Raw genomic sequence first — 115,343 nt, 5'->3', positions numbered from 1 at the left:
ACCCGTGGTGGAACGGGATAATTTTTATTGCTTAGTAAGACGATCCCAAGCTTTTGCGCGGGGATAAAGGCTACATAAGCGGCAAAACCACCAGTTGAGCCTGTTTTATTGGTCCACACATTTTGCTGCGGTTCAAGGGGTGGCACTATGGGGTTAACGGGCGTACTACCAAACACCACTTCCTGAGTGTGGCCCATAAGTAGCTTATCGAGCTCAATCGGATCGGAATAATGTTCCCAAATCATATCTTGGGTCATTACGCCCACATCAAAGTATCCCCTGTGAGTCTCATCGATTGCCGTTTGCAGAGGTTTGGCAAGTGGGTGCATTTGCATATTGGCTTCCACAAATTGCAGCAGATCTGTGGCTGTAGTTTTAACGCCATAGGCTTCATCGGCTAATACGCCGGGATTGACCCGAACCGGCATATCTTGCTTATTGTAGCCTTGGGCATAATCGGCCATTTTGTCGCTGGGAACCTTGACATAGCTGCTGGTCATACCTAATTGCGGAAAGATTGTTTGTTCAAGTGCTTGCTGAAATGTTTGATTCAAACTCTGCGCGGCAATCATCCCGAGCAGGCCAATGCTTGGATTGGCGTAATTTCTGTGGGTCCCTGGGGCAAATGACGGTTGCCACTGTTTAAGATAAGCCATTAATTCTGCGTTGTTAGTGACTTTATCGGGTACTTGCATTGGCAGATCTCCCGCGGTGTGAGTCGCTAAGTTAATGAGACTAATCCCATCAAAATGACTGCCTTTTAATGCTGGTACATTGTCACTGGCCATATCCGTGAGAGTTAATTTGCCTTTAAGCTGTGCGTAGTTTGCCAGTGTCGCGGTAAAGGTTTTACTGATAGAGCCAATCTCGAACAGGGTATGTTCAGTCACACTTTGCCCTGAGGTTTTAGAACTGACGCCATATCGATAAAAATACTTTTTACCATCAATAGTTAAGCCTATTACGGCACCGGGGATATGGTACTCAGTCATCAAAGGTTTAACCGCAGAATCTACCAGCGATTGCATTTCCTTAGCATTTAAAGCTTGGGCTGCACTCACATTAGAAAATAGCGTTACACTGAGCAGTACGCTGCTTAATAATGGCATTGAAGCGAGTAGGGTATGTTGTTGCATAATTTACCTGTAATCAAAAATTGGATGTGCTTTTTATGGCGATAATGTATGGGGTGGATTGCGCCATTGATGGTCAAGGGATAAACTGCGTCGCCGCAATAGGGAAGATTAAAAGCCCTCTATTGCAGCTTATCATAAGTTTGAAAGAGAATTGGTTTTTATGGCTCTAGCCCCCCATGCCGTCCACCGTTTATATGAGTACCGTAAGTCTATTTCGACTAAGCCTTTTGGTGCCCGTGGCAAAAAATTGATCCGCTGCCCATTATGCCTTTTAGGTGAGCAGTTTTGTACCTGTGCGCTGCGCCGTCAGTTACAGACTCAAGCCAGTTTTTTGCTGATCATGTATAACGATGAAGTGTTAAAACCGACGAATAGTGGCCGACTCATTGCGGATCTTATTCCTGATACTCATGCCTATATTTGGTCACGTACAGAACCTGAAGCTGAGTTGCTTGGCTTGCTTGAGTCGCCGCAATATCAACCTTATTTAGTGTTTCCAGCCCAATATGCAGAGCAAGGGCAGATTGTACTAAATCAAGTACCTATGTCGACATTAGCTGAAGGTAAACGGCCGCTGCTGATCATGCTTGATGGCAGTTGGCGTGAAGCGATAAAAATGTTCCGTAAGAGTCCTTATTTGCACTCGTTGCCCTTATTATCATTCGATCCCGATACGCTTGCGACATATGCGCTACGAAAGGGGAGTCACGACTTTCAACTGGGTACCGCTGAGGTCGCTTCTTTAGCGTTAGCCGCGATAGGTGAGGAGGCAAATAGCAAAGCCCTTAGCACTTGGTTTGATTTGTTTGTTGAATCATCATTACTTGGTCGTAATCGGCGTTGTAGAGAAGATCTTTTACCCATTTCATCCTTTACAGATGCTGTTGAAGCGGCTTATGAAAAGGCAAATGCCATTTTGCCCAGTGTTTAATTTATTTCAGTGGAAGAAAGAAACTTCACAAATAAAACTCCCCTAACAAGTAGGGGAGTTTTGCTTTAATTGCGTTTATTTTTAACTGCTATGGTTAAACCCCAACTTGTTTACCATCTTGCTTACGGATAAGCACTGTTGCAGAACGAGGGCGAAGAGTGGTTCCCGCTGGAGTTTGCTCAGCAGCATTGGCAGAGTAGGGCCAATTACCCGGATGTTGGATATTAATAAACATTGACGTGTAATCAGGGCTAACTGCAAATCCTGTCACTTCGCAATCATTAGGGCCAACAAAGAAGCGTTTTAATTCCATTTGGTTATTTGCTGTGACTGTCAGTTGTTTGTCTTGGCTATCAACCAAGGTAGAAGGCACAATTGCTAACATCTGATCGTTAGTTTCTTCCGCGACTTCCTTAGCACCGTTGTCGGTCTGCACCCACAGAATACCCCGTTGGTCAAAAGCTAAACCATCGGGACTCGCAAATTGATTCAAATCCGTTAAACCTGATAAGTTTGTCTCGGTATTACCATCACTTGGTGAACCAAATACAAAAATATCCCATGTGAACTCAGTGACTTTATCACCTTCGTCCCAACGAATAATATGACCAAAGTTATTTTTAAGTCTTGGGTTTGCAGGATGTGCTTCGGTTCTTTTCGAGTTGTTGGTCAAGGTTAAATAGACTGAACCTGTAAAGGGATCAACAGCACACCATTCAGGACGATCCATCGGTGTTGCGCCAACAAGATCGGCGGCTCCTGCAGTATTGAGAATGATATCAGCCAAGCTGGCGAAAGTATCACCGAGTGTTTTACCGTCTGAGGTTTGGCTATCTAAGGTTAACGGTAACCAAACACCACCGCCATTTTCGTTGAATTTAGCAACATATAAAGTCCCTTCATCCATGTACTTATTGCCCGTTTGTATACGATTGCTACTATTGGCATCTTTTGCATCCCAAGCAGCCGCTGAAACAAATTTATAGAGGTATTCAAAACGAGCATCATGACCCGAATAAAACACCACAGGTTTACCTTCAGTTAATTTTCCAAAAGTACAACCTTCATGGCGAAAACGTCCTAATGCGGTACGTTTTACTGCGCGTGATGCAGGATTGAACGGATCTATTTCTACAATATAACCATGACCGTTTGCTTCGTTGCGGTAATCATCTTGAGCATTTGCACCCTTGGGAGTGATATCAAAACGTGCAAATTCATCGAGGCGTTCTTCATCATGGCCAGCAAGATGGTCCCAACCATAACGTGTACTGGTTTTGCTGATACCAATGCGGCTTTGATCGGGTTTCAAAGTACCGCGGTTTGCAAAATACTCAGGCCAGTTTTCTTCACAAGTGAGATAAGTTCCCCATGGAGTATAACCATTGCCGCAGTTATTTAAGGTACCGCGGGCTTGACTGCCATCGGGTGAATAACGAGTTTCGAGCAGAGAGGTATAAGCCAGAGGGCCTGCCATATCCATTACTGTTGCGCCCGTGAAACGACGATTATGGCTGTCATTTAGAACGACTTCCCACTGATTATTAACCAGTTTGATCCGCACGACAGTGACACCATGGGCATTAATTTCTTTGCGAATTTCATCGACAATGGTGCGTAAACCTGTGGTGGCATCTACGGTCGGTCCGGCTGGGTGCAATGCATCTTCATCAATATATTCATGGTTTATACAGAGTAAGCCATCATTACCGGCATCATTTAATGGGAAAAAATGCATACCATCGTGATGCATCCCAACTGAATTGGCTTGATCGTCTGCAGTGTTACTGCCATCACTTTTCCATGGTGCGGCTTTTGAATTTAACGGTGTTCCCCAAGGAGCGAGTACCTGTGCGGTATAACCTTCCGGTATCACAACGGCATCCAGTCGAGCACCTGCCACAGATGTAAAGTTTAATTTGGCGCTGCTTTTTGTGGGGGGTAATGTGGGAACTGGATCAACTGGCGTCGGTGCTGGTGAGCTATCCGAACCACAACCTGTTAGTCCTATTCCTGCAAAAGCGGTCATGGCACCAAGGCCCAATCCGCTTTTGACAAAATTTCGGCGAGATAAATGCTTATCCAACACTTGGTTAAACGGCTCATTATTACTTTTATTATAAAGTGTAGGATCAAAGGTGGCCTTGCTCATATTTCACTCCAATATGTGATATGAATTAAATTTCGAGGCCCAGCCTAATGACTCTATGTGACAATAAAGTTGAATTTAGATGACAAAAATACTGCAATATCCTGAAATATTTTTATATTCACGGTCGAGTAAGTCATAAATCACGCTAAAATCAATTGATACAAAGCACGTGACATATACATACACTCACGTAAAATCAGTCATTCTGATATGTATCGTATGAGTTTCGTTGTAATCATTTTAGGGATATAAAAATGGCTGAGGACAGAAAAATTGCCGTGTTGTGCCGTATCGAGCCAGGTTGTCTTGGTCCTGATGGAAAAGATCATATTGAAGCTTTCTGTGCTTTAGCACAAAAGGCGATGCAACATTTTGATGTGGATGTTGGAACTTGGTTACTTACACCAAGGTACGATAAAACACTCGATGAAATGCAATATAGTGTGGCAAATAAACTGCTTTCACGGACACAGGCGAGTAAATACTTTCATCTGATTGGGCGTGATATTGAGGTTTTTGAAGAACGGTTTGAAAATAAATTAGCGTCACTGATTAATCTTTATCTAGCGCGAAAGTGATAACGTATTGATGTAATAAATTTTTATCGCTGTCTAAAAAGATTCCCATAACTTATGTAGCCTACCTAGCTTGCTACGCTAAACACGAAATGAACTAAGTCGATTCAGTCGGATCTCCTTATCGCAGTAATTAACCCCATAAAGTCGGACAAAATTTGTTAAACTGTACATCGGTTTCGCATTTCAGCTTGTTCACCCCTAAGGTTAGGCAATGTTTCACTCAACCCCAGAAAAGCCTCTTGCAGATAAGGCTGACAGTTATAGCACTTTATTGCAGCAACAATTTGGTTTTTCAGCCTTTAGGAATGGTCAATACCAAACGATTTCGCAGCTATTAGCAGGACAATCTAGCCTCGCCATTTTTCCGACTGGATCAGGTAAGTCCTTGTGTTATCAATTTACTGCCTTACAGTTGCCCCACTTGACCTTAGTGGTATCCCCCTTGCTAGCATTAATGAAGGATCAACTTGAGTTTTTGCAAGCCAAGGGAATTGCAGCGGCAAGCATAGACTCAACTCTCAATGCTGAGCAGACTAAGCAAGTTATGATGGACGCGCGGTCGGGCAAGCTAAAGATTTTGATGGTATCGGTTGAGCGTTTTAAAAATGAACGCTTTAGGCAGTTTATCCAGTCGGTTGCCATTTCAATGCTGGTTATTGATGAGGCGCATTGTATTTCAGAATGGGGACATAATTTCCGACCGGATTACTTAAAGTTACCCGATTATCGACGGGAGCTTGGGATCCCACTAGTGCTACTTTTAACGGCAACCGCAACCCGTAAGGTGAAGTTGGATATGGCGGCGCGGTTTGATATCGCTCCTAAACACATAGTTCAAACAGGATTCTATCGCCCCAATTTAGATTTATGTGTTATCCCTGTATTAAGCCAAGAAAAAAATGCATTACTGTATAGGCAAGTCCGCCAATATGCAGGAGCGGGTATTGTCTATGTCACTCTTCAACATACGGCAGAACAAGTTGCGGATTTGCTCACACAAGAAGGGATCCTTGCTCGTGCTTATCATGCAGGCTTTGACGATGTAAAACGCCAGCAAGTTCAACATGATTTTATGCAGGATAAAGTGCAAGTGGTGGTCGCGACGATTGCTTTTGGTATGGGGATAGATAAAAGCAATATTCGTTTTGTTATCCATTATGACTTACCTAAATCCATTGAGAATTACAGTCAAGAAATTGGGCGAGCGGGTCGAGACGGTCAACACTCGCACTGCGTGACCTTGGCTAATCTTGATGGAATGAATACAGTCGAAAATTTTGTTTATGGTGACACGCCAGAACGAAGCGGTATTGAGCTCATTATTGAAAATATCAAGCAAGAACAACATCAAGGACGTTGGGAACATCAGTTAAATACGTTATCTAGCATCAGTAATATCCGTCAGTTACCATTAAAAACACTGTTAGTTCAGTTAGAAATACAAGGCGTAATTAAACCGCTTTATGCTTACTATGCTGATGTAACCTATCGCTTCATCAAAGATAAATCAGAAATTTTAAGTGCATTTAATCCAGAGCGGCAGGCATTCTTATCGCAAATTTTTACTCACACACACATGAAGCGGGTTTGGGGTGTTTTAGATGTTGATGCACTTTACAGTGCAACGGAAGCTGAACGCAGTAAAGTATTAACAGCACTGGAATATCTGGCAGATAAACAATGGATTGAACTAGAAACTAAAAAAATTACCGATGTTTATCAAGTGAATAATACAATATTGGCTCAGATCTCCCTTGTAGACAATCTTCACCAATACTTTGTGGAAAAAGAACATAAAGAAATTTTACGTATTGGACAATTAGTGCGTTTTTTCGAATTAGATACGTGTCTGAGCTACAATTTATCTCGTTACTTTGATGACCAAAACACACCACAATATTGCGGCCATTGCAGTGTTTGCCGCGGAAATGTGGCTAAGTTAACGTATTCTGCAGATCCTGTTTGGCCTGATGAGTCACAAATCCGTGCCGATTTATTCGAACTACAAACCCACGTAAAAATGAAAGGTATACTTTCGTTGTCACTCGATACTCAATGCCGATTTCTAGCTGGCATGATGGTTCCTCTTTTTAGTCGACTACAGATCCGTAAACTCAAGGGATTTGGTCGTTGTGAAAAATTAAGATATGCAGAAATAAAACAGAAAGTTACGTCACTACTGGCGGGCTAGATGATAAAAGGATCGAACATGAATAAGGCTGTTAAAAAGATGCTCGCCAACCATGAGAGATTAATTCATTCAGGCGAAGTGACTGTGTTATCCCATACTCAAAGAGAAAAGGGCGAATGGGTGCAACATACAGTGATGCTCGAAAACTGTGATGTGCCATTTAAATTTCGTCGTGTAAAAAAATACAAAAATTTACAAGGGCAAAAAGTGAGTGTTGTCTATTATCCTGAAACCGAAATGGTGGCAGGTTTTGAAATCGAGATTATGCAAGTAGTTAGAATTAAAAGATTTTAGTAATGCCCATCGGATCTTGACTCTATCATGTCAGTCCAGATCCGAAGGGCATTTGCTTCAAACAGGATATTCAGAATATTTTATTTAGCATACTGAAAGGCAGAATCTACTTTCCACGTTCTAAAACGTAATTCAGTGCCTTCTGGTAGGTAAAATATTTTAGGTAAACGGCTATCGTAACGCATTGTTAACTCACCAGGAATGCGTACAAAAGCTTCTTTTTTAGCAAGTTCAAAGCAAGCCATCATGGTGCTTGGACCTTCTGAGACCTCATCCACTTGATAATAGTTGTAACCCCATCCCTGTACTGAATGTTCTTTCAGCTCGCCGTTTAAACTGTGTTTGTTACAGTCGATGAGTTGAGTCTGGCCTATTTGGACTTCAAGCATATAGTCTTCTTCATTCTCTAACTTAGGTAGTGTAAGAATATGTTGCACCATGCCTACATTAGGTACAGGGAACATTTTAGTGGCTTCTTGCTGCGTGTAATTTTTTGATGTGAAACTCATCACGCTGATCATAGGTGCATTTAATCCTGTTTGATTGGGTGGACTCACCGCAGCAGCGTTAAAAGATAACAATGCAAAAGTAAGAGGTACCATCACAGCATTAAGTAGATGAGTCAATTTCATTGTGTTCTCCCTAATGGTTCAAATAAGTCGTCGTATAAACAAAAAGTTCCGCTCTTTGTCGAGCTTCTGCCCCTACAAACGAAACAGAATTTAAAAAGGGTTAAAAGTATTGGAAAATTTCACCCAATGAATTTGTTGTACCTATTCAAGTTTAATTCATCTTCGACCGAGATGTGTACCCTAAGTGATATTGATGTAAGTGGTTTAAAAAATGAAGATACCGATATGGTACTGAATGACCACTTAAGAAGTTTTAAAAGGCTCTTTTTGAAAATGCAGTGCTATAGGATTTTTTTATTATCAACCAGATCATAGATGATGCAAAGCTAAGGAATATAAATATAGAAAAGGTAATAGAGCAGGGGCAATTGGATAAGATTGTTGAAGCATATGAATTTAAAGTGAGAATTGGTACACCCGAGTGGACTCGAACCACCGACCCCTACCATGTCAAGGTAGTGCTCTAACCAACTGAGCTACGGGTGCACTGTTTACTTTTTAATAAGAAGAAGTCACTTTTTATACTCTGTGAAAAGAGTGGTACACCCGAGTGGACTCGAACCACCGACCCCTACCATGTCAAGGTAGTGCTCTAACCAACTGAGCTACGGGTGCATTGTCTATTTTTTGGTAGTCTTAACCACCAATTTTCATCGCTTGTTCTCAAATGAGTAAGTAGTGATACTTTTATCAAACTGAGCTACAAGCCGTTTTAACAGCTATTGCGCTTTGGAGCGAGCGCTATATTAGGGTGATAGCGAAAGGCTGGCAAGCAAAAAAAACAATTTTATCGTCAAATGGTGAATTGCTGTGCAACTTGTCCAGAGTTTCAACATTGATATGCATAACCTTCTTATTGCGAGTGGTCTTGTTCCAATCGTTTCCATCAAAATCAAAACGATAAAAAATGGCGAGCCAAGAGGCTCGCCATTTTTATCGTTAATATCATAACTACGATTGCCGCTCATACTTCTTGCAATCTAAGTGAGCATTAATGGTGTGCGCTATCACCTTCAATAAGGCTTAAATGTACTCCATGCTTTTGGATATAGCGTAAGCGTATAAAAAACAGCAGCGCTGCCGAGGTCAGTCCTGCGATAAGTCCAGTCCAAAATCCGTGGGCGCCCATAGCTGGCACAATATAATCCGTATAAGCCAAGGTATAGCCTAGTGTCATGCCAATCCCCCAGTAGGAGAAGAGCGTGATATAAAAAGCACTACGAGTATCTTTATAGCCCCGTAGGGCGCCCGCCGCAACAACTTGGACTGAATCCGATAATTGATATAACGCGGCCATCAACATCAAACTACCAGCTAACACAACGACATCTGGGTCATTGTTATAGAGTTCAGCAATCTGGAATCTAAATAGTACCGTTAACACCGCAGTGGAAAGAGCGAGAGACAGCGCTAGCCATAACCCCACTTTGGCCACAACGGCAGAAATATCGCTACGATCTCGGCCTAAGTAATAACCAATTCTGATCGAAACTGCGATACCAATAGATAAAGGCAGCATAAAAACAATTGCGGAGAAGTTGAGGGCAATTTGGTGACTAGCTACAACAGTGGCACCTAAAGGCGCCAGAAGCAATGCAATGATTGCAAATAAACTCACTTCAAAAAACAGCGCCATAGCTATTGGCATGCCGAGCTTCGTCATTTTTTTCATCGTTTTAAACTCTGGTCGATGAAATTTACTGAAAGGAGCAAGTGCGGCAAATTTGCGGTGAAATTGCATATAAATAGTCATTGCAATCAGCATTGCCCAAAAAACCAAGGCCGTTGCAACCCCGCAACCCGCACCGCCCATTGCAGGAACGCCAAAGTGACCATAAATAAAAATGTAATTGGCAGGGATATTGACGGCTAATCCGACAAACCCAATAACCATTGTCGGTAAAGTGTATGAGATCCCTTCGCTACAGCCTCTTAATACTTGATATAACACAAATGCCGGTGCACCCCATAAAATACCGTCGATATAACCTATGGTTAAGCGGTACAATTCAGGTTCTAAGTCCATATGGCCAAGTACAAAAGGTGCCGATGCGAGGAAAATCATCACCCCAATGCCGCCAATGATGGCAAGATAGGCCCCTTGAAAGGCTAAAGGTTGAATCGCTTTTTGATTATTTGCACCATTAAAATGGGCAAATAAGGGGGTAAAAGCCATCAGTAAACCTTGAACAAATAAAATAGCGGGCAGCCAAAGGCTGGTTCCTACGGCCACAGCCGCCATATCAACGGCACTGACTCGTCCCGCCATAACAGTATCGATAAATCCCATCATTGTCTGGGTGACTTGGGCGATGAACACTGGCAGTGCAAGTTGGATTAAGCGTTTGGCTTGGAAGCCTGAATGTTTCATAAAATACAGCCTTTAACGAATAAGCGAGTAATAAATGTTTACAGGTATAGTTCAAGCCACCTGCGAGGTGGTTGCAATACATAAGAAAGATGGCCTAAATACCCTTGAGGTAGCGTTTAAACCTGATTTGCATGAGGGACTTGCGATTGGTGCAAGTGTGGCAAATAACGGGGTATGTCTTACAGTGACTCAGGTGGTTGATGATAGGGTATTTTTCGACGTAGTGGAAGAGACATTACGACTGACGAATCTCGCTAATTTGTCTGTAGGTCAATACGTTAATGTTGAACGCTCGTTAACTTTTGGTAGTGAAATTGGAGGGCATATTCTTTCTGGCCATATCCATACAAAGGCTAAAGTTACCAATATTAGCCACACAGAACAGCATTACGATTTGACATTGAGTATTGAACCTAAATGGATGGACTATATATTTTATAAAGGATTTGTAGGTGTAAATGGTTGCAGCCTAACGGTGGGTGAGGTGACAGAGACAAGTTTTATGCTGCACTTGATTCCAGAAACACTCAAGCTCACCAATTTAGGTCAGTGTAAAGTAGGTGATGAATTGAATATTGAAATCGACAGTCAAACGCAAGTCATCGTCGACACTGTCGAGCGTGTACTGGCCAAACGCTTGAGCGAGTATTCATTAAATAATTAATAAATTTGCTCATCATCTGAGTTTACGTATAACTCAATCGTGCGCCGCAACTCATCTATATGTAAGCGTAAATGGATTGGATTACAGCAAATTCGACAATCATCGTAATAATCTTGATCACCACTGCTGGCATCGATACTGATATGTTGATGATGCCCGCAGTGTGGACAGGCGATAACCTTCTTCATGATCCTCATATTGTTACTCCTTCTTTCAAGTGGGATGAAAGAATATCCCCCATACGATACATGGCTGTTCCCATAGGGCTTACTAAGTATAGCTGCAATTGTGGTGAACCAAGTGAACGGATGAATTGCTCATACGGATCAAACATGACTCTTTTACCGTAATTAGCCCCTCAATTTCATCACTAGCAAGTTGCCAACACACTGCAAAATCATGAATTTGCCTTTATTGCGCAATGCCACGCAATTTAGCCAATTTACTTGCACCCCTTGACGCCAATCCCGTAGAATAAACGCCCTGCTACGCAAGGCGGCTAAGACTCCTGTACTGTCTTAACCTAGCGAGCATTTCTCTTACATTAACTAAAACCAAGTGGCCCTACGTGTGGGTCACCACTGGAAAGGACATTTCATGCCTGTAATTACACTTCCCGATGGTAGCAAACGCGAGTTTGCTCATGCTGTATCGACTCTCGATGTCGCCGCCGATATCGGCCCTGGTCTTGCTAAAGCTTGTATCGCTGGCCGCGTTAATGGCGAATTAAAAGATGCTTGCGATCTCATTGAAACCGATGCTGAGCTATCAATCATTACCGCCAAAGACGAAGAAGGTGTTGAAATTCTTCGCCATTCTTGCGCGCATTTATTAGGTCACGCGATTAAGCAAATGTGGCCAGAAACCAAGATGGCGATTGGTCCTGTTATCGATAATGGCTTTTATTATGATATCGACCTTGAGCACAAGCTGACTCAAGATGACATCGAAGCCTTAGAAAAGCGCATGCTTCAACTGGCAAAAACCAACTATGACGTTGTAAAACGTGTCGTTAGCTGGCAAGAAGCCCGTGATACATTCGCGGCGCGCGGTGAAGAGTATAAGATTGCCATTCTGGATGAAAATATCAGCAAAGACGCGACACCTGCGCTATATCATCACGAAGAATACACAGACATGTGTCGTGGACCGCACGTACCTAACATGCGTTTCTGCCAACATTTCAAATTAATGAGCATTGCCGGCGCTTATTGGCGTGGCAACTCAGAAAATAAGATGTTGCAACGTATCTATGGTACCGCATGGGCCGACAAAAAAGCCCTGAGTACACACTTAACCCGTCTTGAAGAAGCGGCTAAGCGTGACCACCGTAAAATCGGTAAGCAGCTCGACTTGTATCATATGCAAGAAGAAGCGCCTGGTATGGTGTTTTGGCATAACGACGGTTGGAGCATCTTCCTCGAATTAGAAAGATTCATTCGCCGTAAGCTAAACCAATACACTTACCAAGAGGTGAAAGGCCCATTAATGATGGACCGCGTGTTGTGGGAGCGTTCTGGTCACTGGGATAAATACTCAGAAGCCATGTTCACGACCAGCAGTGAAAACCGCGAATATGCTATCAAGCCAATGAACTGCCCAGGCCACGTGCAGATCTTCAACCAAGGCTTGAAATCTTACCGTGACTTGCCACTGCGTATGGCGGAATTTGGTTGCTGCCACCGTAATGAACCTTCAGGCTCATTGCATGGATTAATGCGTGTACGTGGTTTTACCCAAGATGATGCCCATATTTTCTGTACTGATGATCAAGTTCAAGAAGAAGTGAGTGCCTGTATCCAAATGGTATACGACACATATTCTACTTTCGGTTTTGAAAACATCGTCGTAAAACTGTCGACGCGCCCAGAAAAACGTATCGGTGACGATGCCATGTGGGACAGAGCAGAAGAAGCATTAAAACAGGCTTTACGTGCAAACAACATTGAGTTCACCCTTTTACCAGGTGAAGGTGCGTTCTACGGCCCCAAAATCGAATTTACTTTACACGATTGTTTGGACCGTGCATGGCAATGTGGTACTGTGCAGCTCGATTATGCTTTACCAAACCGTCTTGGTGCAACTTATGTTGCCGAAGATAACAGCCGTCAGACCCCTGTCATGATCCATCGTGCTATTTTAGGCTCTTTGGAACGATTCTTGGGTATTTTGATAGAAGAATATGCAGGACGTTTCCCAACGTGGTTGGCCCCTATGCAAGTTGTTGTGATGAATATCACCGACAAACAGGCTGATTATGTTCAAGAAATCGTCAAATTCTTCAAAGAACAAGGTATTCGAGCGTCTTTTGACTTGAGGAATGAGAAAATAGGCTTTAAAATACGCGAGCACACCTTAAGGCGTGTCCCTTATTTGTTGGTCGTTGGCGATCAAGAAATGGAAAATAAGGAAGTAGCGGTGCGTACCCGTGATGGTATCGATTTAGGTAAGATGCGACTTGAAGATTTCGCCACTAAAATCCATCAACAGATTTCGCTCCGTAGTCTCAAATTGTTGGAGGAATAGGTCATAAAGATCAAAAAAACAGCAGGGCGTCAGCCGGCCCCTAATAGAATCAATGAAGAAATCACAGGCGTACCTGAAGTACGTTTAACAGGCATTGATGGTGAAGCTATTGGTGTGGTAAGCATCAGAGATGCTCAGAATTTGGCAGATGAAGCAGGTGTAGACCTAGTAGAAATCAGCCCAAATGCTGAACCTCCAGTATGTCGCATTATGGACTACGGTAAGTTCCTATTTGATAAAGCGAAAGCGCAAAAGGAACAAAAGAAGAAGCAAAAGCAGGTTCAGGTTAAGGAAATTAAATTCCGTCCTGGAACTGACGAAAACGACTATCAGGTAAAACTACGCAACCTGATACGTTTTCTGGAAGACGGGGACAAAGCGAAGATTACGCTGCGTTTCCGAGGTCGCGAAATGGCCCACCAAAACCTAGGTATGGATCTTCTGAACCGTATCAAGGCTGATTTGGACGAGTATGCGGTTGTTGAATCTTTCCCTAAAATGGAAGGTCGACAAGCAATTATGGTGCTAGCGCCTAAAAAGAAATAAGTAGGGCAACCCTAAAGTAGCAAAGGTCTATGGCCTTTGCTCGCCTTGCTTTTTATATAACATCCCAATGCGGAGTTTTAGTAATGCCTAAAATGAAAACCGACAGAGGTGTAGCGAAACGTTTTAAGAAAACCGCCAATGGTTTCAAGCGTAAGCAAGCACATTTACGTCACATTTTGACCAAGAAAAGTACTAAACGTAAGCGCCACTTACGTGCTAAATGTTTAGTATCAAAAGCTGACGTTCCAGCAATCGCGCGTCAATTACCTTACGCTTAATTTAGGAGATTAGAAAATGCCAAGAGTTAAGCGTGGTGTAACCGCTCGTGCTCGTCACAAGAAAGTTTTAAAACTAGCTAAAGGTTATTATGGCGCTCGTAGCCGTACTTACCGTGTTGCTGTACAAGCAGTCACTAAAGCTGGCCAATATGCTTACCGTGACCGTCGTCAGAAAAAACGTCAATTCCGTCAACTGTGGATTGCACGTATTAATGCTGCGGCTCGTCAAAATGGTCTGTCTTACAGCCGTTTCATCAACGGTCTGAAAAAGGCGTCTATCGAAATCGATCGTAAGATTTTGGCTGACATCGCTGTATTCGATAAAGTTGTATTTGCAACGTTAGTCGAAAAAGCAAAAGAAGCATTAAACTAAGAAATTAGTTTGTTGCTGTAGAGAAGGGACCATTTGGTCCCTTTTTTTGTGCGCTATTTTTGATTACCGAATAATGTTATTTACCTAAGCACTCATAACTGATTCGTTATTGAGAATAGTGAAGCAAAGGCTCTGAGCGCGTGAATCCTATTGATTTACTTTGCCCGTAAAAAGTTTGTGATCAGTTAACAATGTTGGGCCCAAAAAATAGCAGGCTAAGCCTGCTATCTGTTCAAAAAGTGGGTCGTTTTATTTTTTAGCGTCTAAATAACGCTCGGCATCGAGTGCTGCCATACAACCAGTGCCTGCAGAAGTAATAGCTTGGCGATAATGTTGGTCCATCACGTCGCCGCAAGCAAAGACACCTTCAATACTGGTTTGGGTCGCATTACCTTGAAGACCACTTTGTACTTTTAAGTAGCCATGGTTCATCTCTAATTGGCCTTCGAAGATACTGGTGTTGGGGCTGTGGCCAATCGCGACAAATACGCCAGCAACGGCTAAGTCAGTAATAGAGTCATCTTTAGTGCTCTTCATCTTAAGGCCGGTAACGCCCATGGCATCACCAACCACTTCATCCATAGTTTGATTTAAGTGGAGGATAATATTGCCGTTGGCGACTTTATCCATCAGACGGTCAATCAGAATTTTTTCTGAGCGGAAAGTGTGACGACGATGAATAAGATGCACTTCAGCCGCTATGTTGCTTAAATACAAGGCTTCTTCAACAGCAGTGTTACCACCACCAATCACAGCAACTTTTTGATTACGATAGAAAAAACCATCACAGGTCGCACAGGCTGATACGCCGCGGCCCTTGAATGCTTCTTCCGACTCAAGCCCTAAGTAACGGGCAGAAGCGCCTGTTGCAATGATCAACGCATCACAACTGTACTCGCCGTTGTCGCCTTTCAAACGGAAAGGGCGCTCGGTAAGGGTCACTTCGTTGATATGATCGAATAAGATTTCAGTATCGAACTTTTCAGCATGCTTCTGCATACGTTCCATCAAGGCTGGACCGGTTAAGTCATCTGCATCCCCCGGCCAATTTTCAACTTCAGTCGTCGTGGTTAGTTGGCCACCTTGCTGCATACCTGTGATCATCACGGGTTTTAAATTAGCACGCGCAGCATAAACGGCTGCGGTATATCCTGCTGGGCCTGAACCCAAAATCAATAAGTTACAATGTCTGATCTGGCTCATTATTATCTCCGTGCCTTTAGCAAATTAGGGCGATTGTAGGGAATTTACCTGTAGGGGTAAAGCGCAGTTTGGCGATTATTTTAGATTATACTCATCGATTAATGATGACGTGTTGAGCATGTGGATTTACGCTGTCAACTTTTTAGGATTTATTTAGTTTGCTATTTTGTCATCATAATAAAAAAACGGCCTCAAAATGTTGAGGCCGGTAGAACATTTGTTACATCAAGATAAGAGGTTATCAGAAAACAAATTAGGCAAATAAGGTTGTTGGCGCAGTGTATTCAAGGTTAAGTGCATGGGCAACTTCTTTACAGACGACTTTACCATGCATGACGTTCAGGCCGTTGAGCAGGTGTTTATCCTGTAACAATGCTTCTTTATAACCTAAATTCGCTAACTTAAGAATGTACGGTAGCGTTGCATTGTTCAGTGCGAAAGTGGAAGTACGAGCAACGGCACCTGGCATGTTCGCTACACAATAATGTACAACATCATCAACAATATAAGTTGGATCTTGATGCGTGGTTGCGTGTGACGTTTCAACACAACCGCCTTGATCGATTGCCACATCAACGATAGCGCTGCCCGGTTTCATGCGGGAAATCATGCTACGAGTCACCAATTTAGGGGCTGCAGCCCCCGGGATCAGCACGCCACCAATCACAAGATCAGCCTCAATAACATGACGTTCAATAGCATCAGCGGTGGAGTAAATCGCTTTTACAGCAGAACCAAATTGTACATTTAAACGGCGAAGTGCTTCAATGCTGCGATCAAGTACAACAACATCAGCACCCATTCCAACTGCCATTTGAGCGGCGTTAGTACCGACCATTCCGCCGCCAATAATGACGACTTTGGCGGGCTCAACACCAGGTACGCCGCCGAGTAACATACCTCTACCACCAGAAGATTTTTCTAATGCCATCGCACCAGCTTGGATCGACATACGACCCGCGACTTCTGACATAGGGGCTAGCAAGGGAAGGCCGCCACGATCGTCGGTCACCGTTTCGTAAGCGATACATACGGCACCACTTTTAATTAAATCTTCCGTTTGGGGTAAGTCAGGCGCTAAATGTAGATAAGTGAATAAGATTTGATCGTGACGCAACATTGCGCGTTCAACAGCTTGAGGCTCTTTTACCTTTACAATCATCTCTGCTTTAGCATAAACGTCTGATGCGGTCGCTAAAATTGTGGCGCCAGCATCAACATAATCCTGATTTGAAAAACCTATTCCCGTGCCGGCATTTGTTTCAACAAATACTTCGTGGCCTTTTATGGTTAATTCACGAACACTTGAAGGGACCATGCCGACACGATACTCGTGGTTTTTAATTTCCTTTGGAACACCAATAATCATCTTTGAGCCTCAATTGCCTGAAAACCCACTTTTAATGGGCATAATTGTTATTTTATCGTGACCTGAACGTGATTAATTCAGGGATATCTAGTATAGTAACGGCGATGCAGTTTATGCTGCTGAACTTTGGACATACGTAGAATAAAATGTTGTTTTAGTGATAAAGCAAGGTTAAATAAATGGCATATAATAAAAAGAGTCCTGTAAAAGACTTGGATCGCATCGATCGCAACATTCTGAATGAATTACAGATTGATGGCCGCATTTCAAATGTGGAGCTATCAAAAAGAGTAGGGCTAAGTCCTACTCCATGTTTAGAAAGAGTGAAACGACTCGAAAAGCAGGGATATATCAACGGTTATACTGCGCTGGTTAATCCTCATTTCCTGGGTGCATCCCTACTGGTATTCGTGGAAATCACATTAAGCCGTGATACTCCCGAAGTGTTTGATAAGTTTAATCGTGCAGTGCAACTACTCGATGATATTCAAGAATGTCATTTAGTTTCTGGCGATTTTGATTACTTATTAAAAACGCGAGTTTCTGATATGTCGGCATACCGCCGTCTACTTGGGGAAACATTGCTCAAATTACCTTCTGTTTCTGATACTCGCACTTATGTTGTAATGGAAGAAGTTAAACACACCAGTCGCGTAGCAATAAATCATCTACTCTCAGATATCTAAATTACCCTGATTGTTTGGTTTTACCATAAGGGGCCAAGGCCCCTTATTTATTAATCTGTGTACCGTTTTTACCTTATCGTTAACCTTGCACAGCCCTTAAGCTTAGCAGTTTAGGGGCTTATTTTTGTGTCAGTTTTGTATAAATCACATTCGGGAAGTCGTTGTGTCATAAACGATTGTTGCCCAAAAAACACCCATTGCGCAATGTTAGGTTAATTTTTACTAATTATGCCCACATCTTAGGAGAAAATCCGGCTAATATGCTCCACATTTAGTAGGATTCTGGTATCGTTAGCTCACCTGTTTTCACTTTTTATGGATTATGTCGTTTGTCTCAAGGAAATAGTGTACGCACGCTCACTGGGCTGCAACGTCTGCTAGAAGGCGGACTCATCATTTGTTGTGTTCTTGCCACTTATATTTTACTTGCCTTAACCAGCTTTAGTCCGTCCGATCCTGGTTGGAGTCAATCGCATTTTCAAGGCGATATAAAAAACTGGACTGGTGCAGTGGGAGCGTGGATAGCCGATATTCTATTGTACTTTTTCGGGGTAACGGCTTATATCATGCCGATCATCGTGGCCTCTACCGGATGGCTACTTTTTAAGCGCGCCCATGATTTACTTGAAATCGATTACTTTTCGGTTGCACTACGGATTATTGGTTTTTTATTGCTTATTCTGGGTGTCTCGGCCTTAGCGAGCATGAATGCCAATAATATCTATGAGTTTTCTGCAGGGGGCGTTGCGGGTGATGTGATAGGGCAAGCGATGTTGCCGTATTTCAATAAGCTTGGTACTACATTGTTATTACTCTGTTTTTTAGGGTCTGGCTTCACATTGTTGACGGGAATAAGTTGGCTGACGGTGGTAGAAAAGGTCGGTTTTGCTTCCATTTGGATCTATAAAAGACTTAAAAGTTTACCTCAAGTTTTTAAGCGAGAAGATGAAACTGAAGATACTCGTGGCTTTATGTCTGTCGTGGATAAATTTAAGCAACGTCGTGACTCCCAACATGTACTTGAACAACCTCGTATGCGGGAACCTGCGATGGCGATAGCTGCAGCTAACCATGATGACACTATCATGGATGAAGTCCCGAGCAAAAAAGCTAAGTTGTCCTCACTTGCAAAAATTCTGAGTTTAAATGGAGCTAGAAATAAATCTAATCAAAGAGTTGAACCCCAAATAGATCATCAGGCGATTGCTGAACATGGTCATTTTGAGACTCCGCCTTGGGTAGCGAAGCAAAATACAGTACATGATGAGGTTGCTGATCTTGATACTCATGTATTTGATATTGATGAACATGAACCCATATTCAGTCATGACGCGTTGACTGATGATGCTGAGGATGAGGAGTTAGGCTTTAGTGATGATGATGTGATTGATTTTGATACTAAAGTGTCAACAGGTGCTGTGAATCAAGCGCAGCGTAAGCTGCAAGATCAAAAAGCTAAAATTGTCGATGGTATTGTGGTTTTGCCAGGACAAGAAAACAAACCCGCACCGAAAAAACCGATGGACCCTTTGCCCAGCATCAGCTTATTGGATATACCCGATCGTAAGAAGAATCCAATAAGTCCTGAAGAACTTGACCAAGTTGCCCGTTTGGTTGAAGTTAAATTAGCAGATTTCAATATTATTGCTAATGTCGTTGGGGTTTATCCTGGTCCTGTTATCACCCGTTTTGAATTAGAACTGGCTCCAGGTGTTAAAGCATCAAAGATATCTAATCTATCTAAGGATTTAGCGCGCTCTTTATTGGCTGAAAGTGTGCGAGTTGTTGAAGTTATTCCGGGCAAGGCTTATGTCGGACTCGAATTACCCAATAAATTCCGCGAAACCGTGTTTATGCGCGATGTGCTAGATTGTGCCGCCTTTACTGAGAGTAAATCCAACTTAACTATGGTATTAGGCCAAGATATTGCCGGTGATCCAGTTGTTGTTGATCTTGGTAAAATGCCACATTTATTAGTAGCCGGTACGACGGGCTCTGGTAAGTCAGTGGGCGTAAACGTGATGATCACCAGTTTACTGTACAAGTCAGGCCCTGAAGATGTGCGCTTTATTATGATAGATCCCAAAATGTTGGAGCTTTCTGTCTATGAAGGTATTCCGCATTTATTGTGTGAAGTCGTCACCGATATGAAAGAAGCCGCAAATGCACTACGTTGGTGTGTGGGCGAGATGGAGCGCCGCTACAAACTGATGTCAATGATGGGCGTACGTAATATCAAAGGATATAACGCTAAGATTGCTGAAGCAAAAGCGAACGGTGAAGTGATTTTAGATCCAATGTGGAAGTCGTCGGACAGCATGGAACCCGAAGCGCCCGCGTTAGATAAGTTGCCTTCGATTGTCGTCGTGGTCGACGAATTTGCTGACATGATGATGATTGTCGGTAAAAAAGTAGAAGAATTGATAGCTCGTATCGCTCAAAAAGCGCGTGCTGCCGGGATCCATTTAATCCTTGCAACTCAAAGACCGTCGGTGGATGTGATCACCGGTTTAATTAAAGCCAACATCCCTACACGTATGGCGTTCCAAGTCTCATCGCGGATCGATTCGCGCACGATTTTGGACCAACAGGGCGCAGAAACCTTGCTAGGTATGGGGGATATGCTGTTTTTGCCACCAGGAACTGCAGTACCCAATCGGGTCCATGGCGCCTTTATTGACGATCATGAAGTTCACCGTGTAGTGGCTGATTGGTGTGCCCGCGGTAAACCACAGTATATTGATGAAATTCTCAACGGTGTCAGTGATGGTGAGCAGGTATTGCTGCCAGGAGAAACCGCGGAGTCTGATGAGGAGTATGATCCGCTTTATGATGAAGCCGTCGCTTTTGTGACTGAAACTCGTCGGGGATCCATTTCCAGCGTGCAACGTAAGTTTAAGATTGGTTATAACCGCGCCGCACGTATTATTGAACAGATGGAAATGCAAGGAATAGTATCGGCGCAGGGGCATAATGGTAACCGCGAAGTGCTGGCGCCTCCGCCCCCAAAACATTACTAATTGTGGGCTCAATGCCGACGATTAGGCCAGATGAAAGTCTGGCCATGTTAACGACTTTTAAGCAGTAAGGATTAAGATGAAAAACCTTTTATGCGCAGTGATGTTAACGTCACCTTTATTATATAGCACTGCTGTTTTTGCTGATGATGCGCAGCAACTTAGGAACACACTGGTTAACACGGCCTCACTCAAGGCGGATTTTAAGCAAACCGTGACCGATGTGAACAAAAAAGTGATCCAAACTGGCTCTGGTATCTTAGCTCTAGCACATCCAAACCAATTTTATTGGCACTTAACCTCACCCGATGAATCACAAATCGTCGCTGATGGAAAAGATTTGTGGATTTACAATCCTTTTGCCGAGGAAGTGGTGATTATGGATTTTGCAGAGGCAATCAATGCCTCACCTATTGCATTATTAGTTCACCGAGATGACACCACTTGGTCACAATATTCGGTGACCAAAAAGCAAGATTGTTATGACATTCGACCTAAAGCTATTGATTCGGGCATTGTGACTGTGAGTGTGTGTTTTAAAAATTCACAACTGACTAAGTTCAATGTACTTGATGACAAAGGAAATATCAGCCAGTTTGATTTAAGCAATCAAAAAGTCATCACAACTGAAGACAAGGCGTTGTTTAAGTTTGTTTTACCTGAGAATGTCGATATCGATGATCAGCGTCTTAAAACGCTTAACTAGGTCAGAGTGTGAGTAGTCTATCATTTAATTTTGCCCCTGATTTTCGACCTCTCGCCGCTCGCATGCGGCCAAGGTCAATAGCCGAATATATTGGTCAAGCTCATTTGTTAGGTGAAGGTCAACCCCTGCGTAAAGCATTGGAAGCCGGGCGTGCTCATTCCATGATGTTGTGGGGGCCACCAGGGACAGGCAAAACAACGCTCGCTGAATTAATTGCCCAGTATTCTAATGCACATGTTGAGCGTATTTCAGCGGTCACCTCTGGCGTAAAAGAGATTCGGGCGGCCATTGAACAGGCAAAAGCTATCGCGGAATCCCGTGGACAACGTACCTTATTGTTTGTCGATGAAGTCCATCGCTTTAATAAAAGTCAGCAGGATGCTTTTTTGCCCTTTATTGAAGATGGCACAGTGATTTTTATCGGCGCCACTACCGAAAATCCCTCGTTTGAAATCAACAATGCCTTACTCTCGCGGGCGAGAGTTTATCTTATCAAGCGCTTAAGTAATGATGAGATAGCGCATATCGTGAACCAAGCCTTGGCCGATACTGAGCGTGGCCTTGGTCTGCGGCAACTCGAAATGCCTGAGAGTGTGCTCATCAAACTTGCTCAACTTTGTGATGGTGATGCGCGTAAGGCGCTCAACTTACTTGAGTTAATGAGTGATATGGTAAGTGATAACGACACTTTTACCCTTGAAATGCTCGTGCAAGTGGCGGGACACCAAGTTGCCGGATTCGATAAAAATGGCGATCAATTTTACGATTTGATTTCTGCGGTACATAAATCCATTCGTGGCTCTGCACCCGATGCGGCACTTTACTGGTATTGCAGGATTTTAGAAGGTGGTGGCGATCCACTCTATGTTGCAAGGCGACTACTTGCGATTGCTTCTGAAGATGTGGGCAATGCCGATCCTGCTGCAATGACAATTGCGCTCAATGCTTGGGATTGTTTCCATCGCGTTGGACCTGCAGAAGGTGAGAGGGCGATTGCACAGGCCATAGTGTATCTGGCGAGCGCTCCTAAAAGTAATGCTGTATATACTGCATTTAAAGCGGCTAGGGCACTGGCTCGTGAAACTGGTCAAGAGAGTGTTCCACACCATTTACGTAATGCACCAACACAGTTAATGAAAGAAATAGGTATGGGGGAAGGGTACCGATATGCTCACGATGAACCCAATGCCTATGCCAGTGGTGAAAATTATTTCCCTGAGTCCCTAAAAACGGCCCAGTTTTACTTTCCCACTGAGCGTGGATTTGAAAAGCGGATTAAGGATAAATTGATACAATTAACCCAATTAGACCAAGTCAGTGAGAACAAACGTTATGACTAACGTATTATTAGTTGCATTAGGTGGTTCAATTGGGGCGGTTTTTCGTTATCTTATTTCAATATTCATGATCCAAGTATTTGGCAGCAGTTTTCCTTTTGGTACACTGGTGGTCAATGTTATTGGTTCATTTTTTATGGGCGTGATATACGCTCTGGGGCAAATGAGTCATATCAGCCCAGAACTGAAAGCGCTGATAGGTGTTGGCCTATTAGGCGCGTTAACAACGTTTTCGACTTTCTCTAATGAGACCTTATTGCTGTTGCAAGAAGGAGATTGGCTGAAGGCGATTTTGAATGTGGTGTTGAACCTAAGTTTATGTTTATTTATGGTTTATTTAGGTCAGCAACTGGTTTTTTCACGCATTTAACTATTAAGAATATATCACATGTTAGATCCTAAATTTTTACGCAACGAATTAGCTGTTACCGCGGAGCGATTGGCCACTCGAGGCTTTATTTTAGATGTCGCTCATCTTACTCAATTAGAAGAAAAACGTAAGTCGCTGCAAGTGGCTACCGAAGAATTGCAAGCGGCGCGTAATGCCATCTCTAAATCTATCGGACAAGCCAAAGCCCGCGGTGAAGATGTTGACGCGATCATGGCACAAGTGGGGGATTTAGGCTCTCAACTCGATGCAAAAAAATTAGAACTGGCAGCTGTATTGGAAGAAGTGAATGCGATTGCGATGTCCATGCCTAACCTGCCAGATGAATCTGCGCCAATTGGTGCCGATGAAACACAGAATGTCGAAGTACGCCGTTGGGGCACACCACGTAGTTTTGATTTCCCGATCAAAGATCATATTGACTTGGGCGAAGGCTTAAACGGTTTAGATTTTAAAAGCGCGGTTAAGATCACCGGCTCTCGTTTTATCGTAATGAAAGGTCAAATCGCCCGATTAAATCGCGCCTTAGGTCAGTTTATGTTGGATCTGCATACGACTGAGCACGGTTATACCGAAGCCTATGTGCCATTGCTGGTTAATGAAGCGAGTTTACTTGGCACAGGCCAATTGCCGAAGTTTGGTGAAGACTTATTCCATACCAAACCCGCCACCGAAGAAGGTCAAGGGTTAAGTTTGATCCCTACAGCAGAAGTGCCACTCACTAACTTAGTGCGTGACAGTATAGTCGATGAAGACGAGTTACCGATTAAGCTAACAGCACATACCGCATGTTTCCGAAGCGAAGCAGGATCATACGGCAAAGATACCCGTGGTCTTATTCGTCAGCATCAATTCGATAAAGTTGAACTCGTTCAATTAGTCAAACCAGAAGACTCAATGGCTGCACTTGAAACGCTGACAAATCATGCCGAAACTGTACTGCAACGCTTAGGACTACCATATCGTACAGTTGTGTTATGTACGGGTGATATGGGTTTTGGCTCAAGCAAGACTTATGACATCGAAGTCTGGTTACCAGGACAAAATACCTACCGTGAAATTTCTTCTTGCTCAAACATGAAGGATTTCCAAGCCCGCCGTATGCAAGCGCGTTACCGTGTTAAAGCGGATAATAAACCCGCTTTGTTACACACATTAAATGGCTCTGGTTTGGCTGTTGGCCGTACCTTAGTGGCGATATTAGAAAACTATCAGAATGCTGATGGCAGTGTGACTATACCAGAAGCATTGCGTTCTTATATGGGTGGATTAACTCAAATCGGTTAAGGTATTCGCGCGACGCTATGGATAAAAGTCAACGTTATCTTCGTTGGCTTTCCTATACAGCAATTATCGCTGTATTTTGTGCAGTGATGCTGGCAACTGTAGGTAAGGCCATCTGGGTTGTGTTAGAAAACGTCAAATAACCCTATCAATTTTTTTCAGGTAAAAAAGGCATGTTTCCAAGGGAACATGCCTTTTTGTTTCATTTGTGCGCTCTAGTCTCAGATGCCCAATATTAGATACATTTTGCCGGTTTGGGCAACCCTGCGATCTTAGTTGCTTGCTTGGCTGGTCCTATTGGAAACAGGGTATACAAATACTTTGAATTACCTTTATCTGGCCCCAGAGCTTGGCCTATGGCTTTGACTAACACTCGAATGGCTGGGCTCGTTTTATATTCTATATAAAAATCTCGAACGAAGTGAATGACCTCCCAGTGTGCTGGCGTCAGTTCAATTTGCTCTTCCTCAGCGAGCAACAAAGCCAGTTCCGGTTGCCAATCGTTGAGATCTTTTAAATAACCCTGATGGTCACGGATGATTTCTGTGCCATTAAATTGCAATGGATTTACCACGTTATCACCTTGTCATGGAGTAATGATTGAGCCACAAACTCATTGTAATCGATAAGCATCACGTTCTTTAAACGTTCGGATAGGCCGCGTGCGACAACATCGTCTTTTAAGACCATCAACTTGAAGGGCGATAATGCCATAGCCCATTGTCGTAATAGCAAAGCATTCACGCCATCACTCGACAGTAAGATAGCATCTTCTTTGCAGGCATAACGTAGGCAAAGTTTAAGTGCATTATCTTGGTTAGGAGATGTTTGAATATGATGTAAAATCATTAGAATACTAAGACCTCATCTACCGATTTTAAGTGATTCGAAATGGCTTCATCGTTGACCACTGTGACCGGGATCGACAGTAATCCATGACTTAAGCCGTAATCGGCTAAGGATTGCTTACACACAAAAACCGATTCAATATCGTAGAGCGGCAATGCCTTAAAGGTCGAAATATAATCTTTACCACCAATGAGCTCTGGTTGCATTTCTTTTAACAGATGCAATACGCCCTCATCGACAAAAACTAAGCTGACATCTTGTTCAAAACTGGCACTGAGCAGCGCAAGATCTAATCCTTCGCGGCCTTTAACGGTTCCCAAAGGGGCACTTCGGAACAGGATACACAATTTTTTCATAACATTTCCGAAGATTAAAAGCGAATCAAGCGATCGGCAGACTCAATACCTGTTATGAGTTCACCTAAACCGCCCATGATAAAGGATTTATTGCTATTCCAGTGGGTTAGTCCATTTTCACTGGCATCTTGTTCACTCACAATACCGCGACGAAGTGCGGCGGAGACACAATTAACTAAAGGTAACTGATGTTGTGCCGCCAAGTCTTGCCAATGCGTTACAACATTATATTCATCAGAGGCGGGTAAACTAAGATCGGTTGCGTTATAAACTCCGTCTTGATAAAAAAATACACATAACACTTGATGGCCGCTAAGTAATGCAGCTTGAGTAAAGCGTAGGGCATTTACACTTGCCGATGTGCCATAGGCCGGCCCGTTCACTTGGATAATAAATTTGCTCATCAATAATAAAAATGGCCCTTAAAGTAGGGCCATTCTAACGTAAGTTAATCCAAAAGGGGATCAGTCATCGTTGCCGATGCCCATCAGGTGCAAAATAGCAATAAATAGGTTTAAAAAATCTAAGTATAAGGAGATAGTTGCACGAATATAATTGGTTTCACCACCATTAACGATACGGCTAGTATCAAACAGGATAAACCCCGTCATTAACAGCGCAAGCCCTGCGTTAATGGCCATAAAGGCGACACTGTTGCCCACAAAAATATTAATTACCGCAGCAGCAATGACAACAATCAAACCTGCAAACAGAAAACCTCGTAAAAATGAAAAATCTTTCTTAGTGGTTAACGCATAAGCTGATAAGGCAACAAAAATGACTGAGGTTAAACCTAGTGCTTGCATGATCAGCTGTGGACCACTTGCCATACCTGCATAGTGATTTAGCATATAGCCCAGTGATGCACCTTCCATACCTGTAAAAGCAAAAATCCAGAAAATACCCGCAGCAGATTCAGCTTTACGTAATGTCACAAACAGTAGCACTAGACCACCAATTGACAAGCCAATTGACATTAATGGACTGATATTGAGCATCATTGCCAACCCTGCACATAGTGCAGAAAAAGCGAGCGTCATCGATAACAGCATATAAGTGTTTTTAAGAAGTTTGTTCACTTCCAATGTTGACGTACTCGTCGAGTACAGTGTTTCTTGAGTCATATTCTTCTCCGTTGACACATTGCTAAGCTGATCATTTTGATTTTTGACGGAAGGTTTAGTTCCCGTAATACACCTACACTGATGTGGAGCCGATTTAATGATACCTTACTTAGGGTATAGGTAAAAGTACACAGTTCGACACAACAAGTTGTTAATATTGATTTTATTAAAAATAACAGCAGACCATGAGTATGGTTAATTTAGACACATATATTAGGCTAACCACTCTCGATGAAGTTTGTCTGTATCACCTAAATAATCAAGTACCCAACTGAGGGCTGGTGACATTTTATCGGCATTCCATGCAAGACAACAGGGACTAGTCAGTTTGGGATTTTCTAACTGTTTCTCGACTAAGGCTCCCGCTTTAATAAACACACTTGCTAAATGCACTGGCATATAACCTACGCCTAAACCTTCACGGAAACAATTGATTGCTCTAATCCAATCAGGCACAACAAGCCTGCGCTGATTATCAAGGAGCCAAGTCATGCGTTTTGGAATTTCCCGTGAAGTATCTTCTAGACAAATCGAAGGGAAAGGGCGTAGCTCATCGTCACTTAATGGCCGATCGATATTGGCGAGAGGATGATTCTTGCTAACTAAAAAGGCCCATTTAATATCCCCCATATCTTTATACTGATAAACGCCACCAACAGGAATTGCGGTTGTCGCACCAATAGCAATATCACTGCGGCCTGTGGCGAGCGCTTCCCAAACACCGTTGAAGACCTCAATACGAATAATCAATTCAATATCATGGAAGTGTCGATAAAAGTCAGCAATTAATACGCTGATCCTGTCGGCGCGGACGATATTATCAAGGGCTATGGACAAAGTAGGTTGCCAACCGTTCGCGACGCGTTGAGTGCCACGTTTCATCTCATCCATCTGTGTGAGCAAAGCTCTGGCCTGCTTAACAAAATGTTCACCAGCAAGGGTTAAGGTCACGCTGCGATGATGGCGCTCAAAAAGAATGACGCCAAGTTCTTCTTCTATTTGCTTGACCGCATAGCTCACGGCAGAGGGCACTTTATGTAGCCGATTCGCCGCCGCGGTGAAACTACCTACACGAGCCACAATATCAATGAGTTCTAGCGCTTGTTCTGAGAGCATACCTGATGTCCATTCTGATGAAAATAATTGATAGCACAAGTCAAAAATAAACGTTTCCAATAGATTTAACAAGTCATTAGACTGCACACTTTAGTCAATCCGACCCGATTATTTTATGAAAACGTCTAGTAACACCTTTGTAAACATAAAGTTCTTTATGTTTTTATTCTATTTGGCCATGTTGAGCATGCTCGGTTTTATTGCCACTGACATGTACTTGCCTGCTTTCAAAGCAATTGAAGGCTCATTGGGCGGCACACTATCGCAGGTGGCAATGTCGTTAACCTGTTTCCTAGCAGGTCTAGCACTGGGTCAACTGCTTTACGGGCCCTTAGTCAATAAAATTGGCAAGCGTTGGGCACTGATCTTTGGCCTTGTTTTATTTGCCATTGCTAGCGTGTTTATTGCCAACAGTGATTCTATCCTAATGCTCAATATCGCGCGCTTCTTCCAAGCCATTGGTGCCTGTAGTGCAGGGGTTATATGGCAAGCCATTGTCGTTGAACAATATGATGCCGATAAAGCCCAAGGTATTTTTAGTAACATTATGCCACTGGTTGCATTATCGCCTGCATTAGCACCGATCCTTGGCGCTTATATTCTGAACGAATTAGGCTGGCGTGCAATCTTTATCTCCTTGTGTGTTATCGCTTTTATGCTTGTGTTAATGACTTTGTACTTTGTACCTAGCAACAAGCATCAGCATAAACATAGTGAGCATGCCGCTGTATCTTATGGGCAAATTTTGAAAAATACCCGCTATTTAGGCAACGTAGTGATCTTCGGCGCTTGTTCTGGTGCTTTCTTTGCCTATTTAACTGTGTGGCCGATTGTGATGGAAATGCATGGTTATCAAGCGACTGAAATAGGACTAAGCTTCATTCCACAAACTATCATGTTTATTTTCGGTGGTTATGCAAGTAAGTTACTGATAAAACGTATTGGCGCAACTCAAACACTGAACATTCTATTATCGATTTTTGCGGTCTGTGTTATTTCCATTATCATGTTTACGCTGATTTATCCCGCAGGCTCCATTTTCCCACTGCTGATTTCTTTCTCTATTTTAGCGGCAGCTAATGGTGCAATTTACCCAATAGTCGTTAATAGTGCGCTACAGCAGTTTAGTCAAAATGCAGCTAAGGCCGCAGGATTACAGAATTTCTTACAGATCAGTATTGCCTTTGGTGCATCAAGCTTAGTCGCTATGTGGGCAAGCCTTGGTGAAGTAGCAATTGGTTGGGGGATCCTATGTTGCGCCATCTTAGTTGTAGTCGGCTATATACTTAAGAGTCAGAAAGAGTGGGGCGATGTTGTTAAACATTTTACTAAGCCAGATCCTGCTCGTGTAGGTATTATGTCTGATGTGAAGCAAAATCCAGCGGATTGAGTGGAATAACAACAATTGGCACATAATTAAGAGTTAGCGCTTTACAGCTAATAGACTTACTTATATTATGCGCGTCGTTCGGAGGGGTGGCAGAGTGGTTTAATGCACCGGTCTTGAAAACCGGCGTGGGTTTATAGCCCACCCAGGGTTCAAATCCCTGCTCCTCCGCCATATTTAGTCAAAAGGCCGCTAAGCAATTAGCGGCCTTTTGCATTTCTAGTGCTTATTTCTTAGTTATTGATTTGAAGTGCAGGCATAAGAAGATCCAAAGCAGGCTTTGTTTCAGTTACTTTCAGAGAATTTAAGTGCCCAGCTTATTGCACATCAAAATGCGCTTTATGGTTCACTTGCTGCATATGATGCCAGTCAATTGCACTTGGTGAAGGAAACTGCCTGATGCAAATAATTTCTTATGATGGATGATGGTGGTACCAGCATCGTCGACCGCAACGACAAGCCAGAACTACAGTGCAACAACTGTAATAAAGCATTTTGGTATGATGAGTTTCCATCTATTTTTATCCTGTGCCCACATTGCCAAGGCGAACTGCGACGAGTTACAGCAGAAGAACCTTTTAGACATCGCTAAGGCATGGCGGGGAATGCCGACGAGCGAAGGCTGAGCGCAGGAGAAATGACGCGCCAATGCCGATAAGTGACGTTATCGGCATCCCAAGCCTTCTTACACAAAACTGCGCACAATGTATATTAACTAGTCTGACAGGTGCATAGGAACGGCTACACAAGGCTTTCCTATGTCGATGTTGTACTCCTTCAAGAAAATCCGTTTATGGCGGTAGAATGTCTCTCTAGGCAGCAAGTAATCCGTTCTGATACCTAATCTCCACGTGATGTAAGTGGAGCGTAGGCTAGAGCGCAAACGCACGATAAATAGCTGCTCTTTGGGGGTAATAATGATGTCCGAGTCATACATGGTATTCATTCACCTAAAATGGTGCCTCAATTTCCCCACATAGTAACCGAATTGGGATTATTAAGGGACGTGTCCCTTAATGCTAAGCGCCTTTGATAGGGGCGTTTTTTGCCCCGAGCTTTCTCCCTGCCAAGCCGCTTTTAACGTCCTTTTAACAGTGGACTCTACTCTCATTTTGACAGTCTCGCGAAGCGTTCGGGTTCAGTGACACCCGAACTTTACCGTGATAACCCACGGTAAAGTGCTGTCCATGCTTACGGGTCTGGGGAGGAAGGGGGAGCAGGCGAAGCGCCCCCCGACCGACAGGGTTTTAGGTTTGGGTTCCTGTTACACCCAAACTAACTCCGGACATCCGGATTCATGCCCAAGACTTTCATTGCATGCTTCTTAACTTTTTCCATCGCTTCAACACTGCCATAAGGCTCGTGACCATGTTCCTCAATAAGCTGCAAGCTCATTTTGGCGTGGAATTTTTCGTTTTCTGTTTTATTATGTTCGTACTCCATTTCAAGGAGTTCGTAGGGATAACTTGAAACTCGTGCAAGCATATCAATGAAACCTTCCGTATCATTAATATACTCATGCATTCCAATGAGTAACTCTGTCTGTGGTACTTCATTCATCAAAATACCGACCCTCCGAACAAACTCCAGAGGATCCATTTTTAAATGCTTAATTTCTCCGCTACAGATATCTTTCTCTGCAATCTTCAAAATCTTACTCAGTTGAGTCACTTGACTAGCTTTAGGTTCCGTTAAATCCCTTTCCCATTTGCTTACGGTTTGTACAGTTAATCCTAGCTGTTCAGCAATATCTTCTTGCTTGATATTGAGGGCTATTCGCCTGTCTTTTAGTACGCTACCAATACTCATGTTTAAGTTTTCCATATCGACACCTACTTTAATATTAGTTTACACCCACTTTTGTTTGGCCTATTATTATGTAATATATTTATACCTGTTCACATAAACTAATATTTAAGTGAAACATCTTGACAGGGTTTTTAGAGATTGTTTTTCATCGACCGTTTGTTCATGCAACAAGATCATCCAGAGGGCAATTTGCCGCTGGTCGGTCGGCATGTCATTGAACGGCTCGAACTCGATACGGGTGAGCATTTGCCGCCATCGGTTAACCAAAAAATCCTTGAAGGGTCATACAGCACCAAATTAACCATTCGTTGTGATGGGCAGCGGGTGAGGGTGGAAGGCAATCCTTCTCGCTGGCAGCGTATGGATAACCTCTTTGGCCTGCAGACGCTTGATGAATGCGTGGCGATCTTTAACCACGTCTTAGCGCAATATGATTTACCACCGTTCACCAAAAATACCCAAATCTCATACCGCCAAACGCCAGACGGCAAAACCACTCAACTTGTTGGTAATGGCGCTGAAATTACCGCTATCGACTGGACAGTTAACCATCAAGTAGGCAAGGGCAAGGAGGCCTCATTTATCCGTGGTATGTCATCGATGCAAATCGGTAGAGGCCGTAAACCCAAGCTCTATCCTGACGGCCACACGTGCAACTGGGGCGAGGGTTCTACTTGGGTAATGACCAAGCTCTACAACAAAGCCGTGGAGTTACAGCGGCATCTAAACAAAGAACTCCGTAAAAAAGCCGGTGTTCCCATCGATAGACTTAACTACTTAGAAAACTTAATTAAATACTGTGAAAACACAGGTGTTGTACGCGAAGAACATAGCTTAAGACAGGCCTTACTAAAGCGTCATACGCTGCAGTTTTATGGCCGAGTAACTGAACAAGACTTTTATCCGCACCTAAATGACATAGAGAACGCCATGCAAACTATCCAGATATCACACGATGAACACCAAACCATAGCTGACCAGTTAATGTATTTAGGCGTAGTGAAAAGCCGTCAAGCAGCTAATGCAACGCAATGTTATGCCTTGATGTGGCAGCATGGCGCAGACTTACGAAAGTCCCTTAAATCTACTCAATTTTACGAACACAAAGCCCGTCTAAAAGCTATTGGCATCGATATCGGCCAGCAGTTCGATGTAAGCCGCATGTGCCCAACACTTAAGCGTTCAGAAGTCATTGAAGTTAAACCGCTAATCGTCCCGCACTGGTATCAGTTGCCCATCGTTGCACAATCCAATGTTTTACCATTTAAAGCCTACGCATAGGAGCTATAGTCATGTTAAAAATCGAAGTATTTCAGGAAGATGTCACCGTAACGGCCCGAAACATGCCACCAAAAGACGGAAAGCCTGGGCGAACCATTTACGAGCAAAGAGCTTACGCATATTTAGGCGGGAAATTTCCTGTCCAAATGAAATTGCAAGTTGAAGATCCCACCAAGACATATCCAGCGGGTGAATATCAAATCGATAGTTCTAGTTTTGTCGTAAACAACTTTGGTGGCCTTGAACTAAAACGCTTTGGCTTAACAATCACGCCAATAACACCATCAATATCATCAACACCAAGAATGATGGCCAATCCAAACAATAAGGATGCATGAGCATGGACGAATCACTAATCAATAGCGCCATCCAGCTACGTAACGACATACAGGCTATTAACGAGTTTTTACTGAAAGGCCTAGCGCCTGAAGATGCTCAACTGCAATTAGTCGCCAAATCTTGCGTGTTACTGGGCGAACTGGACGACACGCTAGAACAACTTAAGGACACTGTATCATGCAAATAATCCCATACGATGGTGGCTACAGCATGGTTGAACGCAACGATAAGCCCGAGCTACAGTGCAACAACTGTAATAAGCCTTGGTGGTACGATGATTTTGACTCGATATTTATCCAGTGCCCACATTGCCAAGGCGAACTGCGACGAGTCACAGCAGAAGAACCTTTTAGACATCGCTAAGGCATGGCGTGGAATGCCGACGAGCGAAGGCTGAGCGCAGGAGAAATGACGCGCCAATGCCGATAAGTGACGTTATCGGCATCCCAAGCCTTCTTACACAAAACTGCGCACAATGTATATTATGTTAAATTGATAAATGATAGTATTATTACCTATCAACGCATTGGCATTGTTATGAAAGAAATTACCAAGCTAAGTTACATTGACCTACTACCATCAAAGATGATTTATGACTAAAGCAATGTAGTCAAATGTTTACCACTATAAAATATCTCCCGATTTAGTGCTAATCCGAAGCCCTATTTGGGAGCAATCTTGATTTGCACATTGATTGCAAAAAATCCTCTTCTTACAACAGATAAGGCAAAGTTGCCATACTTTCTGCTTGGATTGAGAATCTAGGCATGAGAAGTCAGCCGCACACAAGTATCCATCATGGATTAACTGAGCGAGTTTTCTTTCCGTAATTGATAAGTTTATGCGTTCAGTCATTGTTCTTGTCCATTCAGTAATTTGCTTATTTATAATAATACCAAATGATAATTATTATCAACAAATGAGCTGTGCTTATTTAATTCACTTTATTCATTATTTTTATCTCGTCTTTAAAGGTATCTACTACACTCTTACTGTGCGCAATATTTTTATATGGTAGAGGTGTTGGATGCTTATTGATATTGCAAAGAAAAATCCTCTTTTTTCGGGTAAAAAATCGGCAGACATCACAGACTGTGGTCCTCCTTGGAAGGTGCTTGTCGTTGATGATGAACCTGATGTTCATACTGTAACTAAACTTGCGCTATCTCGTTTTAGACTAGATGGCCGTGCACTCTCTTTTATCAATGCCTACAGCGGAGAGCAAGCGAAGGCATTACTCAGGCAAGAACAAGATATTGCAATAGCTTTTATTGATGTTGTCATGGAAAGTGATCATGCGGGATTAGAACTAATCAGATGGATCCGTGAGGAATTGCATAATAAGACAATTCGCTTAATCTTACGAACTGGGCAACCTGGACAAGCTCCAGAAGAAGATGTGATAGTCAATTATGATATCAATGATTATAAAGCAAAATCTGAGTTGGACTCCCGTAAGTTGATGACCAGTGTCTACTCTGCCCTGCGTTCTTATCGCGATATTATGGAAATTGAACAAGCAAGACGCGCTCAATTAAGTCATCGTATGGGATTAGAGCGTGTACTTGAAGCGACTGCAGGGTTATTTGAGTTAAGAACATTGCATAAGTTTGCTGATGGCCTGTTGACTCAAGTCGCTACACTCCTCAACTTAGATAATGAAACACTCCTACTAAGTTGTAATGCTATGGATGCAATTAGTGGTCATGTGGATTGTGCTGGCATTGAAATTCTGGCGGGAACAGGACAGTTTGCGAATAGTTCGGCTAAAACGATACTGCCAGAGCGTATAGATAAACTCCTACGTAGTGCTTTAGCACAGAAGCGTTGTCTGTATGAAGATAACTATTTTGTGGGTTATTTCCCAACCAAAAGTGGTCTTATTAATCTCTTATATATGGATGGTATTAATAAGATTGATGATCTTGATAAGAAGCTGATTGATATTTTTGCTATTAATGTCGGGATCGCATTTGAAAACTTGCTACTTAATCAGGAGGTAGAAGATACTCAATCGGAGCTGATCCTCCGTTTAGGGGATGTAGTAGAAAGTCGTTCTAAAGAAGCGGCAAATCATGTTAAACGTATGGCTGAATATTGTGCACAACTGGCTTTGCTGGCGGGATTAAATGAATACGATGCAGATCTACTACGTAGAGCATCACCTATGCACGATATTGGTAAAATCGCGATTCCTGATGCTGTGTTACTTAAACCTGGTAAGTTAAATGATGATGAATGGCAAATCATGCGTCAGCACCCTAATATTGGTCATCAAATTTTAGCCAACTCTGAGCGCCCTATTCTTAAGGCTGCTTCCATTATTGCACTTCAACACCATGAAAAATATGATGGTTCAGGCTATCGATCTAACCTAAAGCAAGATGAGATCCATATTTTTGCGCGTATCGTCGCTATTGCTGATGTGTTTGATGCGCTCTCCCATACACGTTGTTATAAATCTGCATGGCCATTAGAAGATGTATTAACTGAAATGCAAAAAGGTGCAGGTAAACATTTTGACCCCAATTTACTCGAGCTTTTTATCCAGAATATTGAGGTGTTTGTTCAAGTGAAAGAAAACTGGAAAGATCTCTAAATGCAGAGATCATCCTTTTTATGGTCACTTAGTTAATATCGCTATCTGCAAGAAAATCAAAGATCGCCGTTTGCGGTTTTCCGTTGACAGTGAAATTAACAAAACCACGCCAGACCATATACCCACTACTGCAAGAACCATAAACCATTTGGCCTATATAGTTCATTTCATCAACTTGGCGCACATTGACCGGAATAATCCCCATAAACATATCTCTCCCTTCTAAGCGAATGTGTACATCACTTATAGGAGCCGAAGATAATATATTTAATGTTAAAGGTTTTTCACTCGGGGCATGACTTGGGTTGATAGTGAAACTCAGTTTAATCCCTGCAATGGTTTTTACACATTCACCTTGAGAAAAAACACATAATGATGGATCGGAGTTTTCCTTATCTCTGATGTGCTCGACCTTTTCTTTACAAGCAGTGAGATTAAGCAAGAATACCATGGTTAAAAATACGAGGAATTGCCGCATAAGCACAAAAATTAACCTTATTATGCAATGTGTTAACATTCTATAGCGTAGGTTGATCTAGATCAACTTTCGACAGCCCTTCTTTGGTATCTTTTTTGACATTGCTCAAGTATCATTGCGAAACCTTGTATTTGAGCACAAATATGAAGGATAACGCATTGACATAACTTGATTACCCTAATAGGGAAGCAATGTTGTGTCATTTTATAACAGGTAAAGCTTGTCTTTACTAAAAGTAAAAGTAATAAGCAGTGGAAGCATTATGATGAACCATTCCCAGCCAACAGGCGCTGATTACAATTACACCATTGTTCGCCAATTTGCCTTAACCACGGTTTTGTGGGGTATTGTTGGTATGACAGTCGGTGTATTAATTGCGGCCCAGTTAATCTGGCCTCAGCTGAACTTTGACACACCTTGGTTAACGTACAGTCGCTTGCGACCATTACATACCAATGCGGTGATCTTCGCGTTCGGTACATCAGCCCTCTTTGCAACATCCTATTATGTCGTACAACGCACCTGTCAAACCCGACTATTTGCACCTAAATTAGCTGCATTTACGTTTTGGGGATGGCAAGCCATCATTCTGTCAGCAGCTATCTCTTTACCTATGGGCTTTACCCAAGGCAAAGAATATGCTGAATTGGAATGGCCAATTGATATCGCTATCACTATTGTATGGGTTTCCTATGCCATAGTGTTTTTTGGCACTATCGTCAAACGTACTACCTCGCATATCTATGTTGCGAACTGGTTCTTTGGCGCCTTTATCATTACCGTCGCGGTGCTCCATATTGTTAACTCTATGGCAGTACCAGTGAGTCTATTCAAGTCATATTCCATGTATAGCGGTGCTGTCGACGCTATGGTGCAATGGTGGTATGGTCATAATGCTGTAGGCTTCTTACTGACGGCTGGTTTTTTAGGAATGATGTACTATTTCGTCCCTAAGCAAGCAGGTCGTCCGGTATATTCCTATCGTCTGTCGATTGTGCACTTCTGGGCACTGATCGCACTGTACATTTGGGCGGGTCCTCACCATTTACATTACACAGCATTACCTGATTGGACTCAGTCTTTGGGTATGGTGATGTCGCTGATCCTATTTGCTCCCTCTTGGGGCGGTATGATCAACGGTATTATGACCCTATCAGGTGCTTGGCATAAGCTGCGTACCGACCCAATATTGCGTTTCCTCGTTGTTTCTCTGTCTTTCTATGGTATGTCTACCTTTGAAGGACCGATGATGGCGATTAAAACCGTTAACGCCTTATCTCACTATACTGACTGGACAGTAGGACACGTTCACTCCGGCGCGCTAGGCTGGGTTGCAATGGTCTCTATTGGTTCGTTATATCATTTGGTTCCTGTGTTATTTGGCCATGGCCGTATGTACAGTACCAAACTGATTAATGTCCATTTCTGGTTAGCAACCATTGGTACAGTGCTTTACATTGTGTCTATGTGGATTTCTGGTGTGATGCAAGGTCTGATGTGGCGTGCAGTAAACGCTGATGGAACATTGACTTATAGCTTTGTTGAAAGTCTTGAAGCTTCATATCCTTTCTACTTCGTACGTTTCATCGGTGGATGTTTCTTCCTAACCGGTATGCTTATCATGGCATATAACGTTGTTCGTACTGTGAAAGCCTCAAAAGATTCATTGCCAGCACTGGCTGAACCAACGGCGGCTTAAGGAGCAAACTCGATGAAATTTAATCATGAGATAGTTGAAAAAAACATCGGTTTGTTAGCGATCTTTACCGTTATCGCTATCAGTTTCGGTAGCCTTGTCGAAATCACTCCGCTGATTTTCCAAAAGGATACGACTGAACCTGTTGAAGGCTTAAAACCCTACACTGCCCTGCAAATTGAAGGCCGTGACATTTATGTTCGTGAAGGTTGTTACAACTGTCACAGCCAAATGATCCGTCCTTTACGTGCAGAGACTGAGCGTTATGGTCACTACTCTGTTGCTGGTGAGTCAGTATGGGATCATCCCTTCCAATGGGGTTCTAAGAGAACAGGTCCTGATCTTGCTCGTGTCGGTGGGCGTTATAGTGATAAATGGCATGAAGTTCACTTAATCGATCCACGCGCTGTCGTTCCTCAATCGAATATGCCTGCCTTTCCTTGGTTAGCCGAAAATAAGTTAGACGGCAAACTGACAGGCGATAAGATGACTATTCTGCGTAACATGCATAAAGGCGGTTACAAGGGTAATGATCTTTATACCGATGAAGAAATTGCAGGCGCACAAAAGGCTGTAGAAGGTAAGACAGAAATGGAAGCCTTGATCGCATATCTTCAGTCTTTGGGTCACGCACTCAAATAAGGAGGCAAAATATGGATTACGGCACATTGCAAGGCATTTTAACGATCATTGTGATGCTGACCTTCGTCGGTATATTTGCTTGGGCATATAGCTCGCGTCGTCAAAAATCCTTTGATGAAGCAGCTAACCTTGTGTTTTCTGACGAAGAAATAAACAAGGAATCGAAGGACTCAGGAGAGCATAAGTGATGAGTAGCTTCTGGAGTATTTGGATTACCGTACTCTCGTTAGTGGTGATCGCAGGTTGTTTTATTTTACTTAAAGTGTGTTCTAAGAACACCACTGACGTAAAAGAAGGCGAATCTATGGGTCATAGCTTCGACGGTATTGAAGAGATGAACAATCCACTACCAAAATGGTGGAGTTACATGTTCTATATCACGATTGTCTTTGGTTTAATTTACCTTGCCTTATATCCTGGTTTAGGTAATTACCAAGGCCTCTTAGGTTGGAGCAGTGCAAACCAAAGTATTGGTACTGATAAAGGTATAAAAGCCGACTCAGCCGCAGCGGTGGAACTCGCGAACAAAGAAGGCCGTTGGGTACAGTACGATCAAGAAGTAAAGCAAGCGGATGATAAATATGGTCCTATTTTTGCTGCTTATTTGGCAACACCACTAGAAGAACTAGTTAAAAACCAAGAAGCATTAAAAGTGGGCGGCCGTTTGTTTTTACAAAACTGTGCACAATGCCATGGTAGTGATGCGCGTGGTAGCAAAGGTTTCCCTAACCTTACTGATGGCGATTGGTTGTACGGTGGTGATTTAGCGACAATCAAAACCACTATTATGAGTGGCCGTCATGGCATGATGCCGCCAAAAGGTGGTTTGCCAATCGAGGATAGTGAAATTGCAGGCTTAGCAGAATACGTTGTTAAACTGTCTGGCCGCGAGCACGATGCGACACTGGCTGCTCAAGGGCAAGGTTCATTCATGAAAGGTTGCTTTGCCTGTCATGGAATGGACGCAAAAGGCAATAAATTCATGGGCGCCCCCGATTTAACCGACGATATTTGGTTATATGGTGGTAGCCGCGGCGTGATTGAAGAAAGTATCAAACATGGTCGTTCAGGCGTTATGCCTGCGTGGAAAGATGTTCTCGGTGAAGAAAAAGTTCATGTGATCACTGCTTATGTTTATAGCTTATCAAACAAGTAATTAGATATAAGTAATACTAAGGCCTCGAGAGTATCGAGGCCTTTTTTTTAAAGTGCTAAACCTGCCTTTTAACGGTAAAATGGCACAAATTTTCAAATGGGTATTAATATGACTGAACAACAAGCTTGGTATAAACAATTCTGGCCTTGGTTTTTAATTATTCTTCCTTTATGCGCAGTCGTTGCAAGTTTTACCACGCTAAAAATTGCCCTTTCCAACTCAGATTCACTTGTCGCTGAAGATTATTATAAAGATGGTAAAGCCATTAACATGGATTTGAGTAAAGTGAAATACGCCAAACAAATAGGCATGAACTTTTCACTTGAACAAGCTAATAATGAGATTTTGTTGACACAACAAGGTGGCCCATCTTACCAAGCAGCCTTGAAAGTCGAGTTTTATCATCCAACTATTGCCGAAAGAGACATAAAACTGACCGCAACGGCCGATGCCAGTAATGTGTATCGCATTACTATCCCCACCACATTAACCGGCCCTTGGGAAGTGCGTCTCGAGGGCTACGATGGCAAATGGCGAATTCACCAACGTGTTGAATTAAAAGATAGTATCCAGTTGTGGTTGAATTAGTTGTAGTTGAATAAGAATTGTTATGACACATCCAAGTTGTTTCCATTGTAATGAGCCCGTACTCACGGGCCACCAGTTTATTACCCGTATAAATGATCGCGATGAGCTAATGTGCTGTCCCGGTTGTCAAGCGGTGTCACAGGCGATTGTTGATGCAGGATTGCTCAGTTATTACAAGTTTCGAACTGAACCTGGAAATAAGCAAACAGCCCTTGTTCCTGATGCATTAAACCAATTTAGTGCTTACGATTTACCTGAAGTACAGCAAGATTTTGTGCATTCTGAAGATAATATTGAATCAGTATCGCTGTCAATTGATGGTATTACCTGTGCGGCTTGTGCCTGGTTAATAGAACACAAAGTCAAACAACTGTCTGGTATAACACAAGTACTTGTCAATTCGACAACTCAAAGAGCCATGATCAGTTGGGATAAACATAAAATAAAACTCAGCGATATCCTTGCCCAAATTAGTCGCATTGGCTATCAAGCAGCTCCTTATCAAGTTGATGAACAAGAACGCAGCAGCCAACAAAATAGCCGTAAATTTTTACTGCGCTTAGGGTTAGCCGGTTTTGCTACAATGCAAGTCATGATGTTTGCTCTTGCATTGTATACGGGCTATTTCACTGACTTAGATGTGCAATATCGCGATTATTTCCGCTGGGTTAGTATGATTTTTGCGACCCCAGTTGTGCTCTATTCTGCTCAACCTTTTTATTTTAGCGCCATTCGTACCCTACTTAGTGGCAAGCTCAATATGGATGTATCTGTCTCCATCGCCATTGGTGGTGCCTATACTGCAAGCTGTTTTGCCACAGTGAATGGCACCGGCGAAGTGTATTTTGAATCCGTATCTATGTTTACCTTCTTCTTATTGTTGGGGCGTTATTTTGAGCAGAAAGCTAGACAAAAGGCTTCAGTTAGTTCCAGTAACTTACACAAACTAGTCCCACTGACAGCACATCTTGTTACAGAGCAAGGCCAAGAAGAAATCCCCGCCAAAAAGTTACGCCTCAATGATGTGATCCTTGTGAAACCGGGGGAAATGGTCGCTGCTGATGGTGTGGTGGTTGGCGGCCACACGAGTATCAATGAGGCCATGCTTACTGGTGAGCAAATGCCAATTGAAAAAAATATTGATAATAAAGTCTATGCGGGAACGATTAATATCGACCAACCCATCACAGTGAAGGTGTCTGCACTTGGACAAGATCAATTGGTTGCTGAGATTATTCGCCTACAAGAGCTTGCTTCTAATACTAAGCCGGCGGTTGCATTACTTGCTGATAAGTTATCACGTTACTTTTCAGGCACCATTCTTTCTATCGCCACTATTACCTACTTAGTGTGGCATCAGATCTCCCCTGATGATGCCTTTTGGGTCACGCTGTCTGTGCTCGTTGCGACTTGTCCGTGCGCTTTGGCCCTGGCAACCCCGACAGCAGTTACCTGTGCTACCGCTATTTTTACCCGTCTTGGGATCATTACCCGCAAAGCCGGAGTATTCGAAAAACTCCCACTGATTAAGCATGTTGTTTTCGATAAAACAGGCACCCTCACCTGTGGCACGTTATCTATTGGTCAAGTTGAATGTCTTGCAGATAGTGATAGGAACCGCGTTCTTGCTATCGCCGCAGCATTAGAAGCCGGCTCTCGTCACCCAATTGCTGCCGCGTTTGCCGTATTTGCTGAGCCTACTCTCACAGCAGAACAAGTACACCATACTGTGGGGTTTGGTATACAAGGTTCGATTGATGGTATTGAGTATCGTATTGGCAACGCATTGTTTACCGATGCTCATATCAGCAGCACTAACCCGATACAACAAATTTGGTTAGCGCGATTGAACGATGGAAAATATAACTTAATTGCCAGTTTTGAAATTAAAGACAATATCCGCGTTGACAGTAAAACAACGGTTGAACAGTTAAAGAGACAGGGTTGCAGTGTTAGCATTGCCAGTGGTGATCATTCTGGTCACGTATATCAACTGGCAAAAGAGTTAGGGATTGAAGACGTTCATAGTGGTTTAACACCAGCAGATAAGCTTGCTTTAGTAACTGAACTCCAAAAAACCTCAACAGTTGCCATGTTTGGGGATGGCATTAACGATGCTCCAGTACTTGCTGGTGCTGATCTATCTGTTGCTATGGGCAGTGGGAGTGCGATTGCTAAAAACAGTGCAGATTTGATCCTACTTGGGGATCACCTTTCTCGCTTCACCCAAGCTGTCGCGGTCGCCAAACTGACCACGCAAATCATTAAACAAAATCTCGCTTGGGCTTTAGGATATAACGCACTTATTTTACCGTTAGCTGTTACAGGCCATGTGGCACCTTATATTGCCGCAATAGGCATGTCAGCAAGTTCTTTAATTGTTGTTGGTAATAGTTTGAGATTATTACGCGTAAAAGTGTGATCATCATAGACAGTTTAATCGGAATAGTAAGAGGTCATTATGGAAATTATTTATGTGCTTATCCCCATTGCCATGATCTTTGTCGCCATCGCTGTAATGGTCTTTTTTTGGGCGGTTAAATCTGAGCAATTTGACGATCTTGACCGTCAAAGTGTTTCTATACTGTTTGATGAAAATACTGACAAACCAAATAATACAGAAACGGCAGTTACTCAATCATCGGCAGAACTTGATGATATCGCAGCACTGCAAGCAATCAAAAAACAACAAAAAGGCATGCCTTTGTGATCGAGTACAATGTCACCGGTGCCTTTCTGGTTGGATTAATGGGCGCAGCACATTGCTTTGGTATGTGTGGTGGTCTTGTGGGGGCTTTCTCAGCCCAAATCCCCCATCCAAAGACGGGGAATTTACTGACGCATCAACTCAAGTATTTACTAAGTTACAATGTAGGTCGTATTTTGAGTTATACCTTAGCAGGTTGCTTGGTTGGTGCATCGTCGGCAGGTCTTGGTTATTTATTCGAACTCGATACTTATCTCATTGTTTTGCGGGTCATTGCAGGACTAATGATGATAGCAACAGGGTTGTATATCGCTAAAATTTGGGTCGGAATAGTGCAAATTGAGCGTGTCGGGCAATGGTTGTGGCAGTATCTAAAACCCATAGCTCAGCGCCTTGTCCCCATCAAAAATCCGAGCCAAGCGATAATGGCAGGATTTATTTGGGGCTGGCTCCCCTGCGGTCTTGTCTATAGCACTTTAACGTGGTCGGTTGCTTCAGGCTCTGCAAGTCAAGGTGCCTTAATCATGTTAGCCTTTGGCTTAGGCACCTTACCTTCATTGTTAAGTGCTGGTGTGGCTGCTAAACACCTTGCTGTTTGGGTACAAAAGAAAACGGTTAGACTATTGAGTGGTTTACTATTAGTTGCCTTTGGTGGCCAAACTTTATATATCGCACTGTCGCAGCTAAACTAGCCCAAGTGAGTGAATTGGTTTAACATGGCTTCAGTGGATAAACTTGAGAACCGACATGACAATAGAACAAAATAAAAATCGTCGTCCTGCAGCCAGCGGGTGCGCAATCCATTGTCACGATTGCAGTATGGGAACCCTTTGTATTCCTTTTACCCTCAACGCAGATGAGCTTGATCAACTTGATGATATTATTGAGCGTAAAAAACCCATTCAAAAAGGCGAGCAAATATTTAAGTCGGGAGATCCGTTAAAATCTCTCTTTGCCATTCGCTCCGGTACTATTAAGAGTTATACCATTACCGAACAAGGGGATGAGCAAATCACAGGCTTTCACTTAGCTGGTGATGTGATTGGTTTTGACGGTATTCACGCCCAACTGCACCAAAGTTTTGCACAAGCACTTGAGACATCTATGGTTTGTGAAATCCCATTTAATATTCTTGATGAGCTTTCAGGTACTATGCCTAAGTTGCGTCAACAAATTATGCGTCTAATGAGTAATGAGATCATGAGCGATCAAGAAATGATCCTCCTACTCAGCAAAAAGAATGCCGAAGAACGCCTTGCCGCTTTTATCAGTAATTTAGCCAATCGCTTTGGTAATCGTGGCTTTTCACCGAAAGAATTCCGTCTCACTATGACACGAGGTGATATTGGTAACTATCTTGGTTTAACCGTCGAAACGATTAGCCGTTTATTAGGCCGTTTTCAAAAATCAGGATTAATTGAAGTGAAAGGAAAGTACATCACTATTGTTGATCATCAAGAACTTAACCTACTCGCCGGGAATTCCCGAATTGCAAGATAAGTAAATTGCTCGTTGCAGATTAAGTGAAAGAGAAAATGATCATTTATAGTGATGTCAATAAAGTAGGATATTGGATGCTTAGACGCTGTTTTTTAAATGAGTTTTGATCTAGAACAATACAGCTAACTGCCAAAGGCTCATGATGAATCTGAGCCTATGACTAAAGGAACATGTTATGAAGGATTATCAAAAAATACTGGTTGTAGTAGACCCTACTACCGAAAATCAAGTTGCACTCGCCCGTGCGGTAACCTTGGCCAGTAAAAGTAACGCCCATGTGACTGTGTTTCTCTCTATTTTTGATTTCTCCTATGAAATGACATCGATTTTATCGAGCCAAGAACGTGAAGCTATGCGTCAAGGCGTTATCGATCAACGCTTGGCTTGGATTCAAGATCTGCTTGCCGCATACAGTCATTTACAGCTCAGTATTGATACCCAAGTAATCTGGCACAATCGTCCTTTTGAAAGCATTATTAACCACGCCATCGCTGGCCACTATGATTTGATTGTTAAGGGCACTCATGCCCATGACAAACTCAAAGCGGTCATTTTTACACCAACTGATTGGCATTTAATGCGTAAAGCACCTGTTCCAGTGCTCATGGTTAAAGAACGTGACTGGCCTGCTGCAGGCAAAATTCTGTGTGCCGTCAATGTGGCTACCGAAGATACCGATCATCAAATGCTCAATGGTAAAATTATTGAACATGCAAAAGATCTTGCGCTTAAGTTTGCCGCTGAGGTGCATTTAGTTAATGGCTACCCTGGCACACCCGTTAATTTAGCCATTGAATTACCAGACTTTGATGCACAGACCTATAACAATACTATCCGTATCCAACATGAAGATCGTGTTAGTTATCTCGCGAATGCCTATGGTATCGATAGCAATCACTGTCATGTGAAAGAGGGGTTACCTGAAGATGTTATACCTGATCTTGCTGCTCAGTTAGATGCTGAATTAGTCATCCTAGGAACCGTAGGGCGAACAGGATTTTCAGCCGCACTCATTGGTAATACGGCTGAGCATGTTATCGATAGCATCAATTGCGACTTACTGGCTATCAAACCCGATGGTTATAAATCCCCCTTAGAAGAAACCTAAACTACACGGCTCTTTACCCCGCATGAGATAGCTGGAATAATACGCGCCCTGAAACTCAGTTACTGGGCGCTTTTTTATGTTGGAAGCTATGTCTGAAGAATTATCGAAAAAACACACCACCCGTCTTAATAAATTACAAAAGCGTTTGCGTCGTGAGGTGGGGAGTGCCATCGCAGATTACAATATGATTGAGGATGGCGACCGTGTTATGTGTTGCTTAAGTGGTGGCAAAGACAGTTATGCTATGCTCGATATTCTAATGAATTTACAGCAACGCGCGCCTATTCAATTTGAAATTATTGCCGTCAATTTAGATCAAAAGCAGCCAGGCTTCCCAGAGGATATTCTTCCCGCTTATCTCGATAAACTCAAGGTGCCTTATCATATCCTCGAAAAAGACACATATTCTATCGTGAAGGATAAGATCCCTGAGGGCAAAACAACATGTTCACTGTGCTCTCGTCTTCGCCGTGGTACGCTGTATGGCTTTGCACAACGTATTGGTGCAACTAAAATTGCTCTTGGTCACCATAGAGATGACATCATTGAAACCCTGTTTCTAAATATGTTTTTTGGCGGGAAAATGAAAGCAATGCCCCCTAAATTACTTTCTGATGATGGCGCCAACATTGTGATACGGCCCCTAGCCTATTGTCGTGAGAAAGATTTAGAGGAATATGCACAGCTTAAACAGTTTCCAATCATCCCTTGTAATCTCTGTGGTTCACAGGAAAATTTAAAACGTGCCGCGGTTAAAGATATGCTTAATCAATGGGATCGACAATATCCTGGCCGTATTGAAACCATTTTTACTGCCATGCAGAACACGGCTCCATCACAGGGTGTCGATCGTGAACAGTTTGATTTTATTTCTTTAAAGCGCGATCCCAATGTACCAATGACTGGTGACGTTGCCGAGGCTGATTTACCCGCCTTCGATTTTCTAGATATTGCTAACAGCGGTCATATCGATTTAGATGCTGCGCAGCGTATCGATGTTGTCAGCTTTTATGAAGCTTAAACAATATCCACTAAAGCAAACCATGCTTTAAGCTAAAAAGCCCACATAATGTGGGCTTTTTGGTCATAATTTTAGGTGAAATAATGTTATTTTACCCAAGGACTGACAACATTTGGCGGCTGACTAAATTTTAACATACTGAGATTTTCTAGCTCGGATGTTGTTAATTTAAAATTCCCTTTTATCGTTTGTTCTCTGCCATCAAGTACGGCATAAATGTCTTGTTCTGGTATAAATTCAAAATTCAACCCGGCTATTGGAGCCTTAAAATAACGCATAGGAAAGCCTTGCATTGTTCCAAGTAGACGGTCCATTTCAGTGGTAATTTGTTGTAAACGTGCTTTATCGTATTCAGCTAAGGCCTGTTTTGCCCTAACCTGCATTGTAATACCACACTCTTTAGCAGCACCTTCAAAGACTAAGTTAACCAAAGCGCGTTGATCTTTTAAATCATCATCTAAAGGAATAAATAAGCGCTGTTGTTTGGTATAAGTTAATGGCGTTGAGTTTTTTTCACTGGAAATTGTACCACTCTGAATGACACAATTTTGTTGTATAGGCACACTAAATGCTATTTCAACCAATTGAAAATTACCTTTAGCGACTTGTTTTAACCTATCATAAAAGCCTTTATATTCAAGAGATATTGTCTCTGCATTTACTGCACCAACCAAAAAGTATAACCCAATAAATAAGTATTTCTTAAGCATCAGCATTTACCAAATATTTTTCATTATGACGTAACATATCGAGTAATTCATCGATATAAGCTTCTTGTCTTTCAGAATAATTCACTAACCCATAGATGAGTTGATTGGCTGTTGGTTCTACTTCTTGTGAACGTAAATCAGCGCGGATTGAACGAAATAAAGCATAAGCAGGGTTTGAATTTAAATTACGCATATAAGATGACACTGAGGCATCAACGGATGAAAATACTTTTACCTCATGCATTTTTCCTGAGCCACGTGATGAAGGAACTATGCCGCAGCCTGTTGAAAAGCACCATTCCCCAAAAAAGTTAAATCCTTCGCGTGCAAAACGTGAACTCCCCCATCCTGATTCATTTGCAGCTTGAATAAGTACCATCGACTCAGGAACAATATCTACTCGTTTTAGCAAACTATTCAAAGATTTAATATCGATATTACGTGCTGCATATTGGTACTTATCACACAGCATATTTAATTGTGTTAACTGTGACGATGAAAGAGTACCGCCATTCTCCAGCTCAGTCAGTGCATCACTAATTAAATCACGTTCCTCTTCAATGATGGCATTTTGCTGTTGAATAATCGGGCGTAAAAAGTCAAAAAAAGCTTTCTTTTTTTCCGTTATATCATTTATTCCCGAAAAGTCAGGGATTTGAGTGACAGGAGTAACAGCGCGTTCCAATTGACTGGTAATGGACTCTGGCTGACTCACCTCAGGAATGAGCAAAACCCTTAACGAAAAAATCGCTAATATCACTATGGCTAACGCCAATGTAAATGAACCAACTCTACCTGTTTTCAATAAGTCACCTTAGGAATAGCTACCTGTAATGGTAAAATAAACGCCAGATTATATGTCATATATTGAATTAAATGAAATTTGTACTGTTAACCTCTTTTTTTAACACGACCAAAAATATTGATAGCTAATGTATAACCCATTGAGTATTTTTGTATTGAAACTAATTTTTAGTGCATGCTTTTGACTGAGCTTTTATACTAAGGTTCCCCATTGGGCTCAAGTTGTGACTTGAGTAATAACATACCTCCAACCTTAGCATTGACCATCTATGGCATGGAAATAACCCAGTGACAAAGCAGGATTTTTTAGGGTATTCAGGAAGGAACAACCCATATGCAATATCAAATGTTAAATCAATTTAATCATGTCGTTGCCATAGGTGGAGGCCATGGTTTAGGAAGAGTGCTCTCTTCGCTTGATTTTCTAGGTAAACGCCTTACGGGAATTGTGGCCACCACTGATAATGGAGGATCAACAGGTCGCCTTAGAGCACAACAAAATTGCATTGCATGGGGTGATCTTCGCAACTGCCTTTCTCACCTAGCTAACCGCCCTTCCATTGGCTCTGAACTATTTGAATATCGCTTTCAAGGTGAAACTGAACTGAGTGGCCATAATTTAGGCAACCTTATTTTGCTAGCACTCGATCAGCTTTGTGTTCGACCGCTTGAAGCCGTTAATCTTATTCGTAGCTTATTGAATATTGAAACTCAACTTATCCCTATGTCAGAGCAGCCGACTCATTTAGTCGCAATCCAAGCCTGTGGGAGTAAGGTTTTTGGTGAAACGAATGTAGATAGTATGGCGGATGTACCTATCGCATTGTGTCTTGAACCACAGGTAGATGCGACTTTTGAAGCCTGTCAGGCCGTACTTAATGCGGATTTAATTATCATAGGACCAGGTAGCTTTTTAACCAGTATCATGCCACCGCTACTGTTACCACGTTTCGCTAAAAGTTTAGCCGCAACTAAAGCACAGATAATCTTTATCGATAATTTGTATCCAGAGTTATCTCCTGCGGGTCAATTTAGCCTAGAACAGCGGATCTCTTGGTGCCACCAGGTTATTGGTCGTCCTGTTATAAGCCAAGTGCTACGCCATGGTGATCAAATTCGCTTAGGTTCATTTATTAATGACTTCCCTTTAAAGAATCATCATAACCCCAATCTGCACGATCACGCAGGTCTTCGGGAAGCATTAAGTGCATTGCTACGTCTAAAATTGGATCTGACAATGCATCCTCTCGCCTCTTAACCCATACTAATGAAGAAGGACAGCATTTGCTGTCCTTCTACTATTACTATGTGCTGTCTTGCCGCTTAAATCACTTGAGCGATAGCTTTACAAATCACTGGCATATTTGTTTTCGTCATTCCAGCAACACTGATGCGTCCTGAGCCAACAATATAGACACCAAACTCATCTTTGAGGCGTGCAACTTGTGCTTTATTTAAACCTGAAAAACTAAACATACCACTTTGTCGAGAAATAAAACTAAAGTCTTGCGTCACACCTTCGGCCTTTAAACTATCAACAAACAGCGTGCGCATTTTCGCAATACGTTCACGCATTTCAGTGACTTCTTGTACCCACTGCGCTTTTAAGGATGCATCGCCTAAAATCGTGCTTACAATTAAGGCTCCATGTGCAGGAGGGTTAGAGTAATTTGCACGGATAGTACGTTTCACTTGGCTGAAAGCACGTTCAGCCGCATCTGCATTTTCGGCAACCACTGTTACAGCGCCAATACGTTCATTGTACAAACCAAAGTTTTTAGAAAAGGAATTAGCAATAAGCAGTTCAGGTACCTTAGATGCCACTAAACGTAAACCTGCCGCATCTTCTTCTATCCCGACTCCAAAACCTTGATAGGCAAAATCGAACAAGGGAACCAGTTTCTTATCTGCACATAATTGTGCAACTAAGTTCCACTGAGCCAAGGTTAAATCAATCCCCGTCGGATTATGGCAGCAACCATGTAGTAGAATAATATCGCCTGCATTTGCAGCCGAGATATCTGTCATCATGGCATCGAAATCAATATCGTGAGCATTTGCGTTGTAGTAACCGTATTCTCTAACGGTCAAACCCGCCGTTTCGAAAATGTTTTGATGATTAGCCCAAGTAGGATTACTGACCCACACGGTACGAGAGGGTGTATTACGCAATAAGAACTCAGCGGCAATACGCAATGCACCAGTACCTCCAGGGGCCTGTGCGGTAACGGCGCGGCCAGAAGCAACTAGCTCACTCGATTCTCCAAACAATAATTCTTGTACAACGCGGTTATAGGCAATAACGCCTTCAATACCTAAATAGTTTTTTGTCTTTTCTTGCTCAAGAAGCAATGCCTCGGCCTTTTTAACAGACGCTAATACGGGGGTCTGTCCTGCTTCATCTTTATAAATGCCCACCCCAAGGTTCACTTTATCTTGGCGAGGATCTGCCTTAAAGGTATCTGTTAAACCAAGAATTGGATCTGCAGGAGCGAGTACTACTTGAGAGAAAATCATGACTATTGTCCTAAATGTTCGCGTGTAGGGAAATTTGGGCTTATTTATACCACTGTCTTAAGGAGGGTAATAGCACCTTAGATAGCATCTTTGAGAAATTGTTGTACTCGATAGTGATTAATGAAAAAAAGTACGATTGGATTCACCATTTCTAATCACTACTGATAAATGACGCTGAAAATCAACTTTATCACGGTTAGCGCACACGACTTATGTGCAGAATCTTTCTGTAATCAAATCTATGCTACAGCCACCATTTACAGTGGCTGTAGCGACAAGATTAGAGATCTTGAACTTTGAACTCGGCAATCGATTCGCCACGAAATTGTTTTTTCAATTCCGCTTTAGACAATTCGTTAATTTTGCCATTGGCTGAGATTGTAAAATGTTCTGTCTGATCAAGCTTACGAGCTTGATAAAGCATGACCACTTGCAATGTTGATTCACGTTGTGCTTCACTCAATACAGTGCCATCCTCCCACTTGCCTAACTCTGCTGCGCTACGCAATCTTTCATAGACTTCGAGGGGCATTTGGTCAATCACTTGATTTATGTCAGTCATACACTTTTCCGTTTATGTAACACAATTCTTATTCGAGTCACGAGGTAACCTACAAAACCGAATACAAAACAGATACCGGCGATATTTGCACGCATCCCTTCGGCAGGCTCACCTCCCCAAAACCAGATCACAACGCCAGCAATAAACAGTGTCATCGCAATAAAACTCTGGTTCATTAAACTGCTGGATTTTTGAATATGGCTAATCCTCGATAAGGACTCATTGTCTCCATTCGTTTTTGCCTGACAATGTGGACAAGCACTCGATTTACTGGACATACGCTTACGACATACAGGACATTCAATTAATGCCATATCCGCCTCATTTATCTCAATTTATCCACAACAGCCAGCATGGCGATTAACGAGGCTTCACCCAGATAAATGCTACGCTCTGGCGACCAGCCAACAAAAGGATCGGGTAAGTTATTATTGTCTTTAAATGGCATTTCAAGTGTATTGGATAAACATTCAAAGGTTTGTGCTACCCAATTTGATGCCACGGTTAAGTTAGCCTGACCCGGTTCGTCTTTAGCATAACCAAATTGAGTTTGAAAATCAGCACTGGCTAAAGTTAATGCTTGACTAAAATCGGCCTGTAACTGTGCCAATCTGTCGCTATATGTCGGTACGCCTTCACAGCCAGCAAGAAATACATAGGGTAAACCTTCATCACCATGCACATCGTAAAATAAATCGACGCCAATTTGTTTCATCTTATTTACAACATGATAAACCTCAGGACTCTTTTCTAAACTTGGGCTTTGCCACTCGCGATTAAGATTAACACCTACCGCATTGGTACGAAGATGCCCTCTAACACTACCATCGGGATTCATATTGGGCACAATGTAAAAGTTTGCTTTATCAAGTAGAGATTTTGCTGTTGGGCAGTCATTATCAAGTAAACGGTTAATTAAGCCTTCAACTAGCCATTCAGCCATAGTTTCGCCAGGATGCTGCCTGGCTGTAATCCAAATATTACGCTTGGAAGGATGATCATTACCCACTTTCACAAGCGTGATATCTCGACCATCTAAGGTTAAGCCTAAATGCTCTAAATTAACATCAGGATGCAATTGAGCACTGCTGAGCAAGTCTAAGTGGCGTTCGTAACTGTAAGGTGCAAAATAGGCTAGTTGGATTGCATCACAATCTAACTCAAGTTGAATAGTTAATGTGCCATCTTGATATTGTGTCGGCACACGAAACCAGTGCTGGCGATCATAACTGGCAACAGCTTGATAATTCTCCCAGCCTTTTGGATAAGAAGCGGTACCTGCATTAATGATATTTAACGTGTATTGATGGCCAACGCTACCTTCAAATCGAAAATTAAACCATTGATAAAACTCGCCACCGGCATCGGGGCGGATCGCAAGTTGAATATCATCTTTATTATCAAGATTGACTACTTGGATATTTCCACCATCAAAATTGGCACTGATCCGCATAATGATTCCTACTCGTTTATTCATGTGAGGGCTATTGATGACACATGCTACACCCATAATTTATGCCCGATAGAATAAACCAAAACCGCGTGAGGTGAAAATGAAAGCCAGTATTTTCAGCTAATGTGAAATCAGTCGGCTTTTTATTAACCGATGACAGCGAGCAGTCAATCCCGCCTTGTGTCGGACAAAAGCCTAAACCGTAAAACTGTAACCTTGCCCACGCACGGTATTAATCAAATTACGCGGTAAACTGGTTTTCGCGAGTTTACGTCTTGTATTACTGATATGCATATCCAAGTTACGATCAAAGCGTCCAAGATCTTTTTGTAAAACTGAACGTTGAAGCTCCTGTTTCGTAATCACCTGCCCCTTGCGGTCGAATAAATACTTAAAGAGTCGAAACTCAGTTTGGGTAAGATCGACCCCGCGATTACCAATTGTAATGCGATAGCTAGTTTCATCAAAATTAACCGATTTAACTTGGGAGTGTTCGGTTTTATGCTGCATGATCCGATGTGAATGTAGGCGGCGCTCCAGTGCACCCAGTCTAACGATCAACTCCTTAATACTAAATGGTTTACTTAAAAAATCATCAGCCCCCAACTCATAACCCATAATGCGATCATCTTCGCTATCTCGGGCTGAAAGCATCATAACAGGCGTTGAACACTCACGGGCTTTTAATACCTCAAATCCATTCATCTGTGGCATCACTAAATCAAGCATGATCACGTCTGCAAAACCAGCACGAATACGATTTAGCCCGTCTAAACCATTAGTAGCACACTCCACTTCATGCCCATGAGCAATAAGGGCATCAGCTAACCAAGTTCTGAACAAGGGATCATCATCGACCAAAAGTATTTTACTCATCCTTAATATCCAAACGAGAATCGATATCATTTATATTACCATAGCTATACAGGTGTCTCTAGTCCTAAAACACACGTAAAGAGAAGTTACAGTTAAAATGTGATCCGAGTAATGATGTCAAGTTCGATAACAAATACTTCGTTCCCTTTCGGCAATAAAAAAGCGCCCTAAGGCGCTTTTAAAAATTAAAGGTTTAAATTTAGAACTTAACTGTTACACCACCATAAATGGTTCGACCGATAGTATCGTAAACTTCTGGAACTGTACCACCATCGCTACCGTTTGAGACACGTGATGGTTTTTCGTCAGTAAAGTTTTTAACGCCTAAACTAACGGTTGTCATATCATTAATATGATATGTACCTGAGATGTTATGGTATAGAATTGAGTCAACATCATAGCCTTTTGCTAAATCAGTCATCTCACCAATATAACGGTTGAAGTACATAACACTCCAGTCATCTTGACCTGCTGAAAGACTAAAGTTATTACGTACTTTAGCGTAAGCGCCAAAATTACCATCGATAGTATCAGTATAATCTTTATTATCTTGCTCGAAATTCAACAAATATGTCGTGTCGTTGTTGACTTTCCAGTCTAAACCCAAGGCTTCAAAGTTATAAGCTAAGTTAAAATCGATACCGCTAGTATCTTGATAACCTACGTTAGTCAATGCATTGGTTAGATTACGCAAGTCACCCTGAGGGGTAATATTAAAAGTTTCACATGCGGACATTATGCCATTTTTACAATCATCTAAACCAGCCTGAGTATCTAAACGGGCGATTGCATTATCGACTTTGAAGCGCCAATAATCTAATGTCACAGACATACCTTCGATATAGCTTGGTGAATATACTAGACCAGCGGTGTAAGACTCAGACTCTTCTGGTTTTAAATCTGGATCAGAAGTACGATTCACCAGTATTTGCCCTGGTTGCTCATCATCAGATAACCAAGGATTGGTGAGATAATCAAACGATCCTGAGTTACCACCATATAATTCAGCAACACTTGGTGCGCGGAAACCTGTCGCTGCCACAGTACGAACCATCAGGTCATCGGTAGCTGTATAAGTTAAACCAATTTTCCAAGTGGTTGCTTTACCGAAAGTCGAGTAATCATCTAAACGCAGTGCAAATTCACCCGTTAATTTTTCGGTAAATGGTACACTGACTTCTTGGAAAACAGAGACAACGTTATAGTTACCATCTGTTGGGTCTTGCTGTGCAGCAGTACTTTCACCAGCAATTACAATTGGGTCCGGATTATAGAAACCACTTTCACGGCGATATTCAGCACCAATAGCAAAGCCAACAGCACCTGCTTTTAGATCAAATAACTCACCATTTAATCCCGCTGACAATGTTTGCTGTTCATTACCGCCATTTGCAGCTTCAGTATAACCAACACTATCTTTCATCGCTTGTGTAAGTGGTGCACCACTTAACCAAGCACTAGAGTTAGCATAAATAGCATTAGTCATATCATTAGCATTGATAGAATTCTCTACTGCGGTTTCTGCTTTATTTTTACCAAAGGTATAAGTGACATCCCAATTCATACCTGTATGAACATCTAAAGTACCCGCTAACCCACCAGACAAGCGCCAAGTATCTGTGTCCTGAGTATAAATACGAGGACCAACGTCATTCATACGTCTAGCATAGAAAACTTGCCCAAACTCATCAGGCTTAATCCCTGCAGCAGTCATCTTACTATCAATAGTAAGACATTTTGCAGGGTCTACACCAGGTTGACCACAGACATCAAGATATAGCTGTGCAGGTTGAGCGGCCATTTGCTGATGAGAACGGCGGTTTGTATAGATTGCATCAGCAGTTAATACCACATCATTACCCAACTCTTGGGTCATATTTGCAAATAAGCTGCGACGTTCACTTGGAGTTTGATAATAACTATCTTGTGTGAAGTCATAGGTCTCAGTTTGAGCAACCCAATCACCATTAGCGTCTTGAACCATGCCATCTAATGAACCAGTTGGTATGATTCCACTCGCACCAGGTTTAGTCCAATCTCGATCAGATTGAATTACACCTCGACGTTCAGAATACGCTGCACCAAAGGTATAATTACCACCATCGGTATTAAAACCGTATAGCGCACTGACATCACCATTTTCACCATCACCTTTGTCAGTGCCGCTACCATTAAAATCTAATTGGAAGCCTTCAAAGTCTTTTTTGGTGATAATGTTCACTACACCCGCAATCGCATCTGAACCGTAAACTGCTGAAGCACCATCTTTCAGAATTTCAACGCGGGCAATCATAGCCACAGGAATCGAGTTCAAATCTACTGCACTATCGGCACCAGAACCTGAGTTCACCATACGGCGGCCATTTAATAGTACTAATGTACGTTGTGATCCCATACCGCGTAAATCAACCTGCGCAACACCATCAGCACCATTATTTGTACTTGACCCTACAGCAGCACCTGCCATAGAGGTTTGAACTTGTAGCATTTGGTCTACAGAGGTAAAACCTTCCGCTTTAATCGCTGCAGCATCAATTACGGTCACAGGAGAAGCTGTTTCCATATCTTGACGTTGAATACGTGAACCTGTTACTTCAATACGCTCTACTTTCGCCGTTTCTTCAGCCGCGAATGAGTTTGACGCAACAAATGTACCCGCAGAGATGGAAGTAACGATTGCGACATTAATAGCCGACGCGACTTTGGTTCTTTTGATCATGTTTGAATGCTCCCTAGATCTTACTATTATTTTTATGCTTACAGCTTGTACAACTATTGCTGTACTACTGTTGCGCTTGATACTGATGATTCACTTTACTTCAGTCAATGCGCAAAAATTTAACTAAAAAAATATTATTGTTTTTATAAATAATCTTATTTGTTGCATTATTGTTTCTTTAAAATTATAAATTCATGTTTTCCAATTAAAAAAGTTTTTTACGCCAGTTAAATAGTAATAATTAGCAACAAACCCTGTTAATAAAATAACATTTAACATACAATGTAATTATCAATTTATGCGATATAGATCACACAATTCACTTGAGAACAGATGAAAAACACAACACTGTATATCGATTAATTATCGTCTATTTGTGCATAACTAAAATTTATAAACATAGGAAAGCAAGACAATACAAAGCAAAGACTCTATATAGAGGAGATACATAATGAATAAAATGTAATTTTTATGCACAAGATTTTCACTGCGAACAAATAATTAACAAAGATGCATCAATTTGATTGGCATAAGTGATTTAATCAAATATGGTGTTCTAGAATAGTGCTAACGATTTAATTCTCTTGTGTGTTTTGGCATGAATTCGAATTGGAGCCCACTACCCATTTTTGCTTATTATTTTATATAGACATGTAAAATACTGTTTTTAGGTTCTGATATTGATACAGATGTAAATATTTGTGGAGTGCCATTAAACTATATGATGTCTTGGGTTGAAATAATGGCGTAAAGCTAAAAACAAGCTGATTTTAATACTCGGATATAATGATGTTTCGAGATGGGATGTTGTTCGCTTTGACAAACTCTAAATGGCGAAACATGGAATGAAGTGTAATATGAAGCGCTTCTATACAAAATTGATATGACGAAAGGCGACCAGCGGTCGCCATTTAAGGGTCATTACTCAGGTTTGATCAACTGAAAATGCTGATACGCACGTGCCGTAGCAATGCGTCCTCTGGGAGTTCTTTGGATAAACCCTTGTTGGATCAAAAAAGGCTCTAGCACATCTTCGATAGTTTCGCGTTCTTCACCTATTGCAGCGGCTAAGTTATCTAAGCCAACAGGCCCCCCCATAAACTTATCGATAATGGCTAACATCAACTTTCGATCCATATAGTCGAACCCTTCATTATCGACATCGAGTAGATCCAGCGCATGATCGGCAACAAATTGAGTGATCGCACCATCATGTTTAACCTCGGCATAGTCGCGCACACGGCGAAGTAAGCGATTAGCTATCCTTGGTGTACCACGAGAACGTCGTGCAATCTCAAACGCACCTTCTGTATCAATCTCTAATCCCATCACTTGTGCAGAGCGCGTTACAATCGTGCTTAAATCTTTAATGTTATAAAATTCAAGTCGAAGTGGAATACCAAAGCGAGCACGCAAAGGAGATGTTAATGCCCCTGCTCGAGTGGTTGCACCTACTAAAGTAAATGGCGGTAAATCAAGCTTGATGGAACGCGCTGCAGGCCCCTCACCTATCATGATGTCGAGTTGATAATCTTCCATTGCTGGATACAATATCTCTTCCACTACTGGGCTTAAACGATGAATTTCATCGATAAATAGCACATCACCGGATTCTAAATTCGTGAGTAATGCGGCCAAATCCCCTGCTTTTTCAAGCACAGGACCTGAGGTGGATTTGATATTAACGCCCATTTCATTCGCAACAATCATCGCTAATGTCGTTTTACCTAGCCCTGGAGGACCATAAATCAACATATGATCTAAGGCTTCATTACGATTTTTGGCTGCTTGAATAAAAACCTTAAGCTGAGCGCGAGTGTCATCTTGCCCTGTATATTCATCAAGTAATTTAGGCCGCATTGCCCTATCCACAACATCATCTTGTACTTGAAGTTGCGGCTGGATGAGTCTATCTGCTTCAATCATTATGGTTCCCTTAATCAGAGCATCGACTTAAGTGCAGCTTTAATCAAGGTTTCTGAATCCATGCCCTCTTTGTAAGCAGCAGAAACCGATTTACTCGCTTGTGGTGGTTTGTAACCCAAAGAGATCAAAGCAGAAATGGCATCCTCCTCGGCACTATTCACCGTAGGCGTGGGTGAATAACTGGATTGCAGCACGAACTCACGCTCTGAGCCTGCAGATGCTTCCATCAAGCTCTTGAGCTTATCGCGCATTTCGACAAGTAAACGCTCGGCGGTTTTCTTACCCACTCCCGGTAACTTCACTAAAGTGACGATATCATCGCGCTCAACACAACCAACAAACTCCGATGCCGTCATGCCAGAAAGAATGGTTAAGGCGAGTTTTGGACCAACACCATTGGTCTTGATCAGTAAGCGGAACAATGCCCGCTCCTGCTTAGTGATAAAACCATAAAGGAGTTGAGCATCTTCACGCACAACAAAATGGGTATACACCACAGTCTCGTGATCGATCTCTGGCAGCTCATAAAAGCTGGTAAGTGGCATCTGTAATTCATAACCGACACCATTAACATCCATCAGTATTTCGGGAGCTTGTTTTTCAACCAGCACACCACGTAAACGACCTATCATCTGTACCGTCCGTATGTTCTTGCCGTTGCTCGGCCACTCAATGCAATTAAACTTTGGCGAGTGTGATAATGACACACAGCAACGCCGAGAGCATCTGCTGCATCCGCTTGAGGTGCGGCAGGTAATTTCAGCAGTTGCTGGATCATATGCTGTATTTGTTCCTTTTTAGCTCGCCCTGTACCGACTACCGCACTTTTTATTTGTGTTGCACTGTACTCGGCTACAGGTAAATTTGCCACCGTCGCCGCAACAATGGCCGCCCCTCGTGCTTGCCCAAGTTTTAGGGCTGAGTCAGCATTCTTGGCCATAAATACGCGTTCGATTGCAAATTCATCTGGTTGATACTGCCGAATAATCTCAGTGATCCCATCAAATATTTGTTTAAGTCTGCCAGAAAGCTCTTCAGATGAAGTGCGAATACAACCACTGCCGAGATAAATCTGATGTCGTCCCTGACATTGGATCACGCCGTAGCCTGTGATCCGAGAACCTGGGTCAACACCTAAAATAATTGCCATTAAATACCTTATATGGGATCTACATTTGCGTCCCTGTTCCTACGTTAGCGTTTGCGATCTGAAATTGGCATCAATTGACGCCCCAATTCAGCTCACAGTCAATCTAGCCTAGGCTTGCCATCACATCATCGGAGATTTCCGCATTATGATACACCTCTTGCACATCATCATGATCTTCAAGGGTGTCGATAAGGCGCATAAATTTTTCAGCGGTTTCTAGATTAAGCTCTGCTTTCGTCGAGGCTATCATAGCGATTTCGGCATTATCCGCCACAAAATGGGCTTTATCGAGCAGCTCTTTCACCGTATAGAAATCAACGGGATCGGTAAACACATCCACCGCGCCATCATCATAGCTGATAATGTCTTCCGCGCCCGCTTCAAGCGCCGCTTCCATCAATGCATCTTCATCGGTTCCCGGAGCATAGGATAACACGCCACGCTTAGTGAATAGATAAGAAACCGAACCATCCGTGCCTAAGTTACCACCCGATTTACTAAACGCATTACGTACACCACTCACAGTACGATTACGATTGTCCGTCATGGTTTCAACCATCACAGCGGTGCCGCCTGGGCCATAACCTTCATAGAGAATGGTTTCGAGTTGCTGGCCTTCTAATTCACCGGCGCCGCGTTTAATCGCACGCTCAACCGTGTCTCGGGTCATATTGCCACCGAGGGCTTTATCGATGGCGATTCGTAAGCGTGGATTAGAATCGGGATCTGAACCGCCTTCACGGGCAGCTACGGTTAATTCGCGAATAAATTTAGTAAAGAGTTTACCGCGTTTAGCATCTTGCGCTGCTTTACGGTGCTTAATGTTGGCCCATTTACTGTGACCTGCCATGGGAAGTCTCCTCTTGTGATACCTAAGTAATCTCAAGATGCTGCATTCATCATTTAAGGTTACTTGGTATATATTGTTGCACAGCTTACCAATCATCTAAGGTGTTATGGGGCTGAAAAAGCTAAGGATGAACTTATTGATAAGCAATAAAATGATATACCACTAAAAATAGACCGAGGCTAATGCCTCGGTGTTTGATACAACGCATAAAATGACCACAGAAAGTCGTTTTACAAAAATTAGCCTTCTGTTTTAACAGCTTTCTCAACAACGGCAATGCCAAGTTCAGCTAACTGCTGCGGATTGGCAAAACCTGGTGCGTTAGTCAGCGGACAAGCGGCAGTGGTGGTTTTCGGGAACGCCATTACATCACGGATTGAGCTTGCGCCCGTCATCAGCATAATGATGCGGTCTAAACCAAATGCTAAACCCGCATGTGGCGGTGTGCCATAACGCAGCGCTTCTAACAGGAAGCCGAACTTCTCTTTAGCTTCATCGTCGGTAATACCCAGAATACGGAATACCGCAGACTGCATTTCTTGGTTGTGAATACGCACTGAACCACCGCCTAATTCGCAGCCGTTCAATACCATATCATAGGCATCGGAAACGCGATTAGCTGGATTGGCTTCAAGTTCTGCCGCCGTTACGCCGCGCGGGGCGGTGAACGGATGGTGAACTGCATGGAAGTTGCCGTTGATTTTCTCAAACATCGGGAAGTCAACCACCCACAGTGGACGCCATTCACCTTGCAATAAGCTGAAATCTTCACCGGCTTTAAGACGCAGTGCACCCATAGATTCGGCAACCACAGTCGCCTGATCTGCACCAAATAAGATAATGTCGCCAGTTTGCGCGCCTGTGCGGCTAATGATTTCATTCACTATGCTTTCGTTTAAGAACTTAAGCACGGGTGATTGAATGCCCTCTAAGCCAAGGCTTAGGTCATTAATCTTCATCCACGCTAAGCCTTTAGCACCATAGATGCCAACAAACTTAGTATAATCATCGATTTGCTTACGAGACAGTGCAGCGCCGCCTGGAATACGCAGTGCAGCAACACGGCCTTCTTCATCGTTGGCAGGGGCTGAGAATACCGCAAATTCCACTTCTTTAAGTAAATCTGCAATGTCCACCAGCTCTAATGGATTACGTAAATCTGGCTTATCTGAACCGAAACGACGCATGGCTTCGTTATAGGTCATTCGCGGGAATTCGCCGAGATCGACATTGAGCATTTCAAGGAACAGGCCGCGCATCATTTCTTCGGTCTTCGCCATCACTTGCTCGGACGTCATAAATGAGGTTTCGATATCGATTTGGGTGAATTCTGGTTGACGGTCAGCACGTAAATCTTCATCACGGAAGCATTTTACGATTTGATAGTAACGGTCAAAACCTGACATCATCAGCAGCTGTTTAAACAGCTGTGGTGATTGTGGCAGCGCGAAGAATTGGCCTTTATAAGTACGGCTCGGCACTAAATAATCGCGGGCACCTTCTGGCGTAGCCTTGGTTAGGATCGGGGTTTCTATATCTAAAAAACCGTTTGAGTCGAGGAAACGACGCACTGCACTGGTGACCTTAGCGCGGAACATTAAACGCTGCGCCATCTCTGGGCGACGTAAATCTAAGTAACGATACTTAAGACGTTGCTCTTCGCTGTTGTTCTGATAGTTATCTAGGCTCAGTGGCAACGGATCGGCAGCGTTGATAATCGTCAATGCTTTACCTAAGACTTCAATTTCTCCCGTCTTCATTTGACCATTAACTTGGCTATCTGGACGAGCGCGAACCACACCTTTTACCTGAACACAGAACTCGGCACGCAGTGTGCTGGCCACAGCAAACACCTCAGGCAAGTCTGGATCATAAACCACTTGGACGAGACCTTCTCTGTCTCTTAAATCTAAAAAGACAACGCCACCCAAATCACGGCTACGATTAACCCAACCTACCAAGGTAACTTCTTGTCCAACGTGAGACTTATTGACGTCTCCACAATAATGACTGCGCATCTAACTCTATCCTTTATCCGGAAACCGGTGCTTTGGAAATAATCAAAACGAGATAAAAGCGGCATTATAGTCAAATAATACCGATTACCAAAGTACTTCACTCTTAGGCGGTGAAGTATCAAACAGTTTTACGCCCTTGACTAGAGGTGAACACATTATCTGTGTATAAGCGTTCAAAAAAGCGTCAAGAAATACGGTAGCAACGTCCCCCACTACTTTTGGCTTGGTACATTAGCTGATCAGCCTTTTTCAACAACCCAATAGCAGTATCACCATCTCGGGGATAAAGTACGACACCAATACTGACAGCAACCCTCACCGTTTGCCCTTCTATGAGCAAAGGCGAGGAAAGAGACTGCAGGATATTATCAGCAACTTGGGTCGCGGCATCGAGATCTTGTACACGATTTAGTAGGATCACAAACTCATCGCCGCCAAATCGTGCCACGGTATCAGAGTTTCGCACTGAACTAAGTAAAATTTGTGCTACCTGTGTCAGTATTGAATCTCCTATTGGGTGACCATGCTGATCATTAATTTGCTTAAACTCATCCAAGTCAATAAATAACAGAGCAAAGTAGGCTTGATCTCGTTGATGTGATAATAGCGCTTGAGCTAAGCGGTCATCTAACAACGCGCGATTAGGTAATTGGGTTAATACATCATGGTTTGCAACATGTTGTAACCGTTTCTCCGCTGAAATTCGCCGTGTTATCTCAAGGTTTAAACGTCTATTGACCGCCAACACCGCTATCATAACAATAGATAATATTACGGCACTGAACAGTAAGTAGCGGATCCATTGAAGATAATGGCTGTTATCCGTTGAAACCGTAAATGAGACCCAGTGGGAATATATCTGTTGTTGACGTTGATTATCGATGATAGCTAACGCTTTATTAATCAGTGGCACTAAGGGTTCAAATTCCGGATTGACCCCAATATGACTATGTTGATCGGCCAAATCACTTAATAGCGACATTTTGAGAGTGGGAAACTCCCCACCTTTAAGCTCAGAGGCCAGTGTGACCACTTTGTCAATAAACACCTCCGCATGACCATTTGCCACTGCACTCACCCCTGCTTTAGTGTCCGTCACTAGCACCAATTTAAGTGATGGCTGTAATGCCATTAATTGCGCTACCAAATGATAGCCTTCAACCACAGCGACTCTTTGCCCTGCTAACTGAGCGATGTTAAACACAGAAACCTGCTCGAGTTGTGAGACTAACCCCCAAGGTGATGGCCAATATGGGTCGCTAAACAGTAATCGTTGTTGCCGCTCAGCCGTTTTAGCTACACTGCCTGCAAGAGCAATATCGCCTTTTTGCAACGCTTGAATTAACGCATGCCAGTCATCAAAAGCAATGGGAGTCAGCTTAAGGTGTAATTCTTCTTTTAACAGCCGCGCAATATCACTATTAATACCCGAAAACTCCCCTTGTTCATCCGTAAACTCCATGGGTGGCCAATGTTTAAGATAACCCATACGCACTTCAGCCAAACTTTCAAGATAGGTTTGCTCTATAGCCGTTAAATTAATACGGTTACGCTCCGTTTGATTGAAGATATGATCCTGAGGGTTGAGCATCCATTTATGCTCAATATCTGCAAATTCCTTGGGAGTTATACTGTTAAAACCATTTTCAATTCGTTGCGTAAGTCCAGGATCATCACTGCGAGTAAGCACATAGATATTGGTCGAAAACGCTAAGTCGGGATATTGATGGAAGTCAGACCAGCCTTTATTAAGCAGTAGGTAATGAGATGTCCAAGCCCCTGCTGCAACAAAGCCAACAATTTCACCAGTTCTGGCGGCTGTCACCATTGCATCCATACTGTCATAATAGCGTAAAGACACATCAGGCAAAGCCTGCCTAAGTGAGACCAAATAAGGTGCTGTCGGTACAACACCGATCCGTTTGCCCTTTAATTGGGATACATCATTTAATTGTTGCTGATAAATAAACAGTCGACTCTTTACTGTATAGAGAGGCCAGGCTCGGGTAAGTCCAGTTTTTAAGTCATCACTCTCTGGATAACCAATATGTGCATCCGCTAGACCACGACGTACATCATCAACACTGGCATTCATGTCACCGGTGATAAAATCAATATCAATCCCCGTTTTTTCGGACCACAATTTCCACATATCTACATACAAACCATGGGGTAAGCCATCAACACCGAGATCAACAAAGGGTTCAACACCCTGTTGCATAGCAATAATCAACCCAGATTTTTGCCTATGGATCCCCAACCAACGCCGTTCAGTCTGCTGGATAAACTGAGGATCTAGACCCATAAAACCGCGATTAATCTTATCGACTAATGCTTGGTTACCTTTAACTGTCGCGGGGACAAACTGGACACTTTTAATTTTTATGCGAGCTGTATTAGGAAAATTAGCCGAAATATCTTGGGATGATGCAGGATCTTTCAAGTAACCTTCTAATCCAGCGAATACCACTATTTCTGAAGAAGCCACGCCTGCAAGCAGTTTTTCACGACTCTCATAACGCTTTAAAACTAATTTAGACTCCATTCGTTGTAACTGCGCTTCATGATATGAGCCTGCTACAACACCGATTTGATAGGGAATCAATTCCTTGATTGATTTTTTACTACGTAATGATTTGTGTAAATAAAGATAAGCATCAACATCAGCAATCGGAGTCGCAAAATCAAATAGTTGCTCTCTTTCTGGTGTTATTCCCATACCAAGATGAGCGTGCGCTTTACCTTTTTGTAATTGAGTGAGAGATTCATTCCAGTGGCGTGCGACAAACACCACTTCTGTATGGGTTTGCTTAGCCCATTCTTTCCAAAGATCAACCAGTAATCCTGTCGGTTCTCCTTCGCTATCCACATATTGATAGGGAAAACTGTCTTCACCCATAACGATGATTAATGGCTCATTAGGCAATGGACTCGCCTGCCCTGTAATGCTCAAAAAATAGCTGCACAAGATCACAATTAAGTAGACCACAAACTTCAAGTTGAGCCCTTAGTACTGGATGTACATGTAATGATTTTGTTATTTATGCCATATTAGACAAAAATTTATCGCAAATTACTAGCCTAAGACTTGCTGCAAATCAATCTGATTCGTTAAAATACTGGGTTGAATTTCCGAGATAATTCCAGATGAACACTTCTCAAGATACTATCTACGCTCAACCAAATGAGCACATTAGCGATTTCCAGTTTGATAACCGTGTAGCAGGCGTTTTCAGTGACATGATCCGCCGCTCTGTACCTGGATATACGCAAATTATCAATACCATAGGCGATTTTGCGGATCGTTTCGTCATGCCAAATACTCAAATTTACGATTTGGGTTGCTCACTCGGTGCCGCGACCTTAAGTATTCGTCGCCAAATCCAAGGTCGCCAATGTCGCATTATTGCTGTCGATAACAGTGAATCTATGGTCGCACGCTGCCAAGAGAACCTGAATGCCTATGTCAGCAATACGGATGTCGATCTGGTTTGCGGTGATATTCGCGATATCGATATTCAAAATGCATCATTGGTGGTACTCAACTTTACATTGCAGTTTTTACCGCCAGAAGACAGAGAAACCCTGATAGCGAAGATTTATCAAGGCCTGAATCCCGGCGGGATGTTAGTGCTCTCGGAAAAAATTCGCTTCGATGATGCCCCGATCCAAACACTATTGGAAGAGCAACATTTGGACTTCAAACGTGCCAATGGTTACAGCGAACTTGAGATCAGCCAAAAACGCAGTGCGCTGGAAAATGTCATGAAGCCAGACACCTTAACCACGCATCAACAACGACTCACCCGCCAAGGCTTTAGTCACTTTAGTCTGTGGTTCCAATGTTTTAACTTTGCTTCTATGGTGGCCATCAAGTGATCAGCTTTAGCTCATTTTATCAACAAATTGCCGATTCCAATCTACAACACTGGCTCGAGACTCTGCCGAGTATTTTAGGTAAGTGGCAACGGGAGCATAAACACGGTAATTTGCCCAAGTGGGAAAAGGTGCTCAACAAGTTACACTATCCTACACCAGACCAATTAGATTTTGTCGATAGCGTCACCGTCGGCAGCGGCGAGCAACTCAGTCCTGGCGAGAAAGAGAAGCTAGAGAATCTACTGCGCCTGTTTATGCCATGGCGCAAAGGGCCCTTCCACATTCACGGCATTCATATCGATACCGAATGGCGCAGCGATTGGAAATGGGATCGCGTTAAGCAGCATATTTCCCCATTGAAAAACCGTACAGTGCTCGATGTAGGCTGTGGCAGTGGTTACCATATGTGGCGCATGTTGGGCGCAGGGGCTAAACGCGTAGTGGGCATCGACCCTTCGGCGTTGTTTTTATGTCAGTTTGAAGCGGTAAAACGTTTAGCGGGCGCCCATCATCCTGTGCACCTTTTGCCACTGGGTATTGAAGAATTACCACCGCTGGATGCATTCGACACGGTTTTCTCTATGGGCGTCTTGTATCACAGACGTTCGCCTATCGATCATTTACTGCAATTGCGTGATCAGTTACGTACTGGCGGTGAACTCGTGCTAGAAACCTTGGTGATAGATGGCGACGAAAACGCCGTACTCGTGCCTCAAGATAGATATGGCAAGATGAATAATGTATGGTTTATTCCGTCAGTTGCCGCGCTCATGCTCTGGTTAAAGAAATGTGATTTCACTGATATCCGTTGTGTCGATACCGATGTCACAGCCCTTGCAGAGCAACGACGTACAGACTGGATGCCCAATGAGTCACTGCTTGAATATCTTGATCCCACTGATATCACTAAAACAATTGAGGGTTATCCAGCGCCTAAGCGAGCGACGATTATTGCAATAAAAAACCAGCCTAACCAAGAAACAGTTAATGGGTAAACTCACTTTACTGACACTTGGATTATTGTTTAGCGGATTCATTTATGCCGCGCCAAGCCCTGTGCCATTGCTTGTTGAGCAGTGTCTACGCTTACCTAGAATTGATTTAGCAGATGCTTATGCAGAAGAGCAACTTCCTTTATCTATTGCAAAGCAGGCATTGATCTTAGAGCAGCAAACCATTGGGCTTAATAATATCAATGATAGAGTGAATTATTACCGCGGGTTTACGCTCTCCGCTGACGAGCGTTCTGGGTTATTACAATGCCAATTACGCCTTGCCGACACCTTGTCGGAACTCGTCAATCAAACTGAATTTCATCAGCTAACCCACGCTTTATCACAAGGTGATCGGGAGCAGATGCTGTTAAGCGGTAAGTTGCAATCACTGATAGACTCTCAGTTATCAATAACCGAAAAAGCAACACTACATACGGCTCAAGCGACGATAAGCCAAGGGTTAGCGAGTCAACAATTTAGTCTCGATATCCATGATAAAAAGTGCCAACTGATTACTGAAGATCAAACAGACGCGATCCTTGCATCACATGGGGAAGAGGTTGCAGATACGCAACTGCGTCATTTTTCAGGTACGGTTGCCCACTATTTACTCAAACAACCACATCCTCAATGCCGCGCGCAAGTCTGGCAAGCTTATCAAGCTCGTGCACGTCAGCGCAATCGCGATGCATTAAACCAGATTTTAGCACTTCGTCAACAAACCGCTTGGGCCGTAGGCTTTGCCGATCACGCCAGTTTCAGCCTCAGTACACAACTCTTATCATCACCTGAGCTTGTTAAGGCATTTCTCGATACTCAAACGCACTCAGTAGAGATAGCCCCTTGGGATCTTGGGCAAATATTGCCTCAAAAGGCATTTGCACAAGCGCCGCAATTACTAACGGCACACATATTGGCTCAAAGTTTTGCTTATCTACAGCAATGGGGGCTCCATTTTGAGCCTATTGAAACGATAAACATCCAAGAATCTTCACACCCAATATTTAGGGTTTACCACCAGCGCAGATTATTAGGTGAACTCTATATTTCCTATGATGTTGCACGCCAGCGTCATCAGCAGCAAACGCTACGTCAAGGTGTTATCGGGCAGCAATTTGGTCAACAAGCCTTAGATCTCAAACCTCAACTCAGTACGCACAAAGATGTTGAACAATTTACCCACGCTTTGGCCCAAGCGGTAACATCGCTAGCAAAAGGTAGCCACTTTTACCTCAATAATACGCAAGATTCAATTCAGGAGAGCCATCATATTGGCAGTTTATGGTTAGCTGAAATACTTCAAAACGAACTGTTTCCACACTATGAACAAACCTATTTAAATGAACGCGAAATTCTTGTAAAAGCTTACACAAAGCAGCTCAAGGTATTTCGAGCTAAAGTAGCCCTGAACGTTTATCAAGCTCAATCTCAGCAAAGCTATGGGGATCTCGCCACCGAGTTTACATACAGTTTTGGACAAGAGTGGTCACAAGTGGATGACTATCCATATAGTTTCAATGCAATTGCCAATGAAGGGCCGCTTTACTATCAATCCCTTTGGCAAGAAGCGCTAGCAAAGCTCATCTATCAAATAACAGCCAATCGATCCGATAAACTCAGTTTATTTAATCTTCTCGTTGTAAACGAAGATTCACTTAGCTTAAGCGAACAATTAAGCGCATTTATCGAGGGGCCTACCGATCCAACGAGTCTTATTCAATATATTGCGAATATGTCGCGGTAAGCACATCCATTAGCGCAATAGTCTTTCATTTAATACCGTAATTTAATTGAAAAATAGATAAGAAGTCGACATTATAAGCTAAATCTATCGCTTTTTTGGGACTATTATGACTCGAGCTAAATCCACTCTGGAACAATGGCGTATTTTACAAGCAGTTGTCGATTTTGGAGGCTATGCCCAAGCGGCAGAAAAACTCAATAAGAGTCAATCATCTCTCAACCATGCGGTTGCCAAATTACAACACCAGCTAGGTATCGAACTACTCGAAGTCAAAGGCCGTAAAGCCTATCTCACCCCGCAGGGCGAAGTGCTACTGCGCCGCTCACGGCATGTCACCCAAGCCGTTAATGAATTGGAACAACTTGCCAGCAATCTAGAGCAAGGCTGGGAACCCACACTCACCATTGCCCGTGAAATCATTTATCCAATGGAAAGTTTAGTGTCAGCTCTCAATGCTTTTTTACCCCATAGCCGCGGCACCCGCATTATTATGCTGGATTCGGTAATTACAGGCACCCAAGAACTTATCGCGCAAAATAAAGTTGATATTGCCATCTGTGCGGGTATTGCACCTAAGGGATATTTAGCGGAGCCTCTATGTGAAGAGGAATTGTATCTGGTATGCCACCCAACACATCCTCTAGCGGACTTAGGGATTATTGAAGACGATAAACTACTAGCGCAATATTTACAGCTAGTGATTAAAGATACTGGCGTACAGTCAAATGTTGATATTGGTTGGTTAAAAGCAGAACAACGCTGGACGGTTTCTAATTTCCACGAAGCTAAAGTGATTTTAAATCGTGGTATTGGTTTTTGCTGGATCCCATCGTTTTTAGTACAGGAGGAATTATCATCGGGTAATTTAGTCCGTTTACATCTCGAAGGTAGTCAAAAACGTCGAATAATGTTGAGTCTGGTGATCCCAAACCGAGATAACCAAGGCCCGGCTTCTAAATTGCTCGCTTCGTTCATTTTACGACATCATGGGATCGCAATACCAAATACAGGTCATTAAAAAACTGAATATGCACATTTACTTTAGTTGATTTCAAAAGGTGTTAGAGGCTTGAAACTGGCTGATTCAATTGTGCAACCGCAGCGTAATAACGGGTTGCCATAGTTTCGTTCTTTAAATTTGATGAGTCAAAACGGTTTATTACCGCAGAATTCGGCTTCATATTTCCCATATCTAGCTTGTCAGAGTTTATTGCTAATGTTGCTGTGGGTGGTTCAATAGGCTGGGTTATGTCATCTTTTATCTCTGATTGAGTTTGCTCATTTACAGAGGCAACAGTGGTAGATGAGACTTGTGCCTGAATATTATCCTTTGCTTCAATGCCTTGCTTTATTCTATCGATAAGCTCAGATACGGGTGTTATGCCGCTATCTTGTGGTTGAACAATATTGCCTGCAGCATCAACCTCCCCTGTAACGGTAAAAGTATGCGGCTTAAGCGGCGGTAAATTCTCAACCTGCGCATCGGCTTCGATCAAGGTTTGAGTCGTTTCTAAATCGATGATTTGTTTCTGACGTTCCTCTGCAAGTAATGCTTTCGCTTCATTCATCTTTTTTAATGCTTCAGCCGCAACGCGAATATCTGCACTCGATGGATCAACTGGAGCCATTGCTGCAGCATATACTTGCTTCATTTTGTTGATTGTTGCTAGCGGATCACCTGCCACAATAGAAACATCGATCTGCACTTCTCCATCAGTGGCATAACGTTGTCCATCAACTCCTTTTTCATATTTAAAATTTGGCGTTTGGGCATATTGTCCACCAACGGTTGCATGAGCATGTTCATGGGCTTTAACTTCCGCATCTCGGGCTTTAAGCTCTGCAACTTGAACACGTTGCTGCTCAGCAATCTTCTCTTGAACCTTTTGAGCTTGTGTTTGTTCATCCAATTGTTTTGAAGCTTCTGCTTCTGCTTGTTCTGTTTGTTCCTTACCAGCATCATTCGTAAAAATTGCAGCTAGAGCTTGCTGCTTACTCTCCTCAGTTTTGTCATCCTCCTCATTATCACCTGATTTAAAAGGGGCTGCTTTGCCAAACATCTCAATAAACCGCTCCTCAGGACTTTTTTGTGGAGGAACATTCTTTGCCTGATTATCAGTTTGCTCAGTCTGAGGATAAGAAATAGAGTTATCAGTACCATCTGTAATAACGGTATTCCTTGTATTCGCTGAAGGAATCACCTGCTTATTTGCATATTCAGGAACATTGGCATTGGGTATTTCAGGAGTCAATGACACGTCTTTTATCCCTGAATGGACCTGTGAGCCCTGTATTTGAGCAACAGGAGAATAATCTCCAGTCATTAGCTCTGGTGCTAAAGCAGAGATGTGTCTCCCATCTGGAACAAAAAGTGTTAACGCTGGGGTTAATAAAGCCGTGGTACTGGATTGTCCGTTTGATGTCGCCAAGGGTGAAAAATCGTTGGGTGCAACTGTGGCTATTTGCCCTTCTCTCACCCCCCGTATTGAGCGTGGGCCCGTCAATAGGCTAAAACTGGCGGGCTCCGCATGTAAGACTGCAACATTCTGAGAAGAAACAATATGATCAGTATTTAACGTCTGATTTACGGTGACGGAAATGTCACTGGATGAGGTAGAAACGTGCTTACTTAATAGTGGATTTGCTTTCGTTATAGTAACAGCAGCGCCACCATGCGCTAGCGCATTAGAAAGTGATGGTTCAAATACCCCACTCGCTTCTATTTTTGGAGAGTTCAGCTTAACAGGCTGACTACTTTTTCCATTCGTTTCTTGATAAGTACGGCTCTGTCCAAACGACTTATCATGTTCCAAAACAGAAGTGGGTGACGCTCCAACCTTGGGTGACTGCGCCACGGCAGACATAGTGTTTACACCTTAATATTAATGATGGTTCCTATTGTCTCTGAATCAGTTTCTATCACTTCAGTAGCGGCCTCCGCTTGCCTTACAGATTGATTAGCAGAGAGTAAGGCCGAGGTTTTATCGGTTTGTGCAACGTCTTTAGTCGATTCCGAAGGCGCTGCACTTTGAGCTGGTGTCGATTTAGCCACATCAATTGTAGCTTGAGTTAACCCAGATTGCGCACTTTGCAAACCTTGTACACCAGATGAATAGGCAGATTGTATTTGCATAACGGTAATCCCGCTGTGGTAATAACTAGAACAATTATTGACCAACAGTTTGCTAAAGTACAGCCTTTATCAACCTTAGCGCCATTTATTTCCCGCAAAAACTAGCTGTTTATCCATGCAGATTCCCAATCCTTGAATATTGGATTAAAACCCTGCCGTTGCATCTGTTCGATGACTTGCTCGACGCTGCGATCATCGCTTATCTCAAATTGATCGAGTTGACTGTCGGGTGCTTGATAGCCGCCCGGTTGTGTCGAGCTGCCCGCACTGATTTGAGTAATTCCAAGTGGCAAAAGATTATCCCTCAGCTCAGGGCTTTCCCTTGTCGACATACTGATATCAAGCTGATGATTAAAAAGTCTAAATGCACAAATCATTTGTACTAAACCTAAATCCGATAGAATAACTTTTGGAGTGATCCCGCCAGTACAAGGCCTTAACCTTGGCAGCGAAATACTAAAGCGAGTGCGCCAATAGCGACGCTCTAAATAGTCAATATGATATCCCATCATTAACGCATCTAAACGCCAATCATCCAGCCCCAGTAATACCCCAAGACCAATTTTATCAACGCCCGCCGCCGCAACTCTGTCCGGTGTTGCTAAGCGATAGGCAAAATCCATTTTTTTACCTCGGGAATGGTGACGAGCATAAGTCTCGGGCTGATAGGTCTCCTGATAAATCATCACAGCATCTAAACCTAGCGCGACTAACTGGCGATAATGGTCCTCACTCATGGGTTGGACCTCCATCGCCACATGGCTAAATTGCTGCTTTACCAATGGTAAAATTTGCTTGAAGTAATCGATACCAACCTTAGTTTCATGCTCACCTGACACCAGTAAAACAGAATCAAAACCTCTGCCTTTGATAATGGCTATTTCAGCCATCAACTCCTGTTTATTCAAGGTTTTGCGTTTAAGTTTGTTACTCATGCTAAAACCACAGTAATCACACTCATTAGCGCACAGATTCGAGACGTATAGCGGTAAATACATGCCCAGATTCGCGCCAAATCGCTGCCGCGTAAGCGCCGCAGAGTGCTGTGCCATGGTTTCAATATAAGGTTCAGCCGCAGGTGATAACAAGGCCAGTAAGCTGCATAAATCCCCTGCTGGATTCACTAACGCCCGCTCGACATCTTGGGCTGTGCAAGAATACAAATCGAGTAACAGTTTATCCCGTGGGATGTTGGCAAATTCCGCTACAAAACTCATTGATTTAAAAATCCCGTCAGAGGACTGGTCTGTACCGCGCCCGTTTGTACTCGGCCAAGCCCAGCTTCAAAGGCTCGCCGACCGCATTGCACCGCCTCCTTAAAGCACTCGGCCATCACTATCGGCGACGCGCTGCTGGCGATGGCGGTGTTGACGAGCACCGCATCGGCGCCCAGCTCCATTGCCCGCGCAGCCTGTGAAGGCGCGCCAATACCGGCATCGATCACCACTGGCACCCGCGACTGCTCTATGATGATTTTTAAAAAGCTTTCAGTGACTAAACCCTGATTACTGCCAATCGGACTCGCCAGTGGCATAACCGCAGCGCAGCCCACCTCTTCCAAACGACGGCACAGCACAGGATCGGCATGCACATAGGGCATCACGATAAAACCTTTATCACAGAGAATCTTGGCCGCTGCTAAGGTTTCAATTGCATCGGGCATCAGGTACTTAGGGTCTGGATGGATTTCGAGCTTAATCCAATGAGTTCCCAGCATTTCACGGGCAAGCTCAGCCGCAAACACCGCTTCCTTGGCGTTTCTCGCCCCAGAAGTATTAGGCAATAGCTGTACACCCGCTTGACGTAACGGCGTGAGTAAATCATCAAGCCCCATTTTAAAATCAATTCTTTTCATCGCAACTGTCACTAACTGCGATTTTGAAGCCCTTATTGCCTCAAGCATCACTTGGCTATTGCTAAATTTTCCCGTTCCGGTAAATAACCGTGATTCAAATTCCACATCGGCAATCTTTAACATATTAGCCTCCCGCCACTGCTGAAAAAAGTTCTAATTTATCTTCATTTTGGCAGAGAATAGATTGCCAGCGATTGCGCGGAACGACCTCAGCATTCAACACGATAGCAACTGAATCGAGCGCAATATTTTGTGCGAGGATCACAGCCTCTAGTGACGTCGGTTCAGATAACAACTGCGGGATATTGTTTATGTGAATTAAAATCATATCAAACCTCAAGACTATCTTTATTTGATGATAGATAAGCCCCTTTGGGACCACACACATCACAATGGGGATCCCGCGTTAATACAGCCGCTGTCCATGAAAGTGATTTAGCGTCAAAGCGCCAAAAACGCCCCAACAAGGCATTTTTCGGTTCATCGCAACCGCTGTCCACACTCAGCAAGAGTTGCATCGTCACCAAGGATTGCATTGACGCCATCACACCCACGCTGGGGCCGAGTACACCTTGGGCACTGCAGTTCTGCGACACTCTTGTCTGTGCGGGGAAAATACAGTGATAGCAGCCGCCAGAAGGGAGCTGCATTTGATCGACCGCGAACAATTGACCGCTAAATGCTGCAATTGACGCACTGACTAAAGGCAAAGCAGCTTCGATACAGCAGCGATTAATGGATTGGCGAGTCGCAAAGTCATCTGTGCAGTCAAGCACTAGCACTCTTTTCCCCTGTTGTTTTGCCAGTAAAACCTCAGCGAAGTGATGAGCTGATGTCTCAGCACTAAATGCAGTTTCATGGGCAGTAACAGTGCAATGCGGCGCTAAGCCTTTGAGCTTTTGCTTGGCAACTCGCGCCTTATTGAGTCCAATATCGGTATCGTTGAATAACAATTGTCTTGGTAGATTCGATACTTCAACCTTATCCATATCGATTAACGTCAAGTTGCCAATACCAGCGCAAGCCAGATATTGCGCCGCCAATTGCCCTAAGCCGCCAAGACCGATAATCGCGACACAGGCATCGGCCAGTTGCAATTGCCCTGCCTCCCCCACTTCTGGCAATAAGACTTGCCGAGAATAACGGATGAAATCGGCATCGCAGAGTGTATGAGCGCTTTGTGTACCGTCGCAAAGAACCACTGGGTGAGAAAGCGATTTGTTTTTACTCATATTTTGCATCCAACTTATGCTTTACATCAAACTCATGCTTTACATCAAACTCATGCTTTACATCAAACTCATGCTTTGCAGCCAGTTCTTCAGACAAGCTGCATTGCTCCCAAGCTTGGCTCAGCTGTGCAAACGCTGCGACTGGATCCTGAGCCTCGGTTATTGCGCGCACCACAGCAATATTGCCCACCCCCGTGGCTTTCACCTTTGCCAGATTATCTAAATCGATGCCGCCAATGGCGACCAAGGGATAATGGTCTTGGAGTAACGCCACATAGTGTTTAAGTTTTGCGAGCCCTTGGGGCGCCGAAGGCATTTGCTTCGTCGTGGTTGGGAATATATGCCCAAGCGCTATGTAGGATGGCGAGTATTGATGCGCCAGTAGCAACTCAAAATAACTGTGGCTGGATATACCTAATGCGAGCCCTGCCGACTGAATGGCCGCTAAGTCGGTAACGGCGAGATCTTCTTGGCCTAAATGTACCCCAAAGGCATGGTATTTTATCGCTAACTGCCAGTGATCATTGATAAAAAGCTGAGCATTAAAATGCTTACCTAAGGCAATGGCCGTTTGAATTTGTGCTTCTAATTCAGAGCCAACCAACTCAGACTTACCTGACTTAGATTTGCCAAGCGCAGACTTGCCTAAATCAGATTCGGCTGGCGCTGCACTAGATAACTCGCTGATGTCGGTTTTTATCCGTAACTGCAGGGTTTTAACACCCGCAGCTAACAAACTCTCCAGCATGGTTAAGTCACTCACCACGGGATAAACACCAAGATCGGCATCGAGAATTTTAAAACCGTGGGATGAGATGCATTGAGCTGGCGTCGAGGCTATTCTTACTACCTGAGCGGTTGCCTGATCTGTTGCAGATAAAACCGTCTCAACTAAATCATTAACAATATCAATGTGTTGATTGAGTTTATGACTAATAAAATTGCCATCACACAGCCTTATCTTGGCATAGCGGGACAAGTCATTGGGCCACCCCGTACGGGCCAACGGCCCTGGACCTTGCCCTAAGCCAATCGCCGCGCTTAAGCCTTGACTCACGTAGGCTTTGGCAACCACCACCGCATCTTGCAATACAAAACCTTGCGCTAACACGGCGGCAATAGCCGATGACAAAGTGCAGCCGCTACCATGGTTATGACGGGTATTAACCCGCTGGCTTGCTAACCAGAAGCACCCATTTTGATGTAGCTCAGAGCTCGCGCGTACTTGATGGCAAACCAGATAATCCTCGGCAAGCCCATGATCCCAGCCGTTGCTATCGAGAGTGCTAACATGAACGTTAGCCTGAGTTTGAGCATGAGTGTTATCGTGAGTTTTAGCATGAGTATCATCAAGAATATCAGTGCAACCAAAGCTCACATCGCCTCCTTTAGCGAGCACACTGCAATCTAAACTCTGGGATAAAGCCTGTGCTGCAGCAGCGAATTGTGCTTTCGTTGAAACATCACTGTGAGTTAACCGCCCAAGTTCAAGCACATTGGGCGTGATAAGTTCGATTAAGCCTTTGAAAGGATTAAAATCTAAGGCTGATTTGGCCGTACTTTTTATATCCTGACAGTTATCTACTGCTAATGCATCGCCACAACTGGCGACCATCACAGGATCGACAATCACAGGCACAGATGGATAGTGGATTTTAAAACTCGCGATCCAATCTGCCAATAATGCGACTTGAGATTGATCAGCCAGTAAGCCGATTTTGATTGCTTTGGGTGGCAAGTCTGACAGTAAAGTGGTCAACTGAGCCATTAACATCGCAGCTGACACGGGCTCGACTAAAGTGACCGCCACTGAGCTTTGCGCCGTCACTGTGGTGATCACGCTGCAACCATGACAACCCAAATCTTGAATCGTGGCCAAGTCCGCCTGAATACCGGCACCGCCGCCGCTGTCTGAACCGGCTATGGTCCAAACAATCGCGGGGCGAGCGGTACTCATGGGCAATTTCCCCCCATGAATACCCTGCATAATTAGGCTTCCTCAGCTTCGGCGACGAGCTTGTCTTTAACGTGATAAATCTCGGCGCCCGAAGCGGCAAATTGTGCCGATTTTAGTGCCATGGCCGCTTCCAACTCCTGCGGCGTCTTGATAGTGACTTGCATGGCTTGGGCAGCCGCTTCAACTTGCTCTGCCTTCGTTTGTGCCGCCTCTAAACCTGCGGCATAGGCGCGCACATCTTGGGTGATTTTCATCGAACAAAATTTAGGGCCGCACATAGAACAAAAATGCGCGACTTTGGCCGATTCCTGTGGTAAGGACTCATCGTGGTAAGCCCGAGCGGTGTCAGGATCGAGCCCTAGGTTATATTGATCTTCCCAGCGGAATTCGAACCGCGCCTTTGCCAGCGCATTATCACGAATTTGCGCACTCGGATGACCTTTGGCCACATCGGCGGCATGGGCGGCAATCTTGTAAGCAATCAAACCTTGCTTAACATCTTGTTTATTCGGTAATCCTAAGTGTTCTTTTGGTGTTACATAACACAACATGGCGCAGCCGTACCAAGCGATCATGGCCGCGCCTATGCCGGAGGTGAAATGATCATACCCAGGTGCGATATCGGTGATTTGCGGGCCAAGGGTGTAAAACGGCGCTTCGCCGCAGTGAGCTAACTGCTTGTCCATGTTCTCTTTAATGAGCTGCATCGGGATATGTCCCGGCCCTTCGATAATGGTTTGTACGTCGTATTCCCAGGCGATTTTGACTAGTTCCCCTAAGGTTTCAAGCTCTGCAAACTGGGCTGCATCATTAGCGTCGGCAATCGATCCGGGACGCATACCATCACCTAAAGACAGGGATACATCGTAAGCGACGCAAAGCTCACAGATCTCACGAAAATGGCTATAGAGGAAATTTTCTTTGTGGTGACTCAGGCACCATTTGGCCATAATCGAACCGCCGCGGGAGACAATCCCAGTGACACGTTTAGCCGTCATCGGCACGTAACGAAGCAGTACACCAGCATGAATAGTAAAGTAATCAACACCTTGCTCCGCTTGTTCAATCAAGGTATCGCGAAACACTTCCCAGGTTAAATCCTCTGCTACGCCGTTCACTTTCTCCAGCGCTTGATAAATCGGCACTGTGCCGATGGGCACTGGCGAGTTGCGGATGATCCACTCGCGGGTTTCGTGGATATAACGACCCGTGGATAAATCCATTACCGTATCTGCGCCCCAACGGGTTGACCAGACGAACTTTTCTACTTCTTCCTCGATGGAAGACGTCACTGCCGAGTTACCGATATTGGCGTTCACTTTCACCAGAAAATTACGCCCGATAATCATAGGTTCTGCTTCGGGATGGTTAATATTCAGCGGAATAATCGCGCGGCCACGGGCAACTTCGGCGCGGACAAATTCGGCGGTAATCGGTTCACCAACTAAGGCACCAAAGGCTTCGCCCTTGGCTTTACGATTGAGGATTTCATCCTGTACTTCGGCGAGTGCCATATTCTCGCGGATCGCCACATATTCCATTTCGGGCGTGATAATCCCTTGACGGGCATAGTGTAATTGACTGACTCGTTTACCCTGCAGCGCTCTGCGTGGGCGGACAATGGCACTCGAACCCGCCTCAAAACGCAGATGATCTAAACCATCATCGGCGAGTCTTTGTTGGGTAAAGTCTGAGGTGGCACAGGGTAATTGCTCTGTATCCTTGCGGGCTAGAATCCAGTTTTGTCTTAATTTAACAAGGCCTAGACGCACATTGATATCGGCCTCAGGATCGGAATAAGGTCCGGCGCAATCGTACACGCGGATTGGCGGATTTTTTTCCATGATAGGCGCATCATCTGTACCGCCGACAAGGGTGTCAGTCTGCAGAATTTGTCGCATACCAACGCGAATATCGGCACTGGAACCTTCAAGATAAACCTTTTGTGAATTAGTATGTTGCAGCGGCGCTAACGTATCGATAAAGGCTTGGGCCTGCGCGCGGATTTCTCGGCGACTCGGTGCCTTAGGCACTGTTGATTGACTAGACTCAACCGATTTATTAGGCACTTTCGATTTATTAGGGATTGTCGATTCTGGCGCTGTGATGTCTATCGCATTGGCAGCTATAGCTAGGTTTTGATTTGAACTGGACATAAGCAATCTCACGTTAAAAAATGGAGTTGCTTGTCTGGAGAATTGCGTTGTTGATAGCTGGCATGGCAATCAATTTTTGTGGCCAACACTGGCTTCAAAAATTGAGTTACCCTGCTCAATAACAATTAAATCTAAACATTAAGACTTAAAGCACTGCTGAGTAAACAGGTGTTAAAGCCGTCTATTTTCGCGATTTAATGTGTGTTATTACGCTTGTTTCCTTCGCAGGTTTTAACCTGATCAGGTTCAACGGATCCCGAATAAACGGTCTCAGCCAAGAGGCACTCCGACAAGATGAGTGCGCAGTATAGACAGAAGCGGCAGCAACAAACAAGGAAAAAAACAATTAAAACCCTTAACTATCAATCCAAAATATAGATTCATAACATATTGTTTTTAAATGAGTAAATAAAGTGAAACTAACAAAGTTATAATTGGCGTGAAAATAGATCATAAAATAAAGTCACTATTTATGGGGTTTGAGCATCATTTTATTTAATCGAGATTGAATGGCATCATCAATAGCTTGATTGATTTTTTTGCCACTGCAGTCAAATGGGAAGCCTAAATTTTCGGCGTATGGATTAACTTGAGTGCCGACTTGTACCACGCGATAACAAGTATCCCCTTTACGCACAATACGATTTGGATCTAAGGGTAAATCGTGACTCGTTCTGCCAGCGAAATCATCGGCGTTAGGAACAAATAACACTTCCATCTCTGGGCTCATTTCACTCATATTCGATTTCCGGGTGAATTTATCGGCCTGTTCAATCACGAGGTCATCGAGCGCTTGCTCTCGCTGACGCTCAAAATAATGCTGGGTGAATAAACTCATGCTTGAGCTTGTCGCTATTGTGCTTTCACCTTCTTCTGCAGGCGAACTCTTAGCACCAAGTTGCGGCTTTAATTCTGTGATATCCAACGTATTCGTTGGTTTTTTTGCTATCGCTTCAGCGGGTTGTTCTTCACTTGGGGCTATTGATTGAGTTTTGTTTGGTTGAGGCTTAACTGGAGTTTGCGGGGCGGGAATAGGTATAGACGCAACAAAATTTGCTGATTCAATCTTATCCTCGGCCTTTATCTCAGTTTCGGGCTCTGAGGTTTCGGCTTTCTCTACCGCGGGAGCATAAATAAAGTAAGCCTTGATCGCTGCCACTTTAGGGCCACGGCTTTCTATTTCCTTCAATCCAAAGGGATTTAACTGCGGGCGCCACAAAATATAGATCAGTAAAAATAAACCTACATGCACTAGGAGCACAAAAAATAACAGACTTACCCCTTTATTATACGGCTGGCTTACACCGCGATCGCAAACTAACGAATCCTTATTAGTGGTAAAAGCAGGCGCTAAAGCATCATCTAGATCACCAAGATCATGTTTATGTTGAAACACAATAGAAGTCTTATCTTCTGGCAACAATATTGTCGGCGCAAGCAAAGCACCATCTGCATCCTCCTCACCCGTAGCACGGAGATCAGGTGATACAAATAAAGACAGAGCATGGGGTTGACGTTGAAAAGGCAAAATCCATCCTTAGGTTTTGTGTATACAATTGATTTCGATAGTACTTAACGTGGAACGATTGCACTTTGTCGGTGAATATTGAAAGTGAATTATCCAATAATTATATTTATTTGTGAGTGCTTGACGCAGATTAGAGGAGACAAATAGAGCAAAGTTCAACATAAATACACAAGCTCCAAGCGTAGCACTTACCCCAATACTCGATAAGATACTTGCCAGTTGAGACAATAAGACAGGAAAACGGGATAACAATTGGGCTAGAAGAGAAGCAATAAAAGCAAGCTGCATATTTAGCTTACAAGTGTACGCTTAAATATGGTGATTTATTTTGCTAACTGGTAAACTCTATTACCATCGTTTGAAAGTGCGTATCCACCATGCCAAGCCAAAGTATTATCGAGCAACAAAACTCAACAAAAACCAATACTAAATTTATGCCATATAGTACTAATGAAGAGATAGCTAACAGTGTATCCCATGGCCTAGGTGTGATCGCAGGGATAGTGGCATTGGTGCTAATGCTGCTAAAAGGCCAAGACCATCTTACGATAACTCAACTTACGGGCGTTTTCGTTTACGGTGCAAGTATCATAGTGCTTTTTCTATGTTCAACCTTGTACCACAGTGTTAGCCATTCAGGCTGGAAACATAAACTTAAGATCGCCGATCACTGTGCAATTTACTGCCTGATTGCAGGAACTTACACACCTTTGATGCTGATAAGCCTACAGGGAACACAATCGATAGTGATTTTAACGGCGATTTGGTCGCTAGCAATTGGCGGGATTTTGTTCAAAACATTATTTATTCATAAGTTTAAAAAACTCAGTTTAGCGCTATATCTGACAATGGGGTGGCTATGCGTGACTATCATAGGTGACTTAACCACAGCCATGTCAACACTTGGGTTTAACTTATTGATTTTAGGCGGACTATTTTACACCCTAGGCGTCATTTTCTATGTGGGAAAACGCATTCCATTCAACCATGCAATTTGGCATCTGTTTGTATTGGGAGGTGCTATGAGCCATTTTTTTTGCATTTACTTAACGGTTATTTAAATACGGATATTCAAGCTGATAAATTGGAATCAAAGCATCCTGCCAAGTGCTCAATTAAGGTTATTGAGCGCGGTAAATAGCGACATTAATTGTGTGGCTTGATTTTCATAGCCCACTTGTTGCCAAAGGGCAATAATACACTCCGCAGTACAAAGCCCGCCCTCTAGCTGATTGCGCCTTAATACAAAAGTGGAACCACTTTCCTTATACGGTAATGCAATTCTTGCTGCCGATTTCAGATACGAACTTTGGCGTAGCATCTTTCGAGCCTCCTGCCACGTACCATCGAGGATCACAATTTGTTTTGGTCGTGTTAATGCTGGCTTAATTAGCATATCTTGCTTGAGATTTTTCTCTGATGCCGCTGGAAATAAAAGCTTAGCCTCTTGAGAGGCTAACGCAGCGACTAAGGCTGGATCTGGTGCAGTTCTTGACCAAGGTATGCAGATAACACTTTCGGGAAAGGCCGTTATAGCGAGCCGTCCAGTATTATTTGCCCGTACTAATTCACGCTCATGGGTAAGTAAAATAATTTGCACTGTCACCTACCCTCTAAGCAAAAAGTTAACCACTACGTTTTTACAAATCATATTGATTTATTTAGTTTAAAAGCTCTTCCACTATCCGTTTTAGTAAATACGTTTCGCGCTCTATCGATTGTCCTTTATGAGGTGAATGACGCCGCACATCTTCATTATGAGCAATGGCCTGATGGATATTAATCCACTCAGGTCGCATACCATTTTTGATCTCATGGGCTTCTAAGGTAGGAGTCCCTAATCCTCGTACGCCTAAGTCGATATCAATTTCACATTGATAGCAATAGGATTCCATATGCACAACATTTGCATTTTCACGATACCATGGACGAAACTCTTCATAGCAGCCGAAGGGAGCTAATACTTTAATCGCAATAGCGCCCGTTTCTTCGCGCAATTCACGGATAAGTCCAGCTTCGACACTCTCTCCCTCATCAATGCCACCTCCAGGAAGGCTATAGTCATGGTATTTTTGAGTATAGAGCAGGAGAATATCATCACCAGATAGCACTATGGCTCGTGCTGCTCGGCGGTGAAAAACTCTCGCAGTGAGTAAATTTACCGCAGGATCTTGGGTGGATTTAAGGAGACGCATGTATGGCCCTGTCAGCGAAAAAGAGCAGCAGCTTAAACCAAAAATAACGAAAAGCGGATCAAAAAATTCTCGGTTACACCTGTAAGTCCTAAGCAAAACACCCTATTACTTGGGTTAGTCTTAGCACTGTTGCTCATTCATATGTTTAAATTCATTTTTAATCTGTTGATATTGTGTAGGCCAATTATCATACCAGTCCATAAAATCACTTGCCGTCATCGGAACTGCAATTCCATAGCCTTGACACATCTGGCATCCCAGTGTCGCAAGTACTCTGCCGTGCTCAATGGTTTCAACCCCTTCAGCGATAACGGCTAAATTAAACACACTTGCAAGGCGAATTACACCTTCGACTATCCTTAAATCATCTTGGTCAACTAACATATCACGCACAAAACTTTGATCGATTTTAAGGGCTGAGACGGGTAATTGACGTAGATAAGTTAAAGAAGAATAACCTGTACCAAAATCATCAAGGGAAAAATGCACGCCAAGACTGGCACATTCTTTCAAAATGCCAATCGCTAGCGTCATATCTTTAATTGCAGCACTTTCTAGAATCTCTAGCTCAAGGGAGGATGTATTCACATCAGCAAAATTAGCTAATGTTTGTTTTAGGAAATCATAAAAGTGATCCGCCAGTAACTGTCTGGCGCTCACATTCACACTGATATTGATATTTTTTCCACTACGATACCAACGCTGGATTTGTGCTATAGCGGTGTTGATCACCCATTCACCCAGCGGGATTTCAAGTTCACTCCCTTCAATATCAGGCAAAAATACACTGGGTGATAATAGACCACGTTGTGGGTGTAACCAACGGATCAAGGCTTCGGCTCCGATCACTTCTCCTGTGGCAAGATTCACTTTGGGTTGATAAAAAAGCACAAACTCACGCTTCGCAAAGGCTGATTTGAGCTCTTCTAACCATTTTCGTTGAGCAAGCAACTTACGATCGACGTCAGGGTCAAACATTTGAAAGCAGTTCTTCCCAGCCGCTTTCGCCATATACATAGCATGGTAGGCATGGCGTAACAGAATATCAGGATCAACATTATCTTCTGGATATAAACTCACCCCAATGCTGGCGCTTAGGCGCAAATTTTTATCCCCAATCAAGACAGTTTGATCTATTGCACATAACATTCTCTCAAGCACTTGGGTACATTCCGCCTCTGAACAAATATCAAATAGTGCCACAAATTCATCACCACCAACTCGCGCTAATGTATCTTGCTCACGCATGATCTTAGAAAGGTTGTCCACTATTGCGACCAAAAGTTGATCGCCAACATCATGACCATAATGATCATTAACGGCTTTAAAGCCATCCAGATCGAGAAAACAGACTGCGCATAGCCTGCCATCACGGTTTACTCTCGATATCGCTTGTTTAAATCGATCAAGTAATAATCTTCGGTTAGGTAATCCCGTTAAGGCATCATAATTTGCAACCTTATCTAATTCAGCTTCGTGATTTTTAAGTTGGGTAATATCCGCTTGGGTTCCTGAAATCATCAAAGCGCGACCTTTACTATCAACCTCTACTATGCCGCCTTTGCAAAGTACCCAACAATGTTCACCGGATTTCTTTTTACATCTCACTTCAAGTTCAATACTCGGAGTGAGGTGCCGTAAATGTTGTAACACCACTTTTTTCACTTCACGTTGATCTTCGCGACAAACAAATTGCGCCCAGTTTGTCGCTTTAAGCTGCATCTCACCGGTTTGATACCCTAAAATGGCTTCAAATCGCGGACTGATTTGAACTTCGCCCGTCGTTACATTCCAATCCCAGTAACCTTGATCCGAACCTTGAATGACTCGTTGTAACTGTGCAGTTTGCGCTGCTATTTGCTGTTGAAGCAGGCGAGCTTGGGTAATATCCTGCACTGTACCTTGTAACTTAATGATGCGTCCTTGTTCATCCCGCGTTGCTTGTCCCCGAGCCTTAATCCAACAGGGTGATGTATAAGCACGATAAAACTCAGCTTCACATTCATAGGGTTCGCCAGTGTCTAGACATTGGCTTACGGCATCATTAAGCTTTTGCCAACTTTCAGGGGTAAACAGTGACTGTGCCTGTTCAATGTCCAGTGCTTTTTTTGGTGATAATCCATAGATTTCAAAAACCTGCTCAGACCAAGTATGGGTATTGGTCACAAGATCCCACTCCCAGCTACCAATACCTGACAATTGCTGGGCTTGCCTTAGTCCTGCCTCACTCTTACGGATCAATTCAGCACTTTGCTCCTGTACGGTAATATCCCTTGCAATCCCAAAGAGACCACGAACTTCACCTTTAGAATCAACAACAGGGCCTTTTGTGACTTGAAATACAGCTAAACCACTCTTTAGCTGTAAGTGTTCCTTATGTGTGGTGACTTTCTTTTCTTTCAGTACAGCCTCATCTTTTTGATGGATTAATGCCGCTGATATGGGTTCAAATAATGCATCATCATTTTGACCAATCATTTCCTGCATTGATTTACCCACAAACGCTGCGGCACCTTGATTGGCAACCACATAGCGCCCTTGTAAATCCTTCACAAAAATGGCATCTGTTGTTTGTGAAACCATGGATTCAAGGAGCTGATGATTTAAGTCGGATTTTCGTAATGAGGCTCTTAGATAACCACTTAAACCACTAATAAGAATGCCGTTCACACTTAAACTAACAAACGGTAGCCAACTGAGCATCATATCAAGCGGTGACTTTTCCACATTCGAAACCAAAAAGTACACACACAGAGTCGAAATTAATGTAGCTAATAAACCTGGGGCAAATCCTCCCATAATCGCACTTAGGGATATAGGTAATGTAAAAAGCAATAATAGCAACCGTGCTTGTAATTCAAGGGTTAAATAATGGGCAAACCATAGCGTTAACAATGGGAAAAGTACGGCAATTCCATAACGGAACCAAGGACTTTGACCGAGCAAGACAGAACGAGAGAAAGTGATTTCAATGGCGCGATGTGAGGGCGCAATATGGCGATCTGGCACGGCATTCAAGACAAACAAAAAAACCAATGCGGATGTCAGTACAAAAAACACGCCTTTGGCAAGGGAAAAACGGAAAACAGTCTGTTGATCCGTAATAAAAAGTAATAATTGATCTGAAAAGTATATCCAACCTAAAGCAAGGAGAGCATAGCTTGCAACTGCAACTACAATAAATTGGAGCCGTGAAAAATTATACATTAGTTCGATATCACTCCTATTGATCAATATTAGCTAGTATCTCGACGTTCTAGATCTTCAATTCAATCTTCAATAACTGCTACGAATCGCAATCCAATTAATAGATATCAAGTAGATACAAATCAATCTACCCATGGGTTGATATTCACAATGCCATTAATCAATATTTAATCCACAAGACTAAACTTAGCAGTTTCTACTCTAAAAGCCATTAATAACAATGAATAGAGATGCAAGCAGGCTGATATTTAAACTTAAAAAGCGTTAGAAATTTGTGCAAGCTGAGACTGATAGGCGTGAATAATATAAGGAACTTGCAAATCACTTGGCATTCGCTGGTAATGGGCTATCACTTGGGATAAATAACGCTTAGCTAAATCAAGATCCTTTTTATCTAAATCCTCCCACATTAATGAACCCGTCAATGTAACTGGATGACCATGACAAGGACGTTCGAGGGTCACATGAAGCACTTCATAAAAGCGTCGATTCTCTTCTAGTAGGGTCTCAGCCTGAATAAAGAAACCCAACTTGGCTAGGGAGTGCCTAACATAATAATTATGATGCACGGGACACAAAATAAACTCTATCTGTCTTGAACCATGACGAGAGATGAGTGCTTGAACGAGTTCAATTAATAACTTACCACCCACTCCCGCAATAATAATCAAATGTGTGTTTGTGATGTCTGTTTGCTCAATGGGTAAATCAGCAGCATTTAGACAATGCACTTGCCACTGACTAATACCCAGTGTGTTTTGAGCAACACTGTGCCCAGTACTAAAGGCTTGCTTAGGGAAAAAACGTTGTAAATCTTGGGTTAACTGCAACATTAAAGGGGCTACACAGTCGACAAAATGTACCTGGTTGGCCGTATTTCTTTTAAGTAACATCATGCCAAGTAAACCATGATCACAACAACAATCCCAAATATGATCATAATGCCCTTGCACCATATGATTAATGTGTTGTAAACGCTGGCTAATTTTCACACTTATGCCCTATTACTGTGATACAAAAATAGCCGTATTTTACCTGATCCAAGCATAAACAACCTAACGGATAAAAAGGCGTCACACTATAAGACCCAACACCGTCGAGCATATAACAAAAGTATCACATCATCATTAGGTTGCATTCCCCTGAATGTATGCCTCAGTTATAGTTAATTTCTATCTAGCTCAATAGGCTAAGCATTATTCGGATATTGAATACCCTAGCTATACTCAATTAAGGAGAAATAGCTACCTAAGCCGCTAAGAACTATTAGCAATAGAAAATAACAATAGAAAATAGGAGTGAACATACATGAGTAAAGTGTTTATCGTTGCACAACAGGGAAATACACATACTGATACCATTTCAGAAGGAATGAAACTGGCTAATGTTCTCAACAAACAAGCAGAAGTTTTTGCCTACTGTTATGAATATTTCTCTGGAGCTGAATATTATAATCCCCGCTTAGCAGCTGTGGCCCAGCAAGCATTGATGAAACGTCGAGAAGAAGAAGTTCGTGAGCAGTTAAAACATATTGATGCGAGTGAAATACCACTGCATTTAGTGTGGAGTAAATCCCTCTATGAGCACGCCTGCCACCACTCAGCAAGACATGGTTTTGATATGATTATCAAAGGTATCGACAACAAAGAGCACTATCTACCGATTGACTGGCATTTAATCCGTCACACTCAAGTGCCCCTTATGCTGCTCTGTGATAATCCCTTGAATAAAGCGAACACAATTTTGATGGCAGTTGATCTCGATGCCTCAAATCCGCAAAAACAATCACTGAATGACTTGGTAGTCGAACAGGCCAAAATGCTTGCCAATGCTACAGGGGCTGAGCTGCACTTAGCCCATGTTATTCGTGTGCCACCCATACTACGTGATATGGATGTGATCAATATCCACGAAGTGACAGAGTCTGCCCATCAAAAACATGCAGATAAACTCAAGGCATTAGGGTTAGCACCGGAAAATATCCATCTGATTGCGGGCGATCCTGAGTTATGCTTATTTGAACTTTCCTGCCGTCTAAAAAGCCGTTATCTCGTGATAGGCGCTCGACAACGACAAGGATTATTAGGTTATGTTTTAGGGAATACGGCAGAAGCTATCCTCAGCCGTATGCGCAGCAATGTCCTTGTGGTGCCAAAAAATTCAATGTCAGAATCATAATGTTAAGCAGTTGTCAGCTTACTTTATAAACACAGGCTGTCAGCCAAAATGAGTATGCAGTCTTAGCTGAGGTGATATTACTGGCAGATATTGACCCGTGTAACTCAATGGAAATAAGTCATTCGCTAACAGCCCTTACTCATCGGGGCTCTTAGCAAATTGTTCTTAACACCGATGACCAGCATTCCAGTCAACTGTTAGTGCAATCATCTATTGGTTAGATTAATCTAAATAACCTTACCTAATGGTGGTTGCCTTGCAGTACAGGACCGATTTATTAGAAATACATCGTTTTACGCGTTTCGAGAGCTCGCTAGCGCACTTAGGTTTTAGGCATTTTCAGCCCTTAGCGTCACTTCGCCCATGGGTACACCGTTACTTTCATCTGCAGGTGGCAACAAATTTACCGCAGAGTATCGAACAAACTTTCTATCCTGACGGCGGTACCAGCCTACAGTTCTATTTCCCAGCACCAAGCCTTAATACAAACTCCGATGAACCTAAAGTAGTTTTTCACTGTGGTCAGAGTCTACATTCCCACGCATTTGTCCCCGGAATAGAACAAATGATCGTCCGTTTTCATCCCGGCGGTGCTTTTCATTTACTCGGAATTGCAGTGCAAGAGATTCAGCAAACAAGTTCACATACTGTAATCGAAGCCACTCAATTGCACCTACCAGGATTAAATCAGTTATTATCACAACTCGCAGACACCAATCAGCCAATGCAACGTATCGCCCAACTCGAACAGTGGTTATTACAGTTAATCAAGCCACAACTTGATAGGGGAACATGGTCTACCGCAGGGATTGTGCAAATGAGTTTACCAAGGCTTATCCAACCTCAAACCCGTTTAGAGAATTTTTATGGACAACTTGCCCTAAGCCGCCGCCAATTTGAACGCAGATTTAAACAAGAAACGGGACTCTCTCCGGCACAACTACAGCAGTTAAACAGAGTCAAAATCGCCCGCGATCTACTTAGTCAATCACCCGAACTTAATCTAGCGCAGGTGGCATTTGATTGTGGGTTTTACGATCAAGCTCATCTACATCAACACTTTGTCAGGGTGACACAGCAAACACCAGGGCAATACAAAAAACGCAAAATGTCGCAAATCTCCAATCTAACGCAACGCTAACTACTTATATTGAAGCCTCAGTTTATAGGAGGTTTTTATGTCAGAACGTATACCACACCAACAAATTTATCAGCTACAACCCGCACTATCCCAAGCACTAAATAGTTTAGATAAAGCCGCCGCTGACTCGCAGTTTCCACCATTATTGGTGCATTTAGTGAAACTGAGGGCATCACAATTAAATGGCTGCGCTTTTTGCCAGCGCATGCACGCACAGGAAGCCAGAAGTGATGGTGAAGATCAACTGCGTTTAGATCTGCTTGCCGCTTGGCATGAAATCGATGGAATATTTGATAAACGGGAACGTGCGGCTTTAGTGTGGACAGAAATACTCACCCAAGTTGCGTCGGCCCCTATTGCTGATAGTCAATATGCTCAGCTTGCCGAACATTATTCAGAGAAAGAAATAGTGGATCTCACCAGCTTAATTATTGCCATTAATGGCTGGAACCGCGTTGCTATTGCCTTCCATTTACAGCCCATCTAATTGCAATATAAAAGACGAATAAAAAGGGCACTGACTTTGGTGCCCTATTCGCTTGTATCGCTATGTTGTTAGCTTAACGTCAATGCCACTATTTTAAGCGGATGATTATTATCGAACGAGGGGAAATCTTCATGGGGATCGAGCCAAGTGTGCGCAGTAACTGTACGGCCTTGTTTTTCAACACAGCGCACTAAACTGTCGAACCATGCTTGGCGCTCTACCTTAGCCACATTATTGCAACAGACAATAGTCCCTCCTGATATAGTTGCCAGTAATGCAGGCTTAAACAGGCCTTGATAGTCATTGACGAGATCCACAATCCCAAAGGCACTCTTGGCATAACGCGGGGGATCAAGGAACACTAGATCAAACTGAGTTTGCACCAATTTGGGATAGCTAGGTAATTTTTGATTTCGGCGCCCACCGACACTCAAGCCTGCTAATTGGCGCAGTGCCGGAAACGCATCGCTCTGCACAAACTCGCACACATTCGATACCTGATTTAACGCCGCATTCGCTTTTCCCGTGGCTAAGGCAAAGGAAGAAAAGTCGACATTCATCACCCGAGTCGCGCCGCCAATAGCTGCCGCCGTACCAATACCGCAGGTGTAAGAAAACAAATTCAGCACGGTTTTATCTTGGCTGTGTGCCCGCACATATTCACGGCCAATACGCATATCGAGGAATAACAGTGGATCTTGCCCTTCGTGGCGCAGTTTAGTGCTGAACTTAATGCCATTTTCCTGCATCACCCGCTCAGCACTCGCAATTTCTGCCATTGCGGGTGATAAGATGTTCAATACGCGGGAATGGCCTAATGAACGGTCATTATACACAATCGGCAAATCGGCCTGTTGCAACAAAACAGTGCCGACATCGGTCAACTCTTCGTCGGTTAAGGTCTGATGAAAACTCTGCACTAGCCAAGTATCGCCGTAACGATCGACATTTAAGCCACTTATGCCTTCGACAGTGCCATGGAACACCCGAAAGCAATCGGTTTGATCCTGTTCAGCTTGTTGTAAAAAATCATGGCGTTTCGCCAGAGCCGTCGATAACAGCATTTGAATAGACATAAAAAGCGGGACTCGCGCAGTGGAAACCTGCGTAAGGTTTCAAGAGGGAAAACGGCATAATAGCAAACTAGGTCGCACAATATCGGAGAAATTCACCAAGCCAGTGCGAAATAATCGGCTTTGGCTCGATCTCACAATGTCGCGGTGACCTTAGCATCGAACTCTAAATAGCATTATTGGATATCGCGTTAGATACTACTCATGGTGATCAGTTTGGGATAATCATTACATGAACCTTAGCACTCGGGTTTCTGCTAGGTTAAGTATGCGATTAACTTAAGCCGTTTTCCGAATGCTCTCCCATTCTTAGTGCATTTCAAACTAACTTATGTCAGCCGTTTGCTATTCAGTTCGCTGAATCCTTGAAGTATAAGGCTAAAGCAAGCCGTAGAGTCTTCCTGTGGTAACAGATGCCCATATCGCTGATCCTCTAAAAATACCGTATCCGGTGCTAGCTTTTGCCACTGTGACTGGCAGTCGCAAACGCTAACAAAGTATGGCGAAAATAACTCTTTTGAGACAAAAATCCGACAGTTCCTTACGGCTTAAGCATTTACACGTCATCAAAGATCAAATCACTTCAATTAATGACTCTAATCCAGGCGCTGTCTTCGTTGGTACAAACTCGATCACCTCAAACTCGGCAACATCAGCAATGCTAAATGGGTCTTGGTGCAAAATAGCCTCCAACACCGTTCGAGATTCAGCCTTCGCTAAGATAACACCGCCAGTACGTGGCACCTTGCGGCCCGAGGCGACGAAAGTCCCTGCGGCAAAATGCTCATCAAGATAGGCAATATGGGCGGCTAAATGTAACTCTACTTCCGCAATAGGCTTTTTATAAGTAAGCAAGACAACGAACATAGGTATCCTTTAAATAACTGAAAAAACTAACATAATAGAACAAGTAAAACCGCTTAACGCTTATGTTTTGAGTAATCCTGTGGCGTACAACCAAATTGCATTTTAAAAGCCGCACTGAAACTGCTAACGCTTAGATAACCTAGACTATGCGCTACCCTCGTCGTGCTTTCTCCTTGGGTTAATCGCTCAAGAGAATTTAATAAGCGAAATCTTTGTCGCCATTGCCGATAAGTGAGGCCCGTTTCTGCTTTAAAGAGTCGCTCAACGGTTCGCACACTTGCCCCCCCTATTTCGGCCAGTTCTGTCAGTGAGTAATTAACTTTAGGTTGACGAATAATTGTTTGGATAAGACGACTAAGCCTTGGATCTTTTCCTGCGGGTAAATGAGCATCAACACTATCGAGTGTAGCTAGCTCGTCGATAGCCGCTAAACCAAGCCTAAGTAAGCGCCCTGCCTCCATTGATTCCGCTTCACACAATCTGAGGATAATTTCCCGCATCAGTGGCGTCATGGTCACCATGACCACTTGCTTATTATGTTCTCTGACACTATAGCTTGGGTCAATGTAAAGATTGCGAGTATGAGCATAGGTTTCACTACTGACTTGATGGGACAAATTGCAAGGGATCCAGACCGCATGGGTTGATGGAACCACCCATACTGCACTTTCACTACGAACCCGTAAAATTCCTTTTACAGCCCAAAGTAACTGTCCTCTTGGGTGTGCATGGGGTTCAATACCCGCTTCGGCATCCAAATTACGAGCATGGGTGAGTACAGGCCTATGGGGATCGATGATAAATGCGGCGTTACTGGGTGCTAATAATGTCGCTTTAGGAACAATGTCTGACATATAGCCATCTTAAAACGTCAAGGTAAGTACGCTATCTTAAGATCCCTCTTCTAAGTAGGCAACCCGTCAGGTCTTTGAGTATGAAAAGTGTCAGTAGCGTAAAAAAAATAGCCTTTACTAGTGCATTATTCATCGCCATCTTGTTGGCCGTTTTTCCTCTAAGTGAGTATCCGACGATATTTTCCTATAGTGCTGGCGTAGTATTAGTGACACTGATGTTTTGGAGCACAGGCTTCTTTCCCCCTTTTATGGCAGGTTTGATCTTTTTTGCTCTCGCGACCATTTTTAACCTTATCGAACCAAGTCTGCTTTTTTCTGGGTTTGGCTCGACTGCGGTGTGGTTAATCATTTCTGGTTTTGTGATAGGCAGTGCCATTTCAGAATCAGGGTTAAGCCGCAGAATGGCCTCACTACTTTCACCCATGCTCACTAGCAGTTATCTCTACTTGATTGCAGGCCTTGTCCTGAGTGCAGTACTACTTGGTTTTGTTATGCCATCATCCGTCGGCCGTGCGGTTGTGCTTGTGCCAATTGGCATGGCTTTAGCCGAGCAAGTTGGGTTTGAGCGAGGCAGTAATGGACGAATGGGTATTGCAACGGCCTTAGCACTGTCTTGTAATATGCCAAGTTTTGCAGTGTTACCATCTAATATTCCGAATATGATCTTGGCAGGTTCCAGTGAACGCCTCTTTAACATCAATTTTGGTTATACTGAGTATCTCTTGCTGCATTTTCCAATCTTAGGTTTGCTCAAGTCGATTTTAATAATTACGTTGGTGGTGTATTTCTTTCCTGCACATATTGATAAAAAGTGGCTTAGTAAAGAGAAAGAAACTTATGATCTAGCCATGCAAAGGAAAGTCGCGGTGTTACTGAGCACCACCCTACTGTTTTGGGTAACAGACACACTACATGGTATTAATCCTGCTTGGGTTGGACTTGCAACGGCAATCATTCTGTTATTGCCCAAATGGGGCGTATTAGAACCTAAGCGTTTTAATAGTGCTGTCGATTTTGCTACCGTTATTTTTGTTGCTGCGGCATTAGGACTTGGCACATTGGTCAATCACTCTGGGCTTGGAACTGCACTAGGACAAGTGTTTAGTGAATGGCTACCCTTACAACAGGGTGAATCGTTCCTGAATTTTATGTCCTTATCATTAATCTCTACACTAACAGGTTTAGTTGCCACGGTTCCGGGCGTACCCACTGTACTATCTCCTATGGCAGCGGACTTTGCCGATGCCACTGGTTTCTCTATTCCTGCGGTATTAATGACCCAAGTGATCGGTTTCTCAACGGTGATTTTTCCTTATCAAGTTGCTCCCTTAATTCTAGCCATGCAACTCTCTCAGGAACCATTAGCAAAATTACTCAAAATCACCTTACCTTTAGCAATAATAACGATAGTCGTACTGATGCCAATGGACTATCTATGGTGGTTGTGGCTCGGTTGGATAGCCTAGGGCGTGCCACTTGATTGATTTATTGATTAACACAAACGCCAGCATTTATGCTGGCGTTTTCAATAACAAACGAAATAGACAAAGTAAACGCTACGGCGTTATCCCTCTTAAAACATATTTAAAATGTCTCTTGATCACTAAGATCTTCAAAATACCAATAACCAAGATTCACCCACTCTGTAAGCTGTGCGAGACCGTCGGCATTATCTAACCAAGGCAGTAAAGCCGTTTTATCTAGTTGACTCATATCACAAAGCAGTGGGATTATCCCTGCCAGTTCCACAGGCAATTGATATCGTTCACCATTAATAAATATTGTTCCTTGCTCAACACTGACATCAAAATACAAACAACGTAAACCGCCAAGGCGAATAAGCGGTTGTTCATCGAGCCAAGCGAGCACTTCATCTTGGGTGATATCCAACGGCTCATCGGGTAAGTCCAAGGCACATTTGGATTGGGTGAGATAGCGGCCCGAGAATTCACTCACCAGTTTATCGTTTAACATACTCGTAAGCTGGCTACGTAAACGCGCTAAATCGTTATTATCCACGCAACCACTACGATGTGAAACTTGGCGCTCAGGATCGGCTATCTGCTGTGCACCTAGATCATGTTCGGATAAGTGATCGGCTAAGGCGCTGAACATATCTTTTGCCGAAGCTGTACGGTAACCCACTGAGAAACTAAGTGATTCTTCAAGAGTAATCCCATCATGTGGAAATCCAGGAGGAATATAGAGGATATCGCCAGGCAGTAATTCAGTATCGATAATAGGTTCAAACGCTTCAGTGTGCAGCAGCGCAGGATGGGCTGCAAATTCACGGTGTGGACCGCGATCGCCCACTCGCCAGCGGCGACGACCAGAACCTTGGCAAATAAACACATCGTAAAGATCAATATGTGGACCAACACCTCCACCAGGTGTCGCGTAGCTCACCATCACATCATCAAAGCGCCAACGAGGAATAAAATCAAAACATTGGATTAACGCTTCAGCATCGGGCACCCAGTTATTCAATGCTTGCACAATCAAAGTCCAGTCTCGCTCGCCTAACTTTTCATAGGAGTCAAAGGGACCAAATTCGGCATGCCACTGCCCAGCCTGCTGATAAACACGCCGCGATTCCACTAGCTCATCCATCGCTAAGCCAGCCAATTCTTCTGGGGAGACTAAGTCTTGGAACTGTTTAAATCCTTGGCGGATGACTAACGGTTTTTTCTGCCAGTATTGGGCTAAAAATTCAGCGGGGGTTAAACCATTTATCTCAAGTTGCATGGGATGCTCACGGGGCAAACTGTTATACATAAACGGCAATGTTAACAGGAAGACAATATGAGAAAACTCGATGGGATCAACAAAGCATTAAGTCGTATACCCATGAATAAAAATAAACTCATCGTCTTCGCTCAGCGGTAACAGACCAAGCTGTGCTAGCTGTATTTTTAGCTCAGTCAGGGAAGATGCATTGGCATCAGGCAACCCCGTAGGAAACAGTGTTTTGGCGATCCTAATCGCATAAATAGATTTGTAGCTAATGCGCCGCTGCACAAACAGACAATCTGCAGTCTTAATATCCGATAACACTTGATTTGAGGCTTCATAATCGAGGGGAAAATCCGCTTCACCTACTAGCTGTAATTGCAGATACACACCATGGGAAGCTAATAGCGTGATACATTCACGCCATTTCGTATTATTCATTATAGGATTCATAGCGTTAACTTAAGTGCTTGCCCAATATAGTCGGTAAGTTTTTTTTGGAGTGTTTCATTCGAAATATCACCGTTTGAGAAGATCTTAATATGGCGCCGAAACTTCCCCTTTCCTACAAGTAAGCTGTAGGCATCCTGAAAACTTGCACCAGCACTAAATTCCAATGACACATGTTGTTGATAAGCAAAAATACCACAAAAGGGCTTTGTCGTGCTAAAGAGGATCCCACCGTACTTGATCTCCTCCGTCACTGGGATAGCGGCCTGTTGTGCCACGGCGAAAATCAACAGCCTTAGATCTCGTGCAACTTCAGCCAATGATGGGCTGAGCAAACGAATATCCGCTATGTGCTGCGTAATTGGCGATACATCATCCATAACGAAAACTCCATTGATTACATAATTAACCTTAAGGTTATCGTATTGAGATCCAGGATAAAACAGCCTTGATAGATAAGGGCATAAAAAAGGCCAAGTGTGGAGTGCACTTAGCCTTTGACTGGAGATAAGATGTTAACGAGATTAGAACCCTTCAACCCCCTTCATATCGGGGAGATGATGGGCAATCCCCTTATGGCAATCGATACAGGTTTTCTCACCACTGGCCAGCGATGTGGAGTGCATCTGCGCCGCTCTTGGTGATTGTCTCGTAAAGTCCATATAGGTGAAGTTATGGCAGTTTCGACACTCTAAAGAGTCGTTTGCCTTTAAACGCTCCCATTCATGCTCTGCCAGTTCGCGACGTTTATCCTCAAACTTTTCACGCGTATTAATGGTCCCAAACACTTTGCCCCATACTTCTTTAGATGCCTGCATTTTACGGGCGATTTTATCCGTCCAATTATGTGGCACATGGCAATCAGGACAAGTTGCCCGTACACCACTTCGGTTAGTGAAATGGATAGTCGACTGCAACTCTTGGTAGACGTTATTTTCCATCTCATGGCAACCGATACAAAACGCTTCTTGGTTCGTTGCTTCCAGCGCAGTGTTAAAACCACCCCAGAAGATCACACCCGCCACAAACCCACCCAAAGACAAAAAGCCTAGACTGTAATGGACACTCGGACGATTGAGTACTTGCCAGATCTTTTTCAATTTATCTAACATACTAACTCCTAGTGTTTTTTCTGCTCAATATTGGCTTTAATCAGATGTTCCATATCTACAAAGTCATTTTCGACCAGTAACTTAGCATCTAACTGCGGCACATGGCATTGAGTACAGAAATAGCGACGCGGAGAAAGCTCGGCTAAAAAGTTATTATCCCTATCCATATAGTGCGTCACGCTAACCATAGGAGCTTGTGACTCCCCAGTACGACTTCTGGCATGGCATGCCATACACTTATTAGCTTTAATATCAACCTGATAACCATCTATTTTGTGCGGTATAACCGGAGGCTGCATCGGATAATTACGCACTTCTTTCACATCGGTATTACGCACCTTTTGCATCGCAGGTGGTGTAGGTTCAACATTGATAGGTGCTAAACGCAGCGTATCAATTTTATCTTCAGGAATACTGGTTGCAGACACGTTGACCATGAACAATGAACCGAATGCAAGCAATCCTAACACTCTGACTAATTTGAATGTTTTCATTCTGTACTCCTTATACCTTAACGATCTTCACCGCACATTTTTTAAAGTCAGTTTGTTTTGACAGAGGATCTGTCGCATCTAAGGTGACTTTATTAATGAGCTGGCTAGCATCAAACCAAGGTACAAACACAAGGCCTACTGGCGGTTTGTTACGACCTCGAGTTTCGACTCGTGTTTTAATTTCACCTCTACGTGATACGACTTTCACTTCATCGCCGCGGCGAAGACCACGTTTTTTGGCATCATCTGGGTGCATAAAACAAACTGCATCGGGGAACGCGCGGTAAAGCTCAGGCACACGCTGCGTCATGGACCCTGAATGCCAATGCTCGAGAACACGGCCTGTCGATAACCAAATGTCGTATTCTTCATCTGGCGACTCTGCTGGTGGCTCATAGGGCAGTGCAAAAATTACGGCACGCCCATCGGGATGACCATAAAACTCAAAGCCTTTACCCGCTTTCACATAGGGGTCACTTCCCTCACGGAAGCGCCATTTGGTTTCTTTACCATCGACCACAGGCCAACGTAAACCATGGGCTTCATGGTAAGCTTCGAAGGGGGCTAAGTCGTGACCATGACCGCGGCCAAAGGTCGCGTATTCTTCAAATAATCCCTTTTGGACATAAAAACCAAAATGTTTTGCTTCGTTGTTCAAAAACTTAGGATCGGTATCTGTTAGAGGGAACTTGTCGACGTTGCCATTTTGGTACAACACTTCAAACAAGGTTTTCCCTTTGAAAGAGGGATTTGCGGCCAGCACTTCCTGTGACCACACTTCATCGGTGGTAAAGCGCTTAGCAAATTCCATCAGTTGCCATAGATCCGAATGGGACTCACCGGGTGCTTGTACCATTTGATGCCAGAACTGAGTACGGCGTTCGGCATTACCATAGGCGCCCTCTTTTTCGACCCACATCGCAGTTGGCAAAATCAAATCAGCAGCTTGGGTGGTAACCGTTGGGTAAGCATCGGAGACCACAATAAAGTTGGCAGGATTACGATACCCAGGTAAACCTTCCTCATTGATATTGGGGGCTGCCTGCATATTGTTATTGACTTGCACCCAGTAACAGTTCAAATCGCCATCTTTTAAGCGGCGGTTTTGTTCAACTGCATGGTAACCCGGCTTGGGTGGAATAATGCCGCTTGGGATTTTCCAAATTTCTTCAGCATGTTTTCTGTGTTCAGGGTTAGTGACCACCATATCGGCAGGTAGGCGATGGGAGAAAGTACCCACTTCACGGGCAGTACCACAGGCTGAAGGTTGCCCCGTTAATGAAAACGGACTATTTCCTGGGGTAGATATTTTTCCGGTCAATAAATGAATGTTATAGATAAGGTTATTACACCACACACCGCGAGTATGTTGGTTAAACCCCATGGTCCAGAACGACGTTACTTTCGTATTAGGATCAGCATACAATTTTGCCAACGCCACTAATTTGTCTTCTGAAACACCAGATAATTTACTGACTTTTTCAACCGTATATTCGGCAACAAAGGCTTTGAAGGCCTCAAAATCAATGGGGGTAGAATCACCTGCTGTTTTGACATTTTTTGCTTTTTGTTCAAGTGGATGGGTTGGACGTAAGCCATATCCAATGTCCGTTGTGCCCTCACGGAAATTGACATGTTTTTTAACAAAGTCCCAATTCACTTTATCGTTTTGAATAATATAGTTAGCGATAAAATTTAGAATGGCTAAGTCAGTTTGTGGGGTAAAAACTATCGGTAAATCGGCCAGATCGAAGGAGCGATGTTCAAAGGTTGACAGCACGGCAACTTTGACATGATTTGCACTCAAGCGGCGATCGGTGACGCGGCTCCACAGAATAGGATGCATTTCAGCCATATTTGAGCCCCATAGCACAAAGGCATCGGCAGCTTCCATATCGTCATAGCATCCCATAGGTTCATCGATACCAAAGGTACGCATAAAACCGACCACGGCTGACGCCATACAGTGACGAGCATTAGGATCGATATTATTTGAACCAAAACCCGCCTTCATTAATTTAACGGCGGCATAACCTTCCCAAATCGTCCATTGGCCAGAGCCAAACATCCCAACGGCCGTTGGCCCTTTTGCTTTAAGGGTTTCTTTCCATTTTTGCGCCATGATATCGAAAGCGCTATCCCAACTAATGGGCGTAAATTCACCATGCTTATCGTATTTACCATCAGTCATCCGCAGCATAGGCGTGGTTAAACGGTCACTGCCATACATAATTTTTGAAAGGAAATAGCCTTTAATACAGTTAAGGCCTCGGTTCACTTCACTATTGGCATCACCGTGGGTTGCTACCACTTTGCCATCGCGCGTTGCCACAATAACGGAGCAACCCGTACCGCAAAAACGGCACGGGGCTTTATTCCACTCTAATTTTGTTTGTTCTGAGCTGGTAATTAAGTTGCTGGCACCCGCGGGCAAGGCTAAGCCTGCTGCACCTGCGGCTGCAATGACGGCATTGGCTTTAATAAAGTCACGTCTATTCATGTTCATTCTTCACCTTCTTTGAGCACTTCACTCTGGTGGTAAACCATAGTGGCGGATAACACGCCAGGAATGGCATTAATTGCTTCTATGCTGTCCATCAAGGCACGTTGAGAGTCACCTTCAAGCACAACAATCAATTTCACATCGTTGTTAACGGAAAGTTCGGCATTTTCTATTGTCAGAATATGTTGTCTGACGTCAGCCATTTTCTGTGGTAATACTTGCACCACTAAACTGGTGATATGAAGTTCTTTACTCATGCGACATTTCACTCTTAACTCATTGTTATTATCAGCTTTTAATTTAGCCAGCACCCGGTGGGCCCGTTAAAATCTGGCTAAACCAAATCGCAAAGCCAAGGCCACTGACCAATACCACTGTCAATAACGGGGCGAGAAATACGGTTAAAAAGATAAAGATCTTCAGTTCTAAGGATTTTTCTTCTGCGGTGTTAGCACTCATGCGTCCTCCAAGAGGGTTATTCCTTCACGCTAACGAATGGTAAAGCTCGTCAATGGCAGGAATTTATATGTATCTGTTGCATCTTTTTTCTACAGGAGGATCATACCTTTATGCTGTTAACAAAATGTATACCTCCAAATCGGTAAAGCCCTTGATGCTTGATCCAGATCATTAATTTGACGATAGATTTAGTTAGATCATGCTTTTTAATCCATTTAGCAAATTACCAGCGAATCCGTTAAGTGCATTTACCTATTAAGATGAGGGGCGAGATGACTAAAAAAGAGGAAAAACACACTCAAAGTGTTGGGTATTCAATGGGCGTAACCATTAAGGAGTAGCCAAACAAGCCAACTGGTAAGCATTTGATTTTAAATAATTTACAGGGAATTTTGTGACAGCATTAAACAGATATGCAGATTAATGTGCAATATCAACTAATGCTTAATGGGATTTAAGATAAAAAACCGAGCAAAGTGGCAAACTTGGCTCGGTTTAGTGTCTTTATTCTTTGAATTTGCGGTTAACCCTGTTGAATATGATTCAAAATCCGTTTTTCAGAGATGGGATAGGCAGTACCTAACACCTGCGCAAAACAGGACACTCGATATTCCTCAATCATCCATCTCGCCTCGATTAATGTCTGTGGCGTTGGCACAGATCGTGGCACCTTAGCTAACTGCGCCGCTAAGATCTCTTGTACTTTGTTGATACTTTGCATATGCAAACGGTCGCGAGTCGGATCGACGGGTAATTTATCGATACGTATCTCAATGGCTTTTAAATACCGCGCCACATCGCCTAGACGGCTCCAACCACAAGCTTCGACAAATCCCTTAAAGACTAACTTGTCTAATTGGCTTTGAATATCACTCATAGCAAAAGCAATATCTAGGCTAATTTTGCCCTTAAGGCGCTTTTTAATGCCCTGATATAGGGTCAAAATCTGCTCAACCTTCAAGGCGATTTGCTCGGCAGTAGGATTAAGTTCTTGGCGAACCCAGTCTTTTGCCTGCTCAAATTGCAGTTGATCACGCACATCGAGGGCCTTTTCATCCAACAACTGTTGTACTGCAGCGGCAATAATATCGTCAATCAAGATTTGCACTTGGCCAAATGGATTGAAATACATGGCTAATTTGGCCTTATTGGGCAAGGCTTGTTGCAAATGTTTCACTGGCGATGGAATATTAAGCAGCAGTAAACGCCGTAAGCCCTGACGGTGTGCATCTTGGGCCTCTAATTCATCATCGAATAATTTGATTGCAACACTGTCTTTATTATCGATGAGCGCTGGAAATGCCCGTACTTGATAGTTACCTTTCTGCTGTTGATACTGTTTGGGTAACTCACCAAATGACCACTCTGTCAGCGCTTCTTTTTCTATGCCTTTATCTGCAACTTGACGAATGGCCTTAGCGACTACGCCTTGCAGCTCTGCTTTTAAGGTATCGAGCACTCGCCCCTCGGCAATGAGCTTATGTTTATCGTCTTCGATTTTAAAATTCATTTGTAAATGCAGTGGGATCTGCGTTAAATCAAAATCTTCGGGATTCACACGTGTGCCACTCATACGCAATAACTGCTTACACATGGCCTCAAGCAAACTGGCACTAAAGGCCACCATAGCCTGCACACAAGCACGGGCATAATCAGGTGCCGGCACAAAATTACGCCGCAAACTCTTAGGTAAGGATTTAATCAACGCGATACATTTTTCTTCCCTGAGCCCCGCCACCAACCAGTCAAAATCCATTTCATCGATTTGATTGAGTAACACCACGGGAATGTGCACTGACACCCCATCGTCCGCGGCACTGGGCTCAAAGTGATAACTGAGTTTGAGGCGTAAATTGCCTTTGTGCCAAGTATCAGGGAAATCCAATGCCGAGATATGATCCGCACTGCGTTGCATCAACAGGGCTTTGTTAAAATCGAGTAAATCTGGCTGCTCGCGTTTAGCCTTTTTCCACCAGCCAAAAAATAGCTGAGCATTGTAAATGCCCTGTGGAATGCGCGGCTCATAAAAATCCATCAAGACTTGCTCGTCGACTAAAATATCGCGACGGCGGGATTTATGCTCTAAGGATTCGATATCTTCGAGCAGTTTTTGATTTGCGACAAAAAATGCTTCTTGGGTTTGGAGTTGCCCTTCTGCCAAAGCGCTGCGGATAAAAATCTCCCGCGCTTCAATAGGATCGATGGGGCCGTACTGTACCTTACGTCTGTGTACTATGGTCAAACCATAGAGCACTTGATTCTCAAGGGCGATAACGCTGCCGGGTTTTGCTTCAAAATGCGGCTCTACATAGCTTTTCTTAATCAAATGTGCGGCTAAGGGCTCAAGCCATTCTGGCTCAATTTTGGCGCAGCAACGGGCAAATAGGCGCGAGGTTTCGGTAAGCTCAGCCGCCATAATCCATTTAGGGCCTTTTTTTGCCAGTGGTGAACCAGGGAATACAAAAAACTTGCGATTACGGGCACCTAAGTACTCGTTATTATTATCTTTAAAACCCACATGGCTCAATAAGCCCGACAAGAGCGCACGGTGCAAGGTATCGTAAGTGGCTGGTGTATCGTTTAAACGCCACTTTAAATCGTGCACGGCTTGCTTAAGCTGAGTATATAAATCCTGCCATTCACGCACTCGCAGGTAGGCTAAGTATTCATCACGGCATTTTTTGCGGAACTGGCTGGCAGAGAGTTCTTTTTGTTGATCTTTTAAGTGCTGCCACAAATTTATCCAACTGACAAAATCAGAATGTGGATCGGCAAAACGGCGATGGGCTTCATCGCTCGCTTGCTTCTTATCCATAGGCCGCTCGCGGGGATCTTGAATCGATAAACCGGCCGCAATCACTAACACTTCGTTTAAGCAGCCCAGTTGGTGACTTTCAACCACCATTCTTGCTAAGCGCGGATCGACCGGGATCTGTGCAAGTTGTCGTCCGAGTGGTGTTAACACTAATTTACCATGTTGATGCTTAACGGCTTGTAATTCCTCAAGCAATAAAAAACCATCTCGGATATGACGTGGATCCGGTGGCTCAATAAAGGGAAACGCCCCAATATCACCAAGACCAATCGCGAGCATCTGCAAAATCACCGAGGCTAAGTTAGTGCGCAAAATTTCAGGATCGGTAAACGCCGGACGATTATTAAAATCTGCCTCATCGTATAAACGAATACAAATCCCCGGCCCCACTCGGCCACAACGTCCTTGACGTTGATTAGCACTCGCCTGTGAAATAGGTTCAATCGGCAGGCGCTGCACCTTGGTACGATAGCTATAACGGCTGATACGCGCCGTACCAGGATCAATCACATAACGAATACCGGGCACAGTCAATGAAGTTTCTGCCACATTGGTGGCGAGCACAATCCGCCTGCCTCGGTGGCTATGAAACACTTTGGATTGTTCGCCATAGGATAGGCGAGCGTAAAGTGGCAAAATCTCTGTATCACGGTAATTACGACGGCTTAATTGCTCCGCGGTGTCGCGTATTTCCCGCTCGCCGTTCATAAAAATCAGTATATCGCCAAGTCCTTCGGCGACGAGTTCATCGACCGCCGCAAAAATGCCTTCGATCTGATCCAGATCGGCATCCGTATCCTGAACAAGCGGGCGATAACGGGTTTCGACAGGAAACATTCGACCCGATACCTCAATAATAGGTGCATTGTTAAAGTGTTTAGAGAACCGCTCAACGTCAATGGTCGCCGATGTAATGATGACTTTTAAATCTGGACGCTTTTTCAGAATTTGCTTGAGATAACCTAAGATAAAATCGATATTGAGGCTACGTTCGTGGGCTTCATCAATGATGATAGTATCGTATTGATCTAAATAGCGATCCGAGGTTAACTCCGCCAGTAAAATACCGTCGGTCATTAATTTGATATAAGACTCACTTTTTAAAGCATCGGCAAAACGCACCTTAAAGCCCACCACTTCACCCAGTGGACTCTGTAACTCTTCGGCAACTCGGCTAGCGACACTGCGCGCAGCTAAACGGCGCGGCTGCGTGTGGCCTATCATGCCACGGCAACCTAAGCCTAATTCCAGACAGATTTTAGGTAACTGAGTCGTTTTACCTGAACCCGTCTCACCCGCAATGATCACCACCTGATTACCCGCTATGGCTCGGGCAATCTCATCGCGCATTAACGATACAGGAAGATTTTCTGGGTAAGTAATTTTTGGACGGGCGTTACGGCGTTGCACAACCTTTTCAAAGGCCGTCTGAGCTTGCTCAGTAAGCTGTGCTAATTGGTGCGTCTTTTTATCGGAATCCGCTTCTTTATTCAGTTTAAATAAGCGACGTCGGATCCGCGACGCGTCGCTCTGATAGCAAAGATTGAGGAAAGCGTTCGAGAGCGGATGTTTATCAGAGTTCAAAACCAAATTCCATTGCTAGCATCAAAAACCGCGATCCTAGCAAGGAATGTGGTGCATTGGTATTGCTAATTTGCTGAAACTGAAACCGATGTAGTACAAATCAGGCCGGTGCCAAGTAACATTGCTGCATATAGACGTTCATTGCCTTTAACACATTTGTACGATTGATAGTGCCTATCACTTTACCCTGATCTACTACAGGGTAAGTTTTAGGTTTAGCTCCCAGCATCTGCTCTGCAAGCTGTAAGATGCTGTCATCTGGCCCGACAAACAAAACCTCAGTACGCATGCAATCCTTTACAACGGATGTCATATCACAATGGTAAGTGCTCTTAAGCATCACGGCGAGGCAGTCTTGTTGAGATAAAAACCCCACCAGATTGCCATTATCATCGACCACTGCGGCGCCCATTTTATGATTTTCTAATAGTTTTTCGACAGCAGTAGCAAGCGACATATTAGCACGGAGTAACACGGGTTGACGGTCCATATGATCGCGGATTTTGATTGAGTCCATAGTATTCCCCTTAATTAGCCTTACGCTTAGAGTCTAGTCAAAATCTTACTAGATGTAATGGATTCATCTCGACTGACCGTTTACCACTGTGTGGCTAGGTGCATTTCCCGTGGATGATCAGGTTATTGATCTTGCCAAATCATCACTTGTGCAGGCTCACCATTACTGCGAGTCGCGCGGTACATTCCTTCCGTATTAAAAGGCGTTGCGATATTGCCTCGATGATCCACAGCAATCACACCACCAGTTCCACCTGCAGTGATTAAACGTTGATTAATCACTTCATCTGCCGCTTGAATAATCGACTTTTGTTGATATTTTACTTTGGCGCAAATGTCACCTGCGACTAAGTAGCGAATAAAATATTCGCCATGGCCCGTTGCTGAAACCGCGCATACTCCATTTTCAGCATAGGTGCCCGCACCTATTACGGGTGAGTCACCAATACGACCAAACCGTTTTGCTGTCATGCCCCCCGTCGATGTGCCTGCCGCTAGATTGCCTTGTTTATCTAGGGCTACCGCACCGACGGTACCAAATTTATAATCGAGATCTTTCATCTCAATGCCTGCAATTTGCGCTGATTTTTCGGCGGCCTGTAGCTTTTGTTTAGCATCAAGCAACTGTTGATAACGCTCCTCAGTATCAAAATAGCTGTTTTGCACTAAGGTAAACCCTTGGGTGAGAGCAAACTCCTCTGCCCCCGGCCCCGATAACATCACGTGCTCGGACTTATTCATCACGGCTAACGCTAAATCGATGGGATTAGCAATATGACGAACCCCTGCAACCGCGCCAGCATTCATGGTTTTGCCATCCATAATAGAAGCATCTAGTTCGTGGCCACCATCAAAGGTATAAACAGAACCCACTCCCGCATTAAACAAAGGGCTATTTTCTAATACATTGATTGCTGTTTGTACGGCAAGCAGGCTATCTCCGCCTTGCTCTAATACTTTAGAACCTTTATCGACAGCTTCCTTTAACTTATCCTTATATGCTTGACGTTGTTCAGGAGTGAGATTGGCCTTAGAAATCGTGCCCGCTCCGCCATGGATAGCGATTGCGAACGGTTTATCATTAGCGTTGGTGTTATGCGACATAAAAAGTACACTCGAGATAATTAAACTAAAGGTGGCTAATTTTATTTTCATTATTTACATCCCCTTAAACAGTAGCGTCCTTTGTAACCATTTCAATGACTAATTTCAATCATCTCCTTGCCTGTTGCTTTCATTCTGGCGACAATAAAGGCACATCACATGGAGCATAAAGTGCAGCGATTCTTGCAAATCACCTCATTATCTTTTCGTCTTTATTTGCTTGTTGGCCTGAGTCTAGTGGCATCAGTAGCGACTGCCGACAATTTTTTGAAATTATCTGTCTCTGGTGTTGATGAAGCACTGCAACGTAATATCCTGGCGCATTTAGGCTCTTTACCTGACTCAGATGTCCAACGCCGAGCCTTTTTATTTAATGTCGAGGACAATGTCACTACAGCCTTAGAATCCATGGGGTATTACCATGGAAAAATTGAAGAAAAGCTGATTGAAAACGAAAAAGGCCCATGGGAACTAAAACTGACAGTGTCTGCGGGAGAACCCACTAAGATTCAGTGGGTAGATATCAATTTTTCAGGTGAAATGCTTAATGATCGCGCTTTCGATCAATGGTTATCTCAAGTCAATATCAAACCCGGCGATACCTTAAATCACGGTCATTACTCTGAATTAAAGTCCCAACTTGTTGCCCTCGCCCTCGCCAGAGGATATTTTGATGGCGAGTTCACACAATCACAAATTAAGATCAATCGCGATATTAATACCGCTCAAATCAGCCTACATTTCAATTCAGGCCAGCGCTATCGTTTTGGACAAGTGAGTTTTGATGGGCATACGTTAGAACCGGATATTTTAACTAATCTCATTCCCTTTAAAGAAAATGCCTCCTATTCGACTCGTCGGGTCAGTTCCCTCAATCGCCAATTACTGGACACGGGCTACTTCGCCAATATAAAAGTAATCCCACAAATTGATTTAGTTGAGGATAACCATATCCCTGTTAAGGTTGAGTTAACGCCTAAGGCAAGCCATTCAATTGAACTGGGTCTGGGGGGAGATATAGGCCAGAGTGCAGATAATACTTTTGACCCAAGGGTTCGAGTCACTTGGCGTACTCCACAGATTAACAAGTATGGTCATTCCCAAGAAACCAGTTTGGAATGGTCACCCGATCGTCCTAAGTTTTTAACCACCTACACCATTCCACTCACACATCCCTTGGATGATCAACTTAAAATCCGCTTAGGATTATTGCGTGACAAATATGGTGTTACCCAAATTTATGAGCCAGAGAATCGAGATTTTCGCAATACAGGCCAACTTGAATCAACGAAATATTTACTTGGATTGCTTCGTCAACAACGGCTTGATAATCAATGGTTAATGAGTTACTCACTCGATGCTATTCGTGAAGAATATAATCAATCAGACACTGATTATTTTCCCACTTTCTATCTCGCTGGAATTAACTTTTCTAAAACAACCCGAGGAGATAACTCTCTCGATCCTAAATCGGGTTTTAGACAAATCTATAGTCTCGACTATGCCGATCCTTATTTAGGTTCTGAGACTCGTTTAGCACGATTACAAGCCAAATTTAAATGGATTGATACCTTCTTTGATAACCACAGAGTCGTTGCACGTATCGATTTAGCGGCGAACATTGCCAATGAAAATGAACTGGCTTTTATTCCGCCCTCACTTCGTTACTTTGCAGGTGGCGATCAAACCGTACGCGGCTACGGGTATCAAGAACTCGGCCCTTATTTAGATTATATCGATACTGACGGTAGTACGAATCGGGAAGTTATTGGTGGCCGTTATTTAATGGTCGGCAGTTTAGAATACCAATATTACCTCACGCCCACTTGGCGGCTCGGCACCTTTATCGATGCGGGAAACGCCTTTGATAATAATCAGTTTGAACCTGTTGTTTCTGTCGGTGGTGGTATTCACTGGATATCTCCTATTGGCCCAATAAAATTAGATTTAGGAATAGGCTTGAAAGAAACTGATACCATTGAAAGGTCATGGCGGATCCACTTAACCATGGGGACTGAGCTATGAGCCACTCTAAGGTTAATGATAAAACCAACGAGCAAGTTGATGTGGCATCAATTGATTCAGCAGGATCCGCTCAATCTGTTCCTGTTTCGGGATTACAACGTATTTGGCGTGCATTTAAGCTCGTTACGCGCATTATTGTCTATGTGCCATTAACCGTTTTAGTGCTTATCGCACTATTAATTGGCACTGAGATGGGCTCAAGGCTCAGCATTGGACTAGCCAATCAATTCGTTCCCGATCTTGAACTCACGTACACTTCTGGCGCGATTAATAAAGAGCTCAACTTAGCTCACGCAGTTTGGGCTATGGATGGCATTAAAGTACAACTTGAAGCGTTGCACCTTGCTTGGCAACCTACTTGTTTACTGCAAAAACAATTATGTATAACTGCACTTACCGCAGCTAAGGTTGAGGTGCAAATTGACACAGAGCAGCTTGTATCTGATCCCGCCGACGCCTCTTCCGAAATAGCAGGTATTGATGATGCAGAGTCACAATTAACACTTCCCTTTGGGATTATTCTCGATACCGCCCAGCTGATGGCAGTGAACGTACAACTAGATGGAATGCACTTTGCTGCCAATAGTATTGAGACTAAAGCCACTTGGCTTACTAAAGGACTCACAATAAAGCAGCTCAGTAGCGAGGGGCTGTCAATATTAATTCCACTTGATGACAGTTCCAATACTACAACAAATACAGCAGCATCAAACGCTTCACCCAATGCATCAATAGATTCAGTCGAGTGGGCGCTAGCCCAATTACCCCCAGTGTTTATGCCTTTCCCTGTGATGGTAGAACAACTGAACTTAGAAAACACCACCCTTGAAATCGGTGATCGTAAAGACGTCTTTCGTCATGCTGCGCTACAGGGAAGTTTCCAGCAATATCAACTGACCTTAACGCACCTTCTGCTTGAGCATACCTATGGTCAAGCAGAAGTGGCCGGAACGCTTAATCTTGAGAATGACTACCCGCTTTCCCTTGATATTAATGTCACACTCCACCAAGTCGCAGAGTTACCCGAGCTTAGCGGACAGGAGCTCACCTTAAAACTCAGGGATAGCCTAGGCCAACTGCGTATTAATGCGCATGCAAAGGGCGATGCAGAGTTTATCCTTGATGGACAAATTGAACTCAAAAATCCAACACTGCCCTATAAGGCTAAACTGGAACAAGCACGCCTACAGTGGCCATTACAAAGCGCTGAGTATTTTGTCAGCAACCTGAGCATAGATACCCAAGGTAGCCTTAATAAGCAGAATGCGAAGATACAAGGACAACTCATCACGCCGTTTAATAAAGTGCTTTCTATTGATACAGTGCTTCAGCATCAGGATTCAAAACTGACTATTGATAAGCTCAATGCCAGTGGTGATATAGGTACTGTCGCGCTAGAGGGTGAACTTAATTATCAAAAAGCCATCAGTTGGAAAGCTACGGTACAACTGGATGCCATACAGCTTGAGGAGTTAACCCTTCCACAGACAGAGTCCGCCGACGCCATTCATTTGCCAAATAGCCTAATAAGCGGAAAACTGCACACCACAGGCAAACTCGATAATAACCGCTGGCAGGTCGCACTAACAGAGACGACACTCGAAGGTACACTTCAGGGCTACCCATTTGATATTAAAGGTGATATTAGCCTAAATGATGCACTTTATGTCAGTTCTAAAGGGCTCAATGCCAACGCGCTCGGTGCAAGCCTAGCGCTCAAGGGCGAAGCCAATGCCAACTGGGATTTACAGGGTGAATTACAAGTACCCGATTTGGGGCTTTGGTTACCTAAAGCCAGTGGTCAATTGCAGGCGAATATACATGTGGCTGGTGATGCTAAACATCCACAATTAGAAGTCACTGCACAATTGGTCGATCTTCTCTATCAAAATATCAAATTACAGGAATCCACCCTTAAAGCTTATTACAAACCGTTAGAGCAACATGAATTTGCCGTTTCGCTTAAATCTAAAGCGCTGCACTTAGGCGAGCAAGTGCTCGACACTATAACCCTAGGCAGTAAAGGGGATATTAACACTCAAAAGTTAACCCTAAATGTCAGCGGTGATTTAGGGTTAGATCTCAGTCTAGCCAGTCAATTTGACGAGAAGAAATCACGCCTGCAAGCCCAGATTAATCGACTCAATCTTTTAACACCGCTTGGACTGTGGCAATTGGATAAGGATGTTAGTATCGGTTGGGATCAAAACAAAAGTCAGGGTAATATCACTCCCTTCTGCCTCGTTAATCCCAATAGTCGGTTATGTTTAAATAACCAAACTGTGCTTGGACAAACTGGCGACGCCCAAATCAGTTACTCCGGAAATCCTGGCAAACTACTCGCTCCCATATTGCCTGGCAATATGAACTGGGATGGTAATGCAGCATTATTTGCTAATTTCGCCTGGGTAAAAGGTCGCAAGCCCACTGCCGATCTGACGCTAAATTTTGCGCCTGGCAGTATTCTGTTGAAACGAGCTAAAAACCGTGAAGTCACCATTAATTACCAACAATTAGCTTTAAACACCACTCTAGATGCTAAACGCCTTGTTTCATCATTGAGTTTTGAATCTGAAGGAGTGGCAAGCTGGCAGAGTGAAATAACAGTGAATGTCACGCCAGATCGCACTCTGTCTGGTTATGCCACGATTAAAGAGATCAATCTACAGCCATTAGGTGAGTTTTTTCCTCAGTTAAATACTATCGAAGGCCAACTGACCAGTAAATTAAACTTTGCCGGCACACTTCAAGATCCTGAGGTGTCAGGAAATATGTCACTCACTGAAGGTGCCCTAGCCCTTACCGCAAACCCAACTCTCATCAATAAAATCGATATGTCGATGAATCTTGGCGGGCAGCAAGCCGAACTGAAAGGCCGCTGGATGATGGGGAATGGCCTAGGTCGAGTATCTGGTAATCTACGTTGGCCACAAGGGCTATTTAGCGGAGAATTGGCTATAGAAGGCGATAAACTTGCCGTGATCCAGCCTCCCCTAGCCATTCTCGACATATCACCTGATCTCACCTTAAGTTTCAGTAGTGAACAACTAGAGGTCAAAGGTACCGTCAATGTTCCTTCCGGAAATATTAAAATCGTTCAACTTGCCGAAGGCGGTGTTGCACTATCCGAGGACGTCGTTTTTAATGATTCAATTGCCGCAGCTCAACCTAAATCCAGTCCTTATGCCATAGTTGCAGATCTTAATATTAACGTAGGCAATGATCTTAGAGTGGATGGTATGGGACTTAAAGGCAAGCTGCAGGGAACACTTAAACTACAACAACAAGCATTTCGCCCCCCGCTCTTATTTGGTGACATAAAAGTGCGGCAAGGAAGTTATAAATTTATGGGACAAACACTGAATATCCGCACAGGAGAAGTACAGTTCGTTGGCCCAACCTCAGTGCCAAATCTCAATATTGAGGCTATTCGAGAGATCAAAAGCGAAGACTTAATCGCTGGAGTCCGCGTAACAGGCACGCCCGCCAGACCGGTAGTAACACTCTTTTCCAATCCAGCAAAAGAGCAAGCAGAGATCCTGTCATACATTATTAAAGGCAGTGGTTTTAACAGCACCAATAACGAACAAAATAACTCCTTAATGATGGGAGCTGCCTTAGGGTTAAGTTCACAGGTAGGTGGTGGAGCAATCAATAATATCGGTAATACTGCCACAGGATTGATTGAAGAATTTGGTTTTTCAAACGTCCAACTCGATACGAATGATGAAGGACGAGTAGCAATAAGCGGTTATATTGGCGAGAAACTCATGGTGAAATATGGCGTTGGTGTCTTTAACCCTGGCTATGAAATGACCGTTAGATATTATCTGCTATCGCAATTATATCTTGAAACTGTATCAGGTACCCTAGGGCAATCCCTTGATATCTATTACAACTTTAATATTAAGTAATTCTGGTCAGCTTTAAATCTGTATAAGACATAACCAAAGCGCTCTCTATTACAGATAGGAACAGAGTACTCACCACGAATGCAGAAACCAGCCACAAAAAAAGCGCCACAGAGGCGCTTTTTTGCTTCAGTTACGGCAATTAAGCGTAAACGAAGTCAACATGTTCGATGATTGGCTTGAACACGTGGCGTTGCATAGCTTGTGCACGAACACCCACTTCTTTACCGTCTAAAACGATAGTTACTACAGAAGTGTAGAAGTCTTCGTTAGCTTGGATGTTAATAATGTCTTTGTGTTCAAAAACAATAGAAACAGGCTCTTTGCCTTGGCCATAAATAACAGCAGGAACTTTACCAGCATGGCGTAGGCGGCGGCTCGAACCTTTCCCTATTTCAGTGCGGGTTTGTGCTTGGATAGTGTAAGACATGTGTTTCTCACTTAAATTTTAGAGTAAAAGTTGCCATCATTTTCGACCAATGATGGCGCATATAAAGCGCGCGCATACTAACACAGTAGGCCACTGCCGACAAGAACAGCATTCTCAAACAAGAAATAAAGCGTGGTTGTGAATAACAAAGATAATTTACTGAATTGGGAAACTTGTATCTTAGCTGTTACACGGGAGAAAAGGTCTTGATCTCAAACCAAAAACACGAGATCTAGATCACATTTGCACCTAAACAAGCCTGCTAAGCTCGGGCAAATTTTGATAACTGATGTGCTTTAGCATGCGTCACGCGCTGTATTTATTACAACAAGAAAATCGACTTTCATGCCAACTCGCCCGTGAACTCGTGTCTCTTATCGAAACCGTTCCTTATCAGCAAACGACTCTCGAATTAAAACTGCTAGAGTTACTAGCCTGTACTCAACAAAAAAATCACAGCTTAATTCAATTGATGCAAACAAGAGGATCTACTGAAGTTGAATCTCAAAGACAACGACAATTCCAATTTTCACAGCGTTTAAGTCAACTAATAAGTGATTGGCAACAACATCGAGAAATGAATAAGCTTGATCAACAATTTATGCCACTTCTAAGGTATTATCTGTGCGAATCACAATCTTTAGAACATGCATTTTACGACAAGATCATTCAACAAATTAGCCAAGCTACCAACGCCTCACCGGACCACAGTCAACGTGCACAAAACCAGACTTAGGATAGTAACCCACACCACCTAATTTCAATGAAAGTGCTGCATCTCTCAGTGTTTTCAAGTTCACACTAGGAATAGCAATATCCATCGCCATGCCCTGCATGTGATAACTTTTCTTTGCCACTCCACCACTGTTATTTGCGAGCATACCGTTAGTCTTTGGTGATCGGTAACCTGAAATCACGTGGATTTCATCATCCACATTCAGTGTCGTTTTTAATGAATAGAGTAAATCAAATAGGCGTTTATCCATGGGAGCCGCAATATTCTGACGATGATCCCGCAATAACTGGCTAAAATCAGCTAACACTTCACTTTGGTAATGTCCATCAACCCAATAACTACCATCGTTACGCTCCCCCGTATGCCTATTATAAAGGCTTAACTCGCGGATCCCTTTGGTCGAACGACTCGCAGCGGCTTTAGACGGGAGTAATGAATACAATGCCACACCACCTAAGCCTAATAACAACTGCCGACGGGCAGGACAAATCAAAGTCACATGATCACCATTTGTTCGATTTTTGCACACTAGAGAGGCAAACTATACTGAATTAACGCTGGGATCAAGTATCAAACTCGATTTCAACGCTCAGATTTACAAATGATTAAAAAGTTCAAACTGTTAGGGAATGTTAAAAATTGAGCTTGTAACAGCATTTGTAAACTCGGCCTCCAAATGATAAATATCATTGCGATAATGATCTTGCCCTTTATCATCAAGCCATGCCGTCCAATAAACCAGATGTACGGGTAATTTCTCTGACAGTGCAAACCATTGTGGATCCGTCACATTTGGGGCAAGCCTATCCCATAAGCCCTTATCTTTAACAAGATTACGTTTGAACCACTGTGCTAACTCATTGACTTTCTCAATACGGATACAGCCCGATGAAAGTGCCCTATTCTCCCTTTTAAATAGAGCTGGTTCAGAAGTGCCATGTAAATAGACGCTAAAACTATTATCAAAATGAAACTTATATTTACCTAACGCATTTTTAGGGCCTGGACGCTGCACTAATTGGTAAGGGAAACGGGAAGAGGCAAGCTCCTGCCATTCTTCCGGCGTATGAAAAATTAATTGCCCACTATAATCATAAACATCAAATTCACGGTCTTGCAGGTAATAACCGTCTTTACGGATATGAGGTAAAATATCCCGTCGTAAAATACTGCTAGGCACACGCCAACTGGGATTAAGCACAATACTGGATATTTGACTATCCAGTATTGGGGTTTGCCGTGAAGACTTACCCACAATCACCTTAGAGGTCAACACCGTTTGTTCCTGTTCAACCAGTTTCATCTCAAAAGCTGGCACATTAATTAACAGATAACTGGGTGTTAATTTGCGACTAAATATTCTTTGTCTTAATTCATTTCTTGCGAGTAATACAGCCCGTTGTCTAGGTGATTGATTTAACCAATATAAGGTTTGCTTACCAATCACCCCGTCGGTTTGTAAACCATGGCGAAGTTGAAAACGCTTAATACCTAGCATCAACTCATCGGTATAGACTTGTTCAACATCAACTTCTTTTGGCATATCTCCTAATAACCAAAGGCGTTTGGCAATAGTGTTGACTATAGGATGAGTTTGACCGACGGTGAGTTTGTTTTCTAACATCAAGGTTTCCCAAGAAAATTGGGATTCAAGTTGTATAAGTTGGCTGATCTTTTTAAGCACTGCCTGATAATGGATGTCACTCATCGGATCCGCGTTTGTATTGTTTGTCATTACAGCATCACAACCCGATAAGGCTGAAATATGCAGCCAATAGGCCGTCACCTGCCCTTGCATGCGAACCATATCATCAGGTTGAACCGGTTCTGTTTTAGCCTGTGATAATGCCTGATAATTTTTGTTAAATAAGGGATTTACACCAGCTAGATCGAATAAAAGAGTCTGTTCTAAGAGGAAGGGATATTGCTGAAAGGAATTAACATTAATACGGCTATCAAGGGGGGATGTCGCTCTAAGAGTATTGCTTAC

Annotated in this window: 106 protein-coding genes, 3 tRNA genes and 1 riboswitch (2 of these 110 only partly in view); of the genes, 47 read left to right on the top strand and 62 right to left on the bottom strand. The window is 43.3% G+C overall.

Annotation, left to right across the window (positions count from 1 at the left end):
• Positions 1–1,136, bottom strand: the 5' portion of a protein-coding gene (ampC, locus tag MZ182_RS10160; RefSeq protein WP_248067038.1) for a class C beta-lactamase. 49 nt of this gene lie to the left of the window's left edge; 1,136 of the gene's 1,185 nt are visible here — the first part of the coding sequence; it begins with the start codon at positions 1,134–1,136; its stop codon lies off the left edge, out of view.
• Positions 1,137–1,296: 160 nt separating this feature from the next.
• On the opposite strand from ampC, the gene MZ182_RS10155 reads away from it, so the two are divergent.
• A complete protein-coding gene (locus MZ182_RS10155; protein ID WP_011789309.1) occupies positions 1,297–2,067 on the top strand; it encodes a tRNA-uridine aminocarboxypropyltransferase in 771 nt (256 codons plus the stop codon).
• Between the two features lie 94 nt (positions 2,068–2,161).
• Here the strand turns inward: MZ182_RS10155 and MZ182_RS10150 are convergent, their stop codons facing one another.
• Positions 2,162–4,219, bottom strand: coding sequence for a PhoX family protein (locus tag MZ182_RS10150; protein ID WP_248067041.1), 2,058 nt, complete (start codon positions 4,217–4,219; stop codon positions 2,162–2,164).
• A 254-nt stretch (positions 4,220–4,473) separates the two neighbouring features.
• Between MZ182_RS10150 and MZ182_RS10145 the strand changes: the two genes are divergently transcribed.
• From MZ182_RS10145 to MZ182_RS10135, 3 genes are all read left to right on the top strand, one after another.
• Positions 4,474–4,797, top strand: coding sequence for a hypothetical protein (locus tag MZ182_RS10145; RefSeq protein WP_011789311.1), 324 nt, complete (start codon positions 4,474–4,476; stop codon positions 4,795–4,797).
• A 211-nt stretch (positions 4,798–5,008) separates the two neighbouring features.
• Entirely contained in the window at positions 5,009–6,988 is a 1,980-nt protein-coding gene (locus MZ182_RS10140) for an ATP-dependent DNA helicase RecQ (RefSeq protein ID WP_248067044.1), read from the top strand.
• A gap of 18 nt (positions 6,989–7,006) precedes the next feature.
• Positions 7,007–7,282 carry a hypothetical protein gene (locus MZ182_RS10135; RefSeq protein ID WP_011789313.1) on the top strand — a complete coding sequence of 92 codons (276 nt, stop codon included), beginning with the start codon at positions 7,007–7,009 and terminating at the stop codon, positions 7,280–7,282.
• 80 nt (positions 7,283–7,362) lie between these two features.
• Here the strand turns inward: MZ182_RS10135 and eco are convergent, their stop codons facing one another.
• From eco to MZ182_RS10115, 4 genes are all read right to left on the bottom strand, one after another.
• Positions 7,363–7,914 (bottom strand): serine protease inhibitor ecotin, encoded by a 552-nt coding sequence (eco, locus tag MZ182_RS10130; protein ID WP_011919322.1) that lies wholly within the window; start codon positions 7,912–7,914, stop codon positions 7,363–7,365.
• Between the two features lie 409 nt (positions 7,915–8,323).
• Positions 8,324–8,400, bottom strand: a tRNA-Val gene (locus MZ182_RS10125).
• 52 nt (positions 8,401–8,452) lie between these two features.
• Positions 8,453–8,529: transfer RNA gene (locus MZ182_RS10120), tRNA-Val, on the bottom strand.
• Positions 8,530–8,905: 376 nt separating this feature from the next.
• Complete coding sequence (locus tag MZ182_RS10115; protein ID WP_011789315.1) at positions 8,906–10,285, bottom strand: MATE family efflux transporter; 1,380 nt, start codon at positions 10,283–10,285, stop codon at positions 8,906–8,908.
• Between the two features lie 34 nt (positions 10,286–10,319).
• Between MZ182_RS10115 and MZ182_RS10110 the strand changes: the two genes are divergently transcribed.
• On the top strand, positions 10,320–10,949 hold the full coding sequence (locus MZ182_RS10110; RefSeq protein ID WP_014610563.1) for a riboflavin synthase: 630 nt from the start codon (positions 10,320–10,322) through the stop codon (positions 10,947–10,949).
• On the opposite strand, the gene MZ182_RS10105 is transcribed toward MZ182_RS10110, so the two are convergent.
• Complete coding sequence (locus MZ182_RS10105) at positions 10,946–11,146, bottom strand: CPXCG motif-containing cysteine-rich protein (RefSeq protein ID WP_248069632.1); 201 nt, start codon at positions 11,144–11,146, stop codon at positions 10,946–10,948. The two genes, MZ182_RS10110 and MZ182_RS10105, sit on opposite strands and share 4 nt — an antisense overlap.
• 400 nt (positions 11,147–11,546) lie before the next feature.
• Between MZ182_RS10105 and thrS the strand changes: the two genes are divergently transcribed.
• The 4 genes from thrS to rplT all read left to right on the top strand — a co-directional run bounded on the left by thrS (position 11,547) and on the right by rplT (position 14,672).
• Positions 11,547–13,475: a threonine--tRNA ligase gene (thrS, locus tag MZ182_RS10100; RefSeq protein ID WP_011789318.1), complete on the top strand. Its 1,929-nt coding sequence runs from the start codon at positions 11,547–11,549 to the stop codon at positions 13,473–13,475.
• A 3-nt stretch (positions 13,476–13,478) separates the two neighbouring features.
• Positions 13,479–14,021, top strand: a complete 543-nt coding sequence (gene infC, locus MZ182_RS10095; protein WP_014610565.1) for a translation initiation factor IF-3 — start codon at positions 13,479–13,481, stop codon at positions 14,019–14,021.
• 83 nt (positions 14,022–14,104) lie between these two features.
• Entirely contained in the window at positions 14,105–14,299 is a 195-nt protein-coding gene (gene rpmI, locus MZ182_RS10090; protein ID WP_011919318.1) for a 50S ribosomal protein L35, read from the top strand.
• 16 nt (positions 14,300–14,315) lie between these two features.
• A complete protein-coding gene (gene rplT / locus MZ182_RS10085; protein WP_006081652.1) occupies positions 14,316–14,672 on the top strand; it encodes a 50S ribosomal protein L20 in 357 nt (118 codons plus the stop codon).
• A 249-nt stretch (positions 14,673–14,921) separates the two neighbouring features.
• Here rplT and trxB read toward each other — a convergent pair whose 3' ends face one another.
• Positions 14,922–15,875, bottom strand: coding sequence for a thioredoxin-disulfide reductase (gene trxB, locus MZ182_RS10080; protein WP_248069634.1), 954 nt, complete (start codon positions 15,873–15,875; stop codon positions 14,922–14,924).
• Between the two features lie 253 nt (positions 15,876–16,128).
• Complete coding sequence (gene ald, locus MZ182_RS10075) at positions 16,129–17,244, bottom strand: alanine dehydrogenase (RefSeq protein ID WP_011789322.1); 1,116 nt, start codon at positions 17,242–17,244, stop codon at positions 16,129–16,131.
• 179 nt (positions 17,245–17,423) lie between these two features.
• Between ald and lrp the strand changes: the two genes are divergently transcribed.
• The 6 genes from lrp (at position 17,424) to serS (ending at position 24,665) form a co-directional block, all read left to right on the top strand.
• Positions 17,424–17,930 (top strand): leucine-responsive transcriptional regulator Lrp, encoded by a 507-nt coding sequence (gene lrp, locus MZ182_RS10070; protein ID WP_007647640.1) that lies wholly within the window; start codon positions 17,424–17,426, stop codon positions 17,928–17,930.
• 329 nt (positions 17,931–18,259) lie between these two features.
• Positions 18,260–20,950: a DNA translocase FtsK gene (locus MZ182_RS10065; RefSeq protein WP_248069636.1), complete on the top strand. Its 2,691-nt coding sequence runs from the start codon at positions 18,260–18,262 to the stop codon at positions 20,948–20,950.
• Between the two features lie 76 nt (positions 20,951–21,026).
• Positions 21,027–21,653, top strand: coding sequence for an outer membrane lipoprotein chaperone LolA (lolA, locus tag MZ182_RS10060; protein WP_248069638.1), 627 nt, complete (start codon positions 21,027–21,029; stop codon positions 21,651–21,653).
• A gap of 8 nt (positions 21,654–21,661) precedes the next feature.
• Complete coding sequence (locus tag MZ182_RS10055; RefSeq protein WP_248069646.1) at positions 21,662–22,993, top strand: replication-associated recombination protein A; 1,332 nt, start codon at positions 21,662–21,664, stop codon at positions 22,991–22,993.
• Positions 22,986–23,360, top strand: coding sequence for a fluoride efflux transporter CrcB (crcB, locus tag MZ182_RS10050; RefSeq protein ID WP_011789326.1), 375 nt, complete (start codon positions 22,986–22,988; stop codon positions 23,358–23,360). Before MZ182_RS10055 ends, crcB begins: the two co-directional genes overlap by 8 nt.
• A gap of 18 nt (positions 23,361–23,378) precedes the next feature.
• Positions 23,379–24,665, top strand: a complete 1,287-nt coding sequence (gene serS, locus MZ182_RS10045) for a serine--tRNA ligase (RefSeq protein WP_011919314.1) — start codon at positions 23,379–23,381, stop codon at positions 24,663–24,665.
• A 232-nt stretch (positions 24,666–24,897) separates the two neighbouring features.
• Here the strand turns inward: serS and MZ182_RS10040 are convergent, their stop codons facing one another.
• The 6 genes from MZ182_RS10040 to punR form a co-directional block, all read right to left on the bottom strand.
• The gene (locus tag MZ182_RS10040) at positions 24,898–25,236 is read right to left on the bottom strand and encodes a TusE/DsrC/DsvC family sulfur relay protein (protein ID WP_011789329.1); all 339 of its coding nucleotides are present in this window, start codon (positions 25,234–25,236) and stop codon (positions 24,898–24,900) included.
• Positions 25,230–25,511 (bottom strand): sulfurtransferase complex subunit TusB, encoded by a 282-nt coding sequence (tusB, locus tag MZ182_RS10035; protein WP_011789330.1) that lies wholly within the window; start codon positions 25,509–25,511, stop codon positions 25,230–25,232. The genes MZ182_RS10040 and tusB overlap by 7 nt, the downstream gene beginning before the upstream one ends.
• Positions 25,511–25,867: a sulfurtransferase complex subunit TusC gene (gene tusC, locus MZ182_RS10030; protein ID WP_011789331.1), complete on the bottom strand. Its 357-nt coding sequence runs from the start codon at positions 25,865–25,867 to the stop codon at positions 25,511–25,513. Before tusC ends, tusB begins: the two co-directional genes overlap by 1 nt.
• A 14-nt stretch (positions 25,868–25,881) precedes the next feature.
• Positions 25,882–26,271 (bottom strand): sulfurtransferase complex subunit TusD, encoded by a 390-nt coding sequence (gene tusD, locus MZ182_RS10025; protein ID WP_011789332.1) that lies wholly within the window; start codon positions 26,269–26,271, stop codon positions 25,882–25,884.
• 60 nt (positions 26,272–26,331) lie between these two features.
• A complete protein-coding gene (locus MZ182_RS10020) occupies positions 26,332–26,991 on the bottom strand; it encodes a Bax inhibitor-1/YccA family protein (protein WP_011789333.1) in 660 nt (219 codons plus the stop codon).
• Between the two features lie 213 nt (positions 26,992–27,204).
• Positions 27,205–28,107 (bottom strand): DNA-binding transcriptional activator PunR, encoded by a 903-nt coding sequence (gene punR / locus MZ182_RS10015; protein WP_014610570.1) that lies wholly within the window; start codon positions 28,105–28,107, stop codon positions 27,205–27,207.
• A gap of 115 nt (positions 28,108–28,222) precedes the next feature.
• Between punR and punC the strand changes: the two genes are divergently transcribed.
• From punC to MZ182_RS10000, 3 genes are all read left to right on the top strand, one after another.
• A complete protein-coding gene (gene punC / locus MZ182_RS10010) occupies positions 28,223–29,497 on the top strand; it encodes a purine nucleoside transporter PunC (protein WP_248069648.1) in 1,275 nt (424 codons plus the stop codon).
• Between the two features lie 80 nt (positions 29,498–29,577).
• Positions 29,578–29,668: transfer RNA gene (locus MZ182_RS10005), tRNA-Ser, on the top strand.
• 241 nt (positions 29,669–29,909) lie between these two features.
• Entirely contained in the window at positions 29,910–30,086 is a 177-nt protein-coding gene (locus tag MZ182_RS10000; RefSeq protein ID WP_229781415.1) for a hypothetical protein, read from the top strand.
• Between the two features lie 683 nt (positions 30,087–30,769).
• Here MZ182_RS10000 and MZ182_RS09995 read toward each other — a convergent pair.
• Positions 30,770–31,318, bottom strand: coding sequence for a helix-turn-helix domain-containing protein (locus MZ182_RS09995; RefSeq protein ID WP_248069650.1), 549 nt, complete (start codon positions 31,316–31,318; stop codon positions 30,770–30,772).
• 147 nt (positions 31,319–31,465) lie between these two features.
• Between MZ182_RS09995 and MZ182_RS09990 the strand changes: the two genes are divergently transcribed.
• From MZ182_RS09990 to MZ182_RS09975, 4 genes are read left to right on the top strand one after another with little or no spacing between them, the layout of a single operon-like run.
• Entirely contained in the window at positions 31,466–32,584 is a 1,119-nt protein-coding gene (locus MZ182_RS09990; RefSeq protein WP_248069652.1) for a phage/plasmid replication protein, II/X family, read from the top strand.
• Positions 32,585–32,595: 11 nt separating this feature from the next.
• Entirely contained in the window at positions 32,596–32,922 is a 327-nt protein-coding gene (locus MZ182_RS09985; protein ID WP_248069654.1) for a G5P family DNA-binding protein, read from the top strand.
• A 2-nt stretch (positions 32,923–32,924) separates the two neighbouring features.
• Entirely contained in the window at positions 32,925–33,110 is a 186-nt protein-coding gene (locus MZ182_RS09980; RefSeq protein WP_248069656.1) for a hypothetical protein, read from the top strand.
• The gene (locus MZ182_RS09975; protein WP_248069658.1) at positions 33,101–33,286 is read left to right on the top strand and encodes a hypothetical protein; all 186 of its coding nucleotides are present in this window, start codon (positions 33,101–33,103) and stop codon (positions 33,284–33,286) included. The genes MZ182_RS09980 and MZ182_RS09975 overlap by 10 nt, the downstream gene beginning before the upstream one ends.
• A gap of 261 nt (positions 33,287–33,547) precedes the next feature.
• Here MZ182_RS09975 and MZ182_RS09970 read toward each other — a convergent pair whose 3' ends face one another.
• A complete protein-coding gene (locus tag MZ182_RS09970; protein WP_248068023.1) occupies positions 33,548–33,778 on the bottom strand; it encodes a hypothetical protein in 231 nt (76 codons plus the stop codon).
• 172 nt (positions 33,779–33,950) lie between these two features.
• Between MZ182_RS09970 and MZ182_RS09965 the strand changes: the two genes are divergently transcribed.
• The gene (locus MZ182_RS09965) at positions 33,951–35,522 is read left to right on the top strand and encodes a DUF3369 domain-containing protein (protein ID WP_248068026.1); all 1,572 of its coding nucleotides are present in this window, start codon (positions 33,951–33,953) and stop codon (positions 35,520–35,522) included.
• 28 nt (positions 35,523–35,550) lie between these two features.
• Here the strand turns inward: MZ182_RS09965 and MZ182_RS09960 are convergent, their stop codons facing one another.
• Complete coding sequence (locus MZ182_RS09960; RefSeq protein ID WP_049766871.1) at positions 35,551–36,000, bottom strand: hypothetical protein; 450 nt, start codon at positions 35,998–36,000, stop codon at positions 35,551–35,553.
• Between the two features lie 262 nt (positions 36,001–36,262).
• Here MZ182_RS09960 and ccoN point away from each other — a divergent pair, with 262 nt between their 5' ends.
• The 11 genes from ccoN (at position 36,263) to ttcA (ending at position 46,418) form a co-directional block, all read left to right on the top strand.
• Complete coding sequence (ccoN, locus tag MZ182_RS09955; RefSeq protein WP_011789347.1) at positions 36,263–37,699, top strand: cytochrome-c oxidase, cbb3-type subunit I; 1,437 nt, start codon at positions 36,263–36,265, stop codon at positions 37,697–37,699.
• A 12-nt stretch (positions 37,700–37,711) separates the two neighbouring features.
• Positions 37,712–38,338 (top strand): cytochrome-c oxidase, cbb3-type subunit II, encoded by a 627-nt coding sequence (gene ccoO / locus MZ182_RS09950; RefSeq protein WP_011789348.1) that lies wholly within the window; start codon positions 37,712–37,714, stop codon positions 38,336–38,338.
• Positions 38,339–38,349: 11 nt separating this feature from the next.
• Positions 38,350–38,526, top strand: a complete 177-nt coding sequence (locus MZ182_RS09945) for a CcoQ/FixQ family Cbb3-type cytochrome c oxidase assembly chaperone (RefSeq protein WP_014610585.1) — start codon at positions 38,350–38,352, stop codon at positions 38,524–38,526.
• Positions 38,526–39,494 carry a cytochrome-c oxidase, cbb3-type subunit III gene (gene ccoP, locus MZ182_RS09940; RefSeq protein ID WP_011789350.1) on the top strand — a complete coding sequence of 323 codons (969 nt, stop codon included), beginning with the start codon at positions 38,526–38,528 and terminating at the stop codon, positions 39,492–39,494. The genes MZ182_RS09945 and ccoP overlap by 1 nt, the downstream gene beginning before the upstream one ends.
• A 108-nt stretch (positions 39,495–39,602) precedes the next feature.
• Positions 39,603–40,082 carry a FixH family protein gene (locus MZ182_RS09935; protein ID WP_011789351.1) on the top strand — a complete coding sequence of 160 codons (480 nt, stop codon included), beginning with the start codon at positions 39,603–39,605 and terminating at the stop codon, positions 40,080–40,082.
• Positions 40,083–40,104: 22 nt separating this feature from the next.
• Positions 40,105–42,504, top strand: coding sequence for a heavy metal translocating P-type ATPase (locus tag MZ182_RS09930; RefSeq protein WP_248068030.1), 2,400 nt, complete (start codon positions 40,105–40,107; stop codon positions 42,502–42,504).
• Positions 42,505–42,543: 39 nt separating this feature from the next.
• Positions 42,544–42,792 (top strand): cbb3-type cytochrome oxidase assembly protein CcoS, encoded by a 249-nt coding sequence (ccoS, locus tag MZ182_RS09925; protein ID WP_011789353.1) that lies wholly within the window; start codon positions 42,544–42,546, stop codon positions 42,790–42,792.
• Positions 42,789–43,481 (top strand): sulfite exporter TauE/SafE family protein, encoded by a 693-nt coding sequence (locus MZ182_RS09920; RefSeq protein WP_025007661.1) that lies wholly within the window; start codon positions 42,789–42,791, stop codon positions 43,479–43,481. The genes ccoS and MZ182_RS09920 overlap by 4 nt, the downstream gene beginning before the upstream one ends.
• A gap of 55 nt (positions 43,482–43,536) precedes the next feature.
• Positions 43,537–44,289, top strand: a complete 753-nt coding sequence (gene etrA / locus MZ182_RS09915) for an electron transport transcriptional regulator EtrA (RefSeq protein WP_011789355.1) — start codon at positions 43,537–43,539, stop codon at positions 44,287–44,289.
• 175 nt (positions 44,290–44,464) lie between these two features.
• Positions 44,465–45,397, top strand: coding sequence for a universal stress protein UspE (uspE, locus tag MZ182_RS09910; protein WP_011789356.1), 933 nt, complete (start codon positions 44,465–44,467; stop codon positions 45,395–45,397).
• Positions 45,398–45,485: 88 nt separating this feature from the next.
• Positions 45,486–46,418 (top strand): tRNA 2-thiocytidine(32) synthetase TtcA, encoded by a 933-nt coding sequence (ttcA, locus tag MZ182_RS09905; RefSeq protein WP_115017972.1) that lies wholly within the window; start codon positions 45,486–45,488, stop codon positions 46,416–46,418.
• 86 nt (positions 46,419–46,504) lie between these two features.
• Here ttcA and MZ182_RS09900 read toward each other — a convergent pair whose 3' ends face one another.
• The gene (locus MZ182_RS09900; RefSeq protein ID WP_248068033.1) at positions 46,505–47,128 is read right to left on the bottom strand and encodes a DUF2987 domain-containing protein; all 624 of its coding nucleotides are present in this window, start codon (positions 47,126–47,128) and stop codon (positions 46,505–46,507) included.
• Entirely contained in the window at positions 47,121–47,933 is an 813-nt protein-coding gene (locus tag MZ182_RS09895) for a glucosaminidase domain-containing protein (protein ID WP_011789359.1), read from the bottom strand. The genes MZ182_RS09900 and MZ182_RS09895 overlap by 8 nt, the downstream gene beginning before the upstream one ends.
• Before the next feature lie 333 nt (positions 47,934–48,266).
• Between MZ182_RS09895 and yvcK the strand changes: the two genes are divergently transcribed.
• On the top strand, positions 48,267–49,190 hold the full coding sequence (gene yvcK / locus MZ182_RS09890; RefSeq protein WP_011789360.1) for a uridine diphosphate-N-acetylglucosamine-binding protein YvcK: 924 nt from the start codon (positions 48,267–48,269) through the stop codon (positions 49,188–49,190).
• A gap of 65 nt (positions 49,191–49,255) precedes the next feature.
• Here yvcK and MZ182_RS09885 read toward each other — a convergent pair whose 3' ends face one another.
• The 12 genes from MZ182_RS09885 to MZ182_RS09830 form a co-directional block, all read right to left on the bottom strand.
• Complete coding sequence (locus MZ182_RS09885) at positions 49,256–50,449, bottom strand: amino acid aminotransferase (RefSeq protein WP_248068035.1); 1,194 nt, start codon at positions 50,447–50,449, stop codon at positions 49,256–49,258.
• 280 nt (positions 50,450–50,729) lie between these two features.
• Positions 50,730–51,011 (bottom strand): YeaC family protein, encoded by a 282-nt coding sequence (locus MZ182_RS09880; protein ID WP_011789362.1) that lies wholly within the window; start codon positions 51,009–51,011, stop codon positions 50,730–50,732.
• Positions 51,008–51,325, bottom strand: a complete 318-nt coding sequence (locus MZ182_RS09875; RefSeq protein WP_014610592.1) for a hypothetical protein — start codon at positions 51,323–51,325, stop codon at positions 51,008–51,010. The genes MZ182_RS09880 and MZ182_RS09875 overlap by 4 nt, the downstream gene beginning before the upstream one ends.
• 11 nt (positions 51,326–51,336) lie before the next feature.
• Positions 51,337–52,464, bottom strand: a complete 1,128-nt coding sequence (locus MZ182_RS09870; RefSeq protein WP_248068038.1) for a M14-type cytosolic carboxypeptidase — start codon at positions 52,462–52,464, stop codon at positions 51,337–51,339.
• Between the two features lie 195 nt (positions 52,465–52,659).
• On the bottom strand, positions 52,660–53,340 hold the full coding sequence (locus MZ182_RS09865) for a response regulator transcription factor (protein ID WP_115014740.1): 681 nt from the start codon (positions 53,338–53,340) through the stop codon (positions 52,660–52,662).
• 199 nt (positions 53,341–53,539) lie between these two features.
• Entirely contained in the window at positions 53,540–56,059 is a 2,520-nt protein-coding gene (locus tag MZ182_RS09860; RefSeq protein WP_248068040.1) for a TonB-dependent receptor plug domain-containing protein, read from the bottom strand.
• 921 nt (positions 56,060–56,980) lie between these two features.
• A complete protein-coding gene (gene ruvB, locus MZ182_RS09855; RefSeq protein ID WP_011789368.1) occupies positions 56,981–57,985 on the bottom strand; it encodes a Holliday junction branch migration DNA helicase RuvB in 1,005 nt (334 codons plus the stop codon).
• Between the two features lie 14 nt (positions 57,986–57,999).
• Positions 58,000–58,617 (bottom strand): Holliday junction branch migration protein RuvA, encoded by a 618-nt coding sequence (gene ruvA / locus MZ182_RS09850; protein WP_248068043.1) that lies wholly within the window; start codon positions 58,615–58,617, stop codon positions 58,000–58,002.
• Positions 58,614–59,135, bottom strand: coding sequence for a crossover junction endodeoxyribonuclease RuvC (gene ruvC, locus MZ182_RS09845; protein WP_011789370.1), 522 nt, complete (start codon positions 59,133–59,135; stop codon positions 58,614–58,616). The genes ruvA and ruvC overlap by 4 nt, the downstream gene beginning before the upstream one ends.
• A gap of 103 nt (positions 59,136–59,238) precedes the next feature.
• Positions 59,239–59,985 carry a YebC/PmpR family DNA-binding transcriptional regulator gene (locus tag MZ182_RS09840; RefSeq protein ID WP_248068046.1) on the bottom strand — a complete coding sequence of 249 codons (747 nt, stop codon included), beginning with the start codon at positions 59,983–59,985 and terminating at the stop codon, positions 59,239–59,241.
• Positions 59,986–60,224: 239 nt separating this feature from the next.
• Complete coding sequence (gene aspS, locus MZ182_RS09835; RefSeq protein ID WP_248068049.1) at positions 60,225–62,003, bottom strand: aspartate--tRNA ligase; 1,779 nt, start codon at positions 62,001–62,003, stop codon at positions 60,225–60,227.
• A gap of 184 nt (positions 62,004–62,187) precedes the next feature.
• Positions 62,188–65,001 carry a transporter substrate-binding domain-containing protein gene (locus tag MZ182_RS09830; RefSeq protein ID WP_248068051.1) on the bottom strand — a complete coding sequence of 938 codons (2,814 nt, stop codon included), beginning with the start codon at positions 64,999–65,001 and terminating at the stop codon, positions 62,188–62,190.
• 149 nt (positions 65,002–65,150) lie between these two features.
• Between MZ182_RS09830 and cmoA the strand changes: the two genes are divergently transcribed.
• The 4 genes from cmoA (at position 65,151) to MZ182_RS09810 (ending at position 69,639) form a co-directional block, all read left to right on the top strand.
• A complete protein-coding gene (gene cmoA / locus MZ182_RS09825; protein WP_248068062.1) occupies positions 65,151–65,882 on the top strand; it encodes a carboxy-S-adenosyl-L-methionine synthase CmoA in 732 nt (243 codons plus the stop codon).
• Positions 65,879–66,877 (top strand): tRNA 5-methoxyuridine(34)/uridine 5-oxyacetic acid(34) synthase CmoB, encoded by a 999-nt coding sequence (cmoB, locus tag MZ182_RS09820; RefSeq protein ID WP_248068065.1) that lies wholly within the window; start codon positions 65,879–65,881, stop codon positions 66,875–66,877. Before cmoA ends, cmoB begins: the two co-directional genes overlap by 4 nt.
• On the top strand, positions 66,870–68,621 hold the full coding sequence (locus tag MZ182_RS09815) for a M3 family metallopeptidase (protein WP_248068067.1): 1,752 nt from the start codon (positions 66,870–66,872) through the stop codon (positions 68,619–68,621). The genes cmoB and MZ182_RS09815 overlap by 8 nt, the downstream gene beginning before the upstream one ends.
• A gap of 106 nt (positions 68,622–68,727) precedes the next feature.
• Entirely contained in the window at positions 68,728–69,639 is a 912-nt protein-coding gene (locus tag MZ182_RS09810) for a LysR family transcriptional regulator (protein ID WP_011789377.1), read from the top strand.
• A gap of 43 nt (positions 69,640–69,682) precedes the next feature.
• Here MZ182_RS09810 and MZ182_RS09805 read toward each other — a convergent pair whose 3' ends face one another.
• The 9 genes from MZ182_RS09805 to MZ182_RS09765 form a co-directional block, all read right to left on the bottom strand.
• Positions 69,683–71,485 carry a putative metalloprotease CJM1_0395 family protein gene (locus MZ182_RS09805; protein ID WP_248068069.1) on the bottom strand — a complete coding sequence of 601 codons (1,803 nt, stop codon included), beginning with the start codon at positions 71,483–71,485 and terminating at the stop codon, positions 69,683–69,685.
• A gap of 5 nt (positions 71,486–71,490) precedes the next feature.
• Positions 71,491–71,754 carry a hypothetical protein gene (locus MZ182_RS09800; protein ID WP_011789379.1) on the bottom strand — a complete coding sequence of 88 codons (264 nt, stop codon included), beginning with the start codon at positions 71,752–71,754 and terminating at the stop codon, positions 71,491–71,493.
• A gap of 101 nt (positions 71,755–71,855) precedes the next feature.
• Complete coding sequence (gene thiH / locus MZ182_RS09795) at positions 71,856–72,971, bottom strand: 2-iminoacetate synthase ThiH (protein WP_248068070.1); 1,116 nt, start codon at positions 72,969–72,971, stop codon at positions 71,856–71,858.
• On the bottom strand, positions 72,968–73,732 hold the full coding sequence (locus MZ182_RS09790; RefSeq protein WP_248068071.1) for a thiazole synthase: 765 nt from the start codon (positions 73,730–73,732) through the stop codon (positions 72,968–72,970). The genes thiH and MZ182_RS09790 overlap by 4 nt, the downstream gene beginning before the upstream one ends.
• A gap of 1 nt (position 73,733) precedes the next feature.
• Positions 73,734–73,937, bottom strand: a complete 204-nt coding sequence (thiS, locus tag MZ182_RS09785) for a sulfur carrier protein ThiS (protein WP_025007650.1) — start codon at positions 73,935–73,937, stop codon at positions 73,734–73,736.
• Position 73,938: 1 nt separating this feature from the next.
• The gene (locus MZ182_RS09780) at positions 73,939–74,841 is read right to left on the bottom strand and encodes a HesA/MoeB/ThiF family protein (RefSeq protein WP_248068073.1); all 903 of its coding nucleotides are present in this window, start codon (positions 74,839–74,841) and stop codon (positions 73,939–73,941) included.
• On the bottom strand, positions 74,834–76,828 hold the full coding sequence (gene thiE / locus MZ182_RS09775; RefSeq protein WP_248068085.1) for a thiamine phosphate synthase: 1,995 nt from the start codon (positions 76,826–76,828) through the stop codon (positions 74,834–74,836). The genes MZ182_RS09780 and thiE overlap by 8 nt, the downstream gene beginning before the upstream one ends.
• Before the next feature lie 2 nt (positions 76,829–76,830).
• On the bottom strand, positions 76,831–78,954 hold the full coding sequence (gene thiC, locus MZ182_RS09770) for a phosphomethylpyrimidine synthase ThiC (RefSeq protein WP_248068088.1): 2,124 nt from the start codon (positions 78,952–78,954) through the stop codon (positions 76,831–76,833).
• Between the two features lie 200 nt (positions 78,955–79,154).
• Positions 79,155–79,253: riboswitch (TPP riboswitch) on the bottom strand.
• A gap of 167 nt (positions 79,254–79,420) precedes the next feature.
• Positions 79,421–80,482 (bottom strand): hypothetical protein, encoded by a 1,062-nt coding sequence (locus MZ182_RS09765; RefSeq protein ID WP_248068090.1) that lies wholly within the window; start codon positions 80,480–80,482, stop codon positions 79,421–79,423.
• A 377-nt stretch (positions 80,483–80,859) separates the two neighbouring features.
• Between MZ182_RS09765 and trhA the strand changes: the two genes are divergently transcribed.
• Positions 80,860–81,543: a PAQR family membrane homeostasis protein TrhA gene (gene trhA / locus MZ182_RS09760; RefSeq protein ID WP_248068093.1), complete on the top strand. Its 684-nt coding sequence runs from the start codon at positions 80,860–80,862 to the stop codon at positions 81,541–81,543.
• 50 nt (positions 81,544–81,593) lie between these two features.
• Here the strand turns inward: trhA and MZ182_RS09755 are convergent, their stop codons facing one another.
• The 4 genes from MZ182_RS09755 to MZ182_RS09740 all read right to left on the bottom strand — a co-directional run bounded on the left by MZ182_RS09755 (position 81,594) and on the right by MZ182_RS09740 (position 86,876).
• Positions 81,594–82,082: a DTW domain-containing protein gene (locus tag MZ182_RS09755; RefSeq protein WP_248068132.1), complete on the bottom strand. Its 489-nt coding sequence runs from the start codon at positions 82,080–82,082 to the stop codon at positions 81,594–81,596.
• Between the two features lie 61 nt (positions 82,083–82,143).
• Complete coding sequence (locus MZ182_RS09750; protein ID WP_011789389.1) at positions 82,144–82,677, bottom strand: NUDIX hydrolase; 534 nt, start codon at positions 82,675–82,677, stop codon at positions 82,144–82,146.
• A 120-nt stretch (positions 82,678–82,797) separates the two neighbouring features.
• The gene (locus MZ182_RS09745; protein ID WP_248068109.1) at positions 82,798–85,884 is read right to left on the bottom strand and encodes an EAL domain-containing protein; all 3,087 of its coding nucleotides are present in this window, start codon (positions 85,882–85,884) and stop codon (positions 82,798–82,800) included.
• A 254-nt stretch (positions 85,885–86,138) separates the two neighbouring features.
• The gene (locus MZ182_RS09740; protein WP_011919268.1) at positions 86,139–86,876 is read right to left on the bottom strand and encodes a tRNA (adenine(22)-N(1))-methyltransferase; all 738 of its coding nucleotides are present in this window, start codon (positions 86,874–86,876) and stop codon (positions 86,139–86,141) included.
• A 316-nt stretch (positions 86,877–87,192) separates the two neighbouring features.
• Here MZ182_RS09740 and MZ182_RS09735 point away from each other — a divergent pair, with 316 nt between their 5' ends.
• From MZ182_RS09735 to MZ182_RS09725, 3 genes are all read left to right on the top strand, one after another.
• Positions 87,193–88,062, top strand: coding sequence for a universal stress protein (locus tag MZ182_RS09735; RefSeq protein WP_248068112.1), 870 nt, complete (start codon positions 87,193–87,195; stop codon positions 88,060–88,062).
• Between the two features lie 244 nt (positions 88,063–88,306).
• Positions 88,307–89,203 (top strand): helix-turn-helix domain-containing protein, encoded by an 897-nt coding sequence (locus tag MZ182_RS09730; protein ID WP_011789393.1) that lies wholly within the window; start codon positions 88,307–88,309, stop codon positions 89,201–89,203.
• A 37-nt stretch (positions 89,204–89,240) separates the two neighbouring features.
• Positions 89,241–89,690, top strand: coding sequence for a carboxymuconolactone decarboxylase family protein (locus tag MZ182_RS09725; RefSeq protein ID WP_011919267.1), 450 nt, complete (start codon positions 89,241–89,243; stop codon positions 89,688–89,690).
• A 68-nt stretch (positions 89,691–89,758) separates the two neighbouring features.
• Here MZ182_RS09725 and MZ182_RS09720 read toward each other — a convergent pair whose 3' ends face one another.
• The 3 genes from MZ182_RS09720 to MZ182_RS09710 form a co-directional block, all read right to left on the bottom strand.
• A complete protein-coding gene (locus tag MZ182_RS09720) occupies positions 89,759–90,766 on the bottom strand; it encodes a class I SAM-dependent rRNA methyltransferase (RefSeq protein WP_011789395.1) in 1,008 nt (335 codons plus the stop codon).
• Positions 90,767–91,336: 570 nt separating this feature from the next.
• Positions 91,337–91,630 (bottom strand): YciI family protein, encoded by a 294-nt coding sequence (locus tag MZ182_RS09715; protein WP_011789396.1) that lies wholly within the window; start codon positions 91,628–91,630, stop codon positions 91,337–91,339.
• A 53-nt stretch (positions 91,631–91,683) separates the two neighbouring features.
• On the bottom strand, positions 91,684–92,484 hold the full coding sequence (locus MZ182_RS09710; protein WP_011919265.1) for an AraC family transcriptional regulator: 801 nt from the start codon (positions 92,482–92,484) through the stop codon (positions 91,684–91,686).
• An 80-nt stretch (positions 92,485–92,564) separates the two neighbouring features.
• On the opposite strand from MZ182_RS09710, the gene MZ182_RS09705 reads away from it, so the two are divergent.
• The gene (locus tag MZ182_RS09705) at positions 92,565–93,950 is read left to right on the top strand and encodes an SLC13 family permease (RefSeq protein WP_248068114.1); all 1,386 of its coding nucleotides are present in this window, start codon (positions 92,565–92,567) and stop codon (positions 93,948–93,950) included.
• 118 nt (positions 93,951–94,068) lie between these two features.
• Here MZ182_RS09705 and MZ182_RS09700 read toward each other — a convergent pair whose 3' ends face one another.
• The 11 genes from MZ182_RS09700 to MZ182_RS09650 form a co-directional block, all read right to left on the bottom strand.
• Entirely contained in the window at positions 94,069–95,229 is a 1,161-nt protein-coding gene (locus MZ182_RS09700; RefSeq protein ID WP_011789399.1) for a cupin domain-containing protein, read from the bottom strand.
• 87 nt (positions 95,230–95,316) lie between these two features.
• The gene (locus tag MZ182_RS09695) at positions 95,317–95,655 is read right to left on the bottom strand and encodes a hypothetical protein (RefSeq protein ID WP_231137059.1); all 339 of its coding nucleotides are present in this window, start codon (positions 95,653–95,655) and stop codon (positions 95,317–95,319) included.
• A gap of 8 nt (positions 95,656–95,663) precedes the next feature.
• Positions 95,664–96,044, bottom strand: coding sequence for a DUF1801 domain-containing protein (locus MZ182_RS09690; protein WP_011919263.1), 381 nt, complete (start codon positions 96,042–96,044; stop codon positions 95,664–95,666).
• Positions 96,045–96,188: 144 nt separating this feature from the next.
• The gene (locus MZ182_RS09685; RefSeq protein WP_011789402.1) at positions 96,189–96,776 is read right to left on the bottom strand and encodes a cytochrome c3 family protein; all 588 of its coding nucleotides are present in this window, start codon (positions 96,774–96,776) and stop codon (positions 96,189–96,191) included.
• 8 nt (positions 96,777–96,784) lie between these two features.
• A complete protein-coding gene (locus tag MZ182_RS09680) occupies positions 96,785–97,270 on the bottom strand; it encodes a nitrate reductase cytochrome c-type subunit (RefSeq protein ID WP_011789403.1) in 486 nt (161 codons plus the stop codon).
• 10 nt (positions 97,271–97,280) lie between these two features.
• Entirely contained in the window at positions 97,281–99,770 is a 2,490-nt protein-coding gene (gene napA, locus MZ182_RS09675) for a nitrate reductase catalytic subunit NapA (RefSeq protein ID WP_011919262.1), read from the bottom strand.
• A gap of 2 nt (positions 99,771–99,772) precedes the next feature.
• The gene (locus tag MZ182_RS09670) at positions 99,773–100,030 is read right to left on the bottom strand and encodes a chaperone NapD (RefSeq protein WP_011789405.1); all 258 of its coding nucleotides are present in this window, start codon (positions 100,028–100,030) and stop codon (positions 99,773–99,775) included.
• Positions 100,031–100,073: 43 nt separating this feature from the next.
• Positions 100,074–100,232 (bottom strand): periplasmic nitrate reductase, NapE protein, encoded by a 159-nt coding sequence (locus MZ182_RS09665; RefSeq protein ID WP_011789406.1) that lies wholly within the window; start codon positions 100,230–100,232, stop codon positions 100,074–100,076.
• Positions 100,233–100,755: 523 nt separating this feature from the next.
• Positions 100,756–104,631: an ATP-dependent RNA helicase HrpA gene (gene hrpA, locus MZ182_RS09660; RefSeq protein WP_411028098.1), complete on the bottom strand. Its 3,876-nt coding sequence runs from the start codon at positions 104,629–104,631 to the stop codon at positions 100,756–100,758.
• A gap of 100 nt (positions 104,632–104,731) precedes the next feature.
• Positions 104,732–105,148: a CBS domain-containing protein gene (locus MZ182_RS09655; protein ID WP_248068120.1), complete on the bottom strand. Its 417-nt coding sequence runs from the start codon at positions 105,146–105,148 to the stop codon at positions 104,732–104,734.
• Positions 105,149–105,270: 122 nt separating this feature from the next.
• Positions 105,271–106,302, bottom strand: a complete 1,032-nt coding sequence (locus MZ182_RS09650) for an isoaspartyl peptidase/L-asparaginase family protein (protein WP_248068124.1) — start codon at positions 106,300–106,302, stop codon at positions 105,271–105,273.
• Between the two features lie 108 nt (positions 106,303–106,410).
• Here MZ182_RS09650 and MZ182_RS09645 point away from each other — a divergent pair, with 108 nt between their 5' ends.
• Together MZ182_RS09645 and MZ182_RS09640 are read left to right on the top strand one after the other, a co-directional pair.
• On the top strand, positions 106,411–108,276 hold the full coding sequence (locus MZ182_RS09645; RefSeq protein WP_011789410.1) for an autotransporter assembly complex protein TamA: 1,866 nt from the start codon (positions 106,411–106,413) through the stop codon (positions 108,274–108,276).
• Positions 108,273–112,190 carry a translocation/assembly module TamB domain-containing protein gene (locus tag MZ182_RS09640; protein WP_248068127.1) on the top strand — a complete coding sequence of 1,306 codons (3,918 nt, stop codon included), beginning with the start codon at positions 108,273–108,275 and terminating at the stop codon, positions 112,188–112,190. Before MZ182_RS09645 ends, MZ182_RS09640 begins: the two co-directional genes overlap by 4 nt.
• 139 nt (positions 112,191–112,329) lie before the next feature.
• Here the strand turns inward: MZ182_RS09640 and rplY are convergent, their stop codons facing one another.
• Positions 112,330–112,617, bottom strand: a complete 288-nt coding sequence (gene rplY / locus MZ182_RS09635) for a 50S ribosomal protein L25 (RefSeq protein WP_011789412.1) — start codon at positions 112,615–112,617, stop codon at positions 112,330–112,332.
• 301 nt (positions 112,618–112,918) lie between these two features.
• Here rplY and MZ182_RS09630 point away from each other — a divergent pair, with 301 nt between their 5' ends.
• Complete coding sequence (locus MZ182_RS09630; RefSeq protein ID WP_014610625.1) at positions 112,919–113,353, top strand: hypothetical protein; 435 nt, start codon at positions 112,919–112,921, stop codon at positions 113,351–113,353.
• Here MZ182_RS09630 and MZ182_RS09625 read toward each other — a convergent pair.
• Complete coding sequence (locus MZ182_RS09625) at positions 113,304–113,852, bottom strand: DUF882 domain-containing protein (RefSeq protein WP_011789414.1); 549 nt, start codon at positions 113,850–113,852, stop codon at positions 113,304–113,306. The genes MZ182_RS09630 and MZ182_RS09625 overlap by 50 nt on opposite strands.
• 123 nt (positions 113,853–113,975) lie before the next feature.
• A protein-coding gene (locus tag MZ182_RS09620; protein ID WP_248068130.1) for a L,D-transpeptidase family protein crosses the window boundary here: on the bottom strand, positions 113,976–115,343 show its 3' portion. It continues 87 nt past the right edge of the window; 1,368 of the gene's 1,455 nt are visible here — the last part of the coding sequence; its start codon lies off the right edge, out of view — the gene reads right to left on this strand; its stop codon occupies positions 113,976–113,978.

Origin of the sequence: Shewanella sp. JNE2, from assembly GCF_023159115.1 — a bacterium.
GTDB lineage: Bacteria > Pseudomonadota > Gammaproteobacteria > Enterobacterales > Shewanellaceae > Shewanella > Shewanella putrefaciens.
The sequence above is the reverse complement of the archived record's forward strand: the minus strand, read 5'-3'. Positions and strand labels throughout refer to the sequence as shown.

Excerpts from the sequence above, each read along its gene's own strand:
- MZ182_RS09640 (WP_248068127.1), top strand. The coding sequence starts at position 108,273 with ATGAGCCACTCTAAGGTTAATGATAAAACCAACGAGCAAGTTGATGTG.
- serS (WP_011919314.1), top strand. The coding sequence starts at position 23,379 with ATGTTAGATCCTAAATTTTTACGCAACGAATTAGCTGTTACCGCGGAG.
- MZ182_RS09840 (WP_248068046.1), bottom strand. The coding sequence starts at position 59,985 with ATGGCAGGTCACAGTAAATGGGCCAACATTAAGCACCGTAAAGCAGCG.
- MZ182_RS10145 (WP_011789311.1), top strand. The coding sequence starts at position 4,474 with ATGGCTGAGGACAGAAAAATTGCCGTGTTGTGCCGTATCGAGCCAGGT.
- MZ182_RS09860 (WP_248068040.1), bottom strand. The coding sequence starts at position 56,059 with ATGATCAAAAGAACCAAAGTCGCGTCGGCTATTAATGTCGCAATCGTT.
- MZ182_RS09720 (WP_011789395.1), bottom strand. The coding sequence starts at position 90,766 with ATGTCTATTCAAATGCTGTTATCGACGGCTCTGGCGAAACGCCATGAT.
- MZ182_RS09975 (WP_248069658.1), top strand. The coding sequence starts at position 33,101 with ATGCAAATAATCCCATACGATGGTGGCTACAGCATGGTTGAACGCAAC.
- lolA (WP_248069638.1), top strand. The coding sequence starts at position 21,027 with ATGAAAAACCTTTTATGCGCAGTGATGTTAACGTCACCTTTATTATAT.
- ruvA (WP_248068043.1), bottom strand. The coding sequence starts at position 58,617 with ATGATAGGTCGTTTACGTGGTGTGCTGGTTGAAAAACAAGCTCCCGAA.
- MZ182_RS09935 (WP_011789351.1), top strand. The coding sequence starts at position 39,603 with ATGACTGAACAACAAGCTTGGTATAAACAATTCTGGCCTTGGTTTTTA.
- MZ182_RS09960 (WP_049766871.1), bottom strand. The coding sequence starts at position 36,000 with ATGCGGCAATTCCTCGTATTTTTAACCATGGTATTCTTGCTTAATCTC.
- trxB (WP_248069634.1), bottom strand. The coding sequence starts at position 15,875 with ATGAGCCAGATCAGACATTGTAACTTATTGATTTTGGGTTCAGGCCCA.
- MZ182_RS09780 (WP_248068073.1), bottom strand. The coding sequence starts at position 74,841 with ATGAGTAAAAACAAATCGCTTTCTCACCCAGTGGTTCTTTGCGACGGT.
- MZ182_RS09985 (WP_248069654.1), top strand. The coding sequence starts at position 32,596 with ATGTTAAAAATCGAAGTATTTCAGGAAGATGTCACCGTAACGGCCCGA.
- MZ182_RS09800 (WP_011789379.1), bottom strand. The coding sequence starts at position 71,754 with ATGCAAATACAATCTGCCTATTCATCTGGTGTACAAGGTTTGCAAAGT.
- MZ182_RS09730 (WP_011789393.1), top strand. The coding sequence starts at position 88,307 with ATGGTGGTTGCCTTGCAGTACAGGACCGATTTATTAGAAATACATCGT.
- MZ182_RS09965 (WP_248068026.1), top strand. The coding sequence starts at position 33,951 with ATGCTTATTGATATTGCAAAGAAAAATCCTCTTTTTTCGGGTAAAAAA.
- MZ182_RS09695 (WP_231137059.1), bottom strand. The coding sequence starts at position 95,655 with ATGAATAATACGAAATGGCGTGAATGTATCACGCTATTAGCTTCCCAT.
- MZ182_RS09900 (WP_248068033.1), bottom strand. The coding sequence starts at position 47,128 with ATGCTTAAGAAATACTTATTTATTGGGTTATACTTTTTGGTTGGTGCA.
- thiS (WP_025007650.1), bottom strand. The coding sequence starts at position 73,937 with ATGATTTTAATTCACATAAACAATATCCCGCAGTTGTTATCTGAACCG.
- MZ182_RS09995 (WP_248069650.1), bottom strand. The coding sequence starts at position 31,318 with ATGGAAAACTTAAACATGAGTATTGGTAGCGTACTAAAAGACAGGCGA.
- thiE (WP_248068085.1), bottom strand. The coding sequence starts at position 76,828 with ATGCAGGGTATTCATGGGGGGAAATTGCCCATGAGTACCGCTCGCCCC.
- rplY (WP_011789412.1), bottom strand. The coding sequence starts at position 112,617 with ATGTCTTACACTATCCAAGCACAAACCCGCACTGAAATAGGGAAAGGT.
- ccoS (WP_011789353.1), top strand. The coding sequence starts at position 42,544 with ATGGAAATTATTTATGTGCTTATCCCCATTGCCATGATCTTTGTCGCC.
- lrp (WP_007647640.1), top strand. The coding sequence starts at position 17,424 with ATGGCATATAATAAAAAGAGTCCTGTAAAAGACTTGGATCGCATCGAT.
- thiC (WP_248068088.1), bottom strand. The coding sequence starts at position 78,954 with ATGTCCAGTTCAAATCAAAACCTAGCTATAGCTGCCAATGCGATAGAC.
- MZ182_RS09645 (WP_011789410.1), top strand. The coding sequence starts at position 106,411 with ATGGAGCATAAAGTGCAGCGATTCTTGCAAATCACCTCATTATCTTTT.
- ruvC (WP_011789370.1), bottom strand. The coding sequence starts at position 59,135 with ATGGCAATTATTTTAGGTGTTGACCCAGGTTCTCGGATCACAGGCTAC.
- MZ182_RS10020 (WP_011789333.1), bottom strand. The coding sequence starts at position 26,991 with ATGACTCAAGAAACACTGTACTCGACGAGTACGTCAACATTGGAAGTG.
- rpmI (WP_011919318.1), top strand. The coding sequence starts at position 14,105 with ATGCCTAAAATGAAAACCGACAGAGGTGTAGCGAAACGTTTTAAGAAA.
- MZ182_RS09990 (WP_248069652.1), top strand. The coding sequence starts at position 31,466 with ATGCAACAAGATCATCCAGAGGGCAATTTGCCGCTGGTCGGTCGGCAT.
- MZ182_RS10135 (WP_011789313.1), top strand. The coding sequence starts at position 7,007 with ATGAATAAGGCTGTTAAAAAGATGCTCGCCAACCATGAGAGATTAATT.
- tusC (WP_011789331.1), bottom strand. The coding sequence starts at position 25,867 with ATGAAAAAATTGTGTATCCTGTTCCGAAGTGCCCCTTTGGGAACCGTT.
- MZ182_RS10150 (WP_248067041.1), bottom strand. The coding sequence starts at position 4,219 with ATGAGCAAGGCCACCTTTGATCCTACACTTTATAATAAAAGTAATAAT.
- crcB (WP_011789326.1), top strand. The coding sequence starts at position 22,986 with ATGACTAACGTATTATTAGTTGCATTAGGTGGTTCAATTGGGGCGGTT.
- MZ182_RS09715 (WP_011789396.1), bottom strand. The coding sequence starts at position 91,630 with ATGTTCGTTGTCTTGCTTACTTATAAAAAGCCTATTGCGGAAGTAGAG.
- MZ182_RS09865 (WP_115014740.1), bottom strand. The coding sequence starts at position 53,340 with ATGAGTAAAATACTTTTGGTCGATGATGATCCCTTGTTCAGAACTTGG.
- MZ182_RS09970 (WP_248068023.1), bottom strand. The coding sequence starts at position 33,778 with ATGACTGAACGCATAAACTTATCAATTACGGAAAGAAAACTCGCTCAG.
- punR (WP_014610570.1), bottom strand. The coding sequence starts at position 28,107 with ATGCTCTCAGAACAAGCGCTAGAACTCATTGATATTGTGGCTCGTGTA.
- MZ182_RS10155 (WP_011789309.1), top strand. The coding sequence starts at position 1,297 with ATGGCTCTAGCCCCCCATGCCGTCCACCGTTTATATGAGTACCGTAAG.
- ccoO (WP_011789348.1), top strand. The coding sequence starts at position 37,712 with ATGAAATTTAATCATGAGATAGTTGAAAAAAACATCGGTTTGTTAGCG.
- ald (WP_011789322.1), bottom strand. The coding sequence starts at position 17,244 with ATGATTATTGGTGTTCCAAAGGAAATTAAAAACCACGAGTATCGTGTC.
- MZ182_RS09875 (WP_014610592.1), bottom strand. The coding sequence starts at position 51,325 with ATGGCATTAATTGAATGTCCTGTATGTCGTAAGCGTATGTCCAGTAAA.
- aspS (WP_248068049.1), bottom strand. The coding sequence starts at position 62,003 with ATGCGCAGTCATTATTGTGGAGACGTCAATAAGTCTCACGTTGGACAA.
- MZ182_RS09705 (WP_248068114.1), top strand. The coding sequence starts at position 92,565 with ATGAAAAGTGTCAGTAGCGTAAAAAAAATAGCCTTTACTAGTGCATTA.
- MZ182_RS09745 (WP_248068109.1), bottom strand. The coding sequence starts at position 85,884 with ATGTATAATTTTTCACGGCTCCAATTTATTGTAGTTGCAGTTGCAAGC.
- MZ182_RS09735 (WP_248068112.1), top strand. The coding sequence starts at position 87,193 with ATGAGTAAAGTGTTTATCGTTGCACAACAGGGAAATACACATACTGAT.
- punC (WP_248069648.1), top strand. The coding sequence starts at position 28,223 with ATGAAAACGTCTAGTAACACCTTTGTAAACATAAAGTTCTTTATGTTT.
- MZ182_RS09805 (WP_248068069.1), bottom strand. The coding sequence starts at position 71,485 with ATGTCTGCCGTGGCGCAGTCACCCAAGGTTGGAGCGTCACCCACTTCT.
- MZ182_RS10115 (WP_011789315.1), bottom strand. The coding sequence starts at position 10,285 with ATGAAACATTCAGGCTTCCAAGCCAAACGCTTAATCCAACTTGCACTG.
- yvcK (WP_011789360.1), top strand. The coding sequence starts at position 48,267 with ATGCAATATCAAATGTTAAATCAATTTAATCATGTCGTTGCCATAGGT.
- MZ182_RS10140 (WP_248067044.1), top strand. The coding sequence starts at position 5,009 with ATGTTTCACTCAACCCCAGAAAAGCCTCTTGCAGATAAGGCTGACAGT.
- MZ182_RS09980 (WP_248069656.1), top strand. The coding sequence starts at position 32,925 with ATGGACGAATCACTAATCAATAGCGCCATCCAGCTACGTAACGACATA.
- thiH (WP_248068070.1), bottom strand. The coding sequence starts at position 72,971 with ATGAGTTTTGTAGCGGAATTTGCCAACATCCCACGGGATAAACTGTTA.
- MZ182_RS09650 (WP_248068124.1), bottom strand. The coding sequence starts at position 106,302 with ATGAAAATAAAATTAGCCACCTTTAGTTTAATTATCTCGAGTGTACTT.
- MZ182_RS09725 (WP_011919267.1), top strand. The coding sequence starts at position 89,241 with ATGTCAGAACGTATACCACACCAACAAATTTATCAGCTACAACCCGCA.
- MZ182_RS09685 (WP_011789402.1), bottom strand. The coding sequence starts at position 96,776 with ATGTTAGATAAATTGAAAAAGATCTGGCAAGTACTCAATCGTCCGAGT.
- tusD (WP_011789332.1), bottom strand. The coding sequence starts at position 26,271 with ATGAGCAAATTTATTATCCAAGTGAACGGGCCGGCCTATGGCACATCG.
- uspE (WP_011789356.1), top strand. The coding sequence starts at position 44,465 with ATGAAGGATTATCAAAAAATACTGGTTGTAGTAGACCCTACTACCGAA.
- MZ182_RS09655 (WP_248068120.1), bottom strand. The coding sequence starts at position 105,148 with ATGGACTCAATCAAAATCCGCGATCATATGGACCGTCAACCCGTGTTA.
- MZ182_RS10105 (WP_248069632.1), bottom strand. The coding sequence starts at position 11,146 with ATGAGGATCATGAAGAAGGTTATCGCCTGTCCACACTGCGGGCATCAT.
- MZ182_RS10110 (WP_014610563.1), top strand. The coding sequence starts at position 10,320 with ATGTTTACAGGTATAGTTCAAGCCACCTGCGAGGTGGTTGCAATACAT.
- ccoP (WP_011789350.1), top strand. The coding sequence starts at position 38,526 with ATGAGTAGCTTCTGGAGTATTTGGATTACCGTACTCTCGTTAGTGGTG.
- etrA (WP_011789355.1), top strand. The coding sequence starts at position 43,537 with ATGACAATAGAACAAAATAAAAATCGTCGTCCTGCAGCCAGCGGGTGC.
- MZ182_RS09870 (WP_248068038.1), bottom strand. The coding sequence starts at position 52,464 with ATGCGGATCAGTGCCAATTTTGATGGTGGAAATATCCAAGTAGTCAAT.
- MZ182_RS09690 (WP_011919263.1), bottom strand. The coding sequence starts at position 96,044 with ATGGATGATGTATCGCCAATTACGCAGCACATAGCGGATATTCGTTTG.
- MZ182_RS09790 (WP_248068071.1), bottom strand. The coding sequence starts at position 73,732 with ATGTTAAAGATTGCCGATGTGGAATTTGAATCACGGTTATTTACCGGA.
- MZ182_RS09815 (WP_248068067.1), top strand. The coding sequence starts at position 66,870 with ATGGGTAAACTCACTTTACTGACACTTGGATTATTGTTTAGCGGATTC.
- MZ182_RS09885 (WP_248068035.1), bottom strand. The coding sequence starts at position 50,449 with ATGATTTTCTCTCAAGTAGTACTCGCTCCTGCAGATCCAATTCTTGGT.
- MZ182_RS09810 (WP_011789377.1), top strand. The coding sequence starts at position 68,728 with ATGACTCGAGCTAAATCCACTCTGGAACAATGGCGTATTTTACAAGCA.
- MZ182_RS09665 (WP_011789406.1), bottom strand. The coding sequence starts at position 100,232 with ATGAGTGCTAACACCGCAGAAGAAAAATCCTTAGAACTGAAGATCTTT.
- MZ182_RS09710 (WP_011919265.1), bottom strand. The coding sequence starts at position 92,484 with ATGTCAGACATTGTTCCTAAAGCGACATTATTAGCACCCAGTAACGCC.
- eco (WP_011919322.1), bottom strand. The coding sequence starts at position 7,914 with ATGAAATTGACTCATCTACTTAATGCTGTGATGGTACCTCTTACTTTT.
- MZ182_RS09700 (WP_011789399.1), bottom strand. The coding sequence starts at position 95,229 with ATGCAACTTGAGATAAATGGTTTAACCCCCGCTGAATTTTTAGCCCAA.
- tusB (WP_011789330.1), bottom strand. The coding sequence starts at position 25,511 with ATGATTTTACATCATATTCAAACATCTCCTAACCAAGATAATGCACTT.
- MZ182_RS09945 (WP_014610585.1), top strand. The coding sequence starts at position 38,350 with ATGGATTACGGCACATTGCAAGGCATTTTAACGATCATTGTGATGCTG.
- MZ182_RS10000 (WP_229781415.1), top strand. The coding sequence starts at position 29,910 with ATGATGGATGATGGTGGTACCAGCATCGTCGACCGCAACGACAAGCCA.
- MZ182_RS09680 (WP_011789403.1), bottom strand. The coding sequence starts at position 97,270 with ATGAAAACATTCAAATTAGTCAGAGTGTTAGGATTGCTTGCATTCGGT.
- ttcA (WP_115017972.1), top strand. The coding sequence starts at position 45,486 with ATGTCTGAAGAATTATCGAAAAAACACACCACCCGTCTTAATAAATTA.
- rplT (WP_006081652.1), top strand. The coding sequence starts at position 14,316 with ATGCCAAGAGTTAAGCGTGGTGTAACCGCTCGTGCTCGTCACAAGAAA.
- napA (WP_011919262.1), bottom strand. The coding sequence starts at position 99,770 with ATGAATAGACGTGACTTTATTAAAGCCAATGCCGTCATTGCAGCCGCA.
- ccoN (WP_011789347.1), top strand. The coding sequence starts at position 36,263 with ATGATGAACCATTCCCAGCCAACAGGCGCTGATTACAATTACACCATT.
- trhA (WP_248068093.1), top strand. The coding sequence starts at position 80,860 with ATGCCAAGCCAAAGTATTATCGAGCAACAAAACTCAACAAAAACCAAT.
- ruvB (WP_011789368.1), bottom strand. The coding sequence starts at position 57,985 with ATGATTGAAGCAGATAGACTCATCCAGCCGCAACTTCAAGTACAAGAT.
- cmoA (WP_248068062.1), top strand. The coding sequence starts at position 65,151 with ATGAACACTTCTCAAGATACTATCTACGCTCAACCAAATGAGCACATT.
- MZ182_RS09880 (WP_011789362.1), bottom strand. The coding sequence starts at position 51,011 with ATGACTGACATAAATCAAGTGATTGACCAAATGCCCCTCGAAGTCTAT.
- MZ182_RS09630 (WP_014610625.1), top strand. The coding sequence starts at position 112,919 with ATGCGTCACGCGCTGTATTTATTACAACAAGAAAATCGACTTTCATGC.
- thrS (WP_011789318.1), top strand. The coding sequence starts at position 11,547 with ATGCCTGTAATTACACTTCCCGATGGTAGCAAACGCGAGTTTGCTCAT.
- MZ182_RS09930 (WP_248068030.1), top strand. The coding sequence starts at position 40,105 with ATGACACATCCAAGTTGTTTCCATTGTAATGAGCCCGTACTCACGGGC.
- MZ182_RS09750 (WP_011789389.1), bottom strand. The coding sequence starts at position 82,677 with ATGCGTCTCCTTAAATCCACCCAAGATCCTGCGGTAAATTTACTCACT.
- MZ182_RS09670 (WP_011789405.1), bottom strand. The coding sequence starts at position 100,030 with ATGAGTAAAGAACTTCATATCACCAGTTTAGTGGTGCAAGTATTACCA.